At 72.2% G+C, this 105,393-nt stretch carries 85 protein-coding genes, 1 tRNA gene and 4 pseudogenes (1 of these 90 running past the window's edge); 38 read left to right on the top strand and 52 right to left on the bottom strand.

Annotation, left to right across the window (positions count from 1 at the left end):
- Positions 1-228 precede the first annotated feature (228 nt).
- The 4 genes from ACH4F2_RS02090 to ACH4F2_RS02075 are packed head-to-tail and all read right to left on the bottom strand — an operon-like array spanning position 229 to position 5,273.
- Positions 229-1,590, bottom strand: coding sequence for an AAA domain-containing protein (locus ACH4F2_RS02090; RefSeq protein ID WP_398130751.1), 1,362 nt, complete (start codon positions 1,588-1,590; stop codon positions 229-231).
- The gene (locus ACH4F2_RS02085; RefSeq protein WP_398130750.1) at positions 1,587-3,191 is read right to left on the bottom strand and encodes a hypothetical protein; all 1,605 of its coding nucleotides are present in this window, start codon (positions 3,189-3,191) and stop codon (positions 1,587-1,589) included. The genes ACH4F2_RS02090 and ACH4F2_RS02085 overlap by 4 nt, the downstream gene beginning before the upstream one ends.
- Complete coding sequence (locus tag ACH4F2_RS02080) at positions 3,182-4,423, bottom strand: hypothetical protein (RefSeq protein ID WP_398130749.1); 1,242 nt, start codon at positions 4,421-4,423, stop codon at positions 3,182-3,184. The genes ACH4F2_RS02085 and ACH4F2_RS02080 overlap by 10 nt, the downstream gene beginning before the upstream one ends.
- Complete coding sequence (locus tag ACH4F2_RS02075; protein WP_398130748.1) at positions 4,320-5,273, bottom strand: phosphatase PAP2 family protein; 954 nt, start codon at positions 5,271-5,273, stop codon at positions 4,320-4,322. Before ACH4F2_RS02075 ends, ACH4F2_RS02080 begins: the two co-directional genes overlap by 104 nt.
- 195 nt (positions 5,274-5,468) lie before the next feature.
- Between ACH4F2_RS02075 and ACH4F2_RS02070 the strand changes: the two genes are divergently transcribed.
- On the top strand, positions 5,469-6,065 hold the full coding sequence (locus tag ACH4F2_RS02070) for a histidine phosphatase family protein (protein ID WP_398130747.1): 597 nt from the start codon (positions 5,469-5,471) through the stop codon (positions 6,063-6,065).
- A gap of 306 nt (positions 6,066-6,371) precedes the next feature.
- On the opposite strand, the gene ACH4F2_RS02065 is transcribed toward ACH4F2_RS02070, so the two are convergent.
- Positions 6,372-7,910, bottom strand: coding sequence for a hypothetical protein (locus tag ACH4F2_RS02065; RefSeq protein WP_398130746.1), 1,539 nt, complete (start codon positions 7,908-7,910; stop codon positions 6,372-6,374).
- 296 nt (positions 7,911-8,206) lie between these two features.
- Between ACH4F2_RS02065 and ACH4F2_RS02060 the strand changes: the two genes are divergently transcribed.
- Positions 8,207-8,590, top strand: a complete 384-nt coding sequence (locus tag ACH4F2_RS02060) for a hypothetical protein (protein WP_398130745.1) — start codon at positions 8,207-8,209, stop codon at positions 8,588-8,590.
- A 69-nt stretch (positions 8,591-8,659) separates the two neighbouring features.
- A complete protein-coding gene (locus ACH4F2_RS02055) occupies positions 8,660-9,529 on the top strand; it encodes a spermidine synthase (protein ID WP_398130744.1) in 870 nt (289 codons plus the stop codon).
- 60 nt (positions 9,530-9,589) lie between these two features.
- Here the strand turns inward: ACH4F2_RS02055 and ACH4F2_RS02050 are convergent, their stop codons facing one another.
- Positions 9,590-10,156, bottom strand: coding sequence for a hypothetical protein (locus ACH4F2_RS02050; RefSeq protein ID WP_398130743.1), 567 nt, complete (start codon positions 10,154-10,156; stop codon positions 9,590-9,592).
- 119 nt (positions 10,157-10,275) lie between these two features.
- Here ACH4F2_RS02050 and ACH4F2_RS02045 point away from each other — a divergent pair, with 119 nt between their 5' ends.
- A complete protein-coding gene (locus tag ACH4F2_RS02045; protein ID WP_398130742.1) occupies positions 10,276-11,001 on the top strand; it encodes a response regulator transcription factor in 726 nt (241 codons plus the stop codon).
- Positions 10,998-12,455, top strand: coding sequence for a sensor histidine kinase (locus ACH4F2_RS02040; protein ID WP_398130741.1), 1,458 nt, complete (start codon positions 10,998-11,000; stop codon positions 12,453-12,455). The genes ACH4F2_RS02045 and ACH4F2_RS02040 overlap by 4 nt, the downstream gene beginning before the upstream one ends.
- A gap of 90 nt (positions 12,456-12,545) precedes the next feature.
- Here the strand turns inward: ACH4F2_RS02040 and ACH4F2_RS02035 are convergent, their stop codons facing one another.
- The 4 genes from ACH4F2_RS02035 to ACH4F2_RS02020 form a co-directional block, all read right to left on the bottom strand.
- The gene (locus ACH4F2_RS02035) at positions 12,546-13,985 is read right to left on the bottom strand and encodes a GH1 family beta-glucosidase (RefSeq protein WP_398130740.1); all 1,440 of its coding nucleotides are present in this window, start codon (positions 13,983-13,985) and stop codon (positions 12,546-12,548) included.
- 112 nt (positions 13,986-14,097) lie between these two features.
- Positions 14,098-15,006, bottom strand: coding sequence for a carbohydrate ABC transporter permease (locus ACH4F2_RS02030; RefSeq protein ID WP_398130739.1), 909 nt, complete (start codon positions 15,004-15,006; stop codon positions 14,098-14,100).
- A gap of 12 nt (positions 15,007-15,018) precedes the next feature.
- Positions 15,019-16,026, bottom strand: coding sequence for a carbohydrate ABC transporter permease (locus ACH4F2_RS02025; RefSeq protein WP_398130895.1), 1,008 nt, complete (start codon positions 16,024-16,026; stop codon positions 15,019-15,021).
- Positions 16,027-16,031: 5 nt separating this feature from the next.
- Entirely contained in the window at positions 16,032-17,357 is a 1,326-nt protein-coding gene (locus ACH4F2_RS02020; protein ID WP_398130738.1) for an extracellular solute-binding protein, read from the bottom strand.
- A gap of 363 nt (positions 17,358-17,720) precedes the next feature.
- On the opposite strand from ACH4F2_RS02020, the gene ACH4F2_RS02015 reads away from it, so the two are divergent.
- The gene (locus tag ACH4F2_RS02015; RefSeq protein ID WP_398130737.1) at positions 17,721-18,776 is read left to right on the top strand and encodes a LacI family DNA-binding transcriptional regulator; all 1,056 of its coding nucleotides are present in this window, start codon (positions 17,721-17,723) and stop codon (positions 18,774-18,776) included.
- Between the two features lie 286 nt (positions 18,777-19,062).
- Here ACH4F2_RS02015 and ACH4F2_RS02010 read toward each other — a convergent pair.
- A pseudogene (locus ACH4F2_RS02010) lies at positions 19,063-19,848 on the bottom strand (siderophore-interacting protein); the annotation flags it as partial.
- A gap of 90 nt (positions 19,849-19,938) precedes the next feature.
- Between ACH4F2_RS02010 and ACH4F2_RS02005 the strand changes: the two are divergent.
- The 3 genes and pseudogenes from ACH4F2_RS02005 to ACH4F2_RS01995 form a co-directional block, all read left to right on the top strand.
- Positions 19,939-20,685, top strand: a complete 747-nt coding sequence (locus ACH4F2_RS02005) for a helix-turn-helix domain-containing protein (RefSeq protein WP_398130736.1) — start codon at positions 19,939-19,941, stop codon at positions 20,683-20,685.
- 80 nt (positions 20,686-20,765) lie between these two features.
- A pseudogene (locus ACH4F2_RS02000) lies at positions 20,766-21,802 on the top strand (iron chelate uptake ABC transporter family permease subunit).
- Positions 21,799-22,533: pseudogene (locus tag ACH4F2_RS01995) on the top strand (FecCD family ABC transporter permease); the annotation flags it as partial. The pseudogenes ACH4F2_RS02000 and ACH4F2_RS01995, both read left to right, overlap by 4 nt.
- A 69-nt stretch (positions 22,534-22,602) precedes the next feature.
- Here the strand turns inward: ACH4F2_RS01995 and ACH4F2_RS01990 are convergent.
- The 4 genes from ACH4F2_RS01990 to ACH4F2_RS01975 all read right to left on the bottom strand — a co-directional run bounded on the left by ACH4F2_RS01990 (position 22,603) and on the right by ACH4F2_RS01975 (position 25,579).
- Positions 22,603-22,675, bottom strand: a tRNA-His gene (locus ACH4F2_RS01990).
- 122 nt (positions 22,676-22,797) lie between these two features.
- Positions 22,798-23,400, bottom strand: coding sequence for an oligoribonuclease (gene orn / locus ACH4F2_RS01985; RefSeq protein ID WP_398130735.1), 603 nt, complete (start codon positions 23,398-23,400; stop codon positions 22,798-22,800).
- A 202-nt stretch (positions 23,401-23,602) separates the two neighbouring features.
- On the bottom strand, positions 23,603-24,793 hold the full coding sequence (locus tag ACH4F2_RS01980; protein ID WP_398130734.1) for a helix-turn-helix domain-containing protein: 1,191 nt from the start codon (positions 24,791-24,793) through the stop codon (positions 23,603-23,605).
- Positions 24,794-25,171: 378 nt separating this feature from the next.
- Positions 25,172-25,579 (bottom strand): hypothetical protein, encoded by a 408-nt coding sequence (locus tag ACH4F2_RS01975; RefSeq protein WP_398130733.1) that lies wholly within the window; start codon positions 25,577-25,579, stop codon positions 25,172-25,174.
- Between the two features lie 295 nt (positions 25,580-25,874).
- On the opposite strand from ACH4F2_RS01975, the gene ACH4F2_RS01970 reads away from it, so the two are divergent.
- Complete coding sequence (locus ACH4F2_RS01970) at positions 25,875-26,402, top strand: universal stress protein (RefSeq protein ID WP_398130732.1); 528 nt, start codon at positions 25,875-25,877, stop codon at positions 26,400-26,402.
- A gap of 87 nt (positions 26,403-26,489) precedes the next feature.
- On the opposite strand, the gene glmS is transcribed toward ACH4F2_RS01970, so the two are convergent.
- The 13 genes from glmS to ACH4F2_RS01905 form a co-directional block, all read right to left on the bottom strand.
- Positions 26,490-28,307 (bottom strand): glutamine--fructose-6-phosphate transaminase (isomerizing), encoded by a 1,818-nt coding sequence (glmS, locus tag ACH4F2_RS01965; protein WP_398130731.1) that lies wholly within the window; start codon positions 28,305-28,307, stop codon positions 26,490-26,492.
- Between the two features lie 33 nt (positions 28,308-28,340).
- Complete coding sequence (locus ACH4F2_RS01960) at positions 28,341-28,598, bottom strand: hypothetical protein (protein ID WP_398130730.1); 258 nt, start codon at positions 28,596-28,598, stop codon at positions 28,341-28,343.
- Between the two features lie 88 nt (positions 28,599-28,686).
- Entirely contained in the window at positions 28,687-29,580 is an 894-nt protein-coding gene (locus tag ACH4F2_RS01955; RefSeq protein ID WP_398130729.1) for a DUF4429 domain-containing protein, read from the bottom strand.
- 160 nt (positions 29,581-29,740) lie between these two features.
- Complete coding sequence (locus ACH4F2_RS01950) at positions 29,741-31,513, bottom strand: IucA/IucC family protein (protein WP_398130728.1); 1,773 nt, start codon at positions 31,511-31,513, stop codon at positions 29,741-29,743.
- Positions 31,510-32,067 (bottom strand): GNAT family N-acetyltransferase, encoded by a 558-nt coding sequence (locus ACH4F2_RS01945; protein ID WP_398130727.1) that lies wholly within the window; start codon positions 32,065-32,067, stop codon positions 31,510-31,512. The genes ACH4F2_RS01950 and ACH4F2_RS01945 overlap by 4 nt, the downstream gene beginning before the upstream one ends.
- Positions 32,064-33,344: a lysine N(6)-hydroxylase/L-ornithine N(5)-oxygenase family protein gene (locus ACH4F2_RS01940; RefSeq protein WP_398130726.1), complete on the bottom strand. Its 1,281-nt coding sequence runs from the start codon at positions 33,342-33,344 to the stop codon at positions 32,064-32,066. Before ACH4F2_RS01940 ends, ACH4F2_RS01945 begins: the two co-directional genes overlap by 4 nt.
- Positions 33,328-34,770, bottom strand: coding sequence for a lysine decarboxylase DesA (desA, locus tag ACH4F2_RS01935; RefSeq protein WP_398130725.1), 1,443 nt, complete (start codon positions 34,768-34,770; stop codon positions 33,328-33,330). The genes ACH4F2_RS01940 and desA overlap by 17 nt, the downstream gene beginning before the upstream one ends.
- 182 nt (positions 34,771-34,952) lie before the next feature.
- On the bottom strand, positions 34,953-35,849 hold the full coding sequence (locus ACH4F2_RS01930) for a siderophore-interacting protein (RefSeq protein ID WP_398130724.1): 897 nt from the start codon (positions 35,847-35,849) through the stop codon (positions 34,953-34,955).
- 28 nt (positions 35,850-35,877) lie between these two features.
- Positions 35,878-36,924, bottom strand: coding sequence for an ABC transporter substrate-binding protein (locus ACH4F2_RS01925; RefSeq protein ID WP_398130723.1), 1,047 nt, complete (start codon positions 36,922-36,924; stop codon positions 35,878-35,880).
- Between the two features lie 121 nt (positions 36,925-37,045).
- Positions 37,046-38,206, bottom strand: coding sequence for an acyl-CoA dehydrogenase family protein (locus tag ACH4F2_RS01920; protein WP_398130722.1), 1,161 nt, complete (start codon positions 38,204-38,206; stop codon positions 37,046-37,048).
- A gap of 5 nt (positions 38,207-38,211) precedes the next feature.
- The gene (locus tag ACH4F2_RS01915; RefSeq protein WP_398130721.1) at positions 38,212-39,177 is read right to left on the bottom strand and encodes a hydroxymethylglutaryl-CoA lyase; all 966 of its coding nucleotides are present in this window, start codon (positions 39,175-39,177) and stop codon (positions 38,212-38,214) included.
- Positions 39,174-41,114 (bottom strand): acetyl/propionyl/methylcrotonyl-CoA carboxylase subunit alpha, encoded by a 1,941-nt coding sequence (locus tag ACH4F2_RS01910; RefSeq protein ID WP_398130894.1) that lies wholly within the window; start codon positions 41,112-41,114, stop codon positions 39,174-39,176. The genes ACH4F2_RS01915 and ACH4F2_RS01910 overlap by 4 nt, the downstream gene beginning before the upstream one ends.
- Positions 41,115-41,151: 37 nt before the next feature.
- Positions 41,152-42,768: a carboxyl transferase domain-containing protein gene (locus tag ACH4F2_RS01905; protein WP_398130720.1), complete on the bottom strand. Its 1,617-nt coding sequence runs from the start codon at positions 42,766-42,768 to the stop codon at positions 41,152-41,154.
- A gap of 105 nt (positions 42,769-42,873) precedes the next feature.
- Between ACH4F2_RS01905 and ACH4F2_RS01900 the strand changes: the two genes are divergently transcribed.
- The 4 genes from ACH4F2_RS01900 to ACH4F2_RS01885 all read left to right on the top strand — a co-directional run bounded on the left by ACH4F2_RS01900 (position 42,874) and on the right by ACH4F2_RS01885 (position 46,666).
- Complete coding sequence (locus ACH4F2_RS01900; RefSeq protein ID WP_398130719.1) at positions 42,874-43,473, top strand: TetR/AcrR family transcriptional regulator; 600 nt, start codon at positions 42,874-42,876, stop codon at positions 43,471-43,473.
- A 166-nt stretch (positions 43,474-43,639) separates the two neighbouring features.
- Complete coding sequence (locus tag ACH4F2_RS01895) at positions 43,640-44,797, top strand: acyl-CoA dehydrogenase family protein (RefSeq protein ID WP_398130718.1); 1,158 nt, start codon at positions 43,640-43,642, stop codon at positions 44,795-44,797.
- A 10-nt stretch (positions 44,798-44,807) separates the two neighbouring features.
- Entirely contained in the window at positions 44,808-45,680 is an 873-nt protein-coding gene (locus ACH4F2_RS01890; RefSeq protein ID WP_398130717.1) for an acyl-CoA thioesterase, read from the top strand.
- A 5-nt stretch (positions 45,681-45,685) separates the two neighbouring features.
- On the top strand, positions 45,686-46,666 hold the full coding sequence (locus ACH4F2_RS01885; RefSeq protein WP_398130716.1) for a cation diffusion facilitator family transporter: 981 nt from the start codon (positions 45,686-45,688) through the stop codon (positions 46,664-46,666).
- A gap of 31 nt (positions 46,667-46,697) precedes the next feature.
- Here ACH4F2_RS01885 and ACH4F2_RS01880 read toward each other — a convergent pair whose 3' ends face one another.
- On the bottom strand, positions 46,698-47,486 hold the full coding sequence (locus ACH4F2_RS01880; RefSeq protein WP_398130715.1) for a phosphatase: 789 nt from the start codon (positions 47,484-47,486) through the stop codon (positions 46,698-46,700).
- Positions 47,487-47,547: 61 nt separating this feature from the next.
- On the bottom strand, positions 47,548-49,119 hold the full coding sequence (locus tag ACH4F2_RS01875) for a PucR family transcriptional regulator ligand-binding domain-containing protein (RefSeq protein ID WP_398130714.1): 1,572 nt from the start codon (positions 49,117-49,119) through the stop codon (positions 47,548-47,550).
- 277 nt (positions 49,120-49,396) lie between these two features.
- On the opposite strand from ACH4F2_RS01875, the gene speB reads away from it, so the two are divergent.
- Both speB and ACH4F2_RS01865 read left to right on the top strand, forming a co-directional pair.
- Positions 49,397-50,386 carry an agmatinase gene (gene speB, locus ACH4F2_RS01870; RefSeq protein WP_398130713.1) on the top strand — a complete coding sequence of 330 codons (990 nt, stop codon included), beginning with the start codon at positions 49,397-49,399 and terminating at the stop codon, positions 50,384-50,386.
- Positions 50,383-52,068, top strand: a complete 1,686-nt coding sequence (locus ACH4F2_RS01865; RefSeq protein ID WP_398130712.1) for a thiamine pyrophosphate-binding protein — start codon at positions 50,383-50,385, stop codon at positions 52,066-52,068. The genes speB and ACH4F2_RS01865 overlap by 4 nt, the downstream gene beginning before the upstream one ends.
- 4 nt (positions 52,069-52,072) lie before the next feature.
- Here ACH4F2_RS01865 and ACH4F2_RS01860 read toward each other — a convergent pair whose 3' ends face one another.
- The 5 genes from ACH4F2_RS01860 to ACH4F2_RS01840 all read right to left on the bottom strand — a co-directional run bounded on the left by ACH4F2_RS01860 (position 52,073) and on the right by ACH4F2_RS01840 (position 56,869).
- Positions 52,073-52,906, bottom strand: a complete 834-nt coding sequence (locus ACH4F2_RS01860; RefSeq protein ID WP_398130711.1) for an endonuclease I family protein — start codon at positions 52,904-52,906, stop codon at positions 52,073-52,075.
- A 159-nt stretch (positions 52,907-53,065) separates the two neighbouring features.
- Positions 53,066-55,414: an ArnT family glycosyltransferase gene (locus tag ACH4F2_RS01855; protein ID WP_398130710.1), complete on the bottom strand. Its 2,349-nt coding sequence runs from the start codon at positions 55,412-55,414 to the stop codon at positions 53,066-53,068.
- Positions 55,415-55,489: 75 nt separating this feature from the next.
- The gene (locus ACH4F2_RS01850; RefSeq protein WP_398130709.1) at positions 55,490-56,098 is read right to left on the bottom strand and encodes a hypothetical protein; all 609 of its coding nucleotides are present in this window, start codon (positions 56,096-56,098) and stop codon (positions 55,490-55,492) included.
- A gap of 91 nt (positions 56,099-56,189) precedes the next feature.
- Positions 56,190-56,492: a DUF397 domain-containing protein gene (locus tag ACH4F2_RS01845; protein WP_398130708.1), complete on the bottom strand. Its 303-nt coding sequence runs from the start codon at positions 56,490-56,492 to the stop codon at positions 56,190-56,192.
- Positions 56,493-56,497: 5 nt separating this feature from the next.
- Complete coding sequence (locus ACH4F2_RS01840) at positions 56,498-56,869, bottom strand: hypothetical protein (protein WP_398130707.1); 372 nt, start codon at positions 56,867-56,869, stop codon at positions 56,498-56,500.
- 90 nt (positions 56,870-56,959) lie between these two features.
- On the opposite strand from ACH4F2_RS01840, the gene ACH4F2_RS01835 reads away from it, so the two are divergent.
- From ACH4F2_RS01835 to ACH4F2_RS01820, 4 genes are all read left to right on the top strand, one after another.
- Entirely contained in the window at positions 56,960-58,009 is a 1,050-nt protein-coding gene (locus ACH4F2_RS01835) for an esterase-like activity of phytase family protein (protein WP_398130706.1), read from the top strand.
- Positions 58,010-58,105: 96 nt separating this feature from the next.
- Positions 58,106-61,846 (top strand): ABC transporter ATP-binding protein, encoded by a 3,741-nt coding sequence (locus ACH4F2_RS01830; protein WP_398130705.1) that lies wholly within the window; start codon positions 58,106-58,108, stop codon positions 61,844-61,846.
- A gap of 94 nt (positions 61,847-61,940) precedes the next feature.
- Complete coding sequence (locus ACH4F2_RS01825; protein ID WP_398130704.1) at positions 61,941-62,333, top strand: hypothetical protein; 393 nt, start codon at positions 61,941-61,943, stop codon at positions 62,331-62,333.
- 94 nt (positions 62,334-62,427) lie between these two features.
- On the top strand, positions 62,428-63,852 hold the full coding sequence (locus ACH4F2_RS01820) for a S28 family serine protease (RefSeq protein WP_398130703.1): 1,425 nt from the start codon (positions 62,428-62,430) through the stop codon (positions 63,850-63,852).
- Positions 63,853-63,900: 48 nt separating this feature from the next.
- Here the strand turns inward: ACH4F2_RS01820 and ACH4F2_RS01815 are convergent, their stop codons facing one another.
- The 3 genes from ACH4F2_RS01815 to ACH4F2_RS01805 all read right to left on the bottom strand — a co-directional run bounded on the left by ACH4F2_RS01815 (position 63,901) and on the right by ACH4F2_RS01805 (position 67,944).
- Positions 63,901-64,593, bottom strand: coding sequence for a hypothetical protein (locus ACH4F2_RS01815; protein WP_398130702.1), 693 nt, complete (start codon positions 64,591-64,593; stop codon positions 63,901-63,903).
- A 123-nt stretch (positions 64,594-64,716) separates the two neighbouring features.
- Entirely contained in the window at positions 64,717-66,564 is a 1,848-nt protein-coding gene (locus ACH4F2_RS01810; RefSeq protein ID WP_398130701.1) for a glycoside hydrolase family 3 protein, read from the bottom strand.
- Positions 66,565-67,011: 447 nt separating this feature from the next.
- Positions 67,012-67,944 carry a LysR family transcriptional regulator gene (locus tag ACH4F2_RS01805; protein WP_398130700.1) on the bottom strand — a complete coding sequence of 311 codons (933 nt, stop codon included), beginning with the start codon at positions 67,942-67,944 and terminating at the stop codon, positions 67,012-67,014.
- 97 nt (positions 67,945-68,041) lie between these two features.
- Here ACH4F2_RS01805 and ACH4F2_RS01800 point away from each other — a divergent pair, with 97 nt between their 5' ends.
- Both ACH4F2_RS01800 and ACH4F2_RS01795 read left to right on the top strand, forming a co-directional pair.
- Positions 68,042-68,986, top strand: a complete 945-nt coding sequence (locus tag ACH4F2_RS01800; RefSeq protein WP_398130699.1) for an EamA family transporter — start codon at positions 68,042-68,044, stop codon at positions 68,984-68,986.
- The gene (locus ACH4F2_RS01795) at positions 68,983-69,642 is read left to right on the top strand and encodes a GNAT family N-acetyltransferase (protein WP_398130698.1); all 660 of its coding nucleotides are present in this window, start codon (positions 68,983-68,985) and stop codon (positions 69,640-69,642) included. Before ACH4F2_RS01800 ends, ACH4F2_RS01795 begins: the two co-directional genes overlap by 4 nt.
- Here the strand turns inward: ACH4F2_RS01795 and ACH4F2_RS01790 are convergent.
- On the bottom strand, positions 69,626-70,426 hold the full coding sequence (locus ACH4F2_RS01790) for a sugar phosphate isomerase/epimerase family protein (protein WP_398130697.1): 801 nt from the start codon (positions 70,424-70,426) through the stop codon (positions 69,626-69,628). The two genes, ACH4F2_RS01795 and ACH4F2_RS01790, sit on opposite strands and share 17 nt — an antisense overlap.
- A gap of 261 nt (positions 70,427-70,687) precedes the next feature.
- Complete coding sequence (locus ACH4F2_RS01785; protein WP_398130696.1) at positions 70,688-71,734, bottom strand: LacI family DNA-binding transcriptional regulator; 1,047 nt, start codon at positions 71,732-71,734, stop codon at positions 70,688-70,690.
- A 287-nt stretch (positions 71,735-72,021) separates the two neighbouring features.
- Between ACH4F2_RS01785 and ACH4F2_RS01780 the strand changes: the two genes are divergently transcribed.
- Genes ACH4F2_RS01780 through ACH4F2_RS01770 form a run of 3 tightly spaced genes read left to right on the top strand, consistent with a single transcriptional unit; the run spans position 72,022 to position 75,199 of the window.
- Positions 72,022-73,173 carry a Gfo/Idh/MocA family protein gene (locus ACH4F2_RS01780; protein WP_398130893.1) on the top strand — a complete coding sequence of 384 codons (1,152 nt, stop codon included), beginning with the start codon at positions 72,022-72,024 and terminating at the stop codon, positions 73,171-73,173.
- The gene (locus tag ACH4F2_RS01775; RefSeq protein WP_398130695.1) at positions 73,170-74,321 is read left to right on the top strand and encodes a dihydrodipicolinate synthase family protein; all 1,152 of its coding nucleotides are present in this window, start codon (positions 73,170-73,172) and stop codon (positions 74,319-74,321) included. The genes ACH4F2_RS01780 and ACH4F2_RS01775 overlap by 4 nt, the downstream gene beginning before the upstream one ends.
- Before the next feature lie 35 nt (positions 74,322-74,356).
- On the top strand, positions 74,357-75,199 hold the full coding sequence (locus tag ACH4F2_RS01770) for a sugar phosphate isomerase/epimerase family protein (RefSeq protein WP_398130892.1): 843 nt from the start codon (positions 74,357-74,359) through the stop codon (positions 75,197-75,199).
- 170 nt (positions 75,200-75,369) lie between these two features.
- Here ACH4F2_RS01770 and rbsD read toward each other — a convergent pair whose 3' ends face one another.
- The 6 genes from rbsD to ACH4F2_RS01740 form a co-directional block, all read right to left on the bottom strand.
- Positions 75,370-75,759: a D-ribose pyranase gene (rbsD, locus tag ACH4F2_RS01765; RefSeq protein WP_398130694.1), complete on the bottom strand. Its 390-nt coding sequence runs from the start codon at positions 75,757-75,759 to the stop codon at positions 75,370-75,372.
- Complete coding sequence (locus ACH4F2_RS01760; RefSeq protein ID WP_398130693.1) at positions 75,756-76,658, bottom strand: ribokinase; 903 nt, start codon at positions 76,656-76,658, stop codon at positions 75,756-75,758. Before ACH4F2_RS01760 ends, rbsD begins: the two co-directional genes overlap by 4 nt.
- 139 nt (positions 76,659-76,797) lie before the next feature.
- The gene (locus tag ACH4F2_RS01755) at positions 76,798-78,750 is read right to left on the bottom strand and encodes a substrate-binding domain-containing protein (protein ID WP_398130692.1); all 1,953 of its coding nucleotides are present in this window, start codon (positions 78,748-78,750) and stop codon (positions 76,798-76,800) included.
- On the bottom strand, positions 78,740-80,344 hold the full coding sequence (locus ACH4F2_RS01750) for an ATP-binding cassette domain-containing protein (protein ID WP_398130691.1): 1,605 nt from the start codon (positions 80,342-80,344) through the stop codon (positions 78,740-78,742). Before ACH4F2_RS01750 ends, ACH4F2_RS01755 begins: the two co-directional genes overlap by 11 nt.
- Positions 80,341-81,387 carry a LacI family DNA-binding transcriptional regulator gene (locus ACH4F2_RS01745; protein WP_398130690.1) on the bottom strand — a complete coding sequence of 349 codons (1,047 nt, stop codon included), beginning with the start codon at positions 81,385-81,387 and terminating at the stop codon, positions 80,341-80,343. The genes ACH4F2_RS01750 and ACH4F2_RS01745 overlap by 4 nt, the downstream gene beginning before the upstream one ends.
- Before the next feature lie 191 nt (positions 81,388-81,578).
- Complete coding sequence (locus tag ACH4F2_RS01740; protein WP_398130689.1) at positions 81,579-82,067, bottom strand: carboxymuconolactone decarboxylase family protein; 489 nt, start codon at positions 82,065-82,067, stop codon at positions 81,579-81,581.
- Between the two features lie 130 nt (positions 82,068-82,197).
- On the opposite strand from ACH4F2_RS01740, the gene ACH4F2_RS01735 reads away from it, so the two are divergent.
- Entirely contained in the window at positions 82,198-83,226 is a 1,029-nt protein-coding gene (locus tag ACH4F2_RS01735) for an RNA polymerase sigma-70 factor (RefSeq protein WP_398130688.1), read from the top strand.
- Between the two features lie 24 nt (positions 83,227-83,250).
- On the opposite strand, the gene ACH4F2_RS01730 is transcribed toward ACH4F2_RS01735, so the two are convergent.
- Positions 83,251-84,042 carry an ArsR/SmtB family transcription factor gene (locus ACH4F2_RS01730; RefSeq protein WP_398130687.1) on the bottom strand — a complete coding sequence of 264 codons (792 nt, stop codon included), beginning with the start codon at positions 84,040-84,042 and terminating at the stop codon, positions 83,251-83,253.
- A gap of 124 nt (positions 84,043-84,166) precedes the next feature.
- Between ACH4F2_RS01730 and ACH4F2_RS01725 the strand changes: the two genes are divergently transcribed.
- Both ACH4F2_RS01725 and ACH4F2_RS01720 read left to right on the top strand, forming a co-directional pair.
- Positions 84,167-84,784 (top strand): TOPRIM nucleotidyl transferase/hydrolase domain-containing protein, encoded by a 618-nt coding sequence (locus tag ACH4F2_RS01725; protein ID WP_398130686.1) that lies wholly within the window; start codon positions 84,167-84,169, stop codon positions 84,782-84,784.
- Between the two features lie 135 nt (positions 84,785-84,919).
- On the top strand, positions 84,920-85,573 hold the full coding sequence (locus ACH4F2_RS01720) for a hypothetical protein (protein WP_398130685.1): 654 nt from the start codon (positions 84,920-84,922) through the stop codon (positions 85,571-85,573).
- Between the two features lie 158 nt (positions 85,574-85,731).
- On the opposite strand, the gene ACH4F2_RS01715 is transcribed toward ACH4F2_RS01720, so the two are convergent.
- Positions 85,732-86,142 (bottom strand): ATP-binding protein, encoded by a 411-nt coding sequence (locus ACH4F2_RS01715; RefSeq protein WP_398130684.1) that lies wholly within the window; start codon positions 86,140-86,142, stop codon positions 85,732-85,734.
- Positions 86,143-86,360: 218 nt separating this feature from the next.
- Here ACH4F2_RS01715 and ACH4F2_RS01710 point away from each other — a divergent pair, with 218 nt between their 5' ends.
- From ACH4F2_RS01710 to ACH4F2_RS01690, 5 genes are all read left to right on the top strand, one after another.
- The gene (locus tag ACH4F2_RS01710; RefSeq protein ID WP_398130683.1) at positions 86,361-87,200 is read left to right on the top strand and encodes a helix-turn-helix domain-containing protein; all 840 of its coding nucleotides are present in this window, start codon (positions 86,361-86,363) and stop codon (positions 87,198-87,200) included.
- An 8-nt stretch (positions 87,201-87,208) separates the two neighbouring features.
- Positions 87,209-87,388, top strand: a complete 180-nt coding sequence (locus ACH4F2_RS01705) for a DUF397 domain-containing protein (RefSeq protein ID WP_398130682.1) — start codon at positions 87,209-87,211, stop codon at positions 87,386-87,388.
- Between the two features lie 162 nt (positions 87,389-87,550).
- Positions 87,551-89,854: a hypothetical protein gene (locus ACH4F2_RS01700; RefSeq protein WP_398130681.1), complete on the top strand. Its 2,304-nt coding sequence runs from the start codon at positions 87,551-87,553 to the stop codon at positions 89,852-89,854.
- A gap of 43 nt (positions 89,855-89,897) precedes the next feature.
- The gene (locus ACH4F2_RS01695) at positions 89,898-92,156 is read left to right on the top strand and encodes an ATP-dependent RecD-like DNA helicase (RefSeq protein WP_398130680.1); all 2,259 of its coding nucleotides are present in this window, start codon (positions 89,898-89,900) and stop codon (positions 92,154-92,156) included.
- A 237-nt stretch (positions 92,157-92,393) separates the two neighbouring features.
- Positions 92,394-93,683, top strand: coding sequence for a citrate synthase (locus ACH4F2_RS01690; RefSeq protein WP_310873321.1), 1,290 nt, complete (start codon positions 92,394-92,396; stop codon positions 93,681-93,683).
- Between the two features lie 703 nt (positions 93,684-94,386).
- Here ACH4F2_RS01690 and ACH4F2_RS01685 read toward each other — a convergent pair.
- Both ACH4F2_RS01685 and ACH4F2_RS01680 read right to left on the bottom strand, forming a co-directional pair.
- Entirely contained in the window at positions 94,387-96,660 is a 2,274-nt protein-coding gene (locus ACH4F2_RS01685; RefSeq protein ID WP_398130679.1) for a heavy metal translocating P-type ATPase, read from the bottom strand.
- A gap of 189 nt (positions 96,661-96,849) precedes the next feature.
- Positions 96,850-97,089 carry a heavy-metal-associated domain-containing protein gene (locus tag ACH4F2_RS01680; RefSeq protein WP_398130678.1) on the bottom strand — a complete coding sequence of 80 codons (240 nt, stop codon included), beginning with the start codon at positions 97,087-97,089 and terminating at the stop codon, positions 96,850-96,852.
- A 177-nt stretch (positions 97,090-97,266) separates the two neighbouring features.
- On the opposite strand from ACH4F2_RS01680, the gene ACH4F2_RS01675 reads away from it, so the two are divergent.
- A complete protein-coding gene (locus ACH4F2_RS01675) occupies positions 97,267-98,304 on the top strand; it encodes a zinc-dependent alcohol dehydrogenase family protein (protein ID WP_398130677.1) in 1,038 nt (345 codons plus the stop codon).
- On the opposite strand, the gene ACH4F2_RS01670 is transcribed toward ACH4F2_RS01675, so the two are convergent.
- Together ACH4F2_RS01670 and ACH4F2_RS01665 are read right to left on the bottom strand one after the other, a co-directional pair.
- On the bottom strand, positions 98,291-98,893 hold the full coding sequence (locus tag ACH4F2_RS01670; RefSeq protein ID WP_398130676.1) for a GNAT family N-acetyltransferase: 603 nt from the start codon (positions 98,891-98,893) through the stop codon (positions 98,291-98,293). The genes ACH4F2_RS01675 and ACH4F2_RS01670 overlap by 14 nt on opposite strands.
- Before the next feature lie 73 nt (positions 98,894-98,966).
- Positions 98,967-99,158: a helix-turn-helix transcriptional regulator gene (locus ACH4F2_RS01665; protein ID WP_398130675.1), complete on the bottom strand. Its 192-nt coding sequence runs from the start codon at positions 99,156-99,158 to the stop codon at positions 98,967-98,969.
- A gap of 483 nt (positions 99,159-99,641) precedes the next feature.
- On the opposite strand from ACH4F2_RS01665, the pseudogene ACH4F2_RS01660 reads away from it, so the two are divergent.
- The 4 genes and pseudogenes from ACH4F2_RS01660 to ACH4F2_RS01645 form a co-directional block, all read left to right on the top strand.
- Positions 99,642-99,753 (top strand): annotated as a pseudogene (locus ACH4F2_RS01660) (5-deoxy-glucuronate isomerase); the annotation flags it as partial.
- Positions 99,754-99,946: 193 nt separating this feature from the next.
- Positions 99,947-101,449, top strand: a complete 1,503-nt coding sequence (gene mmsA / locus ACH4F2_RS01655) for a CoA-acylating methylmalonate-semialdehyde dehydrogenase (RefSeq protein WP_398130674.1) — start codon at positions 99,947-99,949, stop codon at positions 101,447-101,449.
- A gap of 497 nt (positions 101,450-101,946) precedes the next feature.
- Positions 101,947-103,371 (top strand): APC family permease, encoded by a 1,425-nt coding sequence (locus ACH4F2_RS01650; protein ID WP_398130673.1) that lies wholly within the window; start codon positions 101,947-101,949, stop codon positions 103,369-103,371.
- A gap of 145 nt (positions 103,372-103,516) precedes the next feature.
- Positions 103,517-105,393, top strand: partial view of an alpha/beta fold hydrolase gene (locus ACH4F2_RS01645; RefSeq protein WP_398130672.1) — the 5' portion only. It continues 775 nt past the right edge of the window; 1,877 of the gene's 2,652 nt are visible here — the first part of the coding sequence; its start codon is at positions 103,517-103,519; its stop codon lies beyond the right edge, outside the window.

The following is a 105,393-nucleotide window of genomic DNA, read 5'->3' as shown; positions in this document are numbered from 1 at the left end:
CGGCAGCTGGGGCGGGGCTGCCCTTGGCGCCTGCCGGTCAGGTGCCGGAGTGCCGGTCAGGGGCGCCAGACCGTCCGGTGCTCCGCCAGATGTGCCGGCACCGCGTGGTTCGCCTCCCAGCCGTCCGGGGCTGTGCCCGTTGGCCGCCTCGGGCGGTGTGCCGGACTCCGTCCGGCAGCTGGGGCGGGGCTGCCCTTGGCGCCTGCCGGTCAGGTGCCGGAGTGCCGGTCAGGGGCGCCAGACCGTCCGGTGCTCCGCCAGATGTGCCGGCACCGCGTGGTTCGCCTCCCAGCCGTCCGGGAACTTCACCAGCGTGCCCAGCTGGACCGGCTCCGTGGACGGATAGTCGTCCAGCAGCTCGTCCACGCCCTCCCGGCAGACCACGATGCAGGCGTGCCGGTGCCGGGAGGCCAGGACGCACAGGCGGCCCGTCTCCAGGTGGAAGGCGGTGGCGTCGGGGCGGCCGGAGAGCGGGTGCAGGACGACGGTGACGTCGTACTCGCGGCCCTGGAGCCGGTTCGCCGTGTCCACGGTCACGTCGCTCACCCCGAGGTCGGCCAGCGCGGACCGTACCGCCGCCGCCTGGTCCCGGTGCGCCGTGCCGACGGCGATGCGGCCGGCGGTCAGGGGGGCGGGGTCGGGTGAGCGCTCGGACAGCGCCGCGCCCTGCCGGTCGAGGAGCCGCCGGACCACCGCCGCCACCGCCCGCACCGCCTCCGGATCGGTGCGCGGCGTGTGCCGTGCGGGCAGCTCCAGCAGGCCCCAGCCGGACCGGGCGGCCTCGTCGATCACCCGGTCGGGGCCCGAGCCGTCCGACGCCACCGCGAAGGACAGAGCCCGGTCGCCGTGGTCCGTGCCGCTGCGGAACGGCGTGTACGGGTAGAACGCGTCGGAGACGAGCCGCGCCGCCGACGCCGGGAGCCGCCACGACACCGGCAGCCGGTGCTGGGGGAGGCCCGGATTGTGAGCGAGGAGAGTCGTCACCGCGGAGGCCGACGGGTCGTACGACAGGCCCGCCCACTGCTCGCTGCCCACGGTCGCGAACGGGTCCAGCTGACCCGGGTCACCCACGAACAGCGCCCGCTCGAAGAGGCCGGCGACCGCCAGCAGCGAGTCGGAGCGCATCTGGTACGCCTCGTCGACGATCGCGTACCGCCACGGCTCGTCCACCTTGACGTGCGCCCATTTCGCGGCGGTCGACAGGACGACGGCCTGCCCGGCGAGGTCGGCGGCCTTCGCCGACTTGCGTACGTTCGCCAGCTCGTCGAGCGCCTTGTCGTACGGGTCGGCGTCACTGCTGTGCAGGCGGCCCACCGGCAGGCCGGGGTTCTTCTCGGCGAGGCGCAGGACCAGGTCGTCGACCTGGGCGTTGGTCTGCGCCACGACCATCAGGGAGTGGCCGGCCTCGGCCAGCTCCAGCGCGGCCCGCACGACGAGCGTGGACTTGCCGGCGCCGGGCGGGGAGTCGACGACGACACCGCGCTCGGTGCCGTGCAGGGTGTCGTGGAGGATCGCGGCGGTGGCGCGGGCGGCCTCGGCACCCGGGTCGAAGGCAGGGGCCACGGGGGCCGCGGGGGCGGTGGCGGTCACAGCACGTCCTCCTCGGTCTGGGCGTCGGCGGCCTCCGGCACCGTAGCTGTCTCGCCGGGCGGGCCGCCGTGCGTCCACGGGGTCTGCTCCGGGTCGGGCAGCTTCGCGCCGCCCCGCTGCTCGTGCTCGAAGAGGGTGAAGCAGACCCGGTCGCCCTTCTCGGGCACCGACCCGGCTTCGGGCTCCTTGCCGCGGCCCATCTTGTCGACGATGCGCAGCACGAGGACGCCCTCGTCCTCCTGCCCGACGAACTCGGCCGTCTGCGGCTTGCCGCCCAGCGACCGGTAGACCTTCACCCGCTCGCCCAGGTGCGGGCGGTCGTCGGTGCGGACCGTGACCAGCGGGCGCGGACTGGGCCGCTTGCTCTCGCTGTACGCCATCACCACGTCGGTGACCTCCCCGGCGAACGCCTCGCCGGACAGCCGCCGCCCGGCCATCACCAGCGGATCGTCCAGCGCCTCCTGGGCCTCCAGCCGGGCCTGTTCGCGCTCGCGCGTGGCGAGCTTGTTCGCCGCGGTCACCGCGTCGTCGCGGCGCGGCTGCGGCGGCTCGCCGGCCAGGACGCGGTCGCGGTGGGACGTGAACGACCAGCGGTCGCGGGTCCAGCGGTCGACGACATGCGCGCCGGCGGGCAGCTCCCGCAGCAGGTCCAGACCCCGCCAGACCGTGTCCCAGGTGGGCCGCGTACGGCTCTCGACCAGGGTGCGGATCTCCCGCTCGGCGGCGGTGAGCGCGCCGAGCCGTTCGTCGGCCTCCAGGCCGTCCTCGGCGGCGGCGAGCGCGGTGCGGGCGCGGTCGTAGCGCTCGATGGCGGGGGCGAGCAGCTTGTTGTCGAAGGCCGGGTCGGTGGCCGGCCCCGCGGGCGGGCACAGCAGCTGGCCGTCGCGGTCGCGGGCGAGTTCGGCGCGTCGTGCGGCCTGCGCGCCGGTCAGTCCCGCGGCGTCGGCCTCCGGGGCGATCCAGGCCAGCAGCGCCCCCAGGTGCTGGTCCTCCAGCGAGGACTGCCCGGTCGCCCACTGCCGGCCCAGCAGGTCGGTCATGGCCAGGAGGAGGGAGGAGCCGGGGACCCGGGCCCGCTCGCCGTAGTGGGTCAGCCACCGGCCGAGCAGCGGCACCCTCGGCGGCGCGGGGTGCGGCGTCTGAGGGTCCTGCTCCGCCGTACGCCTGAAACGCATCGACCGGCCCAGCAGCCGGACGAAGTCGATGCCGGCGCGGCTCGGCACGATCAGCTGCGCGGCGTCCGCGCACAGGTCGACCTCCACCTTGACGCGCTTGCCCGTCTCCGGGTCGGTCTCGGTGCGCTCGGCGGTCTCGACACTGTCGGCGTACGCCTCGACGTGCGGCAGCACGATGCCGGCCAGCTCGGCCAGGAACGCGAAGCGCAGGTCGCGGTCGCGGGGCTGCGGGACGACCAGCAGGTGCGGCGCGTCCCGGTCGGTGCCGACCAGGGCGCCGAGCGGGGCACCGGCCTCACCGGCGGTGATCAGCGGCACGAAGACCAGCGGACGGTCGGACAGGTGCCGGTGCCGGACGGTGGCGGCGGGCTGGGCGCGGCCGGAGCGCACGGCCTCCAGACGGGCGAGCGTCGTGATCAGTGACACCCGGCCACCTCACTCCCGCCGACCGCGCTCCCGCCGACCCCGGTGCCGGCCGTCGCGAGTGCCTCCGCGCGCAGCCGAGCCGCCCTGCGCAGGGCGGTCACCGCCGGGTCGTCCGGATCGCCGGCCTCCCCGCGGGCCGCCGCCAGCACCTCCTCCACCGTCGACAGGCCGCCGAGCTCGGCCCGTACCGGGCGGCCCAGTGTGGTCACCGCGCCGGCCTCCAGGGACCGGCCGCGGCAGTGGAAGGCCAGCTCGCAGGCGGACAGGCACTCGGGCGCGTACGTCGCCGGGACCGCTTCGACCGCGGCCGTCAGCTCCTCGGCCGGCAGCGCGGGGGAGAAGCAGACACCCTCGGGGAGCGCGTCGGCGATGTCCTCGATGCGGGTCAGGCGGGCCAGCTGGCGGCCGGTGACCGCGCGCTGCTTGCGCACGTCGACGGCGGAGGCGGTGGGCAGGTTGGAGAAGTCCTTGGGGCAGACGAGGAGCACCCGGTGGCGCACGCGCGGGGCCGGTTCCAGCCGGGCGGCGACCCGCTCCAGGGCCAGCACGTACACCGCTGCCTGCCGGGCGGCGGCACCGACCTTCGCCGGGTCGGCGGAGCCGTCCAGCATCGGGAAGGACTTGATCTCGACCACCGTCCAGCTGCCGTCCGGGTGCACCACCACGGCGTCCGGCTCCAGGAAGGCGGGGGAACCGGCGACGTCGAGGGCGAGCATCGGGTGGTCGAGGAGCGTCCAGGCGCCGGGCGCACCGGATGCCCCGGGGGTAGCGGTGGCCTCCCGCAGCGCCAGTGACGTCCGGGCCGCGCGGCCCTCGGGGCCGGTCGCGGACAGGTCCGGTACGTGCGCGCCGGAGGGCGGCTCGGCGCCCCGGTCCAGCTTCTCGTGCACGAGCCGCAGCAGCTCGGCGCCGCCGTCCGCCTTGACGCGCGCCTCGAAGGCGTTGCCCCGTGTGAAGGCGAACTGCGACTGCCCGAAGACCGACGGCGAGCCCAGCGCGTTCGCGAGCGAGGCCTTGTCCACCCCGGCGCCGTCGAGGATCGCGCGGCGGCGGCACCCGGGGTTGGCGGCGAGTGCGGCCAGGGCACGCGCGTCCAGCGCCTTGGCCGGTACGTCGGGACCGCGCAGCTCAGCGAGCCGGTGCCGGAGTCTCGTCCCCCGCGTCCGCGGGGGAGGGGTCCGGCTCGGCTCCTGCTCCGAACCGCTGCTCGCGCTGCCGTGGAAATCGCTCACCCGGGGAAGTCTGGCATTCACCACTGACAATCGGGGAACTCGCGACGGCCGGGGCCTGTGCGGCCGGTGCGGCGCGGGTCGCGATCCGCGTCCGTACCCGGTCCGCGGTCCGCAGCACGTACGGCGTCAGGAGCAGTCCCGCGCCCATCACGGCCGCGCCCGCGACGGCGTCGAGGAAGTAGTGGTTCGCGGTACCCATCACCACGATCGTGGTCACCAGCGGGTAGACGACACCGGCCACCTTCGCCGTGCGCGTGCCGCCGTGGCGCCACAGCATCACGCCGCACCACAGGGCCCAGCCCACGTGCAGGCTGGGCATGGCCGCGTACTGGTTGGTCATCCCGCCCAGGCCGCGCGGCGCGCTCGCCTCGCCGCCCCACCAGCCGTACGAGCTGTACTGGTGCATCGTGTCGACGAAGCCGTGGCTCGCTTCCAGCAGCCGGGGCGGGCAGGTCGGCAGCAGGGTGAAACCGATGAGGCCGATGAACGTGGACGTCATCAGCCAGGTGCGGGCGGCCCGGTAGCGCACGGCGCGCGAGCGGAAGAGCCAGATCAGGATCGCCGGGGTGACCAGGTAGTGCAGTGACGCGTACCAGAAGTCGGCCGGTATGCCGATCCACGGCTCGCGGGTGAAGAGCCGGTTCAGCGGGTGCTCCGCGTTGAGGAACAGCGCCTTCTCCACGCGCAGGATGGCCAGGCCGTGGTCGACGGCGTCGGAGACGTCGCCCCGGACGAGGAGGCGGCCCGCCGAGTAGCAGGCGTACACGAGGACGATGAGCGGCAGCTCGGTCCACCAGCGCAGCCGAGGTTTCGGGGCCGCCTCGGTGCCCGGTGTCTCGGTGTGCGGCAATCCGATCGCCCTCCCCCTTCTTCTCGCGCGCGCCTCGGACGGACACGGGCGTGCCACTCTACGGCCTTCGTACGCCCGCTTCACGGAGCGCCCCCGGCCCTGATAGACGCCGGCAGCGCCCGCCGGGTTGCGCGGTCAGGGCGTGCGCGATGATGGAGGCGTCCCCTCCGACATTCCTCCCGGAAAGGCCCCTTCATGGCACCGCGCATCCTGCTGGCCCGGCACGGACAGACGGAGTGGTCACTGTCCGGCAGACACACCGGCAGGACCGACGTCCCGCTCCTCGAGGAGGGCCGGCGCGGCGCCAAACTGCTCGGTGAGCGGCTGCACCGGGCGCCGCTGGAGGGCCTGCCGGGGGTCGAGGTGCGCACCAGCCCGCTGGTCCGCGCGCGTGAGACCTGCGAACTCGCCGGCTTCGGCGAGCGTGCCCAGGCCTGGGACACGCTGATGGAGTGGGACTACGGGGCGTACGAGGGCATGACGCCGGCCGAGATACAGGCCGTCCGGCCCGGCTGGCTGATCTGGCGGGACGGGGTCCCCGAGGGGGAGAGCCTCGCGGACGTCACCGCGCGGGCGGACGAGGTCGTGGCGTGGGCGCGTGAGGCGGACCGCGACGTCCTCGTCTTCGCCCACGGGCACATCCTCCGGTCGATCGGAGCGCGGTGGCTGGGGCTGCCGCTGGACTTCGCGGCGCGGATACGGCTGAACCCGACGTCGCTGTCGGTGCTGGGGTGGGCGTACGGGGAGCCGGCGCTGGAGAGCTGGAACGACGTGGGACACCTGGCCGGCTGACACCGCCCGGCGCGACTGGCCCGGCGATTCCGACTGGTCCGTCCGGCCAGGCTCGGCCCGCTGGCTCGGCCCGCTGGCCCGGCGCGACTGGCCCGGCGATCCCGACTGACCCGGCGATCCCGACTGGCTCGACCGGCCTGGCCCACCTCGACCGGCCCACCCCGACCGGCCCACCTCGACCGGCCCGGCACCCGAGCCTGTGCGGGCAGGTGGTGCGCCGCCCGGCGTCGGGGAGCGCCTCCTCGTTGCCCGCCCGTGCCGCCCTGCGCGGCAGGACCGTCGGCGGCCAACGGGCGGTGACGGAACTCACGCCGTCCGCGGCAGGGCCGCGTGGCGGTCCAGGAAGGGCGCCACGCCCGAGGCACGCCGGTGTGGGAGGAGCACCCGGGCCGTGCCGGCCAGCATCGTGAGGATGCGGGACGACTGGACCTCACCCAGGAGGTCCAAGACCCGCATGCCCGCCCCCGCCGCCTCGTCGGGGCGGCCGCCGCGCGCCAGGTCGTCCGCCAGTTCCGCCGAGTACAGCGCGAGGTTCCGGGTGAAGTGCGGGTCCTGCAGTCCCGCCGCCCGTCGTGCGTGCCGGGCCGCCCGGGGCCAGTCGCCCAGGGTGGACCAGCACTGAGCCTCCAGCCCCTCCAGCTCGGCCTCGCCGTAGAAGCTCATCCACTCGGGGTCGGCGTCCGAGGCGCCCCGCTCGTAGAAGGCCTGCGCGCGGGCCAGCGCCTGCTCGCAGCCGACGCGGTCGGCGAGCCCCGCCCAGCCGCCCGCCTCGCGCAGTGCCAGCAGGGACTTCAGCCGGGCCGAGCCCAGCGGCCGGGCGGCGCGCTGTGCGGCCTGGGCCGCCCGTACCGCCTCGCGCGGCCGGCCTGCGTCACGGGCCAGGAACGCCATGTTGCAGAAGGCGTGCGCCTCCAGACCGGGGTCGCCGGTCATCCGGGAGGTGGCGAGGGCCTCGGCGTAGTGGGAACGCGCGTCGTCGAAACGCCCGGAGTCGTGCGCCAGCCAGCCCACGGAGATCGCCAGCTCACCCGCGCCCGAGTAGAGCCGGTCCGCCGTCGCCTGCCGGCTCGCACCGGCGTCCAGCAGCGCGTACGCGGTGCGCAGCGGGGCCGCCGCACGCCGGTAGAGACCGTCCGCGCCGTGCCGGTCGTCGAGCAGCCGGATCCGGCGTACGGCTTCTTCGAGGGCGCCGGCGTCACCCGCCCCGGCCCGGCGCACGGGGCGCTGTGCCGCCGCGGCGTCGAGGGCGAGCCCCAGAGGGCCCAGCGAGGCGGCGGCCACCGTGGCACCGCTCGTCATGAATGCGCGACGCAGCACGTCGCTCTCCTCATTGTTGTCGTGCGTGTCGTACGGGTTGTGCGTGTCACGCCTGTCGTGCGTTTCGTCCGTGTGATGCGTGTGATGCGTGTGATGCGTGTGATGCGTGTGATGCGTGTGATGCGTGCCGTGCGTGTCCCGCGTCTCGTACGGCTCGTCCGGCCCTCGCGTCTCAGTTGCGGTGCGCGGCGACGGTTCGGAGTGCGCCGGGGGCGCGTCCTCGGCGGTGTGCGCCCGGCGCCCGCGTACCGACGAGCGGGGCGCGAACCCCAGGTCGGTGAGCGTGCGGCCGGGGAACATGTGGAGGAACACTCGCTCGTACGCGTAGTTGGGGCAGCGGATCTCGCCCGCCTCGACCCGTCCGATGTAGCGCGCGTCACAGCTGACCCGCTCGCCGATCTCACGCGCGGCCCGGCGCACCGCGGCCGCGAACTCGGACGGTGAGCGCTTGCCGCGCCACCGCCGGAAGGCCTCGTTCGGCCGCGGTGGCCGTTCGGGCTGGGCGGAGGGCACTGTTGTCGACGCCATGGCCGGGTCCTCTCGTGCGAACCGTCGAACCATGCCGGGACAGGGGTGAGTTCTGAGGATTTCCCCTTCGCCAGTCCTGTTTCCGGCGAGCAAGAACGTACCGGCTGTGACGGATCGACCACGCGGTGTTTGGCCACAAACCGGATATCTCCTCCATGATCTGCCATGAAATGCCATCCTTTGCGGCCGGCTCGGGCCGTAGCTGTTGACGGTCCGGCGCGTTGAACACTGTGGACCGGGAGGCTCCCGACTCCCGACCCGCTCGTCCGAGGAGGAGTTCCGTGGTGGAGGCCGGGATGGATACCAAGCAGATCGGTGATCCCCCCTGCGATGCCTGCGACGTCGTCACCGTGCCGGCTCGGCAGGGCCTGGAGGCGGTCGACATCCTCAGGCGGGGTGCCGGTGAGGGGGTGGGCCCGGTGATCCACGACGACGACCGCGACACCCTGGGGTTCCTGGTGCCCCCGGGCACTGCCGCCGCCTGGGACGTGCCGGGAAGCACCTGCACGGAGACGGACGGCCGGGGACTGAACGTCGACCCGGCCCCCGAGCCTCCGGTCGCGGGCTCGGACTGGCTGCTGCCGCCCGGTGAGGCCGACCTGGCGACCGACCCCGCCGTGCTGCGGGCCGCGCTGGGCGAGGCGGCACGGCTGATCGAGGCCGCGGACAGCTGCCGCTGAGCCGTCCCGAGGACGCCGGTACGGCCGCACGCGGCGTCCCCGTCATTCCCGTGCGCCGATAATGGCCCGATGGGAAAGTCCAGGAACGCCCGTCGCGGGCGCGCTGCCGCCGAAGCCGTCGCCGAGAACGTCGACGGCGGGCTCGCCGAGCTGGTCCCCGACCGGGAACGGACGCGGGCCTGGACGCTGCTGATCGACGGCGCCCCGCAGTCGCACGTCGACCTCGACGACCCGGCGTACCTGTCCTTCGAGTACCAGCGCCGCCTCGGGCACGTCATCGACCTGGCCGCCCCGGCGGGCAGGCCCGTCCAGGCCGTGCACCTCGGCGGCGGCGCCTTCACCCTCGCCCGCTACGTCGCCGCCACCCGGCCCCGCTCCACCCAGCAGGTCGTCGAGAAGGACGCCGGCCTCGTCCAGCTGGTCCGCCGGGAGCTTCCCCTCGACCCCGGCGCGCGGATCCGGGTGCGCTCCACCGACGCCCGCGCCGGGCTGGCCAAGGTGCCCGACGGCTGGGCACAGCTGGTCATCGCGGACGTGTTCAGCGGGGCCCGCACCCCGGCCCATCTGACGTCCACCGAGTTCCTCGACGAGGTCCGGCGCGCGCTCGCGCCCGGCGGCGTCTTCGCCGCCAACCTCGCCGACGGCCCGCCGCTCACCCACCTGCGCGGCCAGATCGCCACCGCCGCCGACCGCTTCCCCGAACTCGCCCTCGTCGCCGACCCGGCCGTGCTGCGCGGAAAACGTTTCGGCAACGCGGTCCTCGTCGCCTCCGGCGACCCGCTGCCGGTCGCCGAACTCACCCGCCGCGCCGCCTCCGACCCGCAGCCGGCGCGAGTGGAACACGGCCGGGCACTGACCGACTTCACCGGCGGCGCCGCACCCGTGACGGACGCGGCGGCGGTGGCCTCCCCGGCACCGCCGGCCTCCGTCTTCCACTGACCCGGTGATTCCGGCCGATCACCGGTCCGCCGGCCGCCTCCGCCGGGCACGCCCGGCGACTCAGTAGCTTCCGATCTCCACCCGCGGCGGCGAGTCGTGCCACGTGCAGAACACCGACACCCGGTCCGCGCCCGACGTGAACTCCACCCGGATCCACGACTCCGTCTTCCACACCTGCATCGACCAGCCCGCGCCCGGCGTGGCCGACACCAGGGACGCGGACGAGGTACCGAGGTCGAACACCGCGCGGCCGCCGTCGGTGTCGTAACTCCTGACCCGGCCGGAGGCCGTCGGGGACGGACCGGGGGCGGCGGGAGCGGTGGCCGTCGCCGTCCGCGACGGGGCGGGACCCGGCTCACGGGGTGTCCCGCTCGGCGTCGGCGACGGGCCGTCCGGCGGGGACGGCCGCCTGGTGGAGGAGGCCAGGGGCTCCGAGCCGTCGGCGTCCCCCGCGGCGCCCGGTCCCCGCGAGTCGCGCTCGGACGCGTCGGCCGCCGTGATGGGCAGGGCGCGGGGACGGTCGTAGGCCGTGCCCGCCATCACCGTGTGGACACCCCACCACGACAGCGTGACCGCCGCGCCGGTGGCGAGCAGCCAGGCGAGTACGTGTACGAGTCCTCTGCGCATCGCGGCCATACTGCCTCACGCGTCACGCGTGTGTCGCCGGAACCTGTCCGGAACGGGGGCGGACCGGAGTTGTCCACAGGCCCGCACCGGGTTCGGCCGCATGGCGTACGGTGCCGCCCATGGCAAGTGTGCTCGTGGTCGAGGACGACCAGTTCGTACGCTCGGCGCTCATCCGGCATCTGACCGACGCCTCGCACACCGTGCGCAGCGTCGGTACGGCACTGGAGGCGCTGCGCGAGGTCGCCCACTTCCGTTTCGACGTGGTGATCCTCGACCTCGGACTGCCCGACCTGGACGGCTCAGAGGCGCTGAAGATGCTGCGCGGCATCACCGACGTACCGGTGATCGTCGCCACCGCCCGGGACGACGAGGCGGAGGTCGTACGGCTGCTGAACGCGGGCGCGGACGACTACCTCACCAAGCCGTTCTCCGTCGAGCACCTGTCGGCCCGGATGGCGGCCGTACTGCGCCGCGCCCGGACCGGCCCCGCGCAGGCGGCGCCGCCGACCGTCATCCGGGTCGGCGGCCTCACCGTCGACCCGCTGCGCCGCCAGGCCGAACTGGACGACACACGGCTCGACCTGACCCGGCGTGAGTTCGACCTGCTCGCCTTCCTGGCCGGCCGGCCAGGAGTCGTCGTCCCCCGCAGGGAACTGCTCGCCGAGGTCTGGCAGCAGTCCTACGGCGACGACCAGACCATCGACGTCCATCTGTCCTGGCTGCGGCGCAAGCTCGGTGAGACCGCAGCCCGGCCGCGCTACCTCCACACCCTGCGCGGCGTCGGCGTGAAACTGGAACCGCCCACGGACCCGGCGACGCCCCCCGGAGCGGAGCCGCCGCGATGAGATGGGCCCTGGTCAAGGTGTCGCTGGCGGTCACCGCGATGGTCGTGGTCGCCTTCGCGGTCCCGCTCGGACTGGTCATCCGGGAGATGGCCCGCGACCGCGCCTTCTCCAACGCCGAGCGGGAGGCCGCCGCCGTCGCCCCGGCACTGTCCATCACCACCGACCGCGACGAGTTGGAGCGCGTCGTCGCCTCCGCCGGCTCGGACGCCGGGATGGCCGTGCACATACCGGCGTCCGGTGGGAAGAGCGGCGGCACGGACGGGGCGGGGCGGCGCGGCACCGACATCGGCCCTCAGCGTGCCACCGACATCGGCCGTCAGCGTGCCACCGACGAGGACATCGCGGCGGTGCGCCGGATGGGGCGCGCCTCCACCACGGAGGTCACCGGCGGCTCCACGCTGCTCCAGCCGGTCGCGCTCAGCTCCGGCGAGATCGCCGTCGTCGAGGTGTACGTCCCCGAGTCCGCGGTCACCAACGGCGTCGGCACGGCCTGGGCGGTGCTCGCCGCGGTCGGCGCCGCCCTGATCGTCGGCTCGGTCGCGGTCGCCGACCGGCTCGGCGTACGGATGGTGCAGCCCGCGCGGCGCCTGGTCGAGGGGGCGCACGAGCTGGGGGAGGGGAAACTGGGCGCACGCGTGCCCGTGGAGGGGCCCAGCGAACTGCGGCTCGCGGCGGTCGCGTTCAACTCCATGGCCGACCAGGTCGTCCAGCTCCTGGCCAACGAACGCGAGCTGGCCGCCGATCTGTCCCACCGCCTCCGTACGCCGCTCACCGTGCTGCGGCTCAACGCCGCCTCCCTCGGCGAAGGGCCGGCCGCCGATCAGACCCGGGCCGCCGTCGAGCAGCTGGAACGCGAGGTCGACACGATCATCCGCACCGCCCGGGACGCCAAACCGCAGACGGCCGCGGCCGGGCCCGGCGCCGGGTGCGACGCGGCCGAGGTGGTCCGGGAGCGGATGGGGTTCTGGTCCGCGCTCGCCGAGGACGAGGGCCGCAAGTGGCGGGTGGCCGGCACCGACCGGCCGGTGCGCATACCCGTGGCCCGCGCCGATCTGGCCGCCTCCCTCGACGCCCTGCTGGGCAACGTCTTCCGGCACACCCCCGAGGGCACCGCCTTCGCGGTCGACCTGCACAACGGCGAGGACGCGGTGATCGTGCTCGTCTCGGACGCGGGCCCCGGCATAGCCGACCCCGAGGCGGCGATGGCCCGCGGCCGGGGTTCGGGCAACGACGGATCCACCGGGCTCGGCCTGGACATCGTGCGCCGCCTCGCGGAGTCGACCGGCGGTGACGTGCGGATCGGCTCGTCCGTGCTGGGCGGCACCGAGGTGCGGATCTGGATCCAGCTGGACGGGCGGTCGGCGCCGGCACGGCGCGGACACCGGGGTGCCGTACGGCGTCGGCGGCAGCCCCGGCCGGCCTCGCCCCCCAACCGGTCCCGGTCCCTTCCCTGAGCGCGCCACGGGGGCGGCGAGCGGGGGCGCGGCGTCCCCCCGTGGAATGCCGCGCCCCCGCCCTCCCCCGCCCCCCCTCGGGACAGTGGTCTACTCGGCCGACTCCACCGGCGGCAGGGACCCGCTCCGGGCCGCCCGCCCGTACCACTGGGCGCTCGACTTCGGGGTGCGCTGCTGGGTGGCGTAGTCGACGTACACCGCGCCGAACCGCTTCTCGTAGCCGTAGGCCCACTCGAAGTTGTCCAGCAGGGACCACAGGTAGTAGCCGCGGACGTCGGCGCCGTCGGCGATGGCCCGGCGGACCGCCCTGAGGTGGCCGTCCAGGTAGGCGACCCGCTCGGGGTCGTGCACCGTGCCGTCCGCGCCGGGCTTGTCGTCGTAGGCGGCACCGTTCTCGCTGATGTACAGCGGCAGCCCGGGAGCCTCGCGGTTGTAGCGCATGATCAGCTCGTGCAGGCCGGTCGGGTCGACGCTCCAGCCCATCTCCGTACGCTCGCCCGGCGGCTGGTGGAACGTCACGTCCTCCGTGGCCGGCCACGGCGAGTGGTCGCTCTCGCCGTGTCCGCCGGAGTTCGGGACGTGCGAGCCCGCGTCCGCCGCCGACACCACGGTGGGCGTGTAGTAGTTGAGGCAGATCGCGTCCAGCGGCTGACGGATCAGGCCCAGGTCGCCGTCCTCGACGTGTGACCAGTCGGTGACGGACGCCGTCGCCTCCAGCAGGGTCGCCGGGTAGGCGCCGTGCAGGATCGGGCCGTGGAAGATGCCGCCGGACAGGTCGTCGATCTTCCGCGCCGCCGCCAGGTCCGCCGGCTCCTGCGACAGCGGCCGGACGACGGAGGTGTTGAGGCTGATCGCCACCGAGTTGCGGGCCGGCATCACCGAACGCAGGGCGACCGTGCCCAGGCCGTGCGCCAGGTTCAGGTGGTGCGCGGCGCGCAGCGAGGCCGCCGCGTCGGTACGGCCGGGGGCGTGCACCCCGGAGGCGTAGCCCAGGAAGGCGGCGCACCACGGCTCGTTGAGCGTGATCCACTGCTCCACCCGGTCGCCGAGCGCCTCGCCGACGATCTGCGCGTACTCGGCGAACCGGTACGCCGTGTCCCGCTCCGGCCAGCCGCCCGCGTCCTCCAGCTCCTGCGGCAGGTCCCAGTGGTAGAGGGTGACGGCCGGCTTGATCCCGGCGGCCAGCAGCTCGTCCACCAGACGGCGGTAGAAGTCGAGGCCGCGCTGGACGGCGGGGCCGCGGCCGGTCGGCTGCACCCGGGGCCAGGAGACGGAGAAGCGGTAGGCGCTCAGCCCCAGGTCCTTCATCAGCGCCACGTCGTCGCGGTAGCGGTGGTAGTGGTCGACAGCGATGTCACCGGTCTCGCCGCCGGCCGTCTTCCCCGGCGTATGGCTGAAGGTGTCCCAGATCGAGGGGGTACGGCCGTCCTCCCGCACCGCGCCCTCGATCTGGTACGCCGAGGTCGCGGCGCCCCACAGGAAGGCAGGGGGGAAGGTCACCGGGGTCACCGGCGTTGCGGACTCAAGCATGGAAGCGCTCCCATAACGGGTCGTGACGGGTCGTGGAAGACCGGCGTGTACGAAGGACGAGGGGGGATGGCGGGGTCGGGGCGGCGGTGACCCGACCCCCGGGTGCGAGGCGTCAGCCCTTGACGGCGCCCTGCATGATGCCGCCCACGATCTGCTTGCCGAAGATCGCGAAGACCAGCAGCAGCGGCAGCGTACCGAGCAGTGCGCCGGCCATGATCAGGGCCTGGTCGGGTGTGAAACCGCGGCCGAGGCCCGCCACCGCGACCTGCACGGTCGGGTTGCCGGTCTGTGTCAGTACCAGGAACGGCCACAGGAAGTCGTTCCACACCTGCACGAACATCAGCATGCCCAGCACGGCCATCGCGGGCCGCGCCGTCGGGAACACCACGTGCCAGATCACGCGCAGGCTGCTGGCGCCGTCCACCCGGGCGGCCTCGATGATCTCGTCCGGCAGTGCCTGGAGCAGGTACTGCCGCATGAAGAACACGCCGAACGCGCTGACCAGCGACGGGAAGATCACCGCCTGGAGCTGGTCGGTCCAGTCGAGCTCGGCGACCATCATGTACAGCGGGATGACGCTGAGCTGCGGCGGTACCGTCATCGTGCCGACCACGATCAGCATCAGGGCGTTGCGGCCCTTGAACTTCAGCTTGGCGAAGGCGAAGCCGGCGACCGTCGACAGCAGGACGACGGTGATCGACGAGATGCCCGCCACGATGGTGGTGTTGAGGACCGCCTCGCCCATGTTGGCGTCATTCCAGGCGATCTCCAGTTTGTCGAAGAGGTTCGCGCCGAACCAGAACGGCGGCGGCGTCTGGGCCAGGCGCTGGTTGTCGCGGGAGGCGGCGATCGCCGTCCACACCAGCGGGAACAGCGAACCGATGGTGAACAGGGCGAGGATGATGTACGCGATCGGTCCGGCGTGGTGCTGCCCGCCGGCCCGGGAGGCCTTGGACCGCAGGCGCCGCCTGGGCGGCTCGGATGCCGGCTCGGCCGGGGGTTTCGTCAGGGTCGTCGTCACGGCCGGTTCTCCTTAGCTACTGGCGCGCAGCCGGCGCGAGATGACGTAGTTGACGAGTCCGATCACGATGAGGATCAGGAACATCGTCCAGGCGATCGCGGAGGCGCGGCCCAGGTGCTGGTTGATCCAGCCCTGCTCGTACATGTACAGGCCGAGCGTCTGGAACTGGTGCTGGGAGCCGCCCGACGCGCCCCTGTTGGCGTCGAACAGCAGCGGCTCGCCGAACAGCTGCGAGGCACCGATGGTCGACACGATGACCGTGAAGAGGATCGTGGGACGCAGCTGGGGCAGCGTGACGTGGATGAACTGCCGCCACCGGCTGGCACCGTCCAGCGCCGCCGACTCGTACAGCTCCTGCGGGATCGCCTGCATCGCCGCCAGGTAGATCAGCGCGTTGTAGCCGGTCCAGCGCCACACGACGATCGAGGAGACGGCGACCTGGGAGGCCCACTTGTCGTTCTGCCAGTCGATCTTGCCCAGGCCGACCGAGTCGAGCACCCAGTTGATCATGCCGTAGTCACGGCCGAAGAGCAGGATGAAGACCAGCGAGGCGGCGGCGATCGAGGTGGCGTACGGCGCCAGCATCACGACGCGGTAGAAGGTGGAGCCGCGCAGCTTGTAGTTGAGGATGTGCGCCAGGCCCATCGCCATCAGCAGCTGCGGCACCGTGGAGATGATGCCGATGGTCAGCGTGTTCTTCGCGGCGTTCCAGAAGAAGTCGTCGTCGAAGAGCCTGGTGAAGTTGTCCAGGCCCACCCATTCCATGTCGGTGGGCGCCGTCAGCTCCACCGAGTGCAGCGAGGCCCAGCCGGTGTAGATCAGCGGGAACAGGCCGAACGCGGCGAAGAGGATGAAGAACGGGGAGACGAACGCGTACGGGCTCCAGCGCATGTCCCGCTGCCAGCGGCGGGAGAGCCGGGCCCGTTTCTTCGCCTCGGGGGAGACCGCGTCACCGGGCGGTCGGCCCGGGGCCGCGCCCCCCTTGGAGGGGGGCGCGGCGGTGTCGTGCCGGGTGGTCATTCCGGTCACTTCTCCAGGTTGTTGTCGATGGTCTTGGTGGCGTTCTCCCAGGCCTGCTTGGGCGACTTGCCCTGGGTGACGAGGATGACGCCGTTGTCGGTCAGGCCCTGCTGGATGATCTGGTCCTTCGGGCCGATCACCTGGGCCGGGATGGAGTCGGCGGCCTTGGCGAAGATGTCACCGATCGGCGTGGCACCGGTCATCTCGTTCTTGGCGTCCGTCACCTGCGGCAGCTTGTAGGCGGCCGGGGCGCTCGGGAAGCTTCCCTGCACGGCGAACAGCTTGGCCTGCTGCTCCGGCGCGGTCAGCCAGGCCACCAGCTTCTCCGCTTCCTTCACGTTCTTGCCGCTCTTGGGCACGCCCAGGAACGAGCCGCCCCAGTTGCCGGACTTCGGCGCCGCGGCCACGTCCCACTGGCCGGCCGCCTCGGGCTGGGACTTGGCCTTGATGGTGCCGAGCATCCACGGCGGGCAGGCGACGGTGGCGAACAGGTTGTTGGAGATGGTCTGTTCCCAGGCCGGCTGGAACTGGGTCTGCGCCTGGACCAGGTCCTTCTCAGCGGCCTCCGCGGTCAGGTCGAAGGCGGCCTTGACGGCCGGGTTGGACTTGTAGACGACCTTGCCGGAGGAGTCGTAGAACTTCTCCTCCTCACTGCTGAGGATGGCGTTGATCAGACCGCCGGGCGAGTCCATGAAGTAGGTGTCCTTGCCGGCACCCTTCTTGTACTTCTCGCCGGCGTCGACGAACTTCTTCCAGTCGCCGGCCCACAGCGCGCTGACCTCGTTGCGGTCGGTCGGCAGGCCCGCCTTCTCGAAGAGGTCCTTGCGGTAGCAGATCGCCATCGGGCCGACGTCGGTGCCGAGGCCGACCGCCTTGCCGTCCTTGGTGATTCCCTGCTTCCACTTCCAGTCGAGCCAGCTGCTCGCCTGTACACCCTGGACCTTGGACATGTCGACGAACTTGTCGGCCTGGGTCTCGACGACCTCGACGATGTTGCCGACCTCGATGGCCTGGACGTCCTGCAGGCCGCTCTCGGTGGTGAGGTGGTTGACCAGAGCGGGGTAGTAGTTCTCGTTCCGCTCGGTGACGGTCTCCTCGATGTTGATGTCCGGGTTGAGCTTCTCGTACTCCTCGTAGAGCCCGGCCTCCTTGAAGCCCATGGTGCCGAACAGGCCGAGGGTGATGGTGGTCTTGCCGCTGCTGTCGCCCGACGACGAGCTGTCCTCGTCGTTGCCGTCGTCGGCGCAGCCGGCCAGCAGCCCGGCGCCCAGCGACGCGATGGCCGCGATGACCACCGCCTTGCGGGCGGATCGTGTACGTGCTGCTCGCATTGCGTCCTCCTGTTGCCCTGACGTGCCGACCCCCCGCCCAACTCATCGGTTGGACCCGCTGCTTCATGTCGTGCGTTCGTCGCTGCGGCTCGGGCTGGGAACGTGCGGGATGTGTATGTGCCAGGTAGTGTGGGAGCGCTCCCACAAGTGATGTGTTGAAGAGTCGTCGGTCCGGGCGGGGGTGTCAAGGGAGCGGGCGCGACGAAGTGCGTTCAGTTATCGGCCTGTTAACTGGACGTTGCCGGCGGAGTGGCGACATCTCCTGACGGTGGGCGGCGGACCGGAGCCGGTCGTCACATCCGACCGGCCTGTTAAATTCCAGGCCAGCCGCAGAGTGCGGGGTCTCGACGGGAGGCGGAGCCGATGGCAAGCCACGGAGCGCGTGGGCGGAGCGGTGGCCGGCCCACCCTCGAAGAGGTGGCGGCACGGGCGGGCGTCGGCCGCGGCACGGTCTCCCGGGTGATCAACGGCTCCCCCCGGGTCAGCGACGCGACCCGTGCGGCGGTGGAGGCGGCGGTCGCGGAACTCGGCTACGTCCCGAACACGGCGGCGCGTGCCCTGGCCGCGAACCGCACGGACGCGATCGCGCTGGTGGTGCCCGAGCCGGAGACCCGCTTCTTCTCGGAACCGTACTTCTCCGACATGCTGAAGGGCGTCGGCGCCGAGCTCTCCGAGACCGAGATGCAGCTGCTGCTGATCTTCGCGGGCAGCGACCGGGAGAGGGAGCGGCTCGCCCAGTACCTGGCCGCGCACCGCGTGGACGGCGTCCTGCTGGTCTCGGTGCACGCCGACGACCCGCTGCCCGACCTGCTGTCCCAGCTGGAGATCCCCGCCGTGATCAGCGGCCCGCGCTCGGCCGCGGAGTCGCTGGCGTCGGTGGACTCCGACAACTACGGCGGCGCCCGCTCGGCCGTCGAGCACCTGCTGTCCCGCGGACGCCGCCACGTCGCGCACATCACCGGCCGCCTCGACGTCTACGGCGCACAGCGGCGGGCCGACGGCTACCGCGAGGCACTGCGCGACGCGGGCCACCCCGCGGACGAACAGCTCATCGAGGCGGGGGACTTCACCGAGGAGGGCGGACGCCGCGCCATGCTGGAACTGCTGCGCCGCCGCCCCGCCGTGGACGCGGTCTTCGCCGCCTCGGACGTCACCGCGGCCGGCGCCCGCCAGGCGCTGCGCGAGGTGGGCCGGCGCATCCCGGACGACGTGGCGCTGGTCGGCTACGACGACTCGGCCATCGCCCGCCACATGGAGCCGCCGCTGACCAGTGTGCGGCAGCCCATCGAGGGGATGGGCCGCGCGATGATAGACCTGCTGCTGACCGAGATCGCCGACCGCCGGCCGGCGGCCTCGCGGGGGCTGGAGCGGCACCAGGTGGTGCTGGCGACGGAGCTGGTGGAGCGGGCGTCGTCCTGACGGCGCGGGACGGGCACGGAACGCGGGCCGTCGTGGCGGGACGGCCCCCCGGAGCGGAACACCTCAGCCGGTGACCTCTGCGGATCACCGACTGACGCGTGGGAGGCGGAGCGGTTCGGGTGGCTGCCGGCCCGTCCGCTCGTCTGCCCGACCTGCCGGCTACCCGTCCTGCCGGTTACCCGTCCTGCCGGTTACCCGTCCCGTCCGGCTGTCCGTCCGCCCGACCGGTCCTGCCCGGCCCCTCTTCACGGGAGGCCGGGCGGGAGGGCGCGGGTGTGGGGTGGCGTCAGGCGCGGCGCAGCACCGTGGCCTCCGTGCCCCAGCCGAGGGCGATGACACGGTCGACGTACCAGCCTGTCCGCTCCGCGAGGGTGGCGATCGCGGCGGAATCGCGCAGGGGGCTGCCGGTCGCGGCGTACGCCTGCAGTGCCGCCTCGGCCGCGTGCGGGCTCAGGCCGTCGGGGCGGGAGGCCTCGATGACGATCGCCGTCGCCGTCCAGCCGGCCAGCTCCGTGAGCAGGTGCGCGGCCTCGTGATCGGTCCGGTACGCGAGGGCCTTCGCGGCGACGGCGACGTCGGCGGGCCCCGCCGTCCAGTCGATCCGCTCCGGCGTCCGGACGCACTCGCGCAGGACCGCGGCGGGGACGTCACCCTCCGCGACGCGCAGCCGTGGCCGGCGTCCGGCGTCGTCGAGGGCGGCGGCGACGGACGCGCTGCCGGGCCCGGTGAGCAGGCAGGTCCCGACGCCCTCCCAGAGGGGATCGGCCGTGAGGCCGTTCAGGAGGAAGACCAACCGCTCGCACTCCTCGACCAGTTCGCCGTAACCGTCGGCGTCCCGGACCACGGTGTCGTGCAGGGTCGTGTGCGAGGCCTCCTGCCAGGGCGAGGTGCCGTTGCGCAGCGCGGGAGCCAGCCGGGCCAGTGCGAGCAGTAGTTCGGCCTCCTGGCCCGCGTACTCCTCGCGCTCGTGGTCGTCGAGTAGTTCCTCGCCCGCCGCGCCGAGCCGCAGCCCCGTCTCGTCGCCGACGACCACGCCGTGCGCGGTGAGCAGGGGCAGCAGCGCGCCGACACCCGCCGCGGGCACGCGCTGGTCCCGTGGCGTCGATCCGGGTACGACATCACCGGTGACGGACACGACACATCGCAGGTACGGGAGGCACGCTTGCCGGTGACATCGCTCGGCACCGTGGTCGCCGAGAACGCCATCCGCTTCCTCGGCCACGACACGCACCAGCACGACGAGCCGCACCTCGTCTACGTCGTGACCGGGACCGCCCGCCTCCAGGCCGACGGCGAGGAGTGGCGGCTCGCGCGCCAGGAGGCCGTATGGATAGCTCCGCGCGTGCCGCACGCGCTGCGCGTCGACGGCGGCGGCATGGTGCTCGGCCCCACCCTCACCCCCGATGACCTGCCCAGATGCCGCGTGCAACCGCTCGGCGTGGTCCCCGCGATCATCGAGATCATGACCACGGCGCTCGGCGCGGCACCGGGCACGTCGGAGGAGGTCCGGCCGTTCCGCCAGGCCATCGGCCACGTGCTGCGGGGCATCTCCCGGCAGTACTTCCCGGTGGTCCTGCCCACCCATCCCGCGGTGCGCGCACTCGCCCGAGAGGCCCTGCGCACCCCCTCCCTGACGCTCGAGCGGCTCGCCGCACAGCACCGGATGAGCCCTCGTCAGGTGCAGCGCGTCCTCCTCGACGAGACCGGGCTGCCCTTCACACGGTGGCGGAACCGGGCCAGGATGAACGCCGCCGTCGAGCACATCCTCGGCGGTGGCGAGCTGACGGCGGCGGCCAGGGCGGCCGGCTACGCGACCCGGGCCGGACTGCTGCGCGCGCTGAGCCGCGAGTCCGGCATCCCGGTGAGCGCGCTCACGGCGGATGCGGTGGGGGCGCTCGGCGGCCGCTGACGCGAGACCGAGTCCAGGTGTTGTGCGTGTTGCGCGGTGGTCCGGGCTGTCCGGATCACCGAGCGGATCAAGGAGGCCGGATGGCACAGGCGCTCGCGACGAAGGCCGCGCGCCCGCCGGCCCGGCCGTCACGCCCCACGGCGCGCCGGCTCCTCGGCCTCGGCGCCGCCGTCGGCGTGCTCCTGGCGGCGGTGCTGCTCAGCGTGGCGGTCGGCTCGGCGATGCTCCCGCCGGACGTGGTGTGGCAGGCCCTCACCGCGCCCGACGGCTCCGCCTCCCACGCCACCGTCAGCGGCGCCCGCGTCGACCGCACCGTGCTCGGCGTCCTCGTCGGGGTGTCCCTGGGCGTGGCGGGAGCGCTCATCCAGGCGCTCACCCGCAACCCGCTCGCCGACCGGGAGTCCTCGGAGTCAACGCGGGCGCCGGTTTCGCCGTCACCCTGGGCGTGGCCGTGTTCGGGGTCACCCGCATCGAGCAGTACCTGCCGTTCGCGTTCGCCGGTTCGGCGGTGGTCTACTTCGCCGCGAGCGGCGGACGGGGCGGCCCCTCGCCCCTGCGGCTCATCCTCGTCGGGGTCGCTTTCACAGCGGTGCTGTCCGGCATCTCGGAGACCCTGGCACTGATCGACACGGAGACCTTCGACCGCATGAGGTTCTGGGGAGCGGGCACCATCACCGACCGTCCGACGGGCACCGCCGCGGCGGTCGCACCCTTCGTCCTGGCCGGCCTGGTCGCCGCCGCCTGCTGCGCGCGTCCGCTCAACGCGATCGCCCTCGGCGACGACGCCGCGCGCGCCGTCGGACTGCGGGTCGGCGTGACCCGGTCCGGCGTCGTGATCGCGGTGACGCTGCTGTGCGGGGCGGCGACGGCCGCGGCGGGCCCGCTGATGTTCGTCGGCCTCATGGTGCCGCACGCCGTACGGTGGCTCACCGGACCCGACTGGCGCTGGATCCTCGCCTGCTCCGCCGTCCTCGCGCCGGCGATCGTGCTGTTCGCCGACGTCCTGGGCCGGCTGATCGTGTACCCCGCCGAACTGCCGGTCGGTGTGATGATGCCGCTGATCGGCGCGCCCGTACTGGTCCTGCTGGTGCGCACGAGCCGGGCGAGGGGACTGTGAGCGGGATGTTCGTCCTCAGGGCGGGTCCGCTGAGCCTGCGGGTGGCGCGTCGCGCGGTCCTCGTGTGCGCGGTGCTGTGGCTCGTGCTGGTCGCGCTGGCCCTGTGGGCCTTCACCCTGGGCAGCTATCCCCTCAGCCTGACCGACCTGACCTCCGTCCTGACGGGAACCGCGGACCACGGCGTCCGCACGGTCGTCCTGGAGTGGCGGGCGCCGCGCATCGTCGCCGCCGTGCTGTTCGGTGCGGCTCTCGCCGTGGGCGGCGCGGTCTTCCAGTCGCTCACCCGTAACCCGCTCGGCAGCCCCGACGTGATCGGCTTCACGACCGGCTCGTACACGGGAGTGGTCCTCGCCCTGCTGGCGGGGGCGACGAGCTACTCGGCGCTGGCGGCGGGGGCGCTCGCGGGCGGCCTCGTCACCGCCTTCGGCGTGTACCTGCTGGCGTTCCGGCGGGGTGTGCAGGGCTTCCGGCTCATCATCGTGGGCATCGCGGTGGGTGCGCTGCTCCACTCGGTCAACACCTGGTTCCTGGTGAAGGCCGACGTCGACACGGCACTGCGCGCCGCGGTGTGGGGGGCCGGCTCGCTGAACGGCGTCGAGTGGCCCGCCATCGCCGTGGCCGCCGTCGTGCTGGCGGCGGTCGCACTGGCGGCCCCGGTGGCGCAGCGCAGGATGCGGCGGCTCGAACTCGGTGACGACACGGCGGCGATGCTCGGCGTACCGGTCGAGCGGCGGGTGGGGCGGCCCCGGGAACGCCGTCAGCCGGTGGCCTCTTCGCGAGGCCACCGGCTGACGGATCAGGGTGAGTGACGGGACTTGAACCCGCGGCCACCTGGACCACAACCAGGTGCTCTACCAACTGAGCTACACCCACCAAGGCCGGTGGTCGAATCCCGCGTGGCGGGGTTCCCCGACCGGCTGAGAAAAAGTGTACAGGGTCCGAAGGGGTGCTCGCGCCCGGCTTTCCGGGCGCCGCTCCCCGGCCGTCGAAGGCCCCTACCCGGCGGACACGACGTGCTTCGCGGCGATCGCCTTGGCGGTGTCGCTGTCGGGGCCCGGCTGCGGGACGAAGACCGCCTCCCGGTAGTAGCGCAGTTCGGCGATGGATTCGCGGATGTCGGCGAGCGCGCGGTGGTTGCCGTTCTTCTCGGGGCTGTTGAAGTACGCCCGCGGGTACCAGCGCCGGGCCAGCTCCTTGATCGAGGAGACGTCGACGATCCGGTAGTGGAGGTAGTTCTCCAGGGCCGCCATGTCCCTCAGCAGGAAGCCGCGGTCGGTGCCGACCGAGTTGCCGCACAGCGGGGCCTTGCCCGGCTCCTTCACGTACTCCCTCACGTACGCCAGGACCTGCGCCTCGGCGTCCGCCAGCGTCGTCCCGCCGTCGAGCTCCGCGAGCAGGCCGGACGCGGTGTGCATCTGACGCACCACCTCCGGCATCGTCTCCAGGGCCCGCTCCGGCGGGCGGATGACGATGTCGACACCCTCGCCGAGGATGTTCAGCTCGGAGTCGGTGACGAGGGCGGCAACCTCGATGAGCGCGTCGTCGGACAGCGAGAGGCCGGTCATCTCGCAGTCGATCCACACCATGCGATCGTTCATGCGGCCACTTTACGGTGGGCGCCTGTTTCCCGGACCCCGGCGTCGGTGTGGGCCTCTCCGGGGGCTGCCGCCCCGGGCCCCGCTTGGGCCTGGACGGCGTCGTGCTCGAACGCCGGACGGGCTGGGATGTTCTGCCCGGCGTCGGACGTGAACGCCGGACGGGCTGCATGCGCCCGTCCGGCGTCGTGAGTGTCACGTCACGTCACGGTGCGCTGCGCTGGCCCGGGACGCCGGCCGCGCCGGCCGGTATGGGGGTGGCGGTGCGGCGGTTCTGGAACGGGACCGCGTTCTCCGGGGGGAGGGCGGCCGGCGGGTCGGACGGGGGCAGGGGCCGCGAGGCTGCGGCGGTGTCCGGGTCCGGCTGGCGGTCGCCCTGCGGGCGGCGTGCCCGGTAGGCCGCCCGGTAGGCGGCCGGCGACGAACCCAGCTGCCGGCGGAAGTGGCCGCGCAGGGCCACCGGCGAGCGGAAGCCGCAGCGGCCCGCGACCTCGTCCACCGAGTAGTCGGACGTCTCCAGCAGGCGCTGCGCCTGGAGCACCCGCTGGGTGATCAGCCACTGCAGCGGCGCACTGCCGGTCAGTGAGCGGAAGCGGCGGTCGAAGGTACGGCGGCTCATGTACGCGCGGGCCGCCAGCGTCTCCACGTCGAACTGCTCGTGGAGGTGCTCCAGCGCCCAGGCGACGACCTCGGCGAGCGGGTCGGCGCCGATCTCCTCCGGTAAAGACCTGTCGAGGTAGCGCTCCTGGCCGCCCGAGCGGCGCGGGGGGACCACCAGACGGCGGGCCAGCGCGCCGGCCGCCTCGTTGCCGTGGTCCGTGCGCACGATGTGCAGGCACAGGTCGATGCCGGCCGCCGTGCCCGCCGACGTCAGCACGTCGCCGTCGTCCACGAACAGCTCGCGGGGATCGACGTGCACCGACGGGTACCGCTTGGCCAGTGTCGGCGCGTACATCCAGTGGGTGGTGGCGGGGCGGCCGTCCAGCAGGCCGGCCGCCGCGAGTACGAAGGCGCCGGTGCACAGCCCGACTATGCGGGCACCCTCCTCGTGCGCCCGGCGCAGGGCGTCGAGCGCTTCCTCCGGTGGTGGTGAGGTGATCGACCGCCAGGCGGGCACCACGACGGTGCCGGCCCGCGAGATCGCCTCCAGGCCCTGCGGCGCGGTGAGTTCCAGGCCCCCCGTGGTCCGCAGCGGGCCCTCCTCGCCGGCGCACACCAGCAGCCGGTAGCGCGGCACGCCGGCGTCCTGGCGGTCGATCCCGAACACCGACAGCGGTATGGAACTCTCGAAGATGGGGCCGCCGCTGAACAGCAGCACCGCGACGATCTCCTTGCGGCGTCGCCCGGTGAGCTTCCGGCCCGCGGTTTCCGGCGCGGCAGTGGAGTCGTGGCTCATAACTGCTAAGCCCCCCTCGGTGGTCGCGGCTCCTCGGTTGTGTCGCTCCTGCACGTTTCCCCTCGGTCCTGCACGAGTCCCCCGCCGTAGACAGTCAAGATCGAATCTACTGTGTCCCGTCGCGCCGAGGTGGCCGGTTCGGCACTTGGGACATTGTCGACATGGCAACTTGGCGTGAAGCAGTCGATCACGAAGGGTTGCACTCCCGGGCGCCCCAGGGAAGTGCGCCTTGTGTCAGTGGCCAATCCCCGTAGGGTGCGCATGGCCGCTGAGGCCCTTTCCCCGCAGGTGGAACAGGGTATGAGGGGTGGTGGGGGGCGGGGTCGCGCCACCGGTGGAAGTTGGCTGAAAAGAAGCGGAAGCGTGCGCGGAAACCGGTCAGTCGACCGGTGTCTTCTGCCCGGCGTGCCGCCCACCCCTGCGCATCGGCCGTCCGGCCCGGTGCCGGCGGCCGGTCCGTTCCGCGCCATTGTCGCGTCGCGGCCGGGCCGCGATGCGCTCGGACCGGCGCAGCAGCAGACGGCAGACGCCGGTGACGGCGGCCAGGCCGAGGGCCGTACCGGCGGCGCCGGCGAAGGAGGTGCCGTACCAGAGGAGCACGACCGGGACGAGGAAGCAGCTGAAGGCCGCCCAGCGGACGAGATCGGTGACGCCGTCCCGGAGCGGCGCGGCCGGTTCCGGATCGTGGGGGGCGCCGGACGGGTCGCGGGCACCGGACGGGTCGGGGGCGCCGGACGGGTCGGGGGCACCGGGCTGCGGATCGGCGGGGTGCTGCGGTCCGGACATGCGTGCTCCCTGGGGCTGGCGGCATGGGGATCAACGCCCGTGCGACGCGTCGGTCACGACCGATCACGGACAGTTGAATCCCCTGCAAACCGCCTGTACAGCGCAGCAACCATTGCGTTACGGGCGCCCCCTCGGGCATGCTCCGGGGAACCCGCGGCGGACCCCGGGCGGGATCTGGGCGAAGGAGGCGTGGCGCCGTACCCTTGGGGGTATGGGCTTGGGAAGATGATTCCCGGACACACCGCTTTGCCGCACACTGTTGTCCCCCATAGAGGATAAAAACGCCGAGACAGCCATGGCCGGTCACGAATTCTTCGAACCCGCGGACCGCAAGCGGCCCGTCGCCGAACCTACGGCGGCCGAGCCCCTGGCGGCCGGAGAGCCACGCCAGTCGTGCGACCCAGCCTTCAAGCACGGTGTCGTCGTCGGCTTCGACGGCTCCACTTCAAGTGAGCGTGCCCTCGCGTACGCCATCGGCATGGCACGCCGGCTCGGCTCGGGCCTGGTCATCGTGCACGTCGCCAACCGGCTGCCCACCACCGTGTGGGCCGGCTGCGAGCCCCCCGTCTTCGTCGACGTACCGGATCACCGCACCGAGGTGCTGGGTCTGGAGCTGGCGTGTGCGGACTATCTCACCGAAGTGCCCTGGATCCTGGTCGAGCGCGGCGGCGACATCTGCCACGAACTCGAGGAGGTGGGCCGGGAGTACGAGGCGGACGCCATCGTCGTCGGCTCCAGTCACGGCCTGGTGGGCCGCCTCTTCGGCTCCGTCGCCGGGCGGCTCGCCAAGCGGGCGAAGCGGCCCGTGGTGGTCATCCCCTGACATGCCGGACGGCCCCCCGTGTGCCGGTGCGGCACGCGGGGGGCCGTTCTGGACGCCGAGGCCCTGCCGGTGTCCTGCCGGCAGGACCTACTCCACCGTCACCGACTTGGCGAGGTTGCGCGGCTTGTCGATGTCCCGGCCCAGGGCCAGGGCCGTGTGGTAGGCGAGGAGCTGGAGCGGAATGCCCATCAGGATCGGGTCCAGCTCGTCCTCGTTCTTCGGGACGACGATGGTGTGGTCGGCCTTCTCCTGCTCCTGGTGGGCGACGGCGAGGATCTGGCCGCTGCGGGCCTTGATCTCCTCCATGGCCGCGCGGTTCTTCTCCAGCAGGTCGTCGTCCGGCACGATCGCGACCGTCGGCAGGGCCGGCTCGATCAGGGCGAGCGGCCCGTGCTTGAGCTCGGAGGCCGGGTAGGCCTCGGCGTGGATGTAGGAGACCTCCTTGAGCTTCAGGGAGGCCTCGCGGGCGACCGGGTAGCCGCGCACGCGGCCGATGAAGAGCATCGAGCGGGCGTCGGCGTACTGGGCGGCCAGCTTCTTGACGTCCTCCTCCTGCTCCAGCATCTCGGCGATCTGCGCGGGCAGCTTGCGCAGGCCCTCGATGATCCGCTTGCCGTCGCGCACGGACAGGTCGCGGGTGCGGCCGAGGTGCAGGGCGAGCAGCGCGAAGGCGACGCAGGTGTTGGTGAAGCACTTGGTGGAGACGACGCAGACCTCGGGCCCGGCGTGCACGTACATGCCGCCGTCGGCCTCGCGGGCGATCGCCGAGCCGACCACGTTGACGATGCCGAGGACGCGGGCGCCCTTGCGCTTGAGTTCCTGCACGGCGGCCAGCACGTCGTACGTCTCACCGGACTGGGAGACGGCGATGTAGAGGGTGTCGGGGTCGACGACCGCGTTGCGGTAGCGGAACTCGGAGGCGGGCTCGGCGTCCGCGGGGATGCGGGCCAGCTCCTCGATCATCTGGGCGCCGATCTGGCCCGCGTGGTACGAGGTGCCGCAGCCGAGGATCTTCACGCGGCGCACGGCACGCGCGTCGCGGGCGTCCAGGTTGAGGCCGCCGAGGTGCACGGTGGAGAAGCGGTCGTCGATCCGGCCGCGCAGTACGCGGTCCACGGCCTCGGCCTGCTCGTGGATCTCCTTGTGCATGTACGTGTCGTGGCCGCCCATGTCGTAGGAGGCGGCCTCCCACTCCACGGTGGTGGGCTCGGACGTGGTGCGGGTGCCCTCGGTGGTGTAGGTGCGGAAGTCGTCGGCCTTGAGGGTGGCCATCTCGCCGTCGTCGAGGGTGACTATCTGGCGGGTGTGGGTGACCAGCGCGGCGATGTCCGAGGCGACGAACATCTCCTTCTCGCCGATGCCGAGGACGACCGGCGAGCCGTTGCGGGCGACGACGATGCGCTCGGGGAAGTCGGCGTGCATCACGGCGATGCCGTACGTGCCCTCGATGACCCGGAGGGTCTCGCGGACCTTGTCCTCGAGCTTGGCGGCCTCGGAGCGGGCGATGAGGTGGACGAGGACCTCGGTGTCGGTCTCGGAGAGGAACTCGACGCCGTCCGCCTCCAGTTTGCGGCGCAGGTCGGCGGCGTTGTCGATGATGCCGTTGTGGACGACGGCGACCTTCTGGTCGGCCGACATGTGCGGGTGGGCGTTCTCGTCGGACGGGGCGCCGTGGGTGGCCCAGCGGGTGTGGGCGATGCCGGTGGTGCCCTTGAAGCGTGCCGGGACCTTGGCCTCCAGGTCACGGACCCGGCCCTTGGCCTTGACCATCTTCAGCCCGGCCGCCTTCGGGGACGTGACGACGATGCCCGCCGAGTCGTAGCCGCGGTACTCCAGGCGCTGGAGGCCCTCCAGCAGCAGGGGAGCGACATCACGCTTGCCGATGTATCCGACGATTCCGCACATGTATACGTAAACCTCGTGTCCCTCTTCGGCTTCTCAGCCGTAGACGATGCGGCGCAGCTGGCGGAGCGACAGCTCCGGCGGTGCGACCGCCCGGTATTTCAGGTCCGCCTCGATCCGTTCGAAGATCGTCGCGTTCACCAGGCCCTGGGCCTGGAGCTCGCGGTGGCGGCGACGGACGTATTCCTCGGTCGTCTCGTCGAAGTAGGCGAGCACGTCCTGGATCACGCGCAGCGCCTCGCCCCGGTTCAGGGGAGTGGACCGCGTCAGATGATCAACCAGTTCGTCGTGCACCCGGTAGATCCTGAGGTACGGGTGAGGGTTTCGCAAGAATCCTGCCCGATTTCGGGCAGGCCTTCTCGGTGTGTGTCCACTGGTACGTCTACATCCGCTTCAGTACCGCCTGCTTGGCCTGGCTGAACTCCTCGTCGGTCAGCACTCCGGAGCGGTGCAGTTCGCCCAGTTCGCGCAGGCGTCGCAGCAGCGCGTCGTGATCGTCCTCGGCGGCGGGGGCCGGAGCGGGCGCGTCCTCGGCGGGCCGGGCGCTTTCCGGGCCCGCGGGGATGGCGGAGGCGGCGGCCGGGTGCGGGAGGCGGGCCTGCACGGCCGCGGCCACCAGGGCCATCAGCGGGTCCCGCTTGAAGCCCCACAGCTCCACGGCGTTCGGGTCGTACTTGGGCGGTGCCTTGGTCGGCGCGGCCCGCACGGTGAAGCGGAGGTGGCCGTTCTCCAGACCGACCGTCGGCTGCCACTCCACCGAGACGATGTCCGACAGCGGCAGGGTGCGCGGGCCCGCGGCCGACTTGGCGTCCTCCGCCTGCCACTTCCACTCCAGGCGTACGCGCTCGCCGTCGAAGCTCGCGACGCCGTCCCCGGCGGACACCGACAGCGGGACGGAGGGGCCGGGCAGCAGGTAGGCGTCCACGGGGCCGGACGGAACCTGGTCGAGCAGCAGGGCGTTGCGCACCTCGTCCACGAAGTACTCGGCGACGCCGTACCGGTCGGACTCCACGGTCAGCTGGTACGGGTCGTGCGGCTCGGTCAGCCGGCCGCCGGTCGCGTGCAGCAGGGGGTCGGCGCCGTCCCGCAGGCGCAGCCGCAGCCGCCCGGACTTCTTGCCCTGCTCGAAGGATATGCCCGCCAACGCCGTCAGCGGGACGAGCAGTTCACCCAGTTCCCTGCGGAGCAGGCTGACGTTCTTGTCCCGTCCGGGAGTCAGCCGCAGGGTGTCGCCGTCGAAGACCCACGTTCCGTCCTTCTGGATGATTTCCGCCATGCGGGGATTGTTCCATCGCTTCCGCGTACGGCGGCGGCGCGGGAAACGGACGTCGAGGTGCCGTTTCGCCGTCCTCCGTCCCCCGGCAGAGTCCGCGGAACCCGACGGGCACCCCGGAGGACCGTCTCCGGGGTGCCCGCCCGTCTGTGCGGGGCCGTCGCTACAGGCCCGCGATGGGGTTCTTCAGGCTGCCGATGAGCTGGAGCGCGCCGGACGGGTCGGCGAGGTCCACCATCTGCCTGTTGTCGCGCAGCTGGAGCCGGTTGAGGCAGGACAGCGCGAACTCGGGCGCGAACATGTCGTACCGGCCGAACTTGTCGGCCAGCTCCGGCACCGACTCCTGGTACTCGCGGGTGACCTCCGCGACCGTGCGCCAGAAGACGTCCTCCTCCACGATCCCCTCCTCGGCGAGGTTCGCGGCGAGGAAGCGGAAGAAGCAGTCGAAGACGTCCGTGAAGATCGACAGGAGCTTCTTGTCCTCGGGGACCTCGACCGCGATCCGGGAGACCTCCGGGGGCAGCACCGCGTCCGGGTCCATCACCGCGATCTCCTCGGCGATGTCCTTGTAGACCGCGCGCTGCACGACCCCGTCCTTCAGGACCAGGATCACGTTCTCGCCGTGCGGCATGTAGACCAGGTCGTAGGCGTAGAAGCTGTGCAGCAGCGGGACGTAGTAGGCCCGCAGGTAGTGCCGCAGCCACTCGGTGGGCGCGAGCCCCGACCGCTCGATCAGCGCGCCCGCGAAGGAGGCGCCCTCGTGGTCGACGTGGACGAGGGAGGCCATGGTGGCGAGGGACTCGCCGTCCTGGAGGGAGGGCACCGGGCTCTCGCGCCACAGCGCGGCCAGCATCTTGCGGTACGGCGAGTAGCGGTCGGTGGCCTGCTCGTACTCCAGGTGCCGGTAGCCGACGGCCGCCCGCTCCCGGATGATCGTCAGGCCCGTCGACTTCAGCACCGGGTCGCTGTCGATGAGCTGGGCGAGCCAGTCGTTGATGGCCGGGGTCGCCTCCATGTACGCCGCCGACAGGCCCCGCATGAAGCCCATGTTGAGGACGGACAGGGCCGTCTTCACGTAGTGCTTCTCGGGGTGGCTGGTGTTGAAGAAGGTGCGGATCGACTGCTGGGCCAGGTACTCGTCGTCGCCCTCGCCGAGGCAGACCAGGTACCCGCGGGCGACCTCGGCGGCGAAGGTGACGGTGAGCTTGTTCCACCACTGCCAGGGGTGGACCGGGATGAACAGGTAGTCGGCCGGGTCCAGGCCCCGCCCGCGCAGGACGCCGTGGAAGCGGTCGACGGTCGCCTCGCCCAGCTCGTCCCGGACGAAGGACTCGTACTCGATCCCGACACCGGCCGTGAACGCCGCCCGTGAGCGGTGCGCGGCCAGCCACACCAGCCGGACGGGGCTCGCGGTCTCGGGGGCGTACGACAGGTACTCGTGGATGCCGAAGCCGAGCCGCCCGTTGTTGGCGACGAAGCAGGGGTGGCCCTCGGTCATGCCGGTCTCGACGGCCTGGAAGTCACCGTTCACCAGCTCGGCGGAGGTGAGCTTCGGCTTGGTCAGCTTGTAGCAGGTGCCGGAGAGGGTGGAGGAGATCTCCTCCAGGTAGACGGGCAGGATCTCCTCGCTCAGGCCCAGCGTCTCCCTCAGCTCGACGAAGAAGTCCAGCGCGGCGAGCGGGAGCTCGGTGCCGTCACGGTGGCGGGTGATCGAGTCCGGGTCCACCTGCCAGTGGTCCAGGGCGCGGACGGTGGCGGTGAAGCGGTACTCGGTCTTGCCGTCGTCGCCGCGGACGACGTACGCGCCGCCCGTGGAGCTTTCGGGCGTGAGCAGCCGCTCGTGCGTGAACTCGGCGAGCGCCTTGCGGATCAGGAGGCGGTTGGCCTGCTCCCAGCGTTCGGGGGAAAGGTGGGCGACGGCGTCGGCGAGGCTCATGCGGACACCGCCTTCTCGAACTGCTCGCGGGTGCAGAAGCTCAGCAGCGCCTTCTTCTCCGGCTTCTGGATCTCGCGCTCGGGCACGAATCCGACGGCCGCGTTCAGGGCGTGGACGGCCTTGTTGCCGAGGTCCGGCTCGACGACGACGCGGGCGGTCGCCGGGTCGGCGAACAGCTCGGCCATGACCGCGGTGATCACGGCGCGGGTGAAGCCGTGCACGGGCCGGTCGGTGGGGGCGACCAGGAAGTGCATGCCGACATCGCCCGGCTCGGGCTCGTACAGGCCGGTCAGCTCGCGGTGGACCGGGTCGTACTTCTCCATCAGGAAGGCGGGTACGCCGTCGTGCAGGCCGATGTACGCGTGGTGGTGCTCGTCGGCGGCTATCTCCATGTAGGCGCGCTCGACGTCGACCAGCTTCGCGTCCTGCATCATCCAGAACGCGGACTTGGGGTGCGTGACCCACGCGTGCAGCAGCCCGGCGTCCTTCAGCGGGTCGAGGGGGCGGAGGGTGAGGGCGCCGATGCCGGCGACTGTGGGGGTGGTGGTGCTCATGCGCTGAACTCCTGGAACGCGATCGTCTTCTCGACCGGGTAGTACTCGGTGCCGAGCAGCTCTCGGACGATGTAGCTGTTGCGGTAGGCACCCATGCCCAGATCGGGGCTGGTGATGCTGTGCGTGTGGACACCGGCGTTCTGCAGGAACACGCCGCTTCCCGTGACGTCGACGGCGTAGTTGCGGGCCACGTCGAAGTTGCCCCGGGAGTCGTAGCGCAGCCGGTCCCGCACGGGCTTGAGGAACTCCGGCTCGGCGTACCTGTAGCCGGTGGCCAGGACCAGGCCCTCGGTGTCGATCTCGAAGTCCTTGCCCTGCTCCTCCTGCCGGAAGCCGAGGGTGTACGTACCGTCGGCGTACCGGGCGCTCGTCAGCGCGGAGTTGGTGAGCAGGCGGGTGGGGACGGGGCCGCCGAGCTTCTTCCGGTAGAGCAGGTCGAAGATCTCGTTGATCAGGTCGCCGTCGATGCCCTTGAACAGGCCCTTCTGCTCGCCGGTGAGGCGGTAGCGGGTGTCCTCCGGCAGCGCGTGGTAGTAGTCCACGTACTCCGGGGAGGTCATCTCCAGCGTGAGCTTGGTGTACTCGAGGGGGAAGAAGCGCGGGGAGCGGGTCACCCAGTTCAGCCGGTAGCCGTGGACGTCGATCTCGCTCAGCAGGTCGTAGTAGATCTCGGCGGCGGACTGGCCGCTGCCGACCAGGGTGATCGACTTCTTCTTCTGCAGTTCCGCCTTGTGCTGCATGTAGCGGGAGTTGTGGATGAAGTCACCGGCCAGGCCCCGGCAGGCGTCCGGGATGTGCGGCGGGGTGCCGGTGCCGAGGACGAGGCGGCGGGCGCGGTACGTGTCGCCGCCCGTCGTCGCCACGACGTACAGCTCGTCCCGCTCGTCGTACGTCACCTCGGTGACCGTCGTGGAGAAGCGGACGCCGCTCAGTCTGTTCGCGGCCCAGCGGCAGTAGTCGTCGTACTCGGCCCGGAGCGGATAGAAGTTCTCCCGGATGTAGAACGAGTACAGCCGGCCCTTCTCCTTCAGGTAGTTGAGGAAGGAGTACGGGGACGTCGGGTCGGCGAGCGTGACCAGGTCCGACATGAACGGGGTCTGGAGGTGGGCGCCGTCCAGGAACATCCCGGCGTGCCACTCGAAGTCCGGCTTGGACTCCAGGAAGACGCCGTTCAGCTCGGCGATGGGTTCGGTGAGGCAGGCGAGGCCGAGGTTGAAGGGGCCGAGGCCGATCCCCACGAAGTCGTACGGGGCACTGGCTTCAGGAAGCGCGGTCAAGGGACTCTCCCAGGTACTGCTCGGCGTGGCCGGCGATCAGGTCGAGGACGGCGGCGATGTCGGCCGTGGTCGTCTCGGGGTTGAGCAGGGTGAACTTCAGGTAGTGCCGCCCGGCCACCTTGGTGCCCGCGACCACGGCGTCGCCGGAGGCGAACAGGGCCTTGCGGGCGTACAGGTTGGCGCGGTCGGTCTCGGAGGGGTCGGTGACGGCCGCCGGTATGTAGCGGAAGACCAGGGTGGACAGGCTCGGCTCGACGACGACGTCGAAGCGGGGGTCGGCGGCGAGCAGTTTCCAGCCCTCGGCGGCCAGGTCGCACACCTCGTCGAAGAGCTGTCCGATGCCGTCGGCGCCCATGACGCGCAGGGTCATCCACAGTTTGAGCGCGTCGAAGCGGCGGGTGGTCTGGAGGGACTTGTCCACCTGGTTGGGGATACGTTCCTGCACCATGCGGCGCGGGTTGAGGTACTCCGCGTGGTAGGTGGCGTGGCGCAGGGTGGCCACGTCCCTGACCAGTACCGCCGACGAACTCACCGGCTGGAAGAAGGACTTGTGGTAGTCCACGGTGACCGAGTCGGCCCGCTCGATGCCGTCGATGCGGTCCCGGTACTTCAGGGAGGCGAGCAGTCCGCAGCCGTAGGCCGCGTCCACGTGCATCCACACGCCGTACTGCTCGCACAGGCCGGCGATCTCCGGCAGCGGGTCGATGGAGCCGAAGTCGGTGGTGCCGCCGGTGGCGACGACGGCCATGGGGACCAGGCCGTCCTTCGCGCAGCGCTCCAGTTCCCGGGCGAGGGCGACGGTCTGCATGCGCTTGTCGTGGTCGACGGGGATCGAGACGACGGCGTCGGGGCCGAGACCGAGCAGTTTCGCCGACTTCTTCACGCTGAAGTGGCTGACCTCGGAGGCGAAGACACGCAGGTCGGCGAAGTTCTCGGTCTTCGCCTCCTCGCGGGCCAGCAGCAGCGCCTGGAGGTTGGACTGGGTGCCGCCGGAGGTGAAGACGCCGTCGGCCGCCGGGCCGAGGCCGATGCGGGCGGTGGTCCAGTCGATCAGTTTCCGCTCGATGAGCGTGCCGCCGGCCGACTGGTCCCAGGTGTCCAGGGAGGAGTTGACGGCGGAGAGCACCGCCTCGCCGACCACGGCCGGGATGACGACCGGGCAGTTGAGGTGGGCGAGGTAGCGGGGGTGGTGGAAGTAGACGGCGTCGCGGAGGTAGACGTCCTCCAGCTCGTCGAGGACCGCGGCCGTGTCGTGCAGCGGCTTGTCGAGGTCGATCTCGTCGATGCGGGGGGAGAGTGCGTCGACGGTGACACCGGTGAACGGGCGGTCGGTGGTGGCGAGTTTGGCGGCCACCCGCTCGACTCCTTCGGTCACGGAGCGGCGGTACTGCTCCGCGGTGGTGTCGTTGAGCAGGTGCGAGCGCATGTGGGGGTCCTCCGGTGGGGACGGTCCGAGAGGGACGGGAGAGGGCGGAGCCCTGGCTTCGACTTAGGTTAGCCTAACCTAATTATGATCGATCAAACGGGCACCACTACGTGACTGCCGTCACTCGCGCCCCACCCGTGTGTCACGGAGGGTGAGTTGGGGCGCCGTGAGGGCGCGGAGAGTCAGCCCTGCTCGCGGAGCTGTTCCTCCGTCAGCCCCTGGCGCCAGTAGCCGACGAAGGTGACGCGGCGGCGGTCGATGCCGCGCTCGCCCACGAAGTGCCGGCGCAGCCGCTTGACGCGGCCGGACTCGCCGGCGATCCAGACGTACGGGTGCGTGGTGGGCGGCAGTTCGGCCGCGCGGAGGGTGGCGAGGGTGGCCTCCGGACCGGCGGCGGCGCCCTTGACCAGCCAGGTGACCTCGGCCTCCGCCGCCGTGTGGAGGTCCTGTACGTCCTCGGCGTGCGGCACTTCCAGCCAGACCCGGGCGCGGGTGCCGGCCGGCAGCGACTCGACGGCGGCGCAGGCGGCCGGTACGGCGGTCTCGTCGCCCCAGATCACCACCAGGTCGGTGTCCGCGGGCGGCCGGAAGCGGATCGCCCGGTTGTCGGCGACCGCCGGGCCGAGCATGACGACCCGGTCGCCGGGGGCGGCGCCGGCTGCCCAGCGGGCGGCGGGGCCCGCCTGGACCGGCGACCCGGGCTCGACGCCGTGCAGCACGAAGTCGATGTCGATCTCGGTGGTGTGCCCGTCCTCTCCGGTCCGCAGCGCTCTGAGCGTGTACGAGCGCATCACCGCCCGCACGTCGTCCGGCAGTTCACGCCACGCCTGCCACCAGCCTCCCCCGCTCCCGGCTTCGCCCGAGCGGGGGGACTCCCATCCCAGCTCGACGGGAACGGCGGGCTCCGGCTGGCCCGGGTGCGGCAGGAACAGCGACAGGGACTGGTCCCGCCCGTCGGAGTGGAAGGCATGCAGGTCGGGGCCCGCGAAGGTGACCCGGGCCAGGGACGGGCCGAGCCGCCTCGTCCGTACGACCTGGAGGGAGAAGAAACGGAACGGGGCGGCCACGGCCGTCGTCATGAAGGGCTCCGGGGGAGAAGGGGGAAGGTCAGCCGACCTTCTTGGCGTTCTCGATCGCCTCGGCCAGGTTGTCGAGGAGCGGCGTGCACTTGTCGTAGGACAGGATCGGCTCGGGGGAGCGGGAGATGACCTGGCCGGCCTTGACCGCGGGGAGCTGCTTCCAGGTGCCCTCGGTGATGTCGGCGGGCTGGATGGTCGAGGCGCGGTCGTCCATGATGATGACGTCGGCCGGGTACTTGTCGACGTTCTCCCAGCTCAGGGACTCGAACCAGCCGCCGGTCGCCTTCTTGGCCGCCTCGGAGGGCTCGACGAAGTTCACGCCGAGGGCCTTGAAGTACTCCAGGTCGACGGAGAGGTTGGTGCCGGAGACGTAGAAGAGCTCGGGGCTCGCGGAGCCGGCCAGCACCCTGATCTCGGGCTTCGCCTTGGCGGCGGCGCGCAGCCGGGCCGCGGCCTTCTCGAAGGCTGCCTTGGCGTCGGTGACCTTCTTGGCCTTCATGTCCGCGCCGAGCGACTCGGCCAGCTCCCACATGCGCTGGAGCGGCTGGGTGAGCTGGCGGTCGAAGACGGAGACCGCGACGCTCGGGGCGAGCTTGGCGACCTTGTCCTTCGAATCCTCGGGGACCGACCAGAGGGTGCCCGCGGTGTCGAACGTCGTGGTGAGGAGCACCTCGGGGGCGAGGGTGGCGTACTTCTCGACGTTGAGCTTGCCCCACTCGTTGCCGAGCACGGTGACCTTGTCGACGTCGATGTCGCCGGCCTGCACGTCGGGCTTGCCGTCCTTGGTGGTGGTGGGCCCGAACACGCCCTTGACCTGGATGCCGTAGTCCCAGAGGGCGGCGGCGACACCGGTGAAGGCGACGATGTTCGTCGGGACCTTGTCCAGCTTCACGGTCGTGCCGCGGTCGTCCTTGAAGGACCAGGGGCCGGACTCGGCGGCGGCCGTCCCGTCGCCCGAGCCACCGCTTTTCGCGTCGTCGTCACCGCAGGCCGTGAGCACGGCACCGAGGCCGAGGGCGCCGCCCGCGGCGAGGATTCCGCGGCGGGTCAGGTGGGTAGCTCTGGCGTTGGGCATGGTGTGGCTGCTTTCGAACGGTGCGGAGCCTCCGCGGGACAAGTCGAAGGTAGGTTAGCCTAACCTCAGATCTTGTCCATAGAGCGGGGCCGTGACCGACCCCGCCCGGACGTCCCGCACCTCAGCCGACCAGCCCCAACTCACGCGCGATCAGCATCCGCTGGACCTCGCTCGTGCCCTCGCCGATCTCCAGGATCTTCGCGTCCCGCCACATGCGGGCCACGGGGTACTCGTTCATGAAGCCGTAGCCGCCGTGGATCTGCGTGGCGTCCCGGGCGTTGTCCACCGCCACCGTCGACGAGTACAGCTTCGCCAGCGCCGCCTCCTTCTTGAACGGATCGCCCGTCACCAGCCGGGAGGCCGCGTCGCGCCAGGCGAGGCGGGCCGTGTGGGCCTTCATCTCCATGTCGGCGATCTTGAACTGGATGGCCTGGTTGGCGCCGATGGGCCTGCCGAAGGCGTGACGTTCCTTCGCGTACCTGACCGACTCGTCCACGCAGCCCTGCGCCAGCCCCGTGCCCAGCGCGGCGATGGCGATACGCCCCTCGTCGAGGATGCGCAGGAACTGCGCGTACCCGCGACCCTCCTCGCCCAGCAGGTTCGCCGCCGGGACCCGGACGTCGGCGAAGGACAGCTCACGGGTGTCCGACGCGTTCCAGCCGACCTTCGAGTAGGGGGCGGCCACCGTGAAGCCCGGGGTGCCGGACGGCACGATGATCGCCGAGATCAGGGGCCGGCCGTCGGGCTTGCGTCCGGTGACCGCCGTGACGGTCACCAGACCGGTGATGTCCGTGCCGGAGTTGGTGATGAAGCACTTGGTGCCGTTGATCACCCATTCGTTCGTCGCCTCGTCGAGCCGGGCCGTGGTCCGTGTCGCGCCCGCGTCACTGCCCCCGTCCGGCTCGGTCAGGCCGAAGGCGCCGAGGATCTCGCCGGAGCACAGCCGGGGCAGCCACGTCCGCTTCTGCTCCTCGGTGCCGAACAGGTGGACCGGCATCGCGCCCAGCGAGACGCCCGCCTCCAGCGTGATCGCCACCGACGAGTCGACCCGGGCCAGCTCCTCCAGGGCGATGCCGAGGGCGAGGTAGTCGCCGCCCATGCCGCCGTACTCCTCCGGGAAGGGCAGGCCGAACAGGCCCATGCGGCCCATCTCCCGGACGATCTCGTACGGGAACTCGTGCCGCTCGTAGAAGTCGCCGATCTTGGGTGCCACGACGTCGTGGGCGAACTCCTCCACGGTGCGGCGCAGGTCTTCGAGTTCGGGGGAGAGCTTGTGGTCCATGGCTGTCAACGCTCCTTGTGGGAGTCGGCGCCCGAGCCCGCGAGGGCTCGTACGGTGCGGGACGGGCTGGGCCGGCCCAGGCGGGCGGCCATCCAGACGCTGGTGGCGACGAGAGAGCCGAGGTCGACCCCGGTGTCGATGCCGAGGCCGCGCAGCATCCACACGAGGTCTTCGGTGGCGAGGTTGCCGGTGGCGGACTTCGCGTAGGGGCAGCCGCCCAGTCCGCCCGCGGAGGCGTCGACGGTCGTCACGCCGTGCCGGAGGGCGGCGTAGGTGTTCGACAGCGCCTGGCCGTAGGTGTCGTGGAAGTGGACGCCGAGCGCGCCCACGGGAACGCCGGCGTCGGTGAGGGAGGTGAGCAGGGCGCTCACGTGGCCGGGGGTCGCCACCCCGATGGTGTCGCCGAGACTCAGTTCGTCGCAGCCCATGTCCAGCAGGGCCCGGCAGACCTTCACCACCTGCTCGACGGGGACCGCGCCCTCCCACGGGTCGCCGAAGCACATCGAGAGGTAGCCGCGGACGTGGACGTCCGCGTCCTTCGCCCGCGCCACCACCGGCTCGAACATGGCCAGCGCCTCGTCCACCGTCCGGTTGAGGTTGGCCTTGGCGAAGGACTCCGTGGCGCTGGCGAAGACCGCGACCCGCCGGGCGCCGAGCGCGAGCGCGCGGTCGAGGCCGCGTTCGTTCGGCACCAGGACGGGGAGGGCGACCGGCAGGTCCGCGACCGCCGGGAAGAGCTGCTCCGCGTCCGCCAGCTGGGGTACCCACTTGGGGTGCACGAAGCTCGTCGCCTCGATGGTGGTCAGGCCCGTACCGGCCAGGCGGCGGATGAACTGCGCCTTCACCTCCGCCGGGACGGTCGCCTTCTCGTTCTGCAGGCCGTCGCGCGCGCCGACCTCGTGGATGCGGACGCGGGCGGGCAGACCCTCGGCCGGTACGGCCATGGGCAGGCCCAGTCCGGGGGCGTTCACGCCGTCTCCTCCTCGCCGTCGCCGGTGGGTGTGATGACCGCGAGCACCTGGTCCATGGCGACCGTCGTGCCCGGTGCCACGTCCAGCTCGGCGACCGTGCCGGCGTGCGGGGCGGAGATGACGTGCTCCATCTTCATCGCCTCCACGACCAGCAGGCTCTGCCCCGCGCTCACCTCGTCGCCGACGGCGACCTTCACCACCGTCACCGTGCCCGGCATGGGCGCGGTCAGCGAGTCGGTGCCCGCGCGGGCGGCGCCCGTGAGGGAGGCCGCGACCGGGTCGTGGTCGCGCACGTGCCAGGCGTCGCCGTCGCGGCCCAGCCAGTCGGCGGCGCGGTGGAAGGTGTGCCGGACGCCGTCCGACGTCACGGACACGCGGTCCTCGGTGACGGTGTGCGTGCCGCGCGGGGTGTGCTCCACCGGGTCGGTGATCCGCAGGTGGAAGGTGACCGGCTTCGGCTCGCCGCCCATGCGCCAGCCGTTCGGCACCGAGAACGGGTCAGTCCAGCCGTCCCCGCGCGGACGCAGCGCGTCCAGCCGTACGGCAGCCGCCGCCTCGTACACCTCCTCCGGTACGTCGGTGGTGACGAGGCCGTCGACCTCGCGCTCCACCAGCCCGGTGTCCAGCTCGCCCGCCACCACCGCCGGGTGGGCGAGGAGCCGGCGCAGGAACCCGGCGTTGGTCTGCACGCCCAGCGTGACCGTGCGGGCGAGGGCCGCGCGGAGCTTGCGCAGGGCGGTGGCGCGGTCGGGGCCGTACGCGATCACCTTGGACAGCATCGGGTCGTAGAGGCTGCCGACCTCGCTGCCCTCGCTGAGCCCGGAGTCCGTGCGGATGCCGTCGCCGTCCGGCTCGTGCAGGCGCAGCACCGTGCCGCCGGAGGGGAGGAAGCCGCGCGTGGGGTCCTCGGCGCACAGACGGGCCTCGATGGCGTGCCCGGTCAGCCGGACGTCCTCCTGCGCGAACCCGAGCGGCTCGCCCGCCGCCACCCGCAGCTGGCACTCCACCAGGTCCAGGCCGGTGACCAGCTCGGTCACCGGGTGCTCGACCTGGAGGCGGGTGTTCATCTCCATGAAGAAGTACCGCGAGGGGTCCTCGCCCGGCACGATGAACTCCACCGTGCCCGCGCCCCGGTAGCCGCACGAGCGCGCCGCCTGCACGGCCGCCTCGCCCATCGCGGCCCGGGTCGCCTCGTCGAGGAGCACGCTGGGCGCCTCCTCGATGATCTTCTGGTGCCGGCGCTGGAGCGAGCACTCGCGTTCGCCCAGGTGGACGACGTTCCCGTGGCCGTCGGCCAGGACCTGGATCTCGATGTGCCGGGGCCGGTCGATCCACCGCTCCACGAGGAGCGTGTCGTCGCCGAAGGAGGCGCGGGCCTCGCGGCGGGCGGCGGCGATCTCGTCGGTGAGCACGGCGGCGTCCCGGACCAGCCGCATGCCCTTGCCGCCACCGCCGGCCGACGGCTTGAGCAGCACCGGCGTGCCGATCTCCCGGGCGGCGTCGGCGAGCTGCGCGTCCGTCAGGCCGCTGCCGCTGGAGCCGGGCACCACCGGCACCCCGGCCGCCTGCACCGTCTCCTTGGCCCGGATCTTGTCGCCCATCAGGGCGATCGCGTCGGCGGACGGCCCGATGAAGACCAGCCCCGCCTCCTCGCAGGCCCGCGCGAAACCGGCGTTCTCGGCGAGGAAGCCGTACCCCGGGTGGACGGCCTGCGCGCCCGTCCGCGCCGCCGCCCGAAGCAGCCGCTCGACGGACAGATAGCTCTCCGACGCCGGCGCCGGTCCGATCCGTACCGCCTCGTCGGCCTCCCGCACGTGCCGGGCGTCCGCGTCGGCGTCGGAGAAGACCGCCACCGAGCGCACGCCCATCGAGCGCAGGGTCCGGATGACCCGCACCGCGATCTCACCGCGGTTGGCCACCAGCACCGTGTCGAACATCAAGCTCCCCATCGCGCTTCCCATCGCAGTCCCCTCCTCACATCCGGAAGACGCCGAACCGGGGCTCGCCCAGCGGCGCGTTGGCACACGCGGTCAGGGCCAGACCCAGCACCTGCCGGGTGTCGGCGGGCTCGATCACCCCGTCGTCCCACAGGCGGGCGGTCGCGTAGTAGGCGTTCCCCTGGTGCTCGTACTGTGCACGGATCGGCGCCTTGAAGGTCTCCTCCTCCTCGGCCGGCCAGTCCTCCCCGCGCGCCTCCAGCTGGTCCCGCTTGACGGTGGCCAGCACGGACGCGGCCTGCTCGCCGCCCATCACCGAGATCTTGGCGCCCGGCCACATCCACAGGAAGCGCGGCGAATACGCCCGCCCGCACATCGAGTAGTTCCCCGCGCCGTACGACCCGCCGACCACCACCGTCAGCTTCGGCACGCGCGTGCACGCCACCGCTGTCACCATCTTGGCGCCGTGCTTGGCGATGCCCCCGGCCTCGTAGTCCTTGCCGACCATGAATCCGGAGATGTTCTGGAGGAACACCAGCGGGATGCCGCGCTGGTCGCACAGCTCGACGAAGTGGGCGCCCTTCTGGGCCGACTCGGAGAACAGGATGCCGTTGTTGGCGACGATCCCCACCGGGTGGCCGTGGATGCGGGCGAAGCCGGTGACCAGCGTCTGCCCGTACTCGGACTTGAACTCGGCGAACCGGGAGCCGTCCACCACCCGCGCGATGACCTCGCGGACGTCGTAGGGGGTGCGGGAGTCGACCGGGACCACCCCGGACATGCCCTGCGGGTCGGCCTTGGGCTCCACGGCGGGCTCCACGGCCCAGGGGAGCGGGCCGCGCTCGGGCAGCGTGGAGACGATCTGCCGCACGATCCGCAGCGCGTGCGCGTCGTCCTCGGCCAGGTGGTCGGTCACGCCGGACACCCGCGAGTGGACCTCGCCGCCGCCCAGCTCCTCCGCGGTGACCACCTCGCCGGTGGCCGCCTTCACCAGCGGCGGGCCGCCCAGGAAGATCGTGCCCTGACCGCGGACGATCACCGCCTCGTCGCTCATCGCCGGGACGTACGCCCCGCCCGCCGTGCAGGAGCCGAGGACGGCGGCGATCTGCGGGATGCCGGCGCCGGACATCCGGGCCTGGTTGTAGAAGATCCGCCCGAAGTGCTCGCGGTCGGGGAAGACCTCGTCCTGCATCGGCAGGAAGGCACCGCCGGAGTCCACGAGGTACAGGCACGGCAGCCGGTTCTCCAGCGCCACCTCCTGCGCCCGCAGGTGCTTCTTCACGGTCATCGGGTAGTACGTGCCGCCCTTGACGGTGGCGTCGTTGGCGACGATCACGCACTCCCGGCCGCTGACCCGGCCGATCCCGGCGATGACGCCGGCGGACGGGGCCTGTCCGTCGTAGAGCCCGTCGGCCGCGAGCGGCGCCAGCTCCAGGAACGGCGAGCCCGGATCGAGCAGCGTGTCCACGCGGTCGCGCGGCAGCAGCTTGCCGCGCGCGGTGTGCCGGGCCCGCGCCCGCTCACCGCCGCCGAGCCGGGCCGCCGCGAGCTTGGCCCGCAGCTCCTCCACGAGGAGGCGGTGCGCCTCCTCGTTGGCCCGAAAGGCCTCGGAGGCGGGATCTGCCGCCGTCGTCAGCTCCGGTGCCTCGTGCATCCTGCGGTCCCCTCACCCGATGGTCGATCGGTCGATCGGTTAATGAGCGTTAACGCATTTCCTTCAGGTTAACGACCGCTAACCTCCCTGTCTAGAATTGACTCCATGGCCACGAGAACCGACGCCCCCACCCGCCGCGAGCAGATCCTCAAGGAGGCCGCCCGGCTCTTCGCCGAGCGCGGCTTCCACGGTGTCGGCGTCGACGAGATAGGTGCCGCGGTCGGCATCAGCGGACCCGGCCTCTACCGGCACTTCGCCGGCAAGGACGCGATGCTCGCCGAGCTGCTGGTCGGGATCAGCGACTCGCTGCTGACCGGGGCGAAGCGGCGGCTGGCGGAGGCGGACGGGGTGACCGGCCCCGAGGCGGTCCTCGACTCGTTCATCGAGGGGCACATCGACTTCGCGCTCGACGACCGCCCGCTCATCACCCTGCACGACCGTGAGCTGGACCGCCTCCGGGACGCCGACCGCAAGCTGGTGCGGCAGTTGCAGCGGCAGTACGTCGAGCTGTGGGTCGGGGTGGTGCGCGAGGTCTATCCGGCGGTGTCGGAACCGAGTGCCCGCTCGGCCGTGCACTCGGTCTTCGGCCTGCTGAACTCCACCCCGCACCTGGGCCGCTCCGGCTCCCTGCCGGGACGCGCGGTGACGGCGACGCTGCTGCACAGGATGGCGCGGGGGGCGTTCGCGGCGGTGGGCGCGGAGTGAGGGGCGCGAAGTGAGGGGCGGGCAGGCGCGGTGAGGGGGGAGGGGAGCGGGAGGGGCCGGGGGGAGTGACGAGGGTTACCCACGTCCCGCTCTGGACGCCCCTCCCTACCCGCCGGTACGGTGAAGTCTGAGCAAGCGCTTAGATTCGTACCCTGGAGGTGGCGCGGTGCGCCGTACGGTGTTCAACGAGGACCACGAGGCGTTCCGGGAGACCCTCCGCGCCTTCATCGAGGCCGAGGTCGTCCCTGTCTACGACGAGTGGTTCGCCGCGGGCCAGGCGCCGCGCGACTTCTACTACAAGCTCGGTGAGCTGGGCATCTTCGGCATCAACGTGCCCGAGGAGTTCGGCGGCGCGGGCATGGACAGCCACAAGTTCGAGGCCGTCCTCTACGAGGAGACCGCCCGCGCGGGCGTCCAGTTCGGCGGCTCCGGCGTGCACGTGCTGCTCGCCCTGCCGTACATCAACATGCTGGCCACCGACGAGCAGAAGAAGCGCTACCTGCCGAAGTTCGTCACCGGCGAGGAGATGTGGGCCATCGCGATGACGGAGCCGGGCACCGGTTCCGACCTCGCGGGCATGAAGTCCACCGCGAAGCTCTCCGAGGACGGCACCCACTACGTCCTCAACGGCGCCAAGACCTTCATCACCGGCGGCGTGCACGCCGACAAGGTGATCGTCTGCGCCCGCACCGCCGCTCCCACGGCCGAGGACCGCCGCTACGGCATATCCCTGTTCGCCGTGGACACCAAGTCCGAGGGCTACTCGGTGGGCCGCAAGCTGGACAAGCTGGGCCTGCGCACCTCCGACACCGCCGAGCTGGCGTTCGTCGACGTCAAGGTGCCCGTCGAGGACCTGCTCGGCGAGGAGAACAAGGGCTTCTCCTACCTCGGCCACAACCTGGCCTCCGAGCGCTGGGGCATCGCCTACGGCGCCTACGCGCAGGCCAAGGCCGCCGTCCGCTTCGCCACGCAGTACGTGCAGGAGCGCACCGTCTTCGGCAAGCCGGTCGCCCACTTCCAGAACACCAAGTTCGAGCTGGCCGCCTGCCAGGCCGAGGTGGACGCCGCCGAGGCCGTCGCCGACCGCGCGACCGAGGCCCTGGACGCCGGCGAGCTCACCCCCGCCGAGGCCGCCAGCGCCAAGCTGTTCTGCACCGAGGTCGCCCACCGCGTCATCGACCGCTGCCTCCAGCTGCACGGCGGCTACGGCTACATGAACGAGTACCCGATCGCCCGCCTGTACGCGGACAACCGCGTCAACCGCATCTACGGCGGCACCAGCGAGATCATGAAGTCGATCATCGCGAAGAACATGGGCCTGTAAACCACAGGACATGAGCGAAGCACTCCAGTCCCTCCTCGACCTGCTCGACCTCGAGCGGATCGAGGAGGACATCTACCGCGGCCACTCCCGCTCCGCCGTCGTCCCCCGGGTCTTCGGCGGGCAGGTGGCCGCCCAGGCGCTGGTCGCCGCCGGGCGCACGGTCCCCGCCGACCGGCACGCGCACTCCCTGCACGCGTACTTCCTGCGCCCGGGCGACCCCGACGCTCCCATCGTCTACAACGTCGACCGCCTGCGTGACGGCCGTTCCTTCACCACCCGCCGCGTGGTCGCCGTCCAGCACGGCAAGCCGATCTTCGGCCTGTCGGCGTCCTTCCAGACGTACGAGGAGGGCCTGGACCACCAGGCCCCGATGCCGCCCGCCCCGGACCCGGCGGCCCTCCCCACCGGCGAACAGCGGCTGCGCGGCTACCCGCACCTGCCCGCCGACACCGTCGAACGCTTCCTGGAGGCCCGCGCCGCCGTCGACCTCCGCTACGTCGACGACCCGCCCTTCGGCGACTACGGCACCCCGCGCGACCCCCACTCGCAGGTGTGGTTCCGCACCAACGGCAAACTCGCCGACGACCCCCTCCTGCACGTCGTCCTCGCCACCTATGTCTCCGACATGACCCTCCTCGACTCGGTCCTGCTCGCGCACGGCCGCGGCGGCTGGGCCGTCGGCGACGTCGTGGGAGCCTCGCTGGACCACGCGATGTGGTTCCACCGGCCCTTCCGCGCCGACGAGTGGCTGCTGTACGACCAGGAGTCACCGTCCGCGTCCGGCGGCCGCGGTCTCGGCCAGGCCCGCATCTACACCCAGGACGGGCGGCTCGCCCTCTCGGTCATCCAGGAAGGCGTCGTCCGCGTCCCTCGGGAACACTGAGGGGCATGGCGGAACCTGCGCGCGAGCGGCACGAGACGAACGGCGGCGACAGCACCTTCACGGTGCTCGTCGCCGCCCTCGCCAATCTGGGCATCGCCCTCGCCAAGGCGGTGGCCGGCGTGATCAGCGGCTCCAGCGCGATGCTGTCGGAGGCCGCGCACTCGGTCGCCGACACCGTCACCGAGGTCCTGCTGCTGACCTCCCTCAAACGCAGCGTCCGCCCCGCCGACGAGGACCACCCCCTGGGGCACGGCCCCGAGCGCTACATCTGGGCGCTGCTCGCGGCCGTCGCCACCTTCGTCGGCGGCGCGGTCTTCGCCCTCTACGACGGCGTCCACTCCCTCACCCACGGCGGGGAACCCGGCGACCCGCTGATCGCGTACGTCGTCCTGGCCGTCGCCTTCCTCCTGGAGGGCTACTCCCTGCGCACCGGCCTGAAACAGGCGCACGGCGAGGCCCGCCAGTACAAGGTGCCCTTCGGCCGCTATCTGCGCCGCACCCCCGACACCGCCGTGAAGGCGGTCGTCATGGAGGACTCCGCCGCCCTCGTCGGCCTGCTGCTGGCCGCGGGCGGACTGCTCGGCGGGCAGCTCACCGGCTCCGGCGTCTGGGACGGCGTGGCCTCCCTGTGCATCGGCGCCCTGCTGCTGTACGTCGCCTGGGTGCTCGGCCGTTCCAACGCCGAGTTCCTCATCGGCCGCCCGCTGCCCCGCACCGTGCGGGACCGGATCAGGGCGGAACTGGTGGCCGTCGAGCACATCGAGGCCGTACTGGAACTGACCACGCTCGTGCAGGGCCCGCGGGAGGCGCTGGTCGCCGCGAAGGTCGACTTCCGGGACGTGGCGACGGCGGCGCAGATCGAGTGGGCGTGCGAGCGGGCCGAGCAGCGGCTGCGCGAGGAGTTCCCGGTGGTGCGCCGGGTCTACCTGGACCCGACGCCCGGGTTCGCGCAGCGCCGCTCGGAGGGACTGAACCCCTGGCCGTGAGGGACCGGCGGGGCGGAGGGGATCGGCGAGGCTACTTCAGCCCCGCCTCCGTCAGCAGGTACGCCGTCATCGGGTCGTAGTAGCGGGGGCTGACCACGTGGTCGTCCAGCGGCACGGCGACCTGGAGGGTGCCCTCGGACTCGGCGAGGAAGAGCGCCGGGTCGTTGCAGTCCGCGTAACCGACGGAGTCGACGCCGTGCTGACCGGCGTAACCGGCCCAGCCGTGGTCGGCGACGACCAGGTCGGGCAGCGGGCGGCCCGCACGCTCCAGGCCGGTGAGGATCGCCTTCATCGGTTCACCGGAATGGGTGTGCCACAGCGAGGCGCCGTGCTCCAGCACCGCCACGTCCGCGAACTGCTGGACGTATCCCTCCTCCGTCGTGAGCCCCTCCGGGATCACGACGATCTCGCATCCGGCGGTGCGCAACGCGTCGGCCGTGGCGCGGTGCACGTCGAGGAGGCCGCCGGGGTGGCCGGTCGCGAACAGCACCCGCTGCCCGCCGTCGGCCGCCTTGCGCAGCCGGCCGGCCATGCGTTCCAGCGCGGCGACGGTCAGTTCGGGGTCGATGGTGTCCTGGCCGTACCGGTACTCGGGGTCGTCGTTGACGCCGACCCGCTCCGCCATCACCGCGAGCACGTCCTGCTCGTCACTCCAGCGGTCGCCCAGCTCCAGGCCGAGCCAGAAGGCCCGGTCTCCGTTCGCCAGCTTCCGGTAGTGGGAGAGGTTGTTCTCGCGGGGCGTGGCGACGTCGCCCGCGATACGGGTTCTGACGAGGTGTTCGGCGAGTTCGGCGCGGCTGGGTGTCCCGGGTATCGGCATGGCTCCATTGTGGGGCAGCCGCCGTTCGGCGTCTTCGGCATGTCGCACGCTGGGACGCGGGTCACCTCCGCAGCGCGAACCACAACTCCATCCGTACGTCCGGGTCGTCGAGGTCGGCCTCCAGCAGGGCCGCGCAGCGGGCGATGCGCTGCCGGACGGTGTTGCGGTGCACGGACAGGGCGACGGCGGTGCGGTCCCAGCTGCCGTGCAGGGAGAGCCAGGCGCGGAGCGTCTCGGTGAGCGCCGGGACGGCAGCGACCGGCGCGAGCAGCGCACGCGCGTGCGCCTCGGCCTCGCCGTCCGGCACGAGGTCGGCGAGCGCGGGCCGCGCGCCGTGCCGGACCAGCGGCACCCGGGTGGCCCTGGCCCGGGCCAGCGCGCGGGCCGCCTGGGAGTCGGCGGCCGGCCAGTCGGCGGGGACGGCGGGGGCACTGACGCCGAGGGTCCAGCCGGGCTGGGCGGCGGGGCCGGGGCCGGGGCCGGCGGGAGCCTTCGGCCCAATGGGGCGGTCCGGCCCGGTGGGGCGGTCCGGGGCGGTCGAGTTCGCCGGGCGGCCGTCCTTCGGTCCGGCCGGGACCAGTACCCGTACGACGTCCCCGGCCGCGTCGACCAGGGGGGAGCCGAGGGCCGCGCCCAGCGCCGAGGCGGAGACCGGGTCGGCAGCGCCGGTGCGGTGGTGGGCGTGCACGACGTGCCAGTGGGAGGCGTCCTCGCCGTCCCCTCCGCCGAGCAGCGGCGCGACCTCCTCGGGGCGGGCGCCCAGCAGCAGCCGTACGAGCGCGGAGGAGCGGGCCGCGCCCGTACCGCTCTGGTGTTCGCCGGTGAGCAGGGAGAGCAGGACGGCGGCGACCGACGCGATGGTGTGGTCCCCGGATTCCCGGTGCGGGGCGGCGACCCCGAGGACGAAGCCCTGCCCGGGGCCGAGGGCGTAGGCGGCGAGACGGGTACCGGCGACGGTGTCCGTGGCGGTGGTGGTGGCGTGAGCGGTGACGAACCGGGCCAGCTCCGCCAGCGCCCGCCGCACCTCGCCCCCGGGCTCCCGCCCCGCCGCCGCGATCTGGGCGCCCTCCGGCCCGTACAGCACCGCCCGCCCGTCGAGCCGGGTGGCCAGCCGGCGCAGTACCGACGGCACCGGGTCCGGACGGGAGGCCGCGGCGGCCAGGCCCTGCTGGGCCTCGGAGACCCGGCGGAGCTCGGCCAGCCGGGCCCGCGCCATCAGCTGCCACACCGCACGGGCCACGCCCGAGAACGTCGTCCGCGGCGGCACCTCCACCAGCGGCAGCCCGTACGCCTCGCAGGCCGCGACCAGCGCCCCCGGCACCGTGTGGTGCACCGGAGCCACCCCGAAACCGAGCGCGGCACCGCCCGCCGCCACGATCCGGGACACGTAGTCGTCGAAGTACGCCCCCGAGCCCGCCCCCTCCGGGATGTGCACGCCCGCCGTCAGCAGCAGCTCGCCGCCCAGCAGGTACGGGAAGGGGTCGGACATCTCCGAGGTGTGCGCCCAGCGGATCGTCACGTCCGCGGCCGGCGGCCCGGCGAGCTGCCGCAGGGCCAGGTCGTCGCGGGCCAGCAGGGCCGCGAGGGACACCGGCGGCGTGGGAGGCGCGGGCGGAACGACCGGTTCCTGCATGGTGGACGTTTCCTCCGTCGAAGCGGGCCCGAGTGGATGAAACGTACACTTCGCAGCCGCTTTTCAGCCACCTAGTGTCATTCCGGACCGGAATGCGGACCGGAGCGCCGACCCGAACGCGGACCGGAATCCGGCCGGCGGCCCGGGTGCGCGCGGAGTCCGGATGTCTGGATGACCGGATGTCCCGAAATCCTGTCCGAACCGGCAATCCCGGCTCACCAGTAGAGTCGGACAGCAGTGGTACATACGCGACGAAGCGTAAGAAGGAAGGCAGTACATGAGCAGCAACGAGACGCCCCGCGGCCCGGTCGACTCCTCCCGCGTCCCCCGGTACGCCGGTCCCGCGACCTTCGCCCGGCTGCCCCGCCTGGACGAGGTCGGGACCGCCGACGTCGCCGTCGTGGGCGTGCCGTTCGACTCGGGAGTCTCGTACCGGCCGGGCGCCCGCTTCGGCGGCAACGCGATCCGCGAGGCGTCCCGCCTGCTGCGCCCCTACAACCCGGCGCAGGACGCCTCCCCCTTCGCCCTCGCCCAGGTCGCCGACGGCGGCGACATCGCCGTGAACCCCTTCAACATCAACGAGGCGGTCGAGACCGTCGAGGCCGCCGCCGACGATCTCCTCGGCACCGGCGCCCGCCTGATGACCCTGGGCGGCGACCACACCATCGCCCTGCCGCTGCTCCGTTCGGTCGCCAGGAAGCACGGCCCGGTCGCCCTGCTCCACTTCGACGCCCACCTGGACACCTGGGACACCTACTTCGGCGCCGAGTACACGCACGGCACGCCGTTCCGGCGCGCGGTGGAGGAGGGCATCCTCGACACGTCGGCCCTCTCCCACGTGGGCACCCGCGGCCCCCTGTACGGCAAGCAGGACCTCACCGACGACGAGAAGATGGGCTTCGGCATCGTCACCTCCGCCGACGTCTACCGCCGCGGCGCCGACGAGGTCGCCGACCAGCTCCGCCGGCGCATCGGCGACCGCCCTCTCTACATCTCCATCGACATCGACTGCCTGGACCCCGCGCACGCCCCCGGCACCGGCACCCCCGAGGCCGGCGGCATGACGTCCCGCGAGTTGCTGGAGATCCTGCGCGGCCTGGCATCCTGCAACCTGGTGTCGGCCGACGTCGTCGAGGTGGCCCCCGCGTACGACCACGCGGAGATCACGTCGGTGGCCGCGTCCCACACCGCGTACGAACTGACCACCATCATGAGCCGCCAGATCGCCCGGGCGCGCGCGACGGACCAGGAGACCGAGAACAAGTGACCCACGACCACGACCTGGTACTGCGTCCGACCGCCGCCCAGACGGAGGCCGCGCTGAACCCTCCCCCCGGCCGCACCGGCGCAGACCTGGTCGTGGAGACCCTGGCCGGGCTCGGCGCGACCACCGTCTTCGGCCTGCCCGGCCAGCACGCCCTCGGCATCTTCGACGCGCTGGGCCGCTCGGACCTGCGCTACATCGGCCTGCGGGTGGAGAACAACGCCGGTTTCGCGGCGGACGCGTACGGCCGGATCACCGGTGAGGCGGCCCCGCTGCTGCTGTCGGCCGGCCCGGGCGCGCTCACCTCGCTGGCCGCCCTCCAGGAGGCGCGGGCGGCCTCCGCGCCCGTCCTGGCGATCGGCAGCCAGGTCCCGACGGCGGGCCTGGGCGGCGGACGCCACGGCTACCTGCACGAACTCCCCGACCAGGCGGCGTCCTTCCGGGGCGTGGTGAAGTCCGTCCACACGGTCCGTACCCAGTCCCAGATCCCGTCCGCGATCGCGGAGGCGTGGACGTCGGCGCTGACCGTGCCGCACGGGCCGGTGTGGGTGGAGATCCCGCAGGACGTCCTCCTGGCCAGGACACCGATCCCGGTCGTGACGGGCGGCGACACCTTCCCCGAGGAGCTGCCGCCGCGCCCCGAACTGACGGCGGTCGCGGCCGACCTGCTCTCTCGCGCGGAACGTCCCGCGATCATCGCGGGCGGGGGAGTCGTACGGGCGGACGCGTCGAAGAAGCTGCGGCAGTTGGCGGAGCGGCTCCAGGCCCCCGTCGTCACGACCTTCGGCGGCAAGGGCGCGTTCCCGTGGACGCACCCCCTCTCGCTCCAGTCCTGGCTGGAGGACCGTCACACGACGGACTTCCTGGAGGACGCCGACGTACTCCTGGTGGTCGGCTCGGGCCTCGGCGAACTCTCCTCGAACTACCACACGTTCAAGCCGCGCGGCCGGGTGATCCAGATCGAGGCCGACCTCGGCAAACTGGAGTCCAACCACCCGGCGCTCGGCATCCACGCCGACGCCCGCCTCGCCCTCCAGGCCCTGCTGGAGACGGTGGGGGAGCGCACCGATCCCACCGCCCCGGAGCGCGTACGCACGCTGCTGGACCGGGTCCGTGCACGCATCGCCGCCCAGGAACTCACCCTGGAACAGGACGTACTGGCGGCCGTCCGGGGGGCCCTGCCGGCCGGCGCCCCGTCCTTCTGGGACATGACCGTCCTCGCGTACTGGGCGTGGTCGGCCTTCGACGCCAAGGCCCCCAACACGATGCACTCGGCCCAGGGGGCGGGCGGCCTCGGCTACGGCTTCCCGGCGGCGCTGGGAGCCGCGGCCGCCGACCCCACCCACCCGGTACTGGCGGTGTCCGGCGACGGCGGCGCCCTGTACTCCGTCGCCGAACTCGCCACCGCCCGCCAGTACGACCTGAACGTCACCTGGCTGATCGTCGACGACGGAGGCTACGGCATCCTGCGCGAGTACATGACGGAGGCCTTCGGGCAGCCGACGGCGACGGAGCTGCCCGGCCCCGACTACGTGGCGCTGGCGGAGTCCTTCGGTGTGCCGGGCGTACGCACCTCTCCCAAGACCCTGGAGGCGGACCTGGCGAAGGCGCTGGCCTCACCGGGCCCGTCGGTGGTCGTCCTCCCCGCCGTCCTGCGGATGTTCGCGCCGACGCACCTGGGCTGACCGCTTACCAGATCGCCTCGACCCACTCCGGGTGGTCGACGAACGGGTTGCGGTTGTGCTGGTAGGAGTCGTGGATGACCTGGTTGCGGCGCTCCTCGAAGGCGTCCGGCGGGTCCTCGTCGTTCCACGCCTTCAGCACCGGGAGCTTGCCGATGTACGGGCTGCTGCCGTTGCCGACGCTGCCGTTGACCTCCAGGTCGGCCCAGCCGTCGCCGCCCTCGTACCGGACCGCCATGTAGAAGATCATGCGGGCCACGTCGCCCTTGACGGCGTCGCGGGGTTCGAAGGAGTCGGAGTCGGTGAGGCTGCCGCCGCTGTCGGTGAAGCCGCTGCCGCCGTTGTCGAAGTCCTTGTTGCCCCGGATGCTGTTGACCCGGACGTCCTCGGGACGCAGGTGGTGCAGGTCCGTGCCGGGCCCCGTCGAGGTGCCGAAGTCGCCGTGGGACTTGGCCCACACGTGCTCGCGGTTCCAGTCGCCGGTGTCGCCGCCGTTCAGCGACTTGCTGCGGGAGAGGCCCGAGTAGAGCAGGATCACGTTGCCGCTGTCGGCCGGGTCCTGGTCGGTGGTCTTCAACGCGTCCCAGACCGCCGAGTACGACAGCTTCGTCTGGTCGCTGATGATCGTGTGGAGTGAGGACTTGAGACTGTCGCCCGTCTTGCCGACCGCGTTCTTGTAGTACGTCGAGTCGTAGTCCGAGGCCGTCGTCGTCGGCGTGGTGGTCGTGGCCGTCGTCGCCGTGGCCGGGGACGCCGTCAGGGAGGGAACGGCGAGGGCGGCGAGTGCGGCGGCCGTGGCGAGGGCCACCGCTTTCCGGCGCCGTGTGCGTATCGCGAGCATGTGGGGTGTCCGATCTACGCGGGTTGATTGGAGCGGTACGACGAGCGTGACATGGACATGTGGGAGCTGGGGTGTACGGCGAGTGTCGATTGCGTGACGGCGGCCCCCGACCGTGATGGTCGGGGGCCGCTGTGCAGGGTGTGCCGGGTGTGCCGGGGTTCAGGTGACGTCCGACGGGTCCAACCGGTAGACGGCCGAGGTGTTTTCCGCCTGCGAGGCGGAGTCGTCGGCGGAGGAAGCGGCGGAACCGGACGAGGAGGTGGCGGAGTAGTCGCTCTCCTCGACGGCCGTGCCGTGCTCCTGGACCCACTGGGTCACCTGGGAGCTGACTCCAAAGCCGCCGCCCGTACCGCCGCCCATGCCACCGCCGACCTGGATGTAGTGCAACTCGCCCTTCTTCACCAGCTCCTTGAGCCGGGCGAGGGTCATCGCGTTGTCGCTGCCGGACCAGCCCCACATGGAGATGACGGGCTCGCCGCTGCTGAGGATGAGTTGTGCGGCGCTCTGCGAACTCGACACCGCCAGCAACCACTTGGCGCCGTCCTGGTGCTTCTTCAGGTAGGAGATCAGCTCACTGCTCGCGCCGCCCATGCCGCCGCCCATGCCGACGCCGGAGCCACCGGCACCGTCCGGCCGGCTGCCGGTGCCCGGGCCCGTGCCGCCGTCCGCGCCGGTACCGCCGCTGCCGTTTGTGCCGGTGCCGGTGCCCGTGCCGCTGTCCGTGTCGGTGCCCGTACCCGTGCTGTCGTCCGTGCCCGTACCCGTGCTGTCGTCCGTGTTCGTTCCGCTGCCCGGGGGAGTGCCGTTCGGGGGTGTGCCGCCCGCCTCCCCGGCGGCGCCGGGAGCCTGGCCGTTCCCACTGCCGTCGGGCTGCTCGCCGCCGCCCGGGAAGGTGCCGCCGGCCGGGGCGTCCTGGCCGTCCTGCGGCTGACCGTCCGGCTGACCGCCGGGTCCCTCGCCGCCACCGCCGCCGGGGAACCCGCCCCGGCCGCCACCGCCACCGCCCGGGCCGCCGCCCAATCCGCCGCCCGTCGAGGGGCCCGCGGTCGGGTTGGTGCCGCCCATGCCGCCGCCCGAACCGGACGGCACCGACCACGCGTACGCCGCCGGACCCGCGACCCCGGCGACGACCGCCGCGGCCACGGACACCGCCAGCAGCCGCACCCGGCGCCCCGAACGGAAGACCAGCAGCCCCGCGACGGCCAGCGCCATGACCACCGCGACCGACGGCCACAGCCAGGTGTTCCAGCCGGAGGCGCGGCGCAGCAGCACGATCGCCCAGACCCCGGTGACGCCGAGGGCGAGCGGCAGCACCCACACCCACCGCCCGTCGGCCCGGAAGGCGCGCAGCAGCATGACACCGCCGCCCCCGCACAGCGCCGCGATGCCCGGGGCGAGCGCGGTCGTGTAGTACGGGTGCATGGTGCCCTCGGCCATGGCGAAGGTCAGGTAGTGCAGGACCGTCCAGCCGCCCCAGAGCAGCAGCGCGGCGCGCGTGAGGTCGGTGCGGGGTGCCCTGCCGCACAGCACCAGGCCGCCGACGAGCGCGATGCCGGCGAAGGGGAGCAGCCAGGAGATCTGGCCGCCGAGGACGTCGTTGAACATCCTGCCGATGCCCGCCGCACCCGAGAAGCCGCCGCCTCCGCCTCCCCCGCCCATGTTGCCGTCGCCACCGAAGATCCGGCCGAACCCGTTGTAGCCCATGATCAGGTCCCAGGCCGTGCCGTCCGTCGAACCGCCGATGTACGGCCGCTCGGAGGCGGGCACCAGGGACACAGCCGCCGCCCACCAGAAGCTGGAGACGACCAGGGCGACAGCGGCGAGCACCAGGTTCCTGATGCGCTTAGTCCAGCCGAGGTCCGTCACGTACACGTACACGGCGAAGACCGCGGGCAGTGCGATGTAGCCCTGGAGCATCTTCGTGTTGAACGCGAGCCCGAAGCACGCCGCCGCGCCCAGCAGTGGCAGCAGCCGTCCGCCCCGGACCGCGCGCAGGCCGAGGGCCGCCCCGCCCACCATCAGGAACACCAGCAGTGTGTCGGGGTTGTTGTCCCGGTTGATGGCCACCGTGATCGGGGTCAGCGCCAGCACCAGAGCGGCGACCGCCGCCGCGCCGTGGCCCCACACCCGCTTCACGGAGGCGTGCAGGACCCAGATCGTCGCCAGCGCGGCCACGATCAGCGGCAGCATCATCTGCCAGGTGCCGTACCCGAGGAGGCGGCACGACAGGCCCATGACCATCAGGGCGAGGGGCGGCTTGTCGACGGTGAGGAAGTTCCCCGCGTCCAGTGAGCCGAAGAACCACGCCTTCCAGCTCTCGGTGCCGCTGAGCACGGCGGCACTGTAGAAGCTGTTCAGGCCGGCCCCGGACAGGTTCCAGGAGTACAGGACCGCCGCCAGGGCGAGGATCGCCAGCAGGGCCGGCAGCGACCAACGCGGTGCGCCGGGGGACGGGGACGGTACGGGCGGCTCGGTGGCCGCGTGCGGTGGAGCGGTGGCAGATGTCACCACACCACCGTGTCCGCGGCCGATGGGCACGGACTGTGCCCCGGCTTGGGGTCAGCTGTGAATCCCGTGGCGGGATCACTCAGGCGTGGCCCACGGGGCGAGCAGGTCGCGCAGCAGCTCGGCGAAGGCCCCGTCCAGGGTGGCCTCCCACTCCTGATCGCCGACGGCCTCGGGGCACAGGGCGGCAGGACGGGCGATCCACATGATCTTCCAGGGCATGGCATGCAGCGCGGGGTCGCTCCACACTCCGCCGTGCGGGGCGAGGGGGTGGAGCAGATCGCTGACACACCTCGTCACCACCTGTACCAAAGGGCCGTCGGTCGCCGTGTGCGCCTGGGAGAGCGCCCTGGAGGAGGTTCGGGCGACGGCGGCTGTCGTCGGATGGCGTCGGACGACGCGTACGACCTGCGAGAGGTGCTCGACGATGCCCCGAACGGTGCCGTCACTGGGGTGCGTGCGATCCGCGCTGTCGAAGGCGTGCGCGAGTTCGGTCTTCAGCGCGCGCAGGTGAAGCGCCGAGGCGGTCTTCCAGTTCGAGTAGAGGTAGTTGCGAGAGACGCCGCAAGCGCGGGCGACGGAAGGGAGGGACACGTTCACGCCATCGGTGCGCATGAGTGTGCACGTCGTGCTGATCACGTGTCCGGTGCTGAGAGGGTCACGGTCGTGCCAGGGGGGCGGGCTCATGCGCTCATGGTCTGAAAATGCGTGAACTTTTGGCGGCGTTCGTCCTTGGGGCACTCAGATGAGCGACTTGAGGACAATTGGCTCGGAAAGTTCACGCTTTTGAAGGGGGAGGGGTGTGCCCCTTGAGTGCCGTGATGAACGACGTCCAGCCGGCCACCGAGAACACCACCGCCGGACCATGGGGGACCTTCGAGTCCCGGACGGGTATCGCTGCCGACGCACATTCCCCGTGTTCAGGGCCCGGTCCACGACTTACTGGAGCATGCCGCAGACCTGCTCGCGGACGTGCGGACGACGCCCGAGGAGCTCCGCTTCCTTCTGACCCGGACGTGCGAGGTGCTGACGGACGTGCACCGCGTCGCGGAGAGCCGGGGCATGCGACTGCGGTGAACACGCGCGTCAATCGAGCAGTTGGGGCAGAGCCTTCTTGAGCGTGGTGAGCTGAGCGCGGTATCCGGCGTTGAAGTCGACCAGAGCCCGTTCCCCGAGGTTGTCGTTGAGGGCGGCCTTCTTCGGTGGCACCAGGGCGGGTATCGCGCAGAAAACCTCGCTCAACGCCTGCGCGTTCCGGCCCTTCTGGACAGCGGTGACCAGGTCCTCGAAGAGGTCCAGCCGCAGGGCTTCGATCCGGTCACGCGGACGGTCTTTCTCTTCTGCCTCGTCCCAGGTGGACGGCTTGGGGCTGTCGGGCTGCGCGAGGAACTTCAGCACGCGCAGCGTCGCGTACAGCCGCCCCGCCAGCATCTGTCCGCTCTCGTTCGGCTCTGGCATGTCTCATTACTTGCCGTCGGAGTGCCGCCGCATCCCGCCCTTCGAAAAGCGGCCAACTTCTGGCCATTCCCTCTCCCTAGGGTGTCGCCCATGCGCCCGAGAACTCTCCGTAACGCCCTCGCCACCCTCACCGCAGTCCTCGCGGCGGCCGGCTCCCTGACCGCCGCCGGACCGGCCGCCGCACAGGAGAGGCCGCCGGGGAACGACTGCTCGCCCGCCGTCTCCCTCACCGGCTTCTCCGACGCCCTCGACAAGACCACCCACGACGACACCTACGTCGGCAACCTCTCCGCCCTCGCCCGCGACCGCCGCGGCTCCCTGGCCGCCCTCTCCGACCGCTCCTCGCTTTTCCGGCTGGACGCGCGCACCCTGAAGCCGCAGGGCGTGCTTCCGCTCGCCGACGAGAACGGCGCCCCCCTCGACGCCGAAGGGCTGGTCGTCTCCCGCGACGGCACGTACCTCGTCTCCTCCGAGACCGAGCCGTCCGTCCGCCGCTACTCCCGCACCGGCCGGATCCTCGACCGCCTCCCCGTACCGGACGCCCTCCGTACCGCCCCCGCGGGCCGTGCCCAGGCCAACGGCAGCTTCGAGGGGCTCACGCTTCTTTCCGGTGGCCGGACCCTGATCGCCTCCATGGAGTACCCGCTCGCCGGTGACCCGGCCGGCCTGGTCCGTTTCCAGACCTGGCAGCGGACGGGGCGCGGCGACTTCCGGCTCGGCGCCCAGTACACCTACCGGACCGACCCCGGCCTCGGTGTCTCGGAGGTCACCGCGACCCCGGACGGGCGCCTCCTCGTCCTGGAGCGCGGCTTCACGTCCGGCGTCGGCAACACCGTCCGCCTCCACCTCGCCGATCACCGCGCCGATCACGTCGCCGATCACCGCGCCGATCACGTCGCCGATCACCGAGCCGACCGGCGCGGTGCCACGCTCGGCAAGACGCTCCTCGCCGACCTCGCCGACTGCCCCTCCCTCGGCGCCACCGCCAAGCAGCCGCAGCCGAATCCGCTCCTCGACAACTTCGAGGGGATGGCCGTCACCGGCCGGAGCAGAGGCCGCCTGGACGTGCTGATCGTCAGCGACGACAACCAGAACGCCGCACAGACGACCCGCTTCCTCCGGCTCCGCGTGCGCACCTGAATTGTTGCCGCGGGATGAAATCCCCGCTCGCCCGCGTTGGTGCCTTCCGGTAGATCAGGTGAGCAGGACGACCGACGAACGACCGGAGGGCACGGCGTGGACGCGCAACGGGGATGGGCACGACGACTGGCGGGCTACGCCTGGCGCTACCCCAAGGACGTCGTCCTCGCCCTCGGCGCCTCGCTGGGCGGCATGGCCGTCATGGCCCTGGTCCCGCTCATCACCAAGGTCATCATCGACGACGTGATCGGCGACAAGACCAGGGACATGGCCCTCTGGGCCGGTCTCCTCATCGGCGCCGCGGTCGTCGTCTACGTCCTCACCTACATCCGCCGCTACTACGGCGGCCGGCTCGCCCTCGACGTCCAGCACGACCTGCGCACCGACATGTACGGGACGATCACGCGGCTCGACGGGCAGCGGCAGGACGAGCTGTCGACGGGGCAGGTCGTCGGGCGGGCGACCAGTGACCTCCAGCTGATCCAGAGCCTGCTGTTCATGCTCCCGATGACCATCGGGAACGTACTGCTCTTCCTGATCTCCCTGGTCATCATGGCGTGGCTGTCGCTGCCGCTCACCCTCGTCGCCCTCGCCGTCGCCCCGGCGCTGTGGTTCATCGCCCGCCGCAGCCGCACCCGCCTGCATCCCGCCACCTGGTACGCCCAGGCCCAGGCCGCCGCCGTCGCCGGTGTGGTCGACGGCTCGGTGAGCGGCGTACGCGTGGTGAAGGGCTTCGGACAGGAGGAGCAGGAGACCGGCAAGCTCAGGGAGGTCGGGCGCAGGCTCTTCGCCGGACGGCTGCGGACGATCAAGCTGAACGCCACCTACACCCCCGCGCTCCAGGCCGTCCCCGCCCTCGGCCAGGTCGCCATGCTCGCTCTCGGCGGCTGGCTGGCCGTAGGCGGGAACATCACACTCGGCACCTTCGTCGCCTTCTCCACCTACCTCGCCCAGCTCGTCGGCCCGGTCCGCATGCTCGCCATGGTCCTCACCGTCGGCCAGCAGGCCCGCGCCGGCACCGAACGCGTCCTGGAGCTGATCGACACCGAGCCCGTGATCGAGGACGGTGCCCGGGACCTGCCCGCAGACGCGCCCGCCACCGTCGAGTTCGACGACGTCGCCTTCGGCTACGAATCGGCCACCGGAAAGAGCCGCCCCGTCCTCGACGGTCTCTCCTTCGAGATCCGTGCGGGCGAGACCCTCGCCGTCGTCGGCTCCTCCGGTTCCGGCAAGTCCACGGTCTCGCTGCTCCTGCCGCGCTTCTACGACGTGACGCGCGGCGCCGTCCTCATCGGCGGCCACGACGTGCGCGAACTGACCCTGGACTCGCTGCGGGCCGCCATCGGGCTCGTGCCCGAGGACTCCTTCCTCTTCTCCGACACCGTGCGCGCCAACATCGCGTACGGCCGTCCGGACGCCACCGACGAGGAGATCGAGACCGCCGCCCGGGCCGCGCAGGCGCACGGGTTCATCACCGAACTGCCCGACGGCTACGGCACCACCGTCGGCGAACACGGCCTGACCCTCTCCGGCGGCCAGCGCCAGCGCGTGGCGCTCGCCCGCGCGATCCTCACCGACCCCCGGCTGCTCGTCCTCGACGACGCCACGTCCGCCGTGGACGCCCGCGTCGAGCACGAGATCCACGACGCGCTGAAGCAGGTCATGCGGGGCCGCACCACGCTCCTCATCGCCCACCGCCGTTCCACCCTCGGCCTCGCCGACCGCATCGCCGTCCTCGACGAGGGCCGGCTCGCCGACCTCGGCACCCACGAGGAACTCCAGGAGCGCTCCGCCCTCTACCGGCGCCTCCTCACCGACCCCGACGAACTGGGCGGGGTGTCACCGGGACACGCCCGGCCCGTGGCGCCCGCCGAGGACACCTCCGTACGTGAGGAACTGGACGCCGAGTTCGACGCCGAGCGCGGAGTCACCCCACGGCTGTGGACCGGCGACCGCGCGCCGAAGGACACCGCCCTCGCCGGCACCCCCGCCACGCCGGAACTCCTCGCCCAGGTCGACGCGCTGCCCCCGGCCGACGGAACCCCGGACGTCGACGAGACGCGGGCCGTCGAGCCGGAGGAGTCCTACGGCCTGCGCCGCCTGCTGCGCGGCTTCCGGACGCCGCTGCTGATCAGCCTCGCCCTGGTCACCGTCGACGCCGGCATGGGCCTGCTCCTGCCGGTGCTGATCCGGCACGGCATCGACGAGGGCGTCACCCGGGCCGCCCTCGGCGCGGTCTGGGCGGCCTCCCTGCTCGGGCTGCTCGCCGTGCTCGCCCAGTGGACGGCGCAGACCGGCGAGATCCGCATGACCGGCCGGACGGGGGAGCGGATCCTCTACTCGCTCCGGCTGAAGATCTTCGCCCAGCTCCAGCGGCTCGGCCTCGACTACTACGAGCGCGAACTCACCGGGCGGATCATGACCCGGATGACGACGGACGTGGACGCGCTGTCGACGTTCCTGCAGACCGGACTCGTCACCGCCTTCGTCTCGGTCGTCACCTTCTTCGGCATCCTGGTCGCCCTGCTGGTGATCGACGTGGAACTCGCGCTCGTCGTCTTCGCGACCCTGCCGCCACTGATCGTCGCCACCTACTTCTTCCGCAGGGCCAGCGTGAAGGCGTACGAACTGGCCCGGGAACGGGTCTCCTTCGTCAACGCCGACCTCCAGGAGTCGGTGGCCGGGCTCAGGATCGTGCAGGCCTTCCGGCGCGAGCACGACGGCGGGCGGCGGTTCGCCGAGCGCAGCGACAGCTACCGGCAGGCCCGTATCCGGGGCCAGTGGCTGATCTCGGTCTACTTCCCGTTCGTGCAGCTGCTGTCCTCGGCCGCGGTCGCCGCCGTACTCATCGTCGGCGGCGCCCGGATCGACGACGCGACGCTGACGACCGGCGCGCTGGTGGCGTACCTGCTCTACATCGACCTGTTCTTCGCGCCCGTCCAGCAGCTCTCCCAGGTCTTCGACGGCTACCAGCAGGCGTCCGTCTCCCTCGGCCGCATCCAGGAACTGCTGCGGGAGCCGACATCGACGAAGGCCCCCGACAAGCCCCTCGGCGTCGCGTCCCTGCGCGGCGACATCGCCTTCGAGGACGTGCACTTCACGTACGGCGGTGCCGACGAGGCGGAAGCGGCCCTCACCGGTATCGGCCTGCGCATCCCCGCCGGGCAGACCGTCGCCTTCGTCGGCGAGACCGGCGCGGGCAAGTCGACCCTGGTCAAGCTGGTCGCCCGGTTCTACGACCCGACGGGTGGACGGGTGACCGTCGACGGACAGGACCTGCGCACCCTCGACCTCACCTCCTACCGGCACCGGCTGGGAGTCGTCCCGCAGGAGGCGTACCTCTTCCCCGGCACCGTCCGGGACGCCATCGCCTACGGCCGCCCCGACGCCACCGACGCCGAGGTGGAGGCGGCGGCGCGGGCGGTCGGCGCCCACGAGATGATCGCCACGCTGGAGGGCGGCTACCTCCACGAGGTCGCCGAGCGCGGCCGCAACCTCTCCGCCGGACAGCGGCAGCTGATCGCGCTGGCCCGCGCCGAGCTGGTCGACCCCGACGTACTGCTCCTCGACGAGGCCACCGCGGCGCTGGACCTGGCCACGGAGGCGCAGGTCAACCAGGCCACCGACCGCATAGCGGGCCGCCGTACGACGCTCGTCGTCGCCCACCGGCTCACCACGGCCGCCCGCGCGGACCGCGTCGTCGTCATGGACGCCGGACGGGTCGCCGAGGACGGCACGCACGACGAGCTGCTGGCGCTCGACGGACAGTACGCGCGCCTGTGGCGGACCTTCGTCGGCGCGGCCGGACCGGAGGAGCCGGTCGGCGCCCTCCACTGACACTCGCGCACTCGCGCAACCATGCGACAGGCGCCCCGCGTCCGTACACCCGTACGCCGGTGATCGCCGTACGACGGAGGCGGAGGGGACCGCGGTGGGGCAGGGTGGGACTGGAACACGACGGCGGCTGGCGCTCGGCACGGCCGTGCTGACCGCGGCCGGGCTGCTCGCCGTCGCGGTGCCGCAGGAGGCGCAGGCCGCCGCGGCGTGCCCGGGCCGCAAGGTGCGCACGCTGCCGTTCTCCACGGGGTCCGTCCTCGTCTACGAACGCGGCGGCCACGTCTGCGCCGTCACCGTCCCCAGGAAGCCCGGCACCAAGCGGCAGATGTCCGTCAGCGTGCAGGCGCGCGGGAGCCGGCCGGTCGTGGACGCGGGGCGGTTCGCCCACCGGGCCGGGCCGGTGACCGTGCACGCCGGGAAGCGCTGCGTGTGGGTGAAGGGCACGGTGTCCCGGGGCTCGGTCAGCTCCGGCTGGATCCTCTGCTGAGCCGGCCTTCGGCTGCCATTTCCTCATCTCCCCTGGTGTACGGGCGACTTGCTCCGATAGCTTCCGGCGCACATCTGCTTCACAGGGAGGGTGCATGCGCAAGGCGCTCAGATGGCTGCTGGCGCTCGTGGTGCTCGTGGGCACCGTCAGCACGGCGGGCGCGGCCACCGCCGCCGAGCCGAAGGCCGTCGACATCAAGGACCGGCTGCTGTCCATACCGGGCATGAGCCTGATAGAGGAGAAGCCGTACACCGGCTACCGCTTCTTCGTCCTCAACTACACCCAGCCGGTCGACCACCGGCGCCCGTACAAGGGCACGTTCCAGCAGCGGATCACCGTGCTGCACAAGGACGTGAACCGCCCGACGGTCTTCTACACCAGCGGGTACGGCGTCTCCACGAACCCCGGCCGCCGCGAGCCGACCCAGATCGTCGACGGCAACCAGGTCTCCATGGAGTACCGCTACTTCACCCCGTCCCGGCCCGAGCCGGCCGACTGGTCCAAGCTGGACATCTGGCAGGCCGCCGGCGACCAGCACCGCATCTTCCAGGCGTTGAAGCCGGTCTACTCCGAGAACTGGATCTCCACCGGCGGCTCCAAGGGCGGCATGACCGCCACCTACTACGAGCGTTTCTACCCGCGAGACATGGACGGCGTCGTCGCCTACGTCGCCCCCAACGACGTGGTGAACCGCGAGGACTCCGCCTACGACCGCTTCTTCGCCCGCGTCGGCACCGAGGAGTGCCGCGACCGGCTGAACGGGGTACAGCGCGAGGCACTGGTACGCCGTGCGCCGCTCAAGGAGAAGTACAAGGCGTACGCGGCCGAGAACGGCTACACCTTCGACATCACCGGCGGCCTGGACCGCGCCTACGAGGCCGTCGTCCTCGACTACGTCTGGGGCTTTTGGCAGTACAGCACCGTGAAGGACTGCGCCGCCGTCCCCGCCGACGCCGAGAACGCCACCGACGAGGCGATCTGGGAGTCCGTCGACACGATCTCCGGCTTCTCCTTCTACACGGACCAGGGCCTGAGCCCGTACACGCCGTACTACTACCAGGCGGGCACAGAGCTCGGCGCGCCGACGATCCACTTCCCGCACATCGAGAAGAAGTACATCCGCTACGGCTACCAGCCGCCGCGCAACTTCGTGCCCCGGTCGATCCCGATGAGGTTCGAGCCGTGGGTGATGCGGGACGTCGACCGCTGGGTGCGGCACAACGCCGACCGGATGCTGTTCGTGTACGGCGAGAACGACCCGTGGGGTGCCGAACCCTTCCGCCTCGGACACGGCGCGCACGACTCCCACGTCCTCACCGCGCCCGGCATGAACCACGGCGCCAACGTCGCCGGCCTGGTGCCCGAGGAGAAGGCCCTCGCCACGGCCCGCATCCTCGACTGGGCGGGCGTCGCACCCGCCGAGGTACGGGAGAACCCGTCGGCGGCCAGGCCGCTGGCGACGTTCGACGCCGCGCTGGACCGGCGGGACGTGCAGCGCGAACCGGCGCTGCGCCCGTAGAAGTGGCCGTGCCCGGCCGCCGCTGAGACGCTCCGGAACACGGACAACTCACAGCGGCCGGGCGCAGCCCACCGGCCGTTCGCCGCCGAGACGGACGTAGAGGCCGGTCGAGGCAGGGCAGTCCGCCCGGGCCGCGACCGCCTCGACCACCTCGAACTGCGGCTTCCGCTCGCCCTTGCCGTCGCACGCGGTCTCGCGGACCTTGCCGCCCCCGGCGTCGTAGACGCAGTCGCCGACGATGGTGCGCGGGCCGCCTCCGCCGCCGGGATCGCCGGGGTGCGGCGGCTGGAGCTTGCGCATGCAGGCGTAGCCCTGCGGCACGGCCCCGTCGCCGTCCTCGTCGGCGGAGGGGCGCTGCTCGCTGATGTGCAGGACGAAGTCGGTGGTGGCGGGGCACGGCGGACCGTCGCCCGCACGGCCGTTCTCCCGCGCCACGACCCGCGCCGCCGCCCGCTCACTGCCGCACGGCACTTCGGTGAAACTGACCGTCCCGAACGAGCTGCACTCGTCGATCGCCAGGAACACCGCCCCGTACCCGGACGGCCGGACGGCAGGCGCCGAGCCCGACGCGGCCTCCCCGCCGAGCCGGCCGTCCCCGTTCCCGCCGCCGCTTCCGTCCGCGTTCCCGTTCGCGCCACTGTCCCCGCCCGCCAGACCCGACGGACTCTGGCAGCCCGTCACCAGCACGGCGCACAGCACCGACAGTGCGCAGAACGCCCCCGCGGCCCATCTCTCACGCATCGCCAACCCCCCGGGTCCCCGGTCCAGCGTGACCCGCCGCGGCGGGGCACGCCAGACGCGCGGGGTGCATTGCGCACGGGTGACGGGGGCGCCCCCGGCGCGTGGCGTAGGCCGCGCTACGTCCTACGACCGGTACGACAGCCCGTGCCCGAGCGGGAACAGCACCGTCGCCGGATCGTCCGCCCGCACCACCGGAACCGGGAGCTTCCCGCGCGGCCGTGCCCGCCCGGCGATCACCCGGGCCGCCGCCCGCACCTCGACGTCGGTCCAGGAGTAGGCGGCGAGGTGGGCGGGGACGTCCGGGAGCAGGGCCACGTCGTACGGATTGCGGATCGCGACCGCGACGACCGGCTTCCCCGTCTCCAGCAGCCGCGCGGCCAGCGTGCGCTGACTGCTGCCCGCCGTGACGTTGTACGTGGCGACCACCACCGCGTCGGCGTCCCCGGCCGCCGCGACCGCCCGGTCGATGACGGCGGCGGACGGGGCGGTGCCCGTGGACAGGGCGGTCGCCGTGAAGCCCAGCCGCGTCAGCTCGCTCGCGAGAACACCCGTGGGCGGCCCGGTCGTACCCGAGGGGGAGGCGGGGTCGGCGCCCACGACGAGCACCCTCGGGTGCTTTTGCCGGGACAGCGGGAGCAACTGCCCCTCGTTGACCAGCAGCGTGGTGGTCCGCTCGGCGATCCGGTCGGCCGCGGCCAGGTGCCCCCGGGTGCCGACGGTGACGTCGACGTCCCGCCGGCTGGTGTAGGCGTCCCGGAACAGACCCAGCTTCGCCTTCAGCCGCAGCACGCGCAGGATCGATTCGTCGAGCCGCGCCTCGGTGAGTTCGCCGTCCCGTACGGCCGTCAGGACCGCGTTCCAGGCGAGGTCCAGGTGGGGCGGGTTGAGCAGCTGGTCGACGCCCGCCTTCAGCGCCAGCACCGGCACCCGCTCGTCGCCGTACTTGGACCGGACGCCCTGCATGCCGAGGGAGTCGGTGACCACGACCCCGTCGAAGCCCAGTTCCTCGCGCAGTATGCCGGTGAGGATGGGGCGGGAGAGGGTGGCCGGGTCGCCGGAGTCGTCGAGCGCCGGGACCATGAGGTGGGCCGTCATGATCGCGTCGATGCCGGCGTCGATCGCCGCGCGGAAGGGCGGCGCGTCCAGTTCCTCCCACTGCTGACGGCTGTGCGTGATCACCGGGAAACCGGTGTGGCTGTCGGTGGCGGTGTCGCCGTGCCCGGGGAAGTGCTTGGCGCACGCGGCGACCCCGGACCGCTGGTACCCCGTCACCTCGGCGGCCACCAGCTCCGCGACCGCCTGCGGATCGGCTCCGAAGGACCGCACGCCGATCACGGGATTGGCCGGGTTGACGTTCACGTCGGCGACGGGGGAGTAGTCCTGGCGGATACCCATCGCGTGCAGCTCGGCGCCCGCCACCCGGCCGAGGGTCCGGGCGTCGGACCGCGACCCGCCGGCGCCGACGGCCATCGCGCCCGGGAAGAGGGTCGCGGGCTCGCCCACGCGGGCCACGATGCCGTACTCCTGGTCGGTGGAGATGAGCACCGGAAGTCCGCGCGGCAGCCCCAGCGACGCCTTCTGGATGCCGTTGGACAGGTCGGCGATCTGGTGCGGGTCGCGGGTGTTGTGCGCCCAGGCGAAGTAGATGACCCCGCCGACCCGGTACTTGGCGACCAGCTCGGCCGCGGTGCGGACGCCGATCTCCTTGAGGTTGGCGTCGATGTCGGCCTGGTCGGGGTCGGTGGCGGAGTGGCCGTAGACCCGCATGACGAAGAGCTGGCCGACCTTCTCCTCCAGCGTCATGCGCGAGATGAGGGCGCGGAGCTTGTCGTCGTCGGGGCCGCGGGCGTCGGCGTACGCGGTGGAGCCGCCGGCCGCCAGGGCCGCGGTGACGACCGCGGTGGCGGTGAGGACGGTACGTCTGGAGGGGTGAGCGGTGCTTCCCGGGCCGGCCGTGCTGCTGTGGTGCACGTGCGCTCCTTCCGGAGTGATCCGCTGGGGAATCGCTGGCGAGCTGCTGAAGGAAACTTCCAAGGAGTCACCAATATCCGGGAAGTTTCTGCCAGTCAAGGGAGCGCACAGGAGTCACCCGAAGCCGCGAGGACCGGGCGGGTGGGGCCGCCGTCGGCGCCAGGGAGGGGGCGCGCCGACGGCGGCGGGCTGCCGGCCGCGGTACGGCTGGAGAGGGGTGGTCAGCGATCGCAGCCAGCAGCGAGGCCGACACCGCACCGCGAAGACTCGTCCGGCAGCGTGCGGATTGGACGACCGGGGCCGGAGCGGGGTTCCCGGTCGGGCCGGGTTTCTCCAAGTCGGTGCGTACGGTGCCTACGGTGCGTACGGTGCGTACGGGGCGTACGGGGCCGGTGGGCGGCGGGCGCGGTGCGGGGCCCGTTCCGCGTGCGGTGTCGGTCAGCCGGTTCAGCCGGTTCCCGCGGGAGGGGCGGTGTGGGCCGAGGCGTCAGGCCAATGGGCCCGTAGCGTGCGCACGGTCTCCGCGATCGCCGGACGGCGGGCCGCGCCCGCCCGCCACAGCGCGTACAGCCGCCGCACGGGCATCGGGTCGAGCGGCACCTCCACCACCCCGGCGGGCAGCGGACCGCGCCCCAGCCGGGGGATCAGGGCGACGCCCAGCCCGGCGGCGACCAGCGCGACGAGCGTCGGGTTCTCGTCGGCCTGGTGGACGATGTCCGGTTCGTGCCCGGCGCCCCGCAGGGTCCGCAGCAGCCAGTCGTGACATACCCGCCCGGGCGGCTGGCAGATCCACCGCTCCCCGCCCAGCTCCGCCCGCCGGACACCGGCCCGCCCCGCGAAGCGGTGCCCCTCGGGTACGAGCAGATCGCACAGGTCCTCCCCGATGGCCGCCTGCTCCACCCCGGCCGGGGCGGGCAGCGGCGCGATGTCCCAGTCGTGCGCCACGACCAGGTCGACGGCACCCTTCGTCACGAGGTCCACGGACAGGTGCGGGTCGACCTCGGTGAGGCGGACGTCGAGCGCGGGATGCCGCGCCGCCAGGTCGGCCAGCACGGGCGGCAGCAGCCCGCGAGCCGCCGACGCGAACGCGGCCACGGTCAGCCGTCCCGCCGGCACCCCGCGCCGCTCCTCCAGCCGGGTCTGCGCACGCTCCACGAGCGCCAGCAGCTCGTGGGCGGTGGCGGCCAGCTGCCACGCCTCGTCCGTGAGCCGCACCCCGCGCCCCTCCCGTTCCAGCAGCACGGTCCTGGTCTCCCGCTCCAGCTTGGCGATCTGCTGGGACACGGCGGACGGCGTGAAGCCGAGCGCGGCGGCGGCCGCGCCCACGGTGCCGTGCACGGACACGGCGTGCAGGGCACGCAGACGCTGGAGGTCGAGCACGAACGGCTCCCCGGGTTCAAAGAGTTAGCAGTGCTTCATCCAATGATGCAGCAATCATCGCTGGTGCTTCATGGTCGATCGGCGCGATCCTCGACGCATGCGACCCTCCCACCTCCTCCTCGCCGTGCTCGTCGCCGCCGTCTGGGGCGTGAACTTCACGGTGATCGAGATCGGCCTCGACCACTTCCCGCCGCTGCTCTTCTCCGCCCTGCGCTTCCTGGCGGCGGCACTGCCCGCCGTTTTCCTCGTGGGCCGCCCGAAGGCCGCCTGGAAGTGGATCGTGGCGGTGGGGCTGGTGCTGGGAGTCGCCAAGTTCGGCCTGGTCTTCGTCGGGATGGACGCGGGCATGCCGGCCGGCCTGTCGTCCCTCGTCCTGCAGATCCAGGCGGTGTTCACGGCGGTGATCGCGGCGGCCGTACTGGGCGAACGCCCCACCGGCGTACGGGCGCTCGGCATGCTGGTGGCGCTGGCCGGCATCGGCGTGGCGGCGGTCGACGAGGGTACCTCCGGCCCGCTGGGCGCCTTCGTCATGGTCGTCGGCGCGGCGGCCGCGTGGGGCCTGTCCAACGTACTGACCCGCAAGGCGTCCCCGCCCGACGCCCTGAACTTCATGGTGTGGGTGTCCACCGTCCCGGTGCTCCCCCTGCTGGCCCTGTCCCTCGTGACGGAGGGCCCGTCCCGGGACCTGGCGGCCCTGCGCGCCCTGGACTGGCAGGGCGCGGGCACCATCCTCTTCGTCGCGTGGGTGTCGACCGTCTTCGGCTTCGGCGCCTGGGGCTGGCTGCTCCACCGCCACCCCGCCTCCACGGTCGCGCCGTTCTCCCTCCTGGTCCCCGTCTTCGGCATGTCGTCGGCGGCCCTGTTCCTCGGCGAGCAGGTCACCCCACTGCGCTGGTGCGCGGCGGCGCTGCTGGTGGGCGGGGTGGCACTGACGACGCTCACCCCCGCCCGGCGCTCCCGGGACCGCGTGCCGGACGGCGTGCCCGCCCGCCCGGAAATCGTTGGACGGCGTCCCGTAACGGCGGAAGAATCCGTCCGGTGACGTTCACTCTGCAGGGCCCGGTCCTCGAAGGAACCCTGGTACGACTGGAGCCGCTGGGCCCGCACCACGCGGCCGACCTGGCGGTGGCGGCGGAGGAGGACCGCGGCAGCTACGCGTTCACGTGGGTGCCGAGGGCCGACGAGGTCGGCGCCTACATCGACGCCCAGCTGGCCCGGGCGGCCACGGGACGGCTGGCGCCCTACGCGCAGGTCTCCCTAGCCACCGGGCGGGCGGTCGGCGCCACCTCCTACTGGGAACCCCGCTCCTGGCTGACGGACGACGCCCTCGACGCCATCGAGGTCGGCTTCACCTGGCTGGCCCGCTCCGCCCAGGGCACGGGCGTCAACGCAGAGGCCAAGCTGCTCCTGTTCCGGCACGCCTTCGAGGTCTGGCGGGTGTCCCGGGTCGACCTCAAGACCGACGCCCGCAACGACCGCTCCCGCGCCGCGATCGAGTCGGCCGGCGCCCGCTTCGAGGGCGTCCTGCGCAACTGGTCCCGCTCCTGGGCGCCGGGCGAGGAAGGCCGGTTGCGGGACTCCGCGATCTACTCCGTCACGGCGGCGGAATGGCCGCGGTGCCGGGAGCGGCTGGAGCGCCGGGTGCGGACCGCGGCATCCGCGTCCACGACGACTTCCACGCTCACGCCGCGTCGCTGAGCAGCCGGGCGAGGTGCTCGCGCCCCGCGTCCAGCAGTTCCGGCAGCGGGGCGGCCGACTCGTACCACCGCTTCTCGTACTCCCAGCACAGCCAGCCGTCCCAGCCGTGCCGCGAGAGGACGTCCACCACCTCGGTGAGCGGCAGCACACCGGTGCCCAGCGGCAGCGGCGTGGTGTCGTCGGCGGAGGCGATGTCCTTGACCTGTACGTAGCCGAGGTGCGGGGCGAGGGCCAGGTAGCTCTCCGAGGGCTGCTCGCCGCCCAGCCAGGTGTGCATCACGTCCCACAGGGCGCCGACCTGCCGGTGCCCGACCAGACCGAGGACGCGCATCGCGTCGGCCCCCGTGCGGTGCGAGTCGTGGGTTTCGAGGAGGATGCGTACGCCGAGGTCGGCGGCGTACTCCGCGGCCGTGCCCAGCCGCCGGGCGGCCGTCGCGTCGGCCTCCTCCGCGCTCTGTCCGGTGCCGCCGCCGGGGAAGACCCGGACGTACGGGGCGCCCAGGTCGCGGGCCAGGCCGAGCAGGGTACGGATCTCGGCGATCACCGTGTCGTCGTCGCCCGGCGCGGCCACCCGCGCGTACCCCGCGAGGCCCAGCAGCTCCACGCCCGCCGCCTTGAAGGCCTCGGTCACCGCGGACCGTTCACCGGGGGTCAGGCCCGGGTGGACCGGTTCCTCAGGGTGGGCGCGCAACTCGACACCGTGGTAGCCGTGCGCGGTCGCGAGCCCCAGTACGTCGGTCAGGGGCAGGCCGGGGACACCGAGGGTGGAGAACGCCAGCTTCATGCCCACGGAGCGTACCCGCCCCCGCCCCCGCCACTCCTCCCACCGGCCCGGGTGTCGCCGCCCCAGCGCCGACGGAGGAGCTGGGGCACAGGCCGCCCTACCTCGGTCGTCCAGCACTTGCGGAGGGACACGGCCCAGCCCGTTCGTCCCTGGGCTTGCGGAGGGGCGCGGCCCAGCTGTGCCCGCCGAAGCGGGGGCCCTGGGGGCGGCGGCCCCCAGCGAGGCCCACACCGACGCGGGGCGCACCGACACTCACGGCGCCTACCCCCGCGGCCCTCCGGAGGACCCCCGCACCATCAACTCCCCCCGCACCGTGGCGATCCCCCCGGGCGGCGCGTCCTCCCGCCCCATGGCGATGCGCCCGGCCCGCGCCCCCGCCTCCGCGAGCGGCAGCCGCACCGTCGTCAGCGCGGGCACCGCGTCGATGCTGAACGGCAGGTCGTCGAAGCCGGCCACGGACACGTCGTCCGGGATCCGCAGCCCCGAGTCGCGCAGCGCCGCGCAGGCGCCCAGCGCGACGGAGTCGTTCGCGGCGACGACGGCCGTCAGCTCCGGGTCCCTGCGCAGGAGTTCGAGCGTGGCCTCGTAGCCGGACTGCCGGTCGTAGCGGCCGTGGACCGTCCAGCGGGGGTCCTCCTCGATGCCGTGCGCGGCGAGCGCGGCGCGGTGGCCCTCCAGCCGGTGCCGGGTCGTGGTGCGCTCCTCGGGGCCCGCGATGTAGCCGAGCCGCCGGTGCCCGAGCCCGATGAGGTGCTCGGTCAGTTCCCGGCCGCCCCCGCGGTTGTCGAAGGTCAGCGCGATCGCCCCCGTGTCCGGAGCCGGCGGCCGCCCGCAGAGCACCACCCGCGTGCCGGCCTCCGCCAGTTTGCGCAGCTTCGCCGCCACGGCCGCCTGGTGTGCCGCGTCCTCCATCGCACCGCCGGTCAGCACGACGGCCGCCGCCCGCTGCCGCTGCAGCAGCGTGAGGTAGGTCAGTTCGCGCTCCGGGGTGCCGCCGGTGTTGCAGACCACGGCGAGTCTCTCGCCGCCCGCTCTGCCGCCCGGCCCGCCGATCTCGGACTGGACCGCGCCGGCCATGATGCCGAAGAAGGGGTCGGCGATGTCGTTGACCAGGATTCCCACCAGGTCGGACGTCGCCGCCGCCAGGGCGCTCGCGGGCCCGTTGAGTACGTAGTCCAGGTCGTCGACGGCCTTCAGCACCCGCTCCCGGGTGGAGGCCGCCACGGGGTAGTTCCCGTTGAGCACGCGCGACACCGTCGCGGGGGAGACCTGGGCGCGGGCCGCCACGTCCGCCAGTGTCACCGTCATGTCCTCGTCCTCCGCATCGCGCGTGTGCCGAACGCCGTCTCAGCCGTCCAGGTGACCTTACGGGCACCGGCCGCCGCCGTTCGTCCCCTCGAACAACTCGCCCGGATCACGGTCTTGTCCAGACCACCGTCCACAGGCTAGCTTCTTACGCATAGAAAGCGCTTGCTGTATTGCTCGCTGTGCTGCCGGCCGAACCGCTCGCCGCGCTGCTCGCCGTACCGCTCGCCGCGCTGCTCGCCGTACCGCTCGCCGCGCTGCCGCTGTACGGCTCGTACGAAGGGAATGACGTGACACGCAAGACGGTGCGTATCGCCATGAACGGTGTGACCGGGCGCATGGGCTATCGCCAGCACCTCGTCCGCTCCATCCTGGCCCTCCGCGAACAGGGCGGCCTCGACCTCGGCGACGGCACCGTGCTGTGGCCGGAACCGATCCTGGTCGGCCGCCGGGAGCACGCGCTGCGGGCGCTGGCCGAGCGGCACGGCCTCGAGCACGTCTCGACGGACGTGGACGCGGTCCTCGCCGACGACAGCGTCGACATCTACTTCGACGCCCAGGTGACCTCGGCCCGCGAGGAGGCGATCAGGAAGGCGATCGCCGCTGGCAAGCACATCTACACCGAGAAGCCCACCGCCACGGGCCTGGACGGCGCCCTGGAACTGGCCCGCCTGGCGAACGCCGCCGGCATCAAGCACGGCGTCGTCCAGGACAAGCTCTTCCTCCCCGGTCTGCTCAAGCTCAAGCGCCTCATCGACGGCGGCTTCTTCGGCCGGATCCTGTCGGTGCGCGGCGAGTTCGGCTACTGGGTCTTCGAGGGCGACTGGCAGGACGCCCAGCGCCCCTCCTGGAACTACCGGGCGGAGGACGGCGGCGGCATCGTCGTCGACATGTTCCCGCACTGGGAGTACGTCCTGCACGAGCTGTTCGGCCGCGTGAAGTCCGTCCAGGCCCTCACCGCCACCCACATCCCCGAGCGCTGGGACGAGAACGGCAAGCCCTACGACGCCACCGCCGACGACGCCGCCTACGGCGTCTTCGAGCTCGACGGCGGCGCGATCGCCCAGATCAACTCCTCCTGGGCGGTCCGCGTCAACCGCGACGAGCTCGTCGAGTTCCAGGTCGACGGCACCGAGGGCTCCGCCGTCGCGGGACTGCGGGGCTGCCGCGTCCAGCACCGCTCCGCCACCCCGAAGCCGGTCTGGAACCCGGACATCCCCGCCACCGAGGCCTTCCGCGACCAGTGGCAGGAGGTCCCGGACAACGGCGACTTCGACAACGGCTTCAAGGCCCAGTGGGAGCTGTTCCTGCGCCACGTCTACGCCGACGCCCCCTACCACTGGGACCTGCTGGCCGGTGCCCGCGGCGTCCAGCTGGCCGAGCTGGGCCTGAAGTCGTCGGCCGAGGGCCGCCGTCTCGACGTGCCGGAGATCGCGCTGTGACCCTCCACCTGCCGGACGCGAACGGCACCACGCGCGCCTACGAGCCCCGCGCGGAACCCCTCGCCTTCACCCCGGGAAGCGCTTTCACGTCCCGCACGGTCTTCTCGGCCGCGCACGTCGTCGCCGACCCGTACGCGGACACCACCCCCGACGGCCCCGCCGCCGTCGACTGGGACGCCACCCTCGCCTTCCGCCGCCACCTGTGGTCGCACGGACTCGGCGTCGCCGAGGCGATGGACACCGCCCAGCGCGGCATGGGCCTGGACTGGGCCGGCGCGGCGGAGCTGATCCGCAGGTCCGCCGCGGAGGCGAAGACGTGCGGCGGCCGTATCGCCTGCGGCGTCGGCACCGACCAGATCACCGGCGGCACCCTCGCCGAGGTCCGGACGGCCTACGAGGAACAGCTCGCCGTGGTCGAGGAGTCGGGCGCCCAGGCCATCCTGATGGCCTCCCGTGCCCTGGCCGCGACGGCGAAGGGCCCCGACGACTACCTGGAGGTCTACGGCCACCTCCTCCGCCAGGCCACCGAACCGGTCGTCCTGCACTGGCTCGGCCCGATGTTCGACCCGGCCCTGGAGGGCTACTGGGGCTCACCCGACCTCGACACGGCGACCGACACCTTCCTGGAGGTCATCGCCGCCCACCCCGACAAGGTCGACGGCATCAAGGTCTCCCTCCTCGACGCACAGCGCGAGGTCGACCTGCGCCGCCGCCTCCCGCAGGGCGTGCGCTGCTACACCGGCGACGACTTCAACTACCCCGAGCTGATCGCCGGCGACGAACAGGGCTTCAGCCACGCCCTGCTCGGCATCTTCGACCCGCTGGGCCCGCTCGCGGCCGAGGCGGTCCGCGTCCTGGACACGGGGAACACGGAGGGCTTCCGCGCCCTCCTCGACCCCACCGTCGAACTCTCCCGCCACCTCTTCCAGGCCCCCACCCGCTTCTACAAGACGGGCGTGGTGTTCCTGGCCTGGCTGGCCGGCCACCAGAGCCACTTCACGATGGTCGGCGGCCTCCAGTCGGCCCGCTCCCTGCCGCACCTCGCCCGCGCCTACGAACTCGCCGACGGCCTCGGTCTGTTCCCGGACCCGAAGCTGGCCCAGGAGCGCATGAGGAACCTGCTGTCGGTGTACGGAGTGGACCAGTGAGCGATCTCGACCTGACCCGTTTCAGTATCAACCAGATGACGGTCAAGCAGCTGACGCTGCCCGAACTGACCGCCGCCTGCCGGGAACTGGGGGTCGGCAACGTCGGCCTGTGGCGCGAACCCGTCCAGGCGTACGGGGTCGAGGCGGCGGCGAAACTGGTCCGTGACGCGGGCCTGACCGTCACCACCCTGTGCCGCGGCGGCTTCCTCACGGCGACGGACGCGGACGAACGGGCGAAGGCCCTGGCCGACAACCGCCGCGCCGTCGACGAGGCCGCCACCCTCGGCACCGACACCCTGGTCCTCGTCTCGGGCGGCCTCCCGGCCGGCGACAAGGACCTGCGCGCCGCCCGGGAACGCATCGCCGACGCCCTGGCGGAACTGGCCCCGTACGCCGAGCGGCACGGCGTACGCCTGGCCATCGAGCCCCTGCACCCGATGTACGCCTCCGACCGCTGCGTGGTCTCCACCCTCACCCAGGCCCTGGACCTCGCGGAACGCTTCCCGGCCCACCAGGTCGGCGTCACCGTCGACACGTACCACATCTGGTGGGACGACCGGGCGCCCGAGCAGATCGGCCGGGCCGGGGCGGGCGGCCGTATCCACACCTTCCAGCTCGCCGACTGGACCACCCCGCTGCCCGAGGGCGTCCTCAACGGCCGCGGCCAGATCGGCGACGGCGCGATCGACATGCGGGAGTGGAAGGGGTACGTGGAGGCGGCCGGGTACACCGGCGCCATCGAGGTCGAGCTGTTCAACGAGGGGCTGTGGGCGCGCGACGGGCGGGAGGTGCTCGCCGAGACGGCGGCACGGTTCGCCGCCCACGCGGGGGACGCGGCCGACGCCGCCGGCGAGGGCGACGGGGACCCGGAAGAATAAAGTCCGGCGACCCGTGCAACCGTTTCGACGCCCGGCGGGTCGTACATGGCATCAGAACCCCTGTGGGGGACCCGGGGGGGGAATCACGGGGTTCTGAACGGGGGAGGGGAAACCCGAGGGGACCCGGTCGACCGGGTCCCCTCGAAGCTCTCCCGCGCGCCGGACGGTCCTCAGAAGAAGACCCCGCAGCGCAGCAGTACGTTCGCGTACGGCCGGGCCTCCCCGGTCCGCACCACCAGCCGCGCCCCCGCCGAGAGTTCCTTCAGCCGCTCGTGCGGGACGAGGCCGAGGGCGGGGAAGTGCCCGTCGAGCAGCGCGGCGGCCTCCGCGTTGGCCTGCCGTATCTCCGTCGCCGCCGTCGCGCCCTCGACGACCAGCTCGTCGAGCAGGCCCTCCACCACCTCCGCGAAGGACGGCACCCCGGCGCGGAAGGCCAGGTCGACGACGCGCGGGCCGTCGGGGACGGGCATGCCCGCGTCGCACACCAGGACCCCGTCGCCGTGGCCGAGTCCGGCCAGGGCCCCGGCGAGGTGGCGGTTGAGTATCCCGGCCTTCTTCACAGCGCCTCCGCCTGGGCCGCCGTCGGGTACGACGCCTGCGCCCCCGCCTTCGTGACGGCCGCCGCGCCGACCCGGGCCGCGTACGCCGCCGCCTCGGCGAGCGACTCACCCGTACCGAGCCGCCAGGCCAGTGCCGCGGTGAACGCGTCGCCCGCGCCCGTCGTGTCCACGGCGTCCACCTTCACGGACGGGACACGGGAGACGCCCGCGCCCGACGCCACCAGCGCGCCTTCGGCGCCCAGGGTCACGACCACCGAGCGCGGCCCCTTGGCCAGCAGGATGCGCGCCCAGTCCTCGGGGCGTCCGCCGACGCAGGAGTCACCGAGGATGACCTTCGCCTCGTGCTCGTTGACGATCAGCGGGTCGCAGGCCGCCAGCACCTCCTGCGGAAGCGGGCGCGGCGGCGACGGGTTCAGCACGAACCGGCTGTCCGGTGCCAGGCTCCGGACCACCTCCACGACCGTCTCCAGCGGGATCTCCAACTGCGTGGAGACCACGCGGGAGGCGTGGAAGAGGCTCGCGGCGGCGCGGACGTCCCCGGGCGCCAGCCGGCCGTTGGCGCCCGGCGACACCACGATGCTGTTGTCGCCCGACGGGTCGACGGTGATCAGCGCGACGCCGGTCGGCGCCCCGCCCACCAGCACGCCGACCGTGTCGACGCCGGCCGCCCGCTGGGAGTCCAGCAGCAGCCGGCCGTAGTCGTCGTCGCCGACCCGGGCCAGCAGGGCCGTACGGGCGCCGAGCCGGGCGGCGGCGACCGCCTGGTTCGCGCCCTTGCCGCCCGGGTGGACGGCCAGGTCGGTGCCGAGGACCGTCTCACCGGCACCCGGCCGCCGGTCGACGCCGATCACGAGGTCGGCGTTGGCCGACCCCACGACCAGGAGGTCGTAGTCGTACATGAATCGCTCCCCGATCCGCATGAATCCGAGTACCGCATGAAACCGAGTACCGCATGAATCCGAGTACCGCAGCAATACGAGTGAGGAGGGCGGACGGCCGACGCGCCCGCCCGCCCCCGCCGCGCCTCCGTGCTCCGGGTCAGCCCTCGAAGCCGGCCACGTTCTCCTTGGTGATCACCTTCACCGGCACCTTCACCACGGTGTTCACCTTCTTGCCGTCGGCCGCGCGCAGCGCGTTCGACACGGCGATCCTGCCCAGTTCCTTCGGCTGCTGTGCGACGGACGCGAACAACGTGCCCTCGCGCACCGCCTTCAGCCCGTCCGGGGTGCCGTCGAAGCCGACGACCTGCACGGACTTGCCGGCCTTGGAACCCAGCGCCTTGATCGCGCCGAGCGCCATCTCGTCGTTCTCCGCGAAGACGCCGTCGATGTCGGGGTGCGCCTGGAGCAGGTTGGTCATCACGTCCAGGCCCTTGGTGCGGTCGAAGTCCGCGGGCTGCTCGGCGACGACCTCGATACCCGGGTACTCCTTCAGACCGGCCGCGAAGCCCGCCCCGCGCTCCCGGCTGGCGGAGGTGCCGGCCTGGCCCTGGAGGATGACGATCGTGCCCTTGCCGCCGAGCTTCTCGGCGAGCGCCTTGGCGCCCAGCTCACCGCCCTCGACGTTGTCGGAGGCGACCAGCGCCGCCGTCTTCGCGTCGTTGACGCCGCGGTCCACGGCGATGACGGGGATGTCGTCCTTGTTCGCCGAGCGCACCGAGGGGCCCGCGGCGTCGGAGTCCACCGGGTTGACGATGATCGAGGACAGGCCTTCGCTGGTGAAGTTCTGCAGCTGGTTGGCCTGCTGGGAGGCGTCGTTCTGCGCGTCCGTGACCGTCAGGTCCACGCCCAGCTTCTCCGCCTGCTCCTCGGCTCCGTCCCTGATCTGCACGAAGAACGGGTTGTTGAGCGTGGACAGCGACAGGCCGACCTTCCGCGTCTTCCCGTCGGAGGAGCCGTTGTGCAGCAGCGAGGTCGCACCGACGACGGCCACGGCCACGACGGCGGCGATCAGGTACGTCAGTGCCTGCTTGCCCTTGCCACCCCCGCCGGTCCCGGCCGCGGGCGTGGTCGCCCCCGCCTTGCGCCGCAGGGTGTCCAGCAGCACCGCGAGCGCGATGACGACACCGATGACGACCTGCTGCCAGAACGCGGAGACGGACAGCAGGTTGAGGCCGTTGCGCAGCACCGCGAGGATGAGCGCGCCGATCAGCGTGCCCGACGCCTTGCCGGTGCCGCCCGCGAGCGAGGCGCCGCCGATGACGACGGCGGCGATGGCGTCCAGTTCGTAGCCCTGCGCGGCCTGCGGCTGCGCGGAGGAGAGCCGGGAGGCGAGCACGATGCCCGCGGCGGCGGCGAACAGGCCGGAGAAGGCGTAGATGGCGAGCTTCTGCCGCTTCACCCGCAGGCCGGACAGGCGCGCGGCCTCCTCGTTGCCGCCGATGGCGTACATGGAGCGGCCGATGTAGGTCCGCCCGAGGACGAACGCGGTGATCAGCCCCATCACGATCATCACGAGCACCGGCACCGGCAGCCACCCGCCGAGCGTGTCGCCCAGGTGGGAGACGGAGTCCGGGAAGGCGATGGGCGAGCCCTGCGAGATGACGAGCGACAGACCGCGCCCCACCGACAGCATGGCGAGCGTCGCGATGAACGGCGGCAGTTTCCCGTACGAGATGAGGAAACCGTTGACCAGGCCGCAGGCGATGCCCGTCGCGACGGCCAGCACCACCGCGAGTACGACGGGCATCCCGGCCTCGGTGGCGCTCCACGCCAGCACGGTGGCCGACAGCGCGGCGACCGAGCCGACCGACAGGTCGATGCCCGCGGAGACGATGACGAAGGTGACGCCGAACGCGAGGATCGCGGTGACGGCGGCCTGGACGCCGACGTTCAGCAGGTTGTCGGCGGTCAGGAAGTCCCCGGACAGCGCCGACATGGCGATGACGAGGACGATCAGCGCGGTCAGCGCGCCGTTCTCCAGCAGCAGGCGGCGCAGGCCGCCCGTGGCGCCCTGCGCGCCCGGCTTGCTCTTGAGCGTGTCAGTGGCCACGGGAGGCCTCCGTTCCGTCGCTGTGGGGGGTGTCGCTGTGCGACGTGTCGCTGTCGGGAGTGTCGCTGTGGGGGGTGTCGCCGTCCGGGGTGCCGCTGTGGGGCGTGCTGACGGCGAGCGCCATCACGGCGTCCTGGGTGGCCCGGTCGGCGGGGAGTTCGCCCGCGATCCGGCCCTGCGCCATCACCAGCACCCGGTCGCTCATGCCGAGCACCTCGGGCAGGTCGCTGGAGATCATCAGCACGGCGGCGCCGGCCGCGGTGAGTTCGTTGATCAGCTGGTAGATCTCGACCTTCGCGCCGACGTCGATGCCGCGTGTCGGCTCGTCGAGGATCAGCACCTTGGTGTCGGCCAGCAGCCACTTGCCGATGACGACCTTCTGCTGGTTGCCGCCGGAGAGCGTGCGCACGTGCTGACCGAGACCGGCCATCCGCACGCCGAGCTGCCCGGCGATCCGCTCCGCCGCCTCGTGCTGCCCCTTGAGGTCGACGAGCCCCGCGCGGGACGTGGAGCGGAGGGTGACGAGGCCGAGGTTCTCCTCGACGGAGGCATCGAGGACGAGCCCCTGCCCCTTGCGGTCCTCGGGGACGAGGCCGATACCGGCCGCCATGGCCGCGTTCACGTCGTGGCGGCGGAGCCGGTCACCCGCGACGCGCACGGTCCCCGCGTCGTAGGGGTCGGCCCCGAACACGGCCCGGACGACCTCCGTCCGCCCGGCGCCGACGAGGCCCGCGATGCCGACGACCTCACCGGCGCGCACCTCGAAACCGACGTCGTGGAACACACCGTCGCGCGTCAGCCCCTCCACCGTGAGCAGTGCCTCACCGGCGTCGGCGCGTTCGCGCGGGTACTGCTGCTCGATGGACCGGCCGACCATGAGCCGTACCAGCTCGTCCTCCGGCGTGGAGGCGGGCACCTGGCCGACGCTGCGCCCGTCCCGGATGACGGTGACCCGGTCGCCGAGGGCGGCGATCTCCTCCAGGTGGTGGGTGATGAAGACGACGCCGACACCGTCCTCGCGCAGCTGCCGCACGATGGCGAACAGCTTCTCGACCTCCTCGGAGGTCAGTACGGCGGTCGGCTCGTCCATGATGAGCACGCGCGCGTCCAGGCTGAGCGCCTTGGCGATCTCCACCATCTGGAGCCGTGCGATGCCGAGTTCACGGACCCGCGCGCGCGGCGACACGCTCAGGCCGACCCGCTTCAGCAGCACCTCGGCGTCCGCGTTCATCCTCTTCCGGTCGATCATCCCCAGGCGGCGCGGCTGGCGCCCCAGGAAGATGTTCTCGGCGACCGTCAGATCGGGGACGAGGTTGAACTCCTGGTAGATGGTGGCGATCCCGAGGCGCTCGGAGTCCTGCGCACCGTGGATGCGCACCTCCTCGCCACCGGCCCGGATCCGCCCGGCGTCGGGCGTGCAGGCGCCGGAGAGCATCTTGATGAGCGTGCTCTTGCCCGCGCCGTTCTCACCGAGGAGCACGTGCACCTCGCCCCGGCGCAGGTCGAAGTCGACGCTGTCGAGCGCGACCACGCCGGGGAAGGTCTTGCGGATGCCCTCGATGCGCAGCAACTCGTCCGGACTGCGGCTGCTCACGGCGTACTCCTTTGTACGGGGGAGGGGGACGGATCTTGCGAGGTGGCGGCCTCGCCGCACGAGCGGCGCACGACGAGCCGCGCCGGAAGGGTGACGGACTCGCCGGGCCGTCCCCCGATCCGGTCGACGAGCGCGCGTACGGCGGCCCGCCCGAGGTCGCCCGTGGGCTGGGCGATCGCGGTGACGGGCGGGTCGGTGTGCACGAACCAGCGGATGTCGTCGAACGCGGCGAGCGCGATGTCCTCGGGGACGCGCAGCCCGCGCGCGCGGACGGCGTCCAGCGCGCCGAGCGCCATCAGGTTGTCGGCGGCGAAGACGACGTCGGGCGGCTCGGGCAGGTCGAGGAAGCCCTGGGTGACCCGGCGCCCGCTCTCCGCCTGGAAGTCGCCCTGGCCGATGTACGCGTCCGGGAGGGGGAGCCCGTACGCGGCGAGCGCCTCGCGGAAGGCGTCGACGCGCTCGCGTCCGGTCGTGGTGGCGGCGGGCCCGGCGATGATGGCGAGCCTCCGGTGCCCGAGCCCGTACAGGTGAGCGACGAGATCCCGCACCGCGCCCCGCCCGTCCGACCGGACGACGGGCACGTCCACGCCCGGGATCCACCGGTCGACGAAGACCATCGGGGTCCCGGCCCGCGCGGCGTCCAGCATGCGCGGGGAGCCGCCGTCGGTGGGGGAGACGAGCAGCCCGTCGATACGCCGGTCCAGCAGCGTCGTGACGTGGTGGTCCTGGAGGTCGGGCCGCTCGTCGGCGTTGCCGATGATGACGCTGTAGCCGAGTGCGCGGGCCTCCTCCTCGACGGAACGGGCCAGCTCGGTGAAGTACGGGTTCATGACGTCGCTGATGACCAGGCCGAGGGTGCGGGTCCGGTCGGTGCGCAGTGACCGGGCGACGGCGTTCGGGCGGTAGCCCAGCGCCTCGACGGCGGCCAGCACGCGAGTGCGCGCGCCCGGGCTGACGGACGGGTGGCCGTTCAGGACGCGCGAGACCGTCGCGACGGACACGCCCGCCTCGGCGGCGACGTCCTTGATGCCGATGCTCGCCATCGCCGTTCCACCTCCTTGTGGAATCGATTACACGGAGGATTGGAAACGATTACACGGGTGGATGGCAAGAGGGTGAGGGGGTGCCGAAATCCAATCGTGACCCGACGGGCGTCATGCGTCCGCCGGACATGCGGCGGCCCGGCCCCGGGCCGGAGGACCCCGGGCCGGGCCGGACGCGACGGCCGGTCGGCTCAGTCGCCGAGCGCGGCGGTGAACATGCCCGCCTCGTAGGAGCCGCCCCGCTGATGCGTGATCACGGCGAGCCGGTTGGCCGCGTTGATCAGCGCCACCAGGGAGACCAGCGCGGCGGTCTGGTCGTCGTCGTAGTGCTTGCGCACCTGCGCCCAGGTCTCGTCGGACACGCCCTGCTGGGCGTCGGCGAGCCGGGTGCCCTCCTCGGCGAGTGCCAGCGCGGCCCGCTCGGCCTCGGTGAACACGGTGGACTCGCGCCAGGCGGCGACCAGGTGGAGCCGGACCGCGCTCTCACCGGCCGCCGCGGCCTCCTTGACGTGCATGTCGATGCAGTGGCCGCAGCCGTTGATCTGACTGGCCCGAAGCGACACCAGTTCCTGCGTGGACTTCGGCAGCGACGACTCGTGGACCAGCATGCCTGCGCCCGCGAACCTCTTGGCGAACCTGCTGCCGAGCTCGTTCTCGAACAGGTTGAATCGGGTTTCCATGACCCCGTCCTCACTCTCGGTGCCTCAATGACGAACACAAGATGCCGACGACCCGGTCCCTGTGACGGGGTGCCGATGTGACGTGGACCACCGCCGATGGGTGTCACGGAGCGGCGGTGACCGGCGTCCTGTGCGCATGACACCGTCGGAGGCGAAGATGCGGGAGCAGCTGGTGACGAGCGGGAACAGCGGACGCGAGCCGGACGGCACGACCGGGCGGCCCGTCGGCGACGGTGGCGGCGGCAGCGACCCTGGCAGCGACGGTGGCGGCGACGGACGCACGGACCCCGCCACCGATGCCTTCGTCACCCACCGCAACCTGCTCTTCACCGTCGCCTACGAGATGCTCGGCTCGGCCGCCGACGCCGAGGACGTCCTCCAGGAGACCTGGCTGCGCTGGGCGGGAGTCGATCTCGGCTCGGTGCGCGACCGGCGCGCGTACCTGGTCCGCATCACCACCCGTCAGGCGCTGAGCCGGCTGCGTACGCTCGGCCGCCGCAAGGAGTCCTACGTCGGCTCCTGGCTGCCCGAGCCGCTGCTCACCACGCCGGATGTGGCCGAGGACGTCGAACTGGCCGACAGCGTCTCGATGGCGATGATGCTGGTCCTGGAGACGCTCACGCCGACCGAGCGGGCGGTGTTCGTCCTGCGCGAGGTGTTCGGTCTCGGCTACGACGAGATCGCCGAGGCCGTCGACAAGAGCCCGGCCGCCGTCCGCCAGACCGCGCACCGGGCTCGCGCGCACGTGGCGGCGCGCCGGCCGCGCGGGGCCGTCTCCCCCACCGAGAGCAGGGACGCGCTCGCCGCGTTCCAGCGGGCGGTCGAGACGGGCGACCTGCAGGGCCTGCTCGACGTCCTCGCGCCGGACGTCGTCCTGCTGGGCGACGGCGGCGGCATCAAGCAGGCCGTCCTGCGGCCCGTCACGGGGGCCGGCAAGGTGGCCCGCTTCATGGTCGGGGGGATGCTCAGGCAGGCCGCCAGGCTGTCGCTGGGACCGGACCAGGTCAACGGCTACCCGGCCCTGCTCGTCAGCCTCGACGGCGAGCTCGACACCGTGCTGGCGCTGCGGTTCGACGACGGCCTCGTCACCGGTCTCTACGCGGTGCGCAACCCCGAGAAGCTGTCGCACATGCGCCGGGAGACGACCCTGAGTCGCTGACGGTGCGGCCCGGCGGTCGCCCGGTCAGGCGGGGTCCGGGAGCGTGTCACCCGTCTCCAGCAGCGTCTTGAGGCTGGACAGGAGGGCCGGCCAGCCGTGCCGGACCATCTCGCGGGCGGTGCTGCCGGGCTCGAACCCGTCGTGGACGACGGTCAGTTTCACCGAACCGCCGAGGTCCTCGATCTCGAAGGTGACCTTCGACCGCCGTTCGGCGGCGAGCTCGGCCAGGGTCTCTTCCTCGATGCCGTTGGCCTTCGCCCACTCGGGTGTGAAGGTGTGCCAGGTGTAGGACAGACGCCGGAACGGGTCGGATTCGAGTACGACCTGCCCGGGGCCGGCGGTGTCCGCGCCGCCCTGCCGCCAGACCATGGGCGACCCCGCCTTCCAGTCGGTGGCGAACTCCAGACCCCAGTAGCGGCTGGTGAAGGCCGGGTCGGTCAGGCCCTGCCAGAGCTTCTCCGGCGTGGTCCTGATGTACGTCGTGTACACGAACGCGTTGCTGTCCATGGCGGTGTCCTCCAGCGCGTGCTTGAGATCGGCGAGTGCGTGCACCCGCTCGCGGTCGTAGCGGCTGATCCAGCGTTCGGCGATGGCGTTGACCGGTTCGGCGTTGAGGTAGTGCAGCTTCTCCCGGCCCCGCCGGACGGTGGTGACCAGGTTGGCCGCCTCCAGCAGCGCCAGGTGTTTGCTGACCGACTGCCGGGCCATGTCCAGCCCGGAGCACAGCTCGCGCAGGCTCTGCCCGTTGCGCGCGTTCAGGCTGTCCAGCAGCCGCCGTCGGCTGCCGTCGGCCAGCGCCTTGAAGACCTCGTCCATCTCCGCCCCTCTGACGTGCAGCCTGTTGGCTGCCTATTACATTAGGCAGCCAACAGGCTGCACGTCAAACGTAACCCGCGATATTCACTACCGCGGGTGGCTGTCGAGGGCGGAGACTCGTTCCATGGCGGACATGGCATCGTTCCGGGACGCGGTCACGGCGTGGGCGGCGGGTGGTCCGGAAGGCCCCGCACGCGAACTGGCCGGGCACCTGTCCGTCCGGACGGCGGTGCTGCTCGAGGGGCCGAGCGACGCGGCGGCCGTCGACGCGCTGGCCGCGCACCGCGGCCGGGACCTGGCGGCGGAGGGGACCTGTGTCCTTGCGATGGGCGGCGCGATGAGCGTCGGCCGCTTCGCGGGCCTCCTCGGACCGACCGGCCTGGACCTGCGCCTGACGGGCCTGTGCGACGAGCGGGAACGCGGCTACTACGTCCGCGCCCTGGACCGCGCGAACGCCGCCCCGCACGACCTCTTCGTCTGCACGGCCGACCTGGAGGACGAGCTCATCCGCGCGCTCGGTGAGGAGCGGGTGCGGGAACTCATCGAGGAGGAGGGCGACCTCCGCCCACTGCGGACCTTCCTCCGCCAGCCCGCCCAGCAGGGCCGCACCGCGCGACAGCAACTGCGCCGGTTCTTCGGCACGAAGAAGGGCCGCAAGATCCACTACGGCCGCGTCCTCGTCGAGGCCCTGGAGCCGGCCCGCACACCCGCCCCGCTGGCGGGACTGTTCGCGGCGCTCTGACTGTTCGCGGCGCTCTGACCGTTCGCGGCGCTCTGACCGTTCGCGGCGCTCCGGCCGTTCGCGGCGCTCCGGCCGTTCGCCTCTCCGGTCGCGGGCCACGCGCCGTTGTCGGTGGCGGCTGACAGGATGACGATCATGAGCCGGATCATCTCGTACAGCACGGCCGACAAGGCCGACGTCCTCGCTTTCCTGGGTGCCGCCGACGAACTGACGGCCGATCAGCAGCGCTGTCTCGGCATCATGCGTGAAAAGGCGCGGGAGCGTCAGCGCGACCTGGACGACCAGGGCATCGACCTGGGCCTGTCCGTACCCGACGCGCTCGAGCACCTGGTGGCCGGCCACGCGAGTTCGAAAGCCGAGTACGCGGCGGGCGCCTACTACCACGCACTCCAGCACATCATCGACCGGAACGCCTCCGACCCCGCCGAGCTGGGTGTGTACTCCAAGCCGTCCACCTTCTTCGGAGTGGTCGACGAGGAGCTGCGCCGGCTGGGCGTGAGTGCCGACTTCCTCCTGCACGACCGCCTCTTCTCCGGGCCGCCGGAGGAGATCCCCTTCCACATCCCGTACCCCGTGGACGGGCCGCACATCGGCATGTTCCCGCTGGCCGCGGCGAAGCCGGCGGCGGACGCCTACCGCGCGGTCCTGGACCGGATGGACGAAAGCCTCCGGTACGACGTCCGGGAGGTGATCGAGAAGCTCGAGTTCGAGCACGAGGAGTGGGAGTACGCCACGAAGAACATCGACTGGTACACCCAGGACACGATCTTCTTCTCCATAACGGGCTGATCCTCGGCGGCGGCCGCGGCTGCCCGTGGCGCCCGGTCCGCCCCCTCCGGCTCAACCGTGAACGATCGGCCTGCTTTGTTCGCGGCCCGCTCATGTGAGCGGGTGGAGGACGGATGGCCGTGAGTGTCCTCGCGCTGAGGGGGTGTGTGCGGGTGGGGTCAGGCGGCGGTCAGCTCGCACCACACGTACTTGCCCCGGTTGCCGTGCCGGGCAAGTGGATGCCAGCCCCACACATCGGCGCACGCCCGGACCAGGGCCAGCCCGCGCCCCTCCTCCAGCTCCTCCACCCGCCCGAAGGGCCTCGGCGGCTCCGGCGGCTCGGGGTCCGCGTCCCATGCCCCGATCCGCAGCGTGCCCGGCGGTGACCAGCACACACGCAGTGCGGCGGGCCCCTTCGTGTGCCGTACGGCGTTGGACACCAGCTCCGTCGCCAGCAGTTCGGCGACATCGACGAGGCGGATCAGGCCGTGCATGGTGAGGATCAGACGGAGGGTGCGGCGGCTGACGGTGACGGCGCGCGGATCGTTGGGGATGTAGAGGGAGTACTCCCAGGACTCGTTTTCGGGCATGCGGGACTCCAATTCAGGGCGGGAGTTGAATGCGGGCCCGGTGTCTCTGCCGCCCCCGTCATGGCAGGACGGAGCGGTGCACTTCCGGTGGCCCGGTGCCGCAGCGTGTGCGTTGCGTCACCGACGGTAGACCTGAAAGTTTCGGCGCGGCAAGTGGGTCGCGTAATCTGCCCCCGAACGAGTCGCGTCGTCCGGCGCGTTGGAGTAAGGAGCGGTCAATGCCCACCAGGCGGGAACCGACGGCGCGACAGATGCGCTTGGCGGTGGAGCTGCGCAGACTTCGTGAGGCGGCAGGCCTTACCGCCCGCCAGGCTGCGGCCATGCTCGGTGTGAGCAACGTCCAGATCAGTCAGATCGAGGCCGGACTCTCGGGGGTGAGCGAACAGCGGCTCCGACGCCTGGCATCCCATTACGCCTGCACGGACCAGGAGTTCGTCGGAGCCCTGGTCCAGATGGCAACTGACCGGACCCGAGGCTGGTGGGAGGAGTACCGAGGGCTGCTACCTACGTCCTTTCTGGACCTGGCTGAGCTGGACCACCACGCGACCTTCCAGCAGGATGTGGCCGTCCTTTACGTGCCAGGACTCCTGCAGACGGAGGACTACGCCCGAGCCGTCTTTTCCTCCAGGCTCCCGGAACTTACTGATGAGGAGCTTGACCTGCGTGTCCGCCACAGGCTGACACGGCAGCGAAATGCCGCCTTTCCTCATCGGATCGTGATCCACGAGGCGGCTCTCCGTATCCGGGTCGGCGACCGGGCAGCCACGCGGACTCAACTGACGCGTCTTGTGGAGGCTTCCGAAACGGACCGCATCACCTTGCGCGTCATCCCGTTCGACTTGGATGGCTTCGCCAGGGCTTCAAGCACCATGACGTACGTCGGTGGGATTGTGCCCAAGTTGGACACGGTCGCACGCGACGCGCCTCATGGCGCGCTCCTGATCGATTCCCAGGCCCAACTCGGTACCTATCGAACGCGCTTCCATAAAGTGGAAGACGTATCGCTGGAACCGAACCGGTCGCGCGATTTCATCCACCGCCTGACGAAGGAGCTGTGAGGCACTCCATGGACAACTGGATCAAGTCTTCGTATTCCGGCGAAGGCGACGGCAACAACTGTGTGGAGATCGCGAACTCACCCACCCACGTCGCCGTCCGCGACACCAAGGCCCCGTCCCGCGCCACCCTCACCTTCCCCGCGCAGGCCTTCGCCTCCTTCCTGGAAGCCCTCAAGACGCGGCCGTAAGCGGTTGACGGGCACGGGAGTTGCCCGGTGTGTGATTGTCAGACCTCTGTGTGAGAGTGCCTCGCACCAGCACTGTCCCGCACCGTCCACGACTCACTGGAGCACTCCATGCCCGTTCGGTCCGGTTCCCGACCGACCCGTTTTGCCGGAGAGTCCCCCGGCGTGCCCGTTGTCGTCGTCTACGACACCGAGGTGCGGGCCGGAGGCCAGTGGCAGAAGGCGCCGCGGCTGATGGTCCACGTCGACCGCGGAGAGCCGTCCGAACTGACGGAGCTGGCCTGGCGCTCCGACGGCGGAGCGGAGGCGGTGGCCGCGTTCGACGAGGGCATGATGGCCTTCCGCGGACACCGGCGCTCCGCCGACGGCTCACCGGAGGACTACCGCGGCGTCGAGCGTGAGCGCCGACCGGCCCTCGAAGGGACGTGGAAGGACCGAGTGCGTGTCTTCGTCACCGACGAGGACCGGGACGGCGGCGACGGCACGGGCGAGGGCCGGCTGGGCCTGCTGCTGGACGACGGCCGGGGTGCCGTCGAGCGGGTCACCTGGCGGGACCGGCGGGGTACCTTCGCGTCCCTGGCGCTGCGGCCGACCGCGCCGCCCACCGCCCGCGGCACCGTTGCGGTGGCGGTCACGAAGGTCGTGGCCGGCGCGGAGAACCGCAGGGCCGGTGAGGTCGCCGCCAACCTGCTCGACGCCGGCCGGGGCAAGTGGCTGGCGTTCGAGGCCACCGCGACGCTGGACTTCGTCCTGCCCGAGCCCACCGTCGTCACGGCCTACCGGCTGACCGCGGCGAACGACTACCGGGACCGCGACCCCCGCGACTGGCGGCTGCGGGGATCGGTGGACGGACACACCTGGATCACCCTCGACGCCCGCCTGGACCAGGCGTTTCCGCAGCGCCATCAGGTACGTGAGTACACCGTGGCCAACTCGACGCCGTACCCGCTGTACCGCCTCGACATCGGCCGCAACTGGGGGCGGCAGCCCGAGACCCAGCTGAACCGGGTGGAACTGCTCACCACGGACGACGACGGACTCGTCGGCACGCCCGTGCCCGTCACCCGGGTCGCGGCCAGCGGCGAGCACCGGCGCGCCGGCGAGGTCGCCGCCAACCTGCTCGACGCCGGCGGCGGCAAGTGGCTGACGTTCTCGCCCACCGCGACGCTGGACTTCTTCCTGCCCGAGCCGGCCGCTGTCACGGCCTACACGCTGACGTCCGCCAACGACCACTGCTCGCGGGACCCGAAGGACTGGGTGCTGCGGGGGTCCCAGGACGGACGCACCTGGGCGACCGTCGACCGGCGGTCCGGGGAGATGTTCTCCGAGCGTTTCCTGGCGCGGGAGTTCACCACCACCGCCACGGCGCCGTACACCCGCTACCGGCTGGACATCACCGCCAACGCGGAAGGCGTGCGCGAGATCCAGCTCCAGGGCGTGCAGTTGGTGACGAAGGGGAACGGCGACCGGAACACCGCCGGCCACGAGTTCTCCGGTGTCCTGCGCAACGGGGACGGCCCCACCGTCGGCTACCGGGGGAGGACGGCCCCTCACGAGGCGGGGCGAAGGCGCGTCGGCCTCCCGGCGGGCAGGCGCACGGCACCCGGCGTCCGGAACCCCGAGGCACGGGCGAAGCTGGACCGCTTCCGCGACGCGGCGCTCGCGCACGGCATACCCGCCGCCGACGTGGAGCGCTGGCTGGGGCTGGCGCGGCCCTGCCTGGTGCTGGCGTCGGACGTGGAGGGTCCCGTCGTGGGGCACTTCGGCACCCCGGTGATGCTGCCGTCCGACGTCGCCCTCCCGCAGCGGTCCGACGAGCCCTCCGACGCTCCCGAGTTCGAGCACCTCGTCGCCACACTCGACCTCGCGGCCCTGCCCGAGGACGCGACGAACCTTCCACTGCCGGCCGACGGCCGCCTGCTGTTGTTCGCCTGGCCCGGACTGGAGTCGAGCGAGGACGACACCTGTTCGAGCGGTCACGCGGTGTACGTCCCGGCGGGCATCGCGGTCGAGGAGCGCAAGGTGGAGTACCACTACGGGCCGGACCACGAGCTGGGCGGTGTCGACTTCGACGGAGAGCTCCGTGGTGAGCTGCGCGTGAAGTACGACGTGTCCCTGCCCGACTACGGGAACTTCGGCGGCGACCCGCTCCTCGACGAGCATCCTCGGGCCGGGGAACTGCGCAGGGTGTGGTCGGACGTGCGGGCCGACGGCTACTGGCACAAGGGCCCCCAACTGCAGATCGGCGGGTACGCCCTGGACGCCGAGGGGTGGGGCGACCCGGTGCGGCAGTGCGCGTACGCCGCCGGGGTGGACGGGCCACGGCGCGGGGACTGGGCACTCCTGGCCCAGTGGCACCCCGGAATGTACGACCTGGAGTCCGTCACCATGTACTGGGCGATCAGCGAGGACGATCTCCTGGCCCGCCGCTTCACCCCGGCCCGGGTCACGATGTACGCCAACCCCTGACGGCACCGACCCCGCTGTCACACCCCACCGGTACCGTCGGATCATGCCCAACCAGTCCGACGCCGCCCCCGGCGAACGCCGCCTCGCCACCCTCGAAGGCGTCCTGGAACGCATCACGTACGCCAACGAGGAGAACGGCTACACGGTCGCCCGCGTCGACACCGGCAGAGGCGCCGGCGACCTCCTCACGGTCGTCGGCGCGCTGCTCGGCGCGCAGGCCGGCGAGTCCCTGCGCATGGAGGGCCGCTGGGGCTCGCACCCCCAGTACGGCAAGCAGTTCCACGTGGAGAACTACACGACCGTGCTCCCGGCCACGGTCCAGGGCATCCGGCGCTACCTCGGCTCCGGCCTGGTCAAGGGCATCGGCCCGGTCTTCGCCGACCGCATCACGCAGCACTTCGGCGTGGACACGCTCCAGATCATCGAGGAGGAGCCGAAGCGGCTCATCGAGGTCCCCGGCCTCGGCCCCAAGCGGACCAAAAAGATCGCCGACGCGTGGGAGGAGCAGAAGGCGATCAAGGAGGTCATGCTCTTCCTCCAGACCGTCGAGGTGTCGACGTCGATCGCGGTGCGGATCTACAAGAAGTACGGCGACGCCTCGATCTCCGTCGTGAAGAACCAGCCCTACCGGCTGGCGTCCGACGTGTGGGGCATCGGCTTCCTCACCGCCGACAAGATCGCCCAGTCCGTGGGCATCCCGCACGACAGCCCGGAGCGAGTGAAGGCGGGGCTGCAGTACGCCCTGTCGCAGGCCACCGACCAGGGCCACTGCTACCTCCCCGAGGAGAGGCTGATCGCCGACGCGGTGAAGCTGCTCCAGGTGGACACCGGGCTCGTCATCGAGTGCCTCGCCGAGCTGGCCGCCGAGCCCGAGGAGGGCGAGGACCCCGGCGTCGTACGCGAGAAGGTCCCCGACCCCCAGGGCGGCGACCCCGTGACCGCCGTCTACCTCGTCCCCTTCCACCGCGCCGAGCTGGCCCTCTCCGCCCAGCTGCTGCGCCTCCTGCGCACCGGCGAGGACCGGATGCCCGGGTTCGGGGACGTGGCCTGGGACAAGGCCCTGGGGTGGCTGAAGGGCCGTACCGGCGCCGACCTTGCCCCCGAGCAGGAGGCGGCCGTCAAGCTCGCGCTCACCGAGAAGGTCGCCGTCCTCACCGGCGGGCCGGGCTGCGGCAAGTCGTTCACGGTCAGGTCCATCGTCGAACTGGCCCGTGCGAAGAAGGCCAAGGTCGTGCTCGCCGCGCCGACCGGGCGGGCCGCCAAGCGCCTCGCCGAGCTGACCGGCGCCGAGGCCTCCACGGTCCACCGCCTGCTGGAGCTCAAGCCCGGCGGCGACGCCGCCTACGACCGGGACCGGCCGCTCGACGCCGACCTCGTCGTCGTCGACGAGGCCTCCATGCTCGACCTCCTCCTCGCCAACAAGCTGGTCAAGGCCGTGGCGCCCGGCGCACACCTGCTCTTCGTCGGGGACGTCGACCAGCTGCCCAGCGTCGGTGCGGGGGAGGTGCTGCGGGATCTGCTCGCCGACGGCAGCCCCGTCCCCGCCGTCCGCCTCACCCGCGTCTTCCGGCAGGCCCAGCAGTCGGGCGTCGTGACGAACGCGCACCGGATCAACGCCGGGCAGCACCCGCTCACCGACGGCATGAAGGACTTCTTCCTCTTCGTCGAGGACGAGACGGAGGAAGCGGGGCGGCTCACCGTCGATGTCGCCGCGCGGCGCATCCCCGCCAAGTTCGGGCTGGACCCGCGCCGGGACGTGCAGGTGCTCGCCCCCATGCACCGGGGGCCCGCCGGCGCCGGCACGCTGAACGGGCTGCTCCAGCAGGCCGTCACCCCGGGGCGCCCGGACGTGCCGGAGAAGCGGTTCGGCGGTCGCGTCTTCCGGGTCGGCGACAAGGTCACCCAGATTCGCAACAACTACGAGAAGGGCGAGAACGGCGTCTTCAACGGCACCGTGGGCGTCGTCACCTCGCTCGACCCGGTCGAGCAGCGCCTCACCGTGCTGACGGACGAGGACGAGGAGGTGCCGTACGAATTCGACGAACTGGACGAACTGTCCCACGCCTACGCGGTGACCATCCACCGCTCCCAGGGCAGCGAATACCCGGCGGTGGTGATCCCCGTGACGACCGGCGCCTGGATGATGCTCCAGCGGAACCTGCTGTACACGGCGGTCACCCGGGCCAAGAAGCTGGTCGTCCTCGTCGGCTCCCGCAAGGCGATCGGGCAGGCGGTGCGCACGGTGTCGGCGGGCAGGCGCTGCACGGCGCTCGACTTCCGGCTGGCGGGCTCCCGGACCTGAAACCTTCCCGTGAACCTCTCGGCCCCTGTGAAAAAAATGATCGATCAAACGAGTCGTAAAGGTCACAGAGCTCTTCCGGAAGGGGAGGAGAGGGGGCAGGATGAGCAAGTTGGCGGCACTGAGTGCCGCCAATAGGCCCGATGGTCGACCCCGAGTGCACTCTCCTGAGCCAAGTGGGGGATGGTAGAGACAGTCAGGGCACCTCGAAGATGAGGCACTACGTCGGTGAGGGAAGACGTGAGCGACAACTCAGTAGTACTGCGGTACGGCGACGGCGAGTACACCTACCCGGTGATCGACAGCACCGTCGGCGACAAGGGCTTCGACATCGGGAAGCTCCGCGCCCAGACCGGTCTGGTGACGCTGGACAGCGGCTACGGCAACACCGCCGCCTACAAATCCGCGATCACGTATCTGGACGGCGAGGCGGGCATCCTCCGGTACCGCGGCTACCCGATCGAGCAGCTGGCGGAGCGCTCCTCCTTCGTGGAGGTCGCCTACCTGCTGATCAACGGTGAGCTGCCGACCGTCGACGAGCTCACCGCGTTCAAGAACGAGATCACGCAGCACACCCTGCTGCATGAAGACGTCAAGAACTTCTACAAGGGCTTCCCGCGCGACGCCCACCCGATGGCCATGCTGTCGTCGGTCGTCTCGGCGCTGTCGACGTTCTACCAGGACAGCCACAACCCGTTCGACGAGCGGCAGCGCAACCTCTCCACGATCCGGCTGCTCGCGAAGCTCCCGACGATCGCGGCCTACGCGTACAAGAAGTCGATCGGCCACCCGTTCGTCTACCCGCGCAACGACCTCGGCTACGTCGAGAACTTCCTGCGCATGACGTTCTCGGTGCCGGCGCAGGAGTACGAGCTCGACCCGACGGTCGTCGCCGCGCTCGACAAGCTGCTGATCCTGCACGCGGACCACGAACAGAACTGCTCGACCTCCACGGTCCGCCTGGTCGGCTCCTCGCAGGCGAACATGTTCGCCTCGATCTCCGCCGGCATCAACGCGCTCTGGGGCCCGCTGCACGGCGGCGCCAACCAGTCGGTGCTGGAGATGCTGGAGGGCATCCGCGACGCCGGCGGTGACGTCGACTCCTTCATCCGCAAGGTGAAGAACAAGGAGGACGGCGTCCGCCTGATGGGCTTCGGCCACCGGGTCTACAAGAACTTCGACCCCCGCGCCAAGATCATCAAGGCTGCCGCGCACGACGTGCTCTCCGCCCTCGGCAAGTCCGACGAGCTGCTGGACATCGCCCTGAAGCTGGAGGAGCACGCGCTCTCCGACGACTACTTCGTCTCGCGCAGCCTCTACCCGAACGTCGACTTCTACACCGGCCTGATCTACCGGGCCATGGGCTTCCCGACCGAGATGTTCACGGTCCTGTTCGCCCTCGGCCGGCTGCCGGGCTGGATCGCCCAGTGGCACGAGATGATCAAGGAGCCGGGTTCCCGCATCGGCCGCCCGCGCCAGATCTACACGGGTGTCGTCGAGCGCGACTTCGTTCCCGTCGAGGAGCGCTGAGCCGCCAGGCACCCCCGCAGCGCGTCAGAAGAGTCCCGTGCCGCCCCGAGCGGTACGGGACTCTTCCGTGTCCGGACGTCGGACGCGCGTCACGCCCCGCGGACGGCAGGTGACGTGGACGGCGGAAGGCGCGCACGGCGGGCGGCGGAAGGCGCGCACGGCGGACAGTGTGGTCGGCAGGGGACGCGGACAGCAGAAGGCGCCCTGGCGCCGGTCCCCCCACGGGCCGACGAACCAGGGCGCCTTCCCATGTCCCGGTACGGATTCCCCCCACGGGATCCGGCCGGGCGTCTGTGAGGACAGCGCCTGAATCGCTGTACTGAGCACAACGAGCGAAACCCGCCGTGCCTGTCGCGCGGTCTGCCGGGACAGCGCACGCCCGGGAGGGCCGCTCAAAGCTTCCCGGTGTACGTGTCCCGGCAACGCAGCTCTGGGAAAGTCCCCCAAGACATCCCCAGATGCCAGGTGGCGCCCCCCAAGACGCTGCCTGACATCGCCAACTTAGACCCTCGAACCCCTTCGATGGTTACGTTCACATCACTGTGATCTGCGTCTCTTGCATATGTCCGGTAGATGCGCAAGAGCACCGAAATGCCGAACAGGACCCAAGCGTAAGGAAGATGCGCGAGCCTTGTGAAGAGCTTATGTGAGGCGAGTGCCGGACTCCATAGGCACTCCCCCTCGACCTGCGGGAAATGCGCGCTCAGCGAAAGGCCCGGAGCCGGAGGCTGTTGGTGACCACGAACACCGAGGAGAAGGCCATCGCCGCCCCCGCGATCATCGGGTTCAGCATCCCCGCGGCGGCCAGCGGCAGCGCGGCCACGTTGTAGCCGAAGGCCCACACGAGGTTGCCCTTGATCGTGGAGAGGGTGCGGCGGGAGAGGCGGATCGCGTCCGCCGCCACCCGCAGGTCACCGCGGACCAGTGTCAGGTCGCCCGCCTCGATCGCCGCGTCCGTTCCCGTGCCCATCGCCAGGCCCAGATCGGCGGTGGCGAGCGCCGCGGCGTCGTTGACGCCGTCCCCGACCATGGCGACCGTACGGCCCTCGGCCCGCAGCCGCTCCACCACGGCGACCTTGTCCTCGGGCAGCACCTCGGCGATCACCTCGTCGATGCCGACGGCCACGGCGACCGCCTCGGCGACGCGCCGGTTGTCGCCGGTCAGCAGCACCGGGTCGAGACCCAGCCGGCGCAGCATGACCACCGCCTCCGCGCTGGTCTCCCTGACCGAGTCCGCGACGGCGACGACCCCGCGCGCCGCACCGTCCCACCCGACCACGACGGCCGTACGGCCGTCCCTCTCGGCCTCGTCCCTGGCGCGGGCCACGTCGGGCGGGAGGACGTCGTAGAGGCGCCCCACGGCCACCTCACGGCCCTCCACGCGCCCGCGTACGCCGCGCCCGGGGACGTTCTCGAAGTTCTCGACGCGGGGCAGCGGACCGGTCCGCTCCTCGGCACCCGCCGCGACCGCCCGGGCGACGGGGTGCTCGGAGGCGTGCTCGACGGCGCCCGCGAGCCGCAGCAGCCGTTCCTCGTCGGTGCCCTCGGCGGCGTACACCTCGTGCAGGGTCATGCGGCCGGTGGTGACCGTGCCGGTCTTGTCCAGGACGACCGTGTCGACGCGCCGCGTGGACTCCAGCACCTCCGGGCCCTTGATGAGGATGCCGAGCTGGGCGCCGCGGCCCGTGCCGACCATCAGCGCGGTCGGCGTGGCCAGGCCCAGCGCGCACGGGCAGGCGATGATCAGTACGGCGACGGCGGCGGTGAACGCGGCGACCGTGTCACCGGTGACGCCCAGCCACCCCCCGAACGTGGCGACCGCGATCAGCAGCACGACGGGTACGAAGATCCCGGAGATCCGGTCGGCGAGCCGCTGCACCTCGGCCTTGCCGTTCTGCGCGTCCTCGACCAGCCTGGCCATCCGCGCCAGCTGCGTGTCGGCGCCGACACGGGTGGCCTCGACCACCAGCCGGCCCCCGGTGTTGACCGTGGCGCCGGCGACAGTGTCGCCGACACCCACGTCCACCGGCACCGACTCGCCGGTCAGCATCGAGGCGTCCACGGCCGAGGCGCCCTCGGTCACCGTCCCGTCGGTGGCGATCTTCTCGCCCGGCCGTACGGCGAACCGGTCGCCGACCGCCAGCCGGGCCACCGGAATCCGCACCTCGCGGCCGTCCCGCAGCACGGCGACGTCCTTCGCGCCCAGCTCCATCAGCGCCCGCAGCGCGGCGCCGGCGCGGCGCTTGGAGCGGGCCTCCAGCCAGCGGCCGAGGAGGAGGAAGGCGGTGACCCCGGCGGCGGCCTCCAGGTAGATCGCGGAGGCGCCGTCCGTGCGGGAGACGGTGAGGTCGAAACCGTGCCGCATGCCCGGCATGCCCGCGTCCCCGAAGAACAGCGCCCACAGCGACCAGCTGAACGCCGCGAGGGTGCCCAGCGACACCAGGGTGTCCATGGTGGCCGCGCCGTGCCGGACGTTCGTCCAGGCGGCGCGGTGGAAGGGCAGGCCGCCCCAGACGACGACGGGCGCGGCCAGGGCCAGCGAGAGCCACTGCCAGTTGTCGAACTGGAGCGCCGGGATCATCGCGAGCAGCACCACGGGCGCGGCGAGGAGGACGGAGACGAGGAGGCGGTCGCGGAGGGCGGACAGCCCGGGGTCGTCCGCGGCCTCCTCCGCGGGCGCGGCCTCGTCGGCGGGCTCCGGCGGCGGCGCGGGCTCCTCGGCGGTGTACCCGGTCCTGACGACCGTGGCGATCAGGTCGGCGACCCGGGTGGTCGCCGGGTGGGTGATCCGGGCCTTCTCCGTCGCGTAGTTCACCGTGGCGGTGACGCCGTCCATGCGGTTGAGCTTCTTCTCGACGCGGGCCGCGCAGGAGGCGCAGGTCATCCCGCCGATGAGCAGCTCGACCTCGGCGAGGTCCGGCTCGGCGGCCGGGGCGGTGGCGTCGGCCGTGGGTGTTTCCGCGGTGGTGCTGGTCATGGTCCGGACTCCAGACGGGCCGACCGGACCGCGCGCGGTCCGGTCGGAGGGGCTGTGGGCGCTGCGGGGGCGGTTTGCGGCCACTGCGGTCACTGCGGCCACCGCGGTCGTGGTGACCACCGCGGGCGTAGTGACCACCGCGGCCGCTGCGAACCACCGCGACCGATGTGGCCGCTGTGGCCGGGTGGCTCAGACCCTGCCGACGAGCTCGAAGCCCGCCTCGTCCACGGCCGCGCGCACGGCGGCGTCGTCGAGGGGCGCCTCCGAGACGACGGTGACCTCGCCGGTCGAGGCGACGGCCCGCACCGAGCCGACGCCCGCGATCTCGGAGATCTCGCCGGACACGGCGCCCTCGCAGTGTCCGCAGCTCATTCCGCTCACCTTGTAGACGGTGGTGACGGAGCCCTGGGTTTCGGTCTGGGCGGTCATGTCGTTACTCCTCGTCGGGGCGTACCGGGGGCTTGCTCGGGGCGTACCGGGCGGGTACCCGTGGTCCGGCGTGGACCACGTGCTCCCACTGTACCCCTAGGGGGTATGACTCCGTACGGCCTGCCGTGAGATGGGGGACGGGAAGCGGGAACACCGGTACGGAAGTGAGGGTGACGGATGCGCGCGGTCGTGTTCGAGCGGTTCGGAGAGCCTGCCGAGGTGCGGGAGGTGGCCGACCCGGAGCCCGCGCCGCACGGGGTCGTGGTCCGCGTCGAGGCCACCGGACTGTGCCGCAGCGACTGGCACGGCTGGCAGGGCCACGACCCGGACATCACCCTGCCGCACGTACCCGGACACGAACTCGCCGGCGTCGTGGAGGCGGTCGGCCACCGGGTGGCCGGGTGGCGGCCCGGAGACCGGGTGACCGTGCCCTTCGTCTGCGCCTGCGGGAGCTGCGGGGCGTGTGCGGCGGGCGACCAGCAGGTGTGCGAACGGCAGACCCAGCCCGGCTTCACGCACTGGGGCTCCTTCGCCGAGTACGTGGCCCTCGACCACGCCGACGTCAACCTCGTCGCCGTACCCGAGGACATGTCGTACGCGACGGCCGCCTCGCTCGGCTGCCGGTTCGCCACGGCGTTCAGGGCCGTGGTGCAGCAGGGGCGCCTCGCGGCGGGGGAGTGGGTCGCGGTGCACGGCTGCGGCGGGGTCGGCCTGTCGGCGGTGATGATCGCGGCGGCCTCGGGCGCGCGGGTCGTCGCCGTGGACGTGTCGCCCCGGGCGCTGGAGCTGGCACGCGCGTTCGGCGCGTCGCAGTGCGTGGACGCGGCCCGGACACCGGACACGGCCGCGGCGGTCCGCGACCTCACCGGCGGCGGAGCCCACCTCTCCCTCGACGCCCTCGGCTCGCCCGTCACCTGCGCCGCTTCCGTCAACGGCCTGCGCCGCCGCGGCCGGCACGTCCAGGTCGGGCTGCTGCCCTCGCCGGACGGCACCTCACCGGTGCCGATGGCCCGCGCCGTCGCCCTGGAGCTGGAACTCCTCGGCAGTCACGGGATGGCCGCGCACACCTACCCGCCGATGCTGGAAACGGTCCGCACCGGGGCGCTCCGGCCCGACCTCCTGGTGACGTCCACCATCGGGCTGGACGCGGCCCCGGCCGCCCTGGCCGCGATGGGGACGGCGCCCGGCGCGGGCGTGACGGTCATCGAGCCGTGACGCCGGCCTCGGGGCGTCCGCGGTCGGCCAGGGGGTGCCCGCGGTGGCCGGCCCACTGGTGGTCGAGGACGGCCATCAGCACCTCGTCCACCCACGCGCCGTCGCGCCACTCCACCTCACGCCGGACGCCCTCCCGTACGAACCCGACCTTCTCGTAGACGCGCAGGGCCCGGTGGTTGTAGCCGTAGGCTTCCAACTGGACGCGATGCAGGCCGAGTTCCTCGAAGCCGTACCCGACGATCAGCCGGGTCGCCTCGGTGCCTATGCCCCGGCCGCGGCCCCGCGCGCCGAGCAGCGTGCGGAAGGTGCAGGAACGGCTCTCGGGCTCCCACTCGTTCAGCACGACCTCGCCGAGGAGGTCGCCGTCGGCGGGGTCGGTGACGGCCAGGTCGAGCCGGTCGGGCTGTGCGCTGCGCGAGCCGTACCAGGCGCGCACCAGCTCCGGGGTGAGCTCGTGCCCCGGTGAGCCGGTGAAGTGCTCGACCTCGGGATCGTTGATGATCTCCCACATGCGCTCGGCGTCGGCCTCGGTGAACGGTCGCAGTACGGTCCTGTCGCCGGTCAGGACCGGTTTCGCGGAGAAGTCCATGTGCGGCACTGTGCCCCACGCGGGCGTGGGGCACAGAACCAATTTTCCGGCCCGTGGCCGGGCGCCGGCCGTCCTACCGGTTCCGGTTGCGGGGCCGGGACGCCACCCAGGTCCGGATCGTGTCCGCGTACCAGTAGGGCTTTCCGCCCTCCACGTGGTCGGGCGGGGGCAGGAACCCGTGCTTGCGGTACGACCGCACGGTGTCCGGCCGTACCCGGATGTGGGCCGCGATGTCCTTGTAGGACCAGAGCCTTCGGTCGGTCACCAGCCGCCACCTCCCCTGCGCGCACCGCGGCGGCGGCCGGGGGCGGCCGCGGGGGAGCCGGACGGCGCGCTGGCGATCACCAAGCCTGGCCCCGGTGAACGACGCGGCGCGGGAGACGGACGGGCCCGTACCCGGATGTTACGGAAGGTCCGAGCGGACGTGACATCTGTGACAGAGCGGTCGATTTCGTTACCCAAGCGGCGCAAAGGCGTACGTCGGATGCCGGGCGCGGCACGTTGACTTCGGCCGGCCGGGATGTGCCCTGTGCGGGGGTGTGCCGCCACCCGGACCATGTCGCCCGGCCTCGTGGTCCGAATGTCCGGACAAAACATTGACAGGCCTCACGGACAGGGCTAGAAACCGGGGAGACGCAACGCGACGGCGGGCAGGTGACGACGTGCACGAAGGGGAAGGCGATGGCGCACGACCTGATCACCGCGGGGCGGACGCCCGCTCCCGCCGTCGCCGGTACCCCCACGAAACGCCTCCGGCGCGGGAAGGCCGCTTCGCCCTGGCAGGAGCGAGGCACGAGCGCCGACTCCCCGCTCGCACCGGCTCCGCGCCGGAGGTTCCCGCGTCCCGACGGGGCACGGGCCCGCGCACACTCGCCCACGTGTCTACGCGGACGCCCGAACCGCATACACAGTGTCGGGCCCGCCCGGGGTGCCCGGCTGCTGGGATGGAGCCATGGCCGAGGCCGCGACCCGAACGTCGCCGGTCACGGCCCGTGAGCAGGACCAACGGCACGTCTCGACCCGTCGCCGCCATCTGTGAAGGAGTTCTCGGTCATGACGAACATCGTCAACCACTGGATCGGCGGCAAGACCGCCGAAGGCGCCTCGGGCACGTACGGGCCGGTGACGAACCCGGCGACCGGCGCGGTCACCACCAAGGTCGCCTTCGCCTCCGTCGACGAGGTGGACGCCGCGGTCGCCGCCGCCAAGGAGGCGTACCTGACCTGGGGCCGGTCCTCGCTGGCGCAGCGCACCTCGGTCCTCTTCAGGTTCCGGGCGCTGCTGGACGCGCACCGTGACGAGGTCGCCGGGCTGATCACCGCCGAGCACGGCAAGGTGCACTCCGACGCGCTCGGCGAGGTCGCGCGCGGCCTGGAGATCGTCGACCTGGCCTGCGGCATCAACGTGCAGCTCAAGGGCGAGCTGTCCACCGAGGTCGCCACCCGCGTCGACGTGGCCTCGATCCGGCAGCCGCTCGGCGTGGTCGCCGGCATCACGCCGTTCAACTTCCCGGCGATGGTGCCGCTGTGGATGTTCCCGATCGCCATCGCCTGCGGCAACACCTTCGTGCTCAAGCCGAGCGAGAAGGACCCGTCGGCCGCCGTCAGGATCGCCGAGCTGCTCTCCGAGGCCGGTCTGCCGGACGGCGTCTTCAACGTCGTGCACGGCGACAAGGTGGCCGTGGACCGCCTCCTGGAGCACCCGGACGTCAAGGCCGTCTCCTTCGTCGGCTCGACCCCGATCGCCCGCTACATCCACACCACGGCCTCCGCGAACGGCAAGCGCGTCCAGGCGCTGGGCGGCGCCAAGAACCACATGCTGGTGCTGCCGGACGCCGACCTGGACGCGGCGGCCGACGCGGCGGTGAGCGCGGCCTACGGCTCGGCCGGCGAGCGCTGCATGGCGATCTCCGCGGTCGTCGCCGTCGGTGCGATCGGCGACGAACTGGTCGAGAGGATCCGCGAGCGCGCCGAGAAGATCAAGATCGGCCCGGGCGACGACCCGACGTCCGAGATGGGCCCGCTGATCACCAAGGCGCACCGCGACAAGGTGGCGTCCTACGTCGAGGGCGCGGCGGCCGAGGGCTGCGAGGTCGTCCTGGACGGCACCGGCCACACGGTCGACGGCCACGAGGACGGCCACTGGATCGGCATCTCCCTGCTGGACCGGGTGCCGGCCACGGCGAAGGCCTACCAGGACGAGATCTTCGGCCCGGTCCTGTGCGTGCTGCGCGCCGAGACGTACGAGGAGGGCGTGGCCCTCATCAACGCCTCCCCCTTCGGCAACGGCACCGCGATCTTCACCCGGGACGGCGGCGCGGCCCGCCGCTTCCAGCTGGAGGTCGAGGCCGGCATGGTCGGCGTCAATGTCCCGATCCCGGTCCCCGTCGGCTACCACTCCTTCGGCGGCTGGAAGGACTCGCTCTTCGGCGACCACCACGTCTACGGCAACGACGGCACGCACTTCTACACCCGCGGCAAGGTCGTCACCACCCGCTGGCCGGACCCGGCCGACGCCCCGGCGGGCGTGGACCTGGGCTTCCCGCGCAACCACTGAGACGCACGGTGCCTCCGTCCCCCACGCGGGGGACGGAGGCACCGTCGGCGCGGTCTCAGCCCTGCTGCGTCCCGGCGTCCTTCACTTCTTCCGCGAGGTCCCCGGTCTGTCCGGCGGGCGGGGCCACGATCTCCTTCACGGCGCCGAACCCGCCGAAGTCCGTGGTGACCTCCATGCTGCCGAAATCCTGCTGCAGGCGCACCGCACCGGGCCCCACCGACAGCGTCCGGACACCGGAAAGCGGCACTTTTTTTGCCCCGCTCCCTACGGTTCCCGCACGCCTCAAAGAGGCTCTGCCGGAAGGAACCTGATGCGTTTTCCGGAAGCCGAGCCGAGATCGGCCAACGGATTCCGTAGGTAAACACCCATTGACGTGCTGGTTTTCGTCGGTATTCCATCTGGCGTCGGGAGCGGACGAGAACCACGTACGACCAAGCCGCCGGAGGCGATAGCGCTCCCGTTCGAACCACACCGCACGAGTCGATCGGAACCGCTCCATGACCGACACGCTCCGCCCCGTCGAGACCGCCGCAGCGGCGTCCCCGGACCTCCCGGCCCCCGGGGAGTCCCGGACGCTCAAGCGATCCATCGGGGTCGTAGGCGGCACCCTCCTGACGCTCTCGTGCGTGACTCCGGCATCCACGCTGTTCGTGGTCGTCCCCGACCTGTTCGGCTCGCTCGGCACCGCCACCGCCCTGACCATCGCCATCGGCTCCCTGCTCTGCGTCGCCGTGGCGTTCTGCTACTCCGAGCTGGGCACCCTCATCCCCAGCGCGGGCGGCGAGTACGCCATGGTGTCGACGATGGCCGGACGCCTGGCGGGCTGGCTGGTCTTCGTGCTGTCCCTGCTGGTTGTCATGATCGTGCCGCCGGTGATCGCGATGGGCACGGCCGACTACCTCGAACCGATCGTGCACCTCGACCCGTCCCTGGCGGGCGCCGGCGTCATGGTGCTCGCCACCCTCGCCGGCCTGCTCGACCTGCGCGCCAACGCCTGGATCACCGGCGTCTTCCTGGTCCTGGAGGTCATCGCCGCGGCCGTCGTCGCGGTGCTGGGCTTCACCCACAGCGAGCGCGGCCTGGACAGCCTCGCCTCCATGGAGGTGGCCGGCGCGGACGGCGGCGCGGACCCCGTGACGGGCATGCTGGTCGTCTCCGGACTCGCCATCGCCCTGTTCGTCACCCAGGGCTTCTCCACCGCCGTCTACCTCTCCGAGGAACTGGAGGACCCGCGCCGCAACGTCGCCCGCACGGTCCTCGCCACGCTCGGCATCTCCGCCGTGATCCTCCTGGTCCCGGTCGTCGCCATCACCCTCGGCGCCTCCGACCTCGCGGAGCTGACCGGCGGCGACCTCGGCGCCATGGTCACCGCCTGGTCCAACTCCGCCGTCGGCACCTTCGTCAGCCTCTGCGTGGCCCTCGCCATCATCAACGCCGGCATCGTCATGGTCATCCAGAACTCGCGCGTCCTGTTCGCCTCCGCCCGCGACAAGGCCTGGCCCGCGCCGGTCAACACGCTCTTCGCCAAGCTCGGCCGGTTCGGCTCCCCCTGGGTCGCCACCCTCGCCGTCGGTGTGCCCGGCGCCGTGATGTGCTTCGTCGACCTCGACACCCTGTACGGCGTCACGGGCGTCTCCGTCACCGGCATGTACCTGCTCGTCGCGGTCGCCGCGCTGCTCGCCCGGCGCGGTTCCCACCGGCACGCGCCCGCGTGGCGGATGCCCCTGTGGCCCGCGATGCCCCTCCTGCTGATCGTCGTCCTCGCCTACATCCTGACCCAGCAGGAGACCGTCCACCTGCTGTGGACCGGCGGCATCACCGCCGTCGCCACCCTGTACTGGGCCCTGTACCTGCGCCCGCGCCGTGACACGCGCTGGCTGGTGACCGTCCCGGAGGACACCCGGCAGCCCGCCGAGGCGTGAGCGTCCGGCCGCGGACCTCGCTGCCGCACCCGCCGCCCCTACCGCGCCCGTGGTACGCCGCACCGGTGCCGTACTTCCGTGGGAGGGGCGGAGGTTCAGCCCCGGGGCTGCCCCCGCTGTCGGCGGCGGCCCGTACCGTTGACGCATGGATCTTCGACTGCCCCACGTGCGAGGGCTGCTCCGGGGACCGCGGCGGATGCTCTCCGCCGCGGCCGCCGTCGTCGTACTCGCCGGCGTGGGGACATGGACGGCCGTCGCCGGCGACGACCCGCCCCCGGTGCACCGCGCCGACCGGATCATGGCCGTGGGCGACGGAGTGCGCCTGGACACCTCGTACTTCACCGCGGGCTCCGGCGGACGTCGCCCGGCCGTCCTGCTCGCGCACGGCTTCGGCGGCAGCAAGGCCGACGTCCGGAAGCAGGCCGAGAGCCTCGCCCGGGACGGGTACGCGGTGCTGACCTGGTCGGCGCGAGGCTTCGGCGAGTCCACCGGGAAGATCGGGCTGAACGCCCCGGACGGCGAGGTCGCCGACGTGTCCCGGCTGATCGACTGGCTGGCCGGGCAGCCGCAGGTCCGGCTGGACGAGAAGGGCGACCCGCGCGTGGGCGTGGCCGGCGGCTCCTACGGCGGCGCGGTCGCGCTGCTGGCCGCCGGGCACGACCGCCGGGTGGACGCGATCGCCCCCGCCATCACGTACTGGAACCTCTCGGACGCCCTCTTCCCGAACGGCGTCCTCAAGAAGCTGTGGGCCGGCCTCTTCGTCAACATGGGCGGCGGCTGCGACCGGTTCGAGGACCAGCTCTGCCGGATGTACCAGCGGGTCGCCGAGTCCGGGCAGCCGGACCAGCAGGCCGTGGAACTCCTCGACGAACGCAGCCCGCAGGCCGTCGGCGAGCGCATCGACGTGCCCACGCTGCTGATGCAGGGCCAGACCGACTCCCTCTTCCCGCTCGGCCACGCCGACCAGGCCGCGCGGGCGATCCGTGCGGGCGGCGCCCCGGTGGCCGTCGACTGGATCGCGGGCGGCCACGACGGCGGCGACCGGGAGACCGACCGGGTCCAGGCCCGCGTCGGAGCGTGGTTCGACCGTTATCTGAAGGGCGACGAATCGGCCGGCACCGGCCCCGCCTTCCGCGTCAGCCGCACCGTCGGCACCGGCAGCGGAGACGGCGAGCCCCGGCTGGAGGGCGTGAGCGCCGACTCCTACCCCGGCCTGGGGAGCAAGCTCCGTCCGGTCGAACTGCGCGGACGCGAGCAGAGCTTCGACAACCCGGCCGGCGCCGCCCCGCCCGCCGTCTCCGCCCTGCCCGGTATCGGCGGCTCGGGCGGGCTCTCCCAGCTCTCCTCGCTCGGCATCGGCGTCTCCCTGGACTTCCCCGGCCAGCACGCCGCGTTCGAGTCGGCGCCCGTCCGGGAGGACCTCCGGATCACCGGCTCGCCGACCGCGACCGTCCACGTGAAGTCCACCAAGGACGACGCCGTGCTCTTCGCCAAGGTGTACGACGTCGGCCCCGGCGGCACCCAGCCGGTGCTCCCCTCCCAACTCGTCACGCCCGTCCGGGTCACGGACGTCGGCGGCGGCAGGGACGTGAAGATCACCCTGCCGGCCGTCGACCACGAGGTGAAGAGCGGCCACCGGCTGCGCCTGGTCCTGTCCTCCACCGACCTGGGCTACGCCTCCCCGACCGCCCCCGCCACGTACACCGTCTCCCTCAAGGGCGACCTGGAGGTCCCGACGGCCCTCGGCGACACCGGCCCGGCGGCCGGGCTGCCCGCCTGGGTCTGGTGGGCGCCCCTCGCGGGAGCGGCGGTGGCCGCGGCCCTGCTGCTGACCGCCCGCCGCCGCACCACCGCGCCGCCCCCCGACCCCGCGCTGGCCGGTGTACCGCTCCAGATCACCGACCTGACCAAGCGGTACGCCAAGTCCACCGACCGGTACGCCGTGCGGGACCTGTCCTTCCGGGTGGAGCAGGGCCAGGTCCTCGGCCTGCTCGGGCCGAACGGCGCCGGCAAGACGACGAC

This window comes from Streptomyces sp. NPDC017890, assembly GCF_044328675.1.
Classification (GTDB): domain Bacteria; phylum Actinomycetota; class Actinomycetes; order Streptomycetales; family Streptomycetaceae; genus Streptomyces.
This window is presented reverse-complemented; position numbering and strand designations above follow the sequence as displayed.

Bases quoted from the DNA above. Each gene is read 5' to 3' on its own strand.
- ACH4F2_RS02055 (WP_398130744.1), top strand. From the start codon at position 8,660: ATGGGAAAGTCCAGGAACGCCCGTCGCGGGCGCGCTGCCGCCGAAGCC.
- ACH4F2_RS01790 (WP_398130697.1), bottom strand. From the start codon at position 70,426: ATGAAGCTGGCGTTCTCCACCCTCGGTGTCCCCGGCCTGCCCCTGACC.
- ACH4F2_RS02060 (WP_398130745.1), top strand. From the start codon at position 8,207: ATGGATACCAAGCAGATCGGTGATCCCCCCTGCGATGCCTGCGACGTC.
- glmS (WP_398130731.1), bottom strand. From the start codon at position 28,307: ATGTGCGGAATCGTCGGATACATCGGCAAGCGTGATGTCGCTCCCCTG.
- ACH4F2_RS01740 (WP_398130689.1), bottom strand. From the start codon at position 82,067: ATGGAAACCCGATTCAACCTGTTCGAGAACGAGCTCGGCAGCAGGTTC.
- ACH4F2_RS01695 (WP_398130680.1), top strand. From the start codon at position 89,898: ATGCCCAACCAGTCCGACGCCGCCCCCGGCGAACGCCGCCTCGCCACC.
- ACH4F2_RS01670 (WP_398130676.1), bottom strand. From the start codon at position 98,893: ATGGACTTCTCCGCGAAACCGGTCCTGACCGGCGACAGGACCGTACTG.
- ACH4F2_RS01785 (WP_398130696.1), bottom strand. From the start codon at position 71,734: ATGACGGTGACACTGGCGGACGTGGCGGCCCGCGCCCAGGTCTCCCCC.
- ACH4F2_RS01980 (WP_398130734.1), bottom strand. From the start codon at position 24,793: ATGAGCCACGACTCCACTGCCGCGCCGGAAACCGCGGGCCGGAAGCTC.
- ACH4F2_RS01760 (WP_398130693.1), bottom strand. From the start codon at position 76,658: ATGTACGACTACGACCTCCTGGTCGTGGGGTCGGCCAACGCCGACCTC.
- ACH4F2_RS01860 (WP_398130711.1), bottom strand. From the start codon at position 52,906: ATGCTCGCGATACGCACACGGCGCCGGAAAGCGGTGGCCCTCGCCACG.
- mmsA (WP_398130674.1), top strand. From the start codon at position 99,947: ATGACGAACATCGTCAACCACTGGATCGGCGGCAAGACCGCCGAAGGC.
- ACH4F2_RS01925 (WP_398130723.1), bottom strand. From the start codon at position 36,924: ATGCCCAACGCCAGAGCTACCCACCTGACCCGCCGCGGAATCCTCGCC.
- ACH4F2_RS01955 (WP_398130729.1), bottom strand. From the start codon at position 29,580: ATGGCGGAAATCATCCAGAAGGACGGAACGTGGGTCTTCGACGGCGAC.
- orn (WP_398130735.1), bottom strand. From the start codon at position 23,400: ATGAACGATCGCATGGTGTGGATCGACTGCGAGATGACCGGCCTCTCG.
- ACH4F2_RS01835 (WP_398130706.1), top strand. From the start codon at position 56,960: ATGCGCCCGAGAACTCTCCGTAACGCCCTCGCCACCCTCACCGCAGTC.
- ACH4F2_RS01705 (WP_398130682.1), top strand. From the start codon at position 87,209: ATGGACAACTGGATCAAGTCTTCGTATTCCGGCGAAGGCGACGGCAAC.
- ACH4F2_RS01800 (WP_398130699.1), top strand. From the start codon at position 68,042: ATGCGACCCTCCCACCTCCTCCTCGCCGTGCTCGTCGCCGCCGTCTGG.
- ACH4F2_RS01685 (WP_398130679.1), bottom strand. From the start codon at position 96,660: ATGACCAGCACCACCGCGGAAACACCCACGGCCGACGCCACCGCCCCG.
- ACH4F2_RS02070 (WP_398130747.1), top strand. From the start codon at position 5,469: ATGGCACCGCGCATCCTGCTGGCCCGGCACGGACAGACGGAGTGGTCA.
- ACH4F2_RS01710 (WP_398130683.1), top strand. From the start codon at position 86,361: ATGCCCACCAGGCGGGAACCGACGGCGCGACAGATGCGCTTGGCGGTG.
- ACH4F2_RS01905 (WP_398130720.1), bottom strand. From the start codon at position 42,768: ATGCACGAGGCACCGGAGCTGACGACGGCGGCAGATCCCGCCTCCGAG.
- ACH4F2_RS02065 (WP_398130746.1), bottom strand. From the start codon at position 7,910: ATGGCGTCGACAACAGTGCCCTCCGCCCAGCCCGAACGGCCACCGCGG.
- ACH4F2_RS02045 (WP_398130742.1), top strand. From the start codon at position 10,276: ATGGCAAGTGTGCTCGTGGTCGAGGACGACCAGTTCGTACGCTCGGCG.
- ACH4F2_RS01650 (WP_398130673.1), top strand. From the start codon at position 101,947: ATGACCGACACGCTCCGCCCCGTCGAGACCGCCGCAGCGGCGTCCCCG.
- ACH4F2_RS01730 (WP_398130687.1), bottom strand. From the start codon at position 84,042: ATGGACGAGGTCTTCAAGGCGCTGGCCGACGGCAGCCGACGGCGGCTG.
- ACH4F2_RS01720 (WP_398130685.1), top strand. From the start codon at position 84,920: ATGAGCCGGATCATCTCGTACAGCACGGCCGACAAGGCCGACGTCCTC.
- ACH4F2_RS01885 (WP_398130716.1), top strand. From the start codon at position 45,686: ATGGCGGAACCTGCGCGCGAGCGGCACGAGACGAACGGCGGCGACAGC.
- speB (WP_398130713.1), top strand. From the start codon at position 49,397: ATGAGCAGCAACGAGACGCCCCGCGGCCCGGTCGACTCCTCCCGCGTC.
- ACH4F2_RS01875 (WP_398130714.1), bottom strand. From the start codon at position 49,119: ATGCAGGAACCGGTCGTTCCGCCCGCGCCTCCCACGCCGCCGGTGTCC.
- ACH4F2_RS01975 (WP_398130733.1), bottom strand. From the start codon at position 25,579: ATGTCCGGACCGCAGCACCCCGCCGATCCGCAGCCCGGTGCCCCCGAC.
- ACH4F2_RS02035 (WP_398130740.1), bottom strand. From the start codon at position 13,985: ATGCTTGAGTCCGCAACGCCGGTGACCCCGGTGACCTTCCCCCCTGCC.
- ACH4F2_RS02040 (WP_398130741.1), top strand. From the start codon at position 10,998: ATGAGATGGGCCCTGGTCAAGGTGTCGCTGGCGGTCACCGCGATGGTC.
- ACH4F2_RS01850 (WP_398130709.1), bottom strand. From the start codon at position 56,098: ATGAGCCCGCCCCCCTGGCACGACCGTGACCCTCTCAGCACCGGACAC.
- ACH4F2_RS02025 (WP_398130895.1), bottom strand. From the start codon at position 16,026: ATGACCACCCGGCACGACACCGCCGCGCCCCCCTCCAAGGGGGGCGCG.
- ACH4F2_RS01945 (WP_398130727.1), bottom strand. From the start codon at position 32,067: ATGAGCACCACCACCCCCACAGTCGCCGGCATCGGCGCCCTCACCCTC.
- ACH4F2_RS02015 (WP_398130737.1), top strand. From the start codon at position 17,721: ATGGCAAGCCACGGAGCGCGTGGGCGGAGCGGTGGCCGGCCCACCCTC.
- ACH4F2_RS01950 (WP_398130728.1), bottom strand. From the start codon at position 31,513: ATGAGCCTCGCCGACGCCGTCGCCCACCTTTCCCCCGAACGCTGGGAG.
- ACH4F2_RS01890 (WP_398130717.1), top strand. From the start codon at position 44,808: ATGAGCGAAGCACTCCAGTCCCTCCTCGACCTGCTCGACCTCGAGCGG.
- ACH4F2_RS01840 (WP_398130707.1), bottom strand. From the start codon at position 56,869: ATGCCAGAGCCGAACGAGAGCGGACAGATGCTGGCGGGGCGGCTGTAC.
- ACH4F2_RS01880 (WP_398130715.1), bottom strand. From the start codon at position 47,486: ATGCCGATACCCGGGACACCCAGCCGCGCCGAACTCGCCGAACACCTC.
- ACH4F2_RS01745 (WP_398130690.1), bottom strand. From the start codon at position 81,387: ATGGCGAGCATCGGCATCAAGGACGTCGCCGCCGAGGCGGGCGTGTCC.
- ACH4F2_RS01970 (WP_398130732.1), top strand. From the start codon at position 25,875: ATGGCCGGTCACGAATTCTTCGAACCCGCGGACCGCAAGCGGCCCGTC.
- ACH4F2_RS02050 (WP_398130743.1), bottom strand. From the start codon at position 10,156: ATGCGCAGAGGACTCGTACACGTACTCGCCTGGCTGCTCGCCACCGGC.
- ACH4F2_RS01920 (WP_398130722.1), bottom strand. From the start codon at position 38,206: ATGGACCACAAGCTCTCCCCCGAACTCGAAGACCTGCGCCGCACCGTG.
- desA (WP_398130725.1), bottom strand. From the start codon at position 34,770: ATGCGCTCGCACCTGCTCAACGACACCACCGCGGAGCAGTACCGCCGC.
- ACH4F2_RS01900 (WP_398130719.1), top strand. From the start codon at position 42,874: ATGGCCACGAGAACCGACGCCCCCACCCGCCGCGAGCAGATCCTCAAG.
- ACH4F2_RS01815 (WP_398130702.1), bottom strand. From the start codon at position 64,593: ATGCGTGAGAGATGGGCCGCGGGGGCGTTCTGCGCACTGTCGGTGCTG.
- ACH4F2_RS01680 (WP_398130678.1), bottom strand. From the start codon at position 97,089: ATGACCGCCCAGACCGAAACCCAGGGCTCCGTCACCACCGTCTACAAG.
- ACH4F2_RS01930 (WP_398130724.1), bottom strand. From the start codon at position 35,849: ATGACGACGGCCGTGGCCGCCCCGTTCCGTTTCTTCTCCCTCCAGGTC.
- ACH4F2_RS01770 (WP_398130892.1), top strand. From the start codon at position 74,357: ATGACGGTCAAGCAGCTGACGCTGCCCGAACTGACCGCCGCCTGCCGG.
- ACH4F2_RS01820 (WP_398130703.1), top strand. From the start codon at position 62,428: ATGCGCAAGGCGCTCAGATGGCTGCTGGCGCTCGTGGTGCTCGTGGGC.
- ACH4F2_RS01675 (WP_398130677.1), top strand. From the start codon at position 97,267: ATGCGCGCGGTCGTGTTCGAGCGGTTCGGAGAGCCTGCCGAGGTGCGG.
- ACH4F2_RS01910 (WP_398130894.1), bottom strand. From the start codon at position 41,114: ATGTTCGACACGGTGCTGGTGGCCAACCGCGGTGAGATCGCGGTGCGG.
- ACH4F2_RS01715 (WP_398130684.1), bottom strand. From the start codon at position 86,142: ATGCCCGAAAACGAGTCCTGGGAGTACTCCCTCTACATCCCCAACGAT.
- ACH4F2_RS01725 (WP_398130686.1), top strand. From the start codon at position 84,167: ATGGCGGACATGGCATCGTTCCGGGACGCGGTCACGGCGTGGGCGGCG.
- ACH4F2_RS02020 (WP_398130738.1), bottom strand. From the start codon at position 17,357: ATGCGAGCAGCACGTACACGATCCGCCCGCAAGGCGGTGGTCATCGCG.